An 85,388-nucleotide genomic window follows, 5' to 3' on the forward strand; every position below is an offset into this window, starting at 1 on the left:
CGGGTCGTTGTGCTTGACCGAGATCTTGATGTCGCGGAAGCCGTGCTCCTCGAAGGGCGCGGCGTGCACGTACTCGCCGCTCCAGGTGAGCCGGGTGGCCCAGGAGACATCGAGGTCGTACGACTCGGAGCTGCCGGCCGGGTCGCCCCACGTCACCGCACGTCCCGGCCCCGCCGCCCGCGCCACTCATATGCCCCGACCCGGGCTTCCGCACGTCACCGCACGTGCCGGCCCCGGTCGGCCCGCGTCACCCCTGCCTCCCGGCCCCGTTCGGGAGGCAGGGCGGTGGGCTCCGCACCCACCGCCCACCCGTCCCCCCTCGAAGGAGCAGGTCGTGTCTCCCACTCCCCACCGGTCGGCGTCGCCCCGGCCCCGGCTCTCCCGGAGCCTGGCCGCGCTGGGCGCCACCACGGTCCTCGCCGCGACGGCCCTCACCGCCGTGGGCCCCGGTTCGTCGCCGGCGAACGCCGCGGAGGCCCCCGCCGCGGCGCTGACCGTACGCCTCGACCCCAGTTACCAGCAGCCGTCGTTCCAGGGCTGGGGCACCGCCCTCGCCTGGTTCGCCAACGTCACGGGCGGGTGGCCCGACGCGCAGCGCGACGCGCTCGCGGACGCCCTCTACGGCGCCGACGGCCTCGGGTTCACCATCGCCCGCTACAACATCGGCGGCGGCGACAGCCCCGAGACCACCCCGTACATGCGGCCCGGCGCGGCCGTCCCCGGGTACTGGAACCGGCCCGGTGCGGAGACCCCCGGCTGGTGGAACCCGGCCGATCCCACCCACTGGAACCCGAACGCCGACGCCAACCAGCGCTGGTGGCTCACGGCCGCCAAGGCCCGCGGCGCCACCACCTTCGAGGCGTTCTCCAACTCCGCCCCGTACTTCATGACCAACAGCGGCCTGGTCTCCGGGGCGGTCAACGGCTGGCAGGACAACCTCAGGTCCGACCAGTACGACCGCTTCGCCGCCTATCTCACCGGTGCGCTCCAGCGGGCCCAGACCGCCTCCGGGGTCACCTTCGACACCGTGTCGCCGATCAACGAGCCGGACACGGACTACTGGCACGCGGGCGGCCGGCAGGAGGGCTCGCACTGGGACCCGGCCTCCCAGGCCCGCATGATCAGCACCCTGCGCGCCGCGCTCGACGCCAAGGGCGTGACGACCCCGATCGCCGCCATGGACGAGACGAACCCGGGGAAGTTCCGCTCCGACTGGGAGGCGTACGCCCCCGCCGTCCGCGACGCGGTGGGCCGGCTCAACACGCACACCTACGGGACGAACGGCCGTACCGGCGTCCGTGACATCGCCAAGGGCGAGGCCACGCCGCTGTGGATGTCCGAGGTGGACCTCGGCGGCAGCGTCGCCCAGAGCTTCACCGACATGAGCCCCGCCCTCGACCTCGCCCAGCGCATCAACGACGACATCCGGGAGCTGGAGCCGCGCGCCTGGGTCCTGTGGCAGGCCGTCGAGGACTACGAGAACATGACGCCGGGCCGCGAGAACTCCAACTGGGGTCTCATCCAGACCGACTTCACCCCCGCCGACGCGGCCACCGAGCCGCTGCGGAAGAACAAGAAGTACTGGGCGATGGGGAACTACAGCCGCTTCGTCCGCCCGGGCTCGCGCGTCCTCAACACCGACGACCCGCAGACCCTGGCGGCGATACGGCCGGGCGGCAACGGGCTGGTCGTCGTCCACACCAACCCGACCGGCGAGTCGCGCGAGGTCACGCTCAACCTCGACGGCTTCCAGACGGCCGCGGACGGGGCCGTCGAGCGGTGGACCACCGACGGGACCAGGAACCTCCAGCGCGAGGGCGACGCGGCCGTCACCGGCCGGACGTTCAAGGCGACCGTCGGCCCCGGCTCCGTCACCACGTTCGTCCTGCCCACGGTCAGCGGTGTGAACACGGCGGCGACGACCGCGCCCACCGGAGCCACGCGCCAGCTGCTCAACGACAACAGCGGCAAGGCGCTGGCCGTGGCCACCGTCGGCGGCAAGAGCACCGTCGTGCAGCGCACCTCCGCCCCCGCGGACACCGCGCAGCAGTGGACCTTCACCAAGCTGTCCGCCGGCGACTGGGGCAACACCGCCGCCTACCGGATCACCAGCACGAAGACCGGCAAGGCGCTCTCCGTGTCCAACGGCGCCCTCGGCTTCGCCTCGGCCGGCTCCGCCACCTCCCAGCAGTGGATCCGCTCGACCACGGGCGACGGACACCACACCCTGGTCAACGTGGCGAGCGGCAAGCTCCTTGACGTCACCGGCGCCTCGACGGCCGACGGCGCTCCGGTCGGCGTCCACCAGCCGACGACGGGCGGCAACCAGTCCTGGACCTTCCCCGGCACGGCCCCGGACACCTGGAAGAGCCTCTCCTTCCGGCACAGCGGCAAGTGCCTCGACGTCAGCGGCGCCGGATCGGCCGACGGCGCGGCCGTCGTCCAGTACGGCTGCAACACCGGAACCAACCAGCAGTGGTCGCTGCGCCCCGCGAGCAGCGGTTACGTGGCCGTCGTCGCCCGGCACAGCGGGAAGTGCCTCGACGTGAGCAACCTGTCCACGGCCGACGGCGCCGAGGTCTTCCAGTACGCCTGCAACGGCGGCCGCAACCAGGAGTGGGCCGTCCGCACCACCGGTGACGGGTACCTCACGCTGACCGCCCGGCACAGCGCCAAGTGCCTGGGGGTGGCCGGCTCCTCCACGGCGGACGGCACGGCCGTCGTCCAGCGGACCTGCGACGGCTCCGCCTCCCAGCAGCTGCGTCAGGGCTGACCGGACCGGGATGACCGGACCGGCCTGACCCTACTGGCCTGACCTGACCGGGATGACCGGACTGGAAAGGACGCCCGAAGAGCCGGGTCCGATCGGATGATCGGACCCGGCTCTCTCGCGTACCGCCGCGGGCCGCTCGGGCTACTCCTCGGTGGGCCCGAGGTCGGCCGTGGCACGGAGTTCGACCGTGCGGGCGCGGTGCGCCGCGTGGAGCTCCAGGACGACGATCTCGTTCGTGCCGGCGCGCAGGACGGGGGCGGGGACATAGAGGGACCGCTGCGGGCCGCGGGACCAGTGGCGGCCGAGGGCGAAGCCGTTGATCCAGGCGTTGCCCTTGGTGAAGCCGTCGAGGTGGAGGAAGGTGTCGGCGGGGTCGGTCACCTCGAAGGTGCCCCGGTGGAAGACGGGGCCGAGGGGCGTGGTGGTGGCGGGCGCGAAGGGGAGGCCGTCGAGGTCGGTCAAGGGCAGCGGGCGGCTGGTCCAGCCCGCGAGTTCGGCACCGTCGAGGAGGACCTTGCCGAGGAGGCCCTTGCGGTCGTGGATGCCCTGACCGTAGTTCACCCGGCCCTGGTTCTCGACGAGGACGGTGAGCGTGCTGCCGGCGCGGGGGGCCGTGAGGGCGAGGGCGTGCTCGTGGTTCTCGCGCTCCAGGACTCCGACGGGCTGTCCGTCGACGAAGACCTGGGCGCGGTCGCGGACGTGCTCGACCTCCAGGAGGGCCGGTCCCTTGAGGGGCAGGACGGTCTCGTAGAGGACGAAGCCGAAGTCCTGCTCCAGCTCCTCCATGGTGAGGGGGCGGCGGGAGTCGACGGCCGTCCCGAGGGTCGCGGCGTGTGCCAGCAGTCCGGCGCTCTCGGTCAGGCGCACGGTCCGGGGGGCGAGCTTGGGGCCCGGCGGCGGGACGGGTGCGCTCGGCACGGGGGCGTACTTGGCGATGACGTCGCGGAAGGCGGTGAACTTCGCGGTGGGGTCGCCGGCTTCGTCGAGGGGGGCGTCGTAGTCGTAGGAGGTGACGGTGGGGCGGTAGGTGTGCTTGTCGTTGGCGCCGTTGGTGAAGCCGAAGTTGGTGCCGCCATGGAACATGTAGAAGTTCACGGAGGCGCCGGTGGCGAGGAGTTCGTCGAGTTCGCGGGCGGCGTGGTCGGGGTCGCGGACGACGTGGTGGGCGCCCCAGCGGTCGAACCAGCCGATCCAGAACTCGGTGCACATCAGCGGGCCCTTCGGCTGCTGTTCGCGCAGCGCGGCCAGACCCCGGGCGGCGCCGCTGCCGAAGTTGGCGGTGGCGAGGACGCCGGGCAGGGCGCCGCGCTCCAGGTCGACCGGCTGGTCGCAGGTGAACAGCGGGACGTCGACGCCGCAGGCGCGCAGCGAGTCGGCGATGTGTTCCAGGTACGCCGTGTCGTCGCCGTACGCGCCGTACTCGTTCTCCACCTGCACGGCGAGGACGGGGCCGCCCCGCGAGGCGAGGTACGGCCGCAGCGGCGTCAGCAGTCGGGTGAAGTAGTCGTCGACGGCCGCGAGGAAGCGCGGGTCGCGCGAGCGCAGCCGTATGTCGGGCTCGGCGAGCAGCCAGGAGGGCAGTCCGCCGCCTTCCCATTCGGCGCAGATGTACGGGCCGGGGCGCAGGAGGACGTGGAGCCCTTCGGCGGCGGCGAGGTCGAGGAAGCGGGGGAGGTCGAGGCCGCCGTCCATGACGAAGTGGTCCGGGCGCGGCTGGTGGAGGTTCCACGGGACGTAGGTCTCGACGGTGTTGAGGCCCATGAGCCGGGCCTTGCGGAGCCGGTCCTGCCACTGGTCGGGGTGGACCCGGAAGTAGTGCAGCCCGCCGGACAGGAGCCGAAACGATTCTCCATCGAGTGTGAAGCCGCCGTCGTCGATCTGGAGGAGAGGCATGTACGGGTGCTCCTGTGCTGGGGAGGCGCGCTGTCGCGGGGGCGAGAAGACGCTTGACGCCTACATGTTTGCGTGAACATCGCATGCCTGGCAAGCCTTGACGGAACAAGATCGTCCGGCGCTCCACCGACGGCCCGCCCGGGAGCGGGTGCTCGCCACCCTTCGGTCCGATCCTTCGTTGGTACCTTTCGTTTGTCGAGTGAAAGCAAACGGCTTCACTCAGGAGGAGAAGAGTGGTCGGGGTGCTGACGGAAGAGCGGCGTGAGGCGATCCTGCGGATGGTGGAGCGCCGGGGGACGGTGACGGTCAAGGACGTGGCGGCGGAGCTCGGCGTCTCCGCCGTGACCGTGCGACAGGACGTGCGGGACCTGGCCGGCCGGGGGCTCGTCGTACGGGTGCACGGGGGCGCGATGTCGCCGTCCGCGGCGGAGCAGGCGACCACACCGGGGGCGACGGGGCGTCCGGAGGCACGGCGGGAGTGCGTGCTGGGCCTGGTGGTGCCGCCCGGGGACTACTACTACCCGGAGATCATCCGCGGCGTGCAGGACGCCGCGCGGACGCACGGGGTGCGCGTCGTGCTCGCCGTGTCGGGGGAGACGCTCGCGGAGAACCAGGAGCAGGCGCGGCGACTGGTGGCGGCGGGCGCGGACGGCCTGCTGCTCATGCCCCGCGCGGGTCTCGAACCCGCCGGGCGGGCGGAGCAGTGGCCCGCGGGCCTCGACGTGCCGGTCGTGCTCGTGGACCGGAGGGCCGGGGCGCGGGCGGGCCGGGTGGAGCAGGTCGCGTCCGACCATGCCCACGGCGCGGGCCTCGCGGTCCGGCACCTGGCGGAGCTGGGGCACGGGCGGATCGCCCTGGCCGCACGGGCGGAGAGCCCCAACACCCCGCTGATCAGGGAGGGTTACCTGGCAGCGTGCCGGGATCTGGGACTGGAGGCGGGGCCGGAGTACCGCATCGGCCCGGTGGAGGGGGCCGCGTCCGGCGAGTGGTTCGAGGAGCTGGCGCGGGCGGTCGAGGCGGGTGACGTGCGGGCCGCGCTGGTGCACAACGACCTCGACGCCGTCACCTTGGTCGGCCTGCTGCAGGCGCGGGGCCTTCGCGTTCCCGAGGACCTGGCCGTCGTGACGTACGACGACGAGGTCGCCGAGCTGAGCGATGTGCCGCTGACCGCCGTGGCGCCGCCGAAGAGGGCCGTCGGCGCGTGGGCCGTGGACCTGATGAGGCGCCGCCTGGCCGAGCCGGAGGCTCCCCTCGCGGAGCTGCTCCTCCGCCCGGAGCTGCGGGTCCGCGCCTCCAGCGGGGGCGGCCCGGTCGCCGGTGGCCGCCCGTAGCGGAGGGCGGGAGACCCGGGGAACACCGACCCTCGCATCATTTGCTTTCGTTTCGAATCGAATGAAACAGAAAGCATTGACGAAGCATGCTGACTGTCGAATGATTCCGTTCGACACCCCAGCGAACGATCGGTGTACAACATGCTTCGCAGAACAACGGCCGCCCTGGCCTGCTCCGTCGCCGCCCTCTCCCTCCTCGTCAGCGGCTGCGGAGGGGCCGGCCGGGAAGCCGCCGCCCCGACGGCGTCGAAGACCGGAAAGGTCACCTTCTGGTCCTTCCTCAAGGGCTCGGACCACGTGGCGGAGGCCTTCAACCGGAGCCACCCGGACATCGAGGTGACCTTCGAGACCGTGCCGTCGGGCCAGGAGTACTACTCCAAGCTCACCAACGCCGTGAAGGCCGGCACGGCACCGGACGTCGCGGTCGTCGAGTACCCGCACCTGCCCGAGTTCGCGTCCCAGGGCAAGCTGGAGGACCTGAGCGGATCGCTCGGCCCGCTCGTCAAGGAGCGCTTCCCCGAGCCGGTCCGCCAGCTCGTCGACCTCGGCGGCAGGACGTGGGCGGTTCCCCGCGACGCTGCCCCGCTGACCCTGATGTACCGCAAGGACTTCTTCACCCGGCACAAGATCGCCGTGCCCACCACGTGGGACGCGTACCGCACCATGACCGAGCAGGTGAGGAAGGCCGACCCGAACGCCCGCGGCGGGGTCCTCTACACCGACAACCCCGGCCTGCTGACCGCGCTCGCCTGGCAGGCCGGCGGACGGTGGTTCGAGACCGGGCAGGACGCCTGGAAGGTCACCCTCGACGACGCCCCGTCGCGGAAGGCCGCCACCTACTGGGGCGACCTCGCCCGCGAGGACCTCGTCGACTCGGTGAGCTCGCTCGACCCGTTCTGGACCGGAGTCCAGAAGAACAGGACCGTCGCCTACGTCTGCGCCAGCTGGTGCGCGGGCGCCCACCAGGCGACCGTCCCCGACCAGAAGGGCAAGTGGGCCGTGGCCCCCGTGCCCACCTGGGACGGCAAGCCCGCCTCGGCCATGTACGGGGGCTCGTCCTTCGTGATCCCGAAGGGTGCGGACAACAGCGGCGCCGCCGCCGAGTTCATCAAGTGGATCACCACCGATCCCGAGGGCATGAAGGCGTGGGTGTCCTCCGGCACCAGCAGCATGTTCCCCGCCGACCCGGCGCTCGTCCCCGTCACCAAGGCCGCGTTCGCCACCGGGTACTACGGCGGGCAGGACGTGTACGCCGTCGCGGCGGCCTCGTACGCGGCGATCCGGCCCGGCTGGACCTGGGGGCCCGTCACGGGGGCGACCAACACCGCGATCGTCGACGAACTCCCCAAGGTCGCCGACGGCTCGGCGTCCCTGCCCGCGGTGCTCTCGCTCGCCGAGCGGACCACCGTCGCCCAGATGCGGCAGCGCGGCATGAAGGTCACCGCTCCGTAGCGGCCGAGGTCGCCCACCGGTGCCCCCGCCGCGCACGGCGGCGGGGTCCCGGCCCCGCCTCCGCCCGCACCTCGCCCCACCCCCGAAAGGCCGTCATGGCAAGCCCCTCCACCCGTGGCCAGCGCGGGACCGCCGCACTGCTCCTGGCTCCGTTCCTCGGCCTCTTCGCGGCCGTCACCCTCGCCCCGATGCTGTACTCCGCCTGGCTGAGCCTGTTCACCACCCGCACGTCGGGCCTCGGGTTCGGCGGCACCGAGAGCGTCTTCGCCGGATGGGACAACTACCTGCGGGCCCTGGCGGACCCGGAGTTCCGCGACGGCTTCCTCGTCATCGCCGCGTACTGCGCCGTCTACATCCCGGTGATGATCGGCGGGGCCCTGGCGCTCGCCCTGCTGCTCGACAGCGGCCTGGCCAAGGCCCGGTCCTTCTTCCAGCTGGCGCTGTTCCTCCCGCACGCCGTACCCGGGCTGATCGCCGCGCTGATCTGGGTGTACCTCTACACGCCCGGTCTCAGCCCGGTCGTCGGCCTCCTCGAATCCGGGGGGATCGGGATCAGCTTCCTGTCGGCCGACAACGCCGTCCTCTCCGCCGCCAACATCGCCGTGTGGGAGTGGACCGGCTACAACATGGTCATCTTCTACGCCGCGCTGCAGGCGGTGCCCCGCGAGACGCTCGACGCCGCACGGGTCGACGGCGCCGGAGCCGTACGGACCGCGCTGTCCGTCAAGGTGCCGATGATCCGCCCCGCGGTGGCGCTCGCGGTGCTGTTCACCGTCATCGGCTCGATCCAGCTGTTCACCGAGCCGAAGGTCATCTACAACGCGTCCAGCGCCATCGGCAGCAGCTGGACCCCCAACATGTACGTCCAGACCGCCGCCTTCCAGAACAACGACTTCGGCCTGGCCGCGGCCGCCTCCCTGCTGATCGCGCTGTTCGCCGCGGTGCTGTCCTTCGCCGTCACCCGTATCTCACGCCGCGGGAGCACCTCATGACCCCCACCTCCACCCCCGCCCGCACCACCGCGGCGTCGCCGGCGGCGCCCCCGTCCCGGCCCGTCCCGCGCCCGGTCCCCCGCCGCCGGAAGCGGCCGACGCCTTCGGCCCTGCTGTCGCGCACCGGTGTCACCGCCCTCCTCGGCCTCGCCACCCTCTACACGCTGGCGCCCCTGACCTGGCTGCTGCTGTCCTCCACCAAGAGCCGCGACGACCTCTTCGGCACGAACGGCTTCGCGCTGGGCGACGAGGTCCACCTGACGGAGAACCTGGGGCACCTGTTCACCGCCGACGGCGGGGTGTACCTGCGCTGGGTGGCCAACACCGTGGCGTACGCGGGTGTCGGCGCCCTGCTGGCGTCGGTGTTCGCCGTCGCGGCCGGCTACGCCTTCGACAAGCTCGCGTTCCCCTTCAAGGAACGGCTGTTCTCCCTGGTGCTGCTGGGCGTGATGGTGCCGGGCACCGCGCTGGCGATCCCGCTGTACCTGCTGGCCGCCGAAGCCGGACTCGTGAACACCTTCTGGAGCGTGTTCACCCCCGGGCTCGTGTTCCCGTTCGGGGTGTACCTGGCACGGGTGTTCAGCGCGTCCTACGTACCGGACGAGGTCCTCGAAGCGGCGCGGATGGACGGGGCCGGCGAGTTCCGGGCGTTCTGCCGCATCGCCTTCCCGATGCTGGCGCCGGGCTTCGTGACCATCTTCCTGTTCCAGTTCACGCAGATCTGGAACAGCTTCTTCCTGCCCCTGGTGATGCTGTCCGACCAGGACCTCTACCCCGTCAACCTCGGCCTGTACGTGTGGTATTCGTCCGCGCTCTCCCAGGGCCATCCCGAGGACTACCTGCTGGCCGTCGTCGGCTCGCTGGTGGCCGTGGCCCCGCTGATCGCCGTGTTCCTGATGCTGCAGCGGTTCTGGAAGTCCGGCATGACCGCCGGCGCCGTCAAGTAGACCGCCACTGACTGGAGTCCATCCATGAACCCGACCCCTGACCCGACCCCGGCCGCGGCCCGGCGCCCCCGCGCGCTGTTCGCCATGGCCCGGCGGCACCGCGACGCCCTGTTCCCTCCCCCGGAGGTCGAGCGCCTCCTCTCGTACGTCGACATCGACCCGGACCGCGTCACGGAGGACTTCGCCCGCGAACCCGCCCTGGAGGAGGCCGAACTCCTCGTCACCTCCTGGGGCTGCCCCGTCGTGGACGAGGACGTGCTGGCGCGCGCACCCGCCCTCAAGGCGATCGTCCACGCGGCCGGCAGCGTCAAGCACCACGTGACCCCGGCCTGCTGGGAGCGCGGCATCACGGTGTCGTCGGCCGCTGCGGCCAACGCCGTGCCCGTCGCCGAGTACACGGTCGCCGCGATCCTCTTCGCCAACAAGCGCGTCCTGGACATCGGGGCCCTCTACCGCGAACACCGCGACCCGCTCGACTGGTCCCGCCTCTTCCCCGGGTTCGGCAACCACCGCCGCACCGTGGGCGTCGTCGGAGCCTCGCTCGTCGGCCGCAAGGTGCTCGAACTGCTGCGGCCCCACGACCTCGACCTCCTCCTCGCCGACCCCCACGTCGGCCCCGTCCGAGCCGCCGCGCTGGGGGTCCGGCTCGTCGAGCTCGACGAACTCCTCGCCGCCTCGGACGTGGTCTCGCTGCACGCCCCGGAACTTCCGGAGACCCGCCATCTGATCGACGCGCGACGGCTGGCCCTGATGCGGGACGGCGCCACGCTCGTCAACACGGCGCGGGGGTCGCTCGTCGACACCGCGGCCCTGACCGCACACGCCGTGGCCGGCCGCCTCCACGCGGTCCTGGACGTCACCGAACCGGAGGTGCTGCCCGCCGCGTCGCCGCTGTACTCGCTGCCGAACGTCCTCCTCACCCCGCACATCGCCGGCTCGCTGGGCGGCGAACTCCTCCGCATCACCGGCAGCGCCCTCGACGAGATCGCCCGCTACTGCTCCGGGCTGCCCTTCGCGCACCCGGTGCACCACGCCGCCCTCGCCACCTCGGCCTGACGGCCGCACCCGTCCCGCCGCACTCACGCCCCCGCGTCACCCCTCCCCACGACCCAAGGAGTCCCCATGCCACAGCCTCCGTCGATGGACCGGCGCCAACTCCTGCGCGCCGGCGGCGCCTTCGGCATCGCCGCCGCCACGGCACCGCTGCTCGCCGCACCGGCACGGGCCGCGTCGACCGCGTCCGCCGCCACCACCGTCACCGACCTGGGGCCCGCCATCGAGCAGTTCGCGCTCATGAGCGGTCTGCTGGTCGGCGACACCGTGTACATCGGCTCCAGGAACCTCACCCCGACGCGGCTGATCGCCTTCCACCTGCCGACGCGCACGGTGGTGGCGAGGACCGACCTCGGGACGGGGCACTCGGTCCAGGCCCTCGCGGCCGACCCCACCGGCCGGTACCTGTACGCCGGCATCCTGACCAAGGCCGACGAAGGCCTGCCGAACCTCTTCCGCTGGGACCTCACCGCACCCGACGGGCCCGCCGTCCCCGTCGGCCGCACCGAGGACCGGGACATCCGGGAACTCGCCGTCGCCCCGGACGGCACCGTGTACGCCGTGGGCGGCGTGCCCGGGAAGGCGCCCGCGCTGTGGATGTACGACCCCGGCACCGGGCGCGTCACCAAGCTCGGCGTCCCCGACCCGAACGCCACCCTGGCCAGGGCCGTCGCCGCCACGGACACCACCGTCTTCTTCGGCGCCGGCAGCGTCCTGGCCGGCGGCGACGGCACGAGCAAGGCGTCGCTCTACGCGTACGACCGTGCGGCACGCACCTTCGCCGACGTCACGCCGGCCGAGATGCGGCGGGACCCCAGCCTGCGCGAGATCGCCGTCTTCGGCGACCGCCTCGTCGTCGGCACCTCGGGTTCGACCGAGCGCGCCAAGCTCGCCGTGATGGACCTGGCCGACCTCTCCTCGTACACCGTGACGACGACCGCGGGGACGGTGGTCAAGAACCTGGCGACGGACGGCGACCGGATCTACTTCGCCGGCGAGGGCGGCCTGCACTCCTTCACGCCGTCGACCGGAACCGTGGCCCCCCTCGCGCACGACGGCCCCGACCTGGGCGAGATCTGGGGCCTGGACCACACCCGCGGCACCCTCGCCGTGGTCTCGGGCTACGGCTTCGTCGGCGAGATCGACACGGCCTCCGGCGCGTGCGTCGTCACCGACCTCGGCGAGGCGGGCGCGCCCGTCAGCCCGCAGACCGCGATGGGGATCGCCGCCGACGGCTGCCACGTCTACGTCGGCGGGAACAACGTCATCGCCCGCCACGACCTGCGGACCGGAGCGGTGGTCAACCTCCGGGCGCCCGGCGAGGCGAAGGACGCCGAGGTGCTGGACGGGGTCCTGTACACCGGTCAGTACAGCGGACAGGGCATGTGGACGTACGACCCGTCGGCCGACGAACAGCCCCACCAGCTGGCGAAGTTCCCGAGCGAGCAGAACCGGCCGCTCGACGTGTGCTTCGACTCCGTCAACCGGCTGCTCCTCGTCGGCGCGCAGTCGGACACGGAGGGCGGCGGCTCGCTGTGGACGTACGCGCCGGGGAGCGGCGCCAAGGCGGTGTACGTCAACCCGGTGGACGGGGTCCAGCTGGTGCGCGCGGTCGCCGCGCGGGAGGGGGTCGCGTACCTCGGCGGCGACAATCCCACGGCCCAGGGACCGCGCGGCACGCTCGTGGCGTTCGACCCGGTCGCCGGGCGCGAGGCGTGGCGCCTCGACCTCCCCTTCTCCACGGGTGTGGCCGCGCTGGCGGTGCGTGGCCGGCACCTGTACGGACTCGCCCGCAAGGGCGGCTTCTTCGTCGTCGACCTGCCGACCCGCCGGCTCGTCCACACCGCCGACGTACGGGCCGTCTGCCCCGGCTTCGCGGCGATGACGACCAGCCGGGGCGTGGTCTACGGCGTCTCGGACACGACCCTCTTCCGCTTCCATCCGAAGACGTTCGCCGTGAGCACGGTCGTCCCCGACATCGACGGCGCCTGGTACAGCGGCCCGCACGTCAACGTCGACGGCCTCGGACGGCTGTACACCCTGCGCGGGCACCGGCTGGTCCGCGTCGACGACCGGCCGGCCCTCTGATCGCACCGGCCGCCGGGCGGGGCGGACGTCCCGCCCGGCGGCCGCCCCCGTCCGGTGGCAGCCAGTCCGGCGACCGGCCCCGTTCCCTCTGGACGCGGGTCGCCCCCGCCTCGTAATCTCACACCTGCATGCTCGAAGTTGCGTGAAACTCGTATGTTACGAGCATGTTCACGCATCGAATCCCTCTGTGTGCACCCTCTCCCCAAGGAGCCGCCCGGTATGCCCAGCACAGCGATGTCCGTCCCGCGTGACGAGCCCGGCGGGTCCGACTGCGTCATCGCGCTGGACGTGGGCGGGACCGGGATGAAGGGCGCGCTGCTCGACCGCGATCTGAACGCCCTGCACACCGTGCGCAGGGCGACGCCCAGGCGGGCCGGGCCGGACGCGGTGGTCGCCGAGATCGCCGCCGTACTGCGCGGCCTCGACGAGAGCGCGGCCGCCCGGGCGCTGACCGTGCGGGGCGCCGGGGTGGTGGTCCCGGGCATCGTCGACGAGGAGACGCGGACGGCGGTCCACTCGGTCAACCTCGGATGGCGCGACCTGCCGCTGGCCGCCGTGCTCGAAGGCGCGTCGGGGCTGCCCGTCACGCTCGGGCACGACGTACGGGCCGGAGGCGCGGCCGAGTGCCGCCTCGGGGCGGCGCGGGGGGTGCGGGACGCGTGGTTCGTGCCCGTCGGGACCGGCATCTCCGCGGCCGTGTTCAGCGACGGGCGGGCGGTGCGCGCCGGGGGTTACGCGGGCGAGCTGGGCCACGTCGTGGTCGAGCCGGGCGGCGAGCCCTGCGCCTGCGGCGGCCGCGGCTGCCTGGAGACGGTCGCGTCGGCGGCGGCGATCGGCGCGGCCTACGGGGCGCGCGTCGGGCGCGAGGTCGACGGCGCCGCCGAGGTGGCGGCGATGCTCGTGCGGGGCGACGCCGACGCCCGGGCCGTGTGGGACCGCGCCGTCGAGGCCCTCGCCGCGGCGCTGGCCACGGCGGCGACGCTGCTCGCGCCCGAGGTCGTCGTGGTCGGAGGCGGTCTCGCCGAGTCCGGCGGACTGCTGCTCGACCCGCTGCGCGCCGCCCTCGACCGGCGGCTGACGTTCCAGCGGCGGCCTGAGGTGGTCCGCGCGGCACTCGGGGACCGGGCGGGATGCCTGGGGGCCGGACTGGCCGCCTGGTCCACCGCCACCGCCATCGGCCCGGTCGGCACGGCGCGTACGGCTCCGGCCCGGCCCGCCGCACGCTGACGCGCCCGCCCGGCCGCCCGGCCGCCCGGCCGCCCGGGTCCGGTGCCATTCGGAGGAGTACGGCATGCCGAGGGGCGGGCGGCCGGGCAGAGTGGTGAGGAGCGGCGGTCCCGGCCGCTGAAGCGCCGAACGGAGGGGGATTCCGATGATCCCCGGGAGCGACGACCCACTCGACGCGGGGCACTCCGCCGCCCTCGTGGTGGACGCCGAGGGGACGATCCTGAGGTGCACACCGGCCGCGGAGACCCTGCTGAAGCGCTCCGCCGCGGAACTCCACGGGCGGCGGGTGTGGGATCTCCTCGCCGTGCCCGCGAACTGGCGGAGCGTCCTCGGACAGCGTGACGGGCCGGTCTGGGAGGGCCGGGCGGAGCTCGCCCCTGACTCCGGCGGCGAGGTGCAGTTCCGGGTCCTGCCGCTGGTCGCCGGCGAGCGGACCGGCCGGTCGAGCGAATTCCTGGTGCTCGGCGCCCCGCGCGTGCTGGTCGCCCAGTGGCGCCAGAGCCACGCCTTCATGCGGGAGCTGTTCCTCCAGGACCGGATCGGTCTCGCCGTGCTGGACAACGAGCTGCGGCTGGTGCGCACGAACACCCACCTCCTCCCCTACTCCGGCGTGCCGGGCGAGCTGTACGGGGCGCGGCTCGGCGACTTCCTCCGGGAGCAGGACGCCCGGGTGATCGACGAGCGGCTGCGGGAGGTCCTGGCGACCGGGGTCCCGCTGGTCGGTTTCGACGCGGAGGTCCGCACGGTGGTCGATCCGGGACCGGGCCGGATCATGGCGCTGTCCGCGTTCCGCCTCCAGGGGGCGAAGGGGCTCGTGATGGGGGTCACCGCCCTGTTCGTCGACGTGACGGAGCAGCGGCTCACGCGGCGCCGACTGGACCTGCTGCACCGGGCGACGACGGTGCTCAGCACGAACCTGTCCGCCGAGGAGATCACCCGGGACCTGACGGACGTGCTGGTGCCGGCGCTGGCCGACGTGGCCGTCGTCGACGTCGCCGAGGCCGTCTTCACGTACGAGGAGCCCGGCCCCGAGAGCCATCACGACCACGCGCTGCGCCGGACGGCGGTGGCCGGCGACGTCCCCGGGGCCTCCCCCGGCGGATTCGCGACCGGTGCGCGGGTCGCGGTCGACACCGGCGGGGCGCTGTCGGGCCGGGTCTGGTCGAACCGGGCGTCGCATCACGGATCGGCCCATGCGGCGGAGGGCGTAGAGGCGCCTGACACCCTCGCCCTCGCCCACGGGATGAGCGCGTGGCTGCGGGCGCGGGGATCCGTGCTCGGCCGCATCCGGGTCGCCCGCGGCGACGACCGTCCGCCGTTCACGGGCGAGGACCTGGCCCTCCTGGAGGAGATCGCCTCCCGTGCCGCCCTGGTCGTGGACAACGCGCGCCGGTACGCCCGCGAGCGGAACGCCGCGGTCGGTCTCCAGCGCAGCCTGCTGCCCTCGTCGTCGACCGACACCCCCACGGTGCGCACCGCGAGCGTCTACCTCCCGACGGACACGGCCACGGGCGTCAGCGGCGACTGGTTCGACGTCATCCCGCTGTCCTCCGCGCGGGTCGCGCTGGTCGTCGGCGACGTCGTCGGACACGGTCTGCAGGCCACGGCGACGATGGCACGGCTGCGCACCGCCGTACGGACCCTGGCGGACCTGGACCTCGAACCCGACGAGCTGCTGACCCACTTGGACGACCTCGTGTCCCAGTTCGCGATCGACGCCGACGGCGGCCAGGCGAGCCGGCCGCCCGGCACCGAGATCGCGTTCGGGTCGTTCGGCGCCACGTGCCTGTACCTGACGTACGACCCCGTGACCCGGCGCTGCCTCGTGGCCAGCGCGGGGCACCCGCCGCCCGCCGTGGCGACCCCGGACGGCACCGTCGCGTACGTCGACCTCAGTCCCGGTCCGCCGCTCGGGGTCGGCGGCCTGCCGTTCGAGCCGGTCGAGGTGGAAGTGGCGGACGGCAGTCTCCTCGCGCTCTACACGGACGGTCTGATCGAGCGCGGCCACGCCGACCTCGACGAGGGAATGGCCGCCTTCCGCCAGGCGCTGTCGGCGTCGCTGGAAGCGGGGCGGCCCCTGGAGGAGATCGGTCCCGGGGTGGTGCGGGGGCTGGTGCCGGGTCCGCTGTCGGACGACGTGACGCTGCTGCTCGCGACGGTCCGCGGGGTCTCTCCGGAGGACAGTGCCCAGTGGACGTTCGCGGCCGACCCCTCGGTGGTGGCCGAGGCCCGCGCGCGCGTGCTCGCGCAGCTGTCCCGCTGGGACCTGGACGAACTGGCCTTCACCACCGAGCTGGTGGCCAGCGAGCTCGTCACCAACGCCATCCGGTACGCGGGCGGGCCGGTCGGGCTCCGGCTGATCCGCGCGGCGTCGCTGATCTGCGAGGTCTCCGACAGCAGCGGAACGCAGCCCAGGATGCGCCGGGCCCACGCCACGGAGGAGGGCGGGCGGGGTCTCTTCCTCATCGCGCAGCTCACCGACCGGTGGGGAAGCCGGTACACGCGCTCGGGCAAGACCATCTGGACGGAGCAGGCCCTGCCGCCGCGCCGGTGACGCGGCGGCAGGGCGCCCGCCGTCACCTCAGGTGATCGTCCACTGCTGCCGCGTCGAGCCGGTGTCCGGCTGCTGCGTCACCGCGGAGCCGTTGCCGGTCGAGGCCGTCGTGAGCAGCAGGCCGCTCTTCAGGGACGCGACCGTGTAGGTGCCGTTCGCCTGCCGGGTGAGGTTCCACCGCTGGTTCGGTCCGCCGGTGCAGGTCCACTGGATCACCTTGGCGCCCGCGCTGGTGGAGCCGCCCTCGACGTCCGCGCAGAGTCCCGACTCGGCGTTGGCGATCTCGTAGGAGCCGTCGGTCTTCCGGGTGAGGTTCCAGTTCTGGTTGGCGCCGCCGGTCGGGCTCCAGGTGATCAGCTGGGTGCCGGGGGTGGTGCTGTGGTCGGGGTCGTCGAGCGCCCGGCCGCCGGTGACGAGGGTGTGGGTGCCGTCGGGGACGGGGCCCGGCGCCGCACCGGTGGGCGTGAGGGTGAGGGTCTGCTCGCCGGCGCCGCGGGTCCCGCCCACCGGGTTGCCGGTGGTGTTGGTCCAGGCGCGGGTGGGGACGGTCTCGGCGAGGCGTGCCGGGTCGGCCGACAGCCCGATCACGAGTCCGCTGTAGCGGTTGACGAGTCGGTACGTGCCCGTCGCGGTGCCGTCGGCGGCGGAGGCGCCGGGGATGACGAACCACTGCTGTCCGACGCTGGGCCCGCCGGCCGGCATGGCGGTCACCGTGGGCCTGGTGCCCCAGGCGCGCTGGGTGGTGGTGGCGGAGTCGACGCCGAGGAGCCGGCCGGTGGAGGCGTTGGAGATGCGGTACGAGCCGTCGCCGCCGGCGGTGAACACCCACGATTCGAGGGCGGATCCGGTGCCGGCGGCCACCGAGGTCGTGGCGGAGCCGCCGGAGACCTGGGCGAGGACGCGGCCGCCCGCGCCGGCGATCCGGTAGGTCCTGCTCGGGTCGACGGGTGCGGCGGGAGCGGAGGAGCCGACCGTGAGGTCGACGTACTCGCTCGACGATCCGCCCGAGCAGCCGAACGAGCAGTACGAGCGGAAGTTCCTGCCGACGATGCCGGAGCCGGTCTTGTTCACGCCGTCGAGGAACCAGCGGTACCAGGAGGCGTTGGTGTGGCTGCCGGTGTCGCCGAGGAGGAACCACTTCTGCGTCGTGAGGTCGGTGGTGGCGTAGATCTGCTGGGGTGCCTTGCCGCTCTGGTCGACGGCCTGCGGCTGGCCGATGTAGAGGCCCAGGTACGCGTTGTAGGTGATGTCCATGACGAACAGCGGGGACGTGGGCGGCATCCGGCCCGCCGCGACCTGCTGCGCGACCGTGCCGGCGGTGGCGGGGTCGTACTCGCCGGACACCGGGGTGTAGCCCGTGGTGCTGCCCGCGCCGACCGGCACCATGTTGCTCTCCCTGCCGCCGACGCCGGGCTCCGACCAGGCGCCGTCGTACCACTTCTGCCACGAGCCGGGCGCCATCTTCGCGGACATCGGCGAGCGGGCCACGTGCGCGTGGAAGGCCTTCCAGCCGCCGCCCTTCTCCACGACGCGCGAGCCGTAGAAGGCGTAGAAGTAGCCCGACGCGGTGTCGGCGAACAGTCGCTGGTCGCCGTCGCCGTAGTGGTACGTCTGCTGCGGGAAGGCGGCGGTGTCGCCCCGCTCGGTGCTGTACGGCGAGGTGATGACGTGGCCCTTGACGCGCCACGTGCGGCCCTGGTCCGTGGAGACCGCGGTGTCGATCCCGTCGTAGTGGACCCCGTCGCCGAACGGCTGGGGGGTGAACTCGTTGTGCACGAGGCCGTACCAGTCGCCGGTGTCCGGGTCGACCCACACGCCCGCCAGGTCGCAGTAGTTCCGGTGGGCGTACGACGAGCCGGCCGGCGCCACGGTGGCCTCGACGCCGGTGGGGCTGTTGTCGCACCGCCAGGTCGTGTCGTCGTTCCTGTCGGCGGGGTTCGCGGGGTCGGCCGCGCCGCTGATCGCCGCGGACCGGGTGGCGGTGTCGAAGTTCGTGCCCGTGTAGAACGTCCACTTCCGGGGGTCGTTCGCGCCGTACAGCGCGTGCGCCTGCTGGAAGTAGAAGGTGCCGTCCTTGTCGATGTAGGTGCCGGCGGGCGTGTCGTCCGGATGGGTCCACGACCCCTTCGCGCCGACCGTGACGGTGTACGTGGGGGCGGCGGACGCGTCGGCGGACGCCGACGGTGCCGTCAGGGCGCTGCCGCCCGCCATGGCCATGGCCGTGGCGGCGAGAGCTCCGACGAGTCTCCTTCGGGTGCCTGGCACAGGTACTCCTTCGACGTGGGGGACCGCGTGGCCACGCGCTGGACCGCATGGCGACGCGCTGGACCGCGTGGCGATGCTGGACCGCGTGGCGACGCGCTGGACCGCATGGCATCGAGCAGCTCGGCGCAGAACGTACGGCGCATTTGACCGGTAAAACAAGACGTGGACGCAGAATCCTTCGCATCTCCACGGATCGACGGCCGCCCTGACCGGAGGCCTGCGCCCACCCTTGACCGGCGGGCCGGGCGGGGCTACGTTGCCTTCCTCTTTGATCGGTAAAACGAGGGCGCGCCATGGTGACGATGCAGGACGTGGCGGAGCGGGCGGGCGTCACGAAGCAGACCGTCTCCAACGTCATCAGCGGCAGGGTGGCGGTGCGTCCGGCGACCGAGGCGCGGGTGCGGGCGGCCATCGACGAGCTCGGGTACCTGCCCAACCTGGTGGCCCGGTCGCTGGCGACCGGCAACACCAGGACGGTCGGCCTCTTCGTGCCCACCGTCTCCACCGCCTTCTACGCGGACGTGGTGGAAGCCGTCGAGGACGTCCTGGAGGAGCACGGCCACCGCCTGCTGCTCTGCACCACCCGCCGGGACGGAGAGCGGGCCCGGCGCCATCTGGCCGGCCTGACGAGCCGGTCGGTGGACGCCCTGCTGATCGCGGGCGACCAGGACCTGATCGACCATCTGCCCCTGCTGGCCCACGCCCGCTTCCCCGTCGTGCTGTGCGCCTGGGAGACGGACGTGCCCGAACGGTTCCCCGTGGTCACCATCGACTACGACTACAGCGGCTACCTCGCCGGACGCCATCTGCGCGAACTCGGGCACGAGCGGGTGGCCGTCCTGGCCAGCCCCGCCCATTCCGTACGCGTCGAGGGGTTCCGGCGCGCCTTCGCCGCCGACGGGGTGACCGTCCCGGACCGTGCGATCCACATCGCGCCCGAACCGTCGTTCCGGGGCGGCATCGCCGCCGCGCACGCGGCGCTCGCGGCGGCGCCCGCGACCACCGCCCTCTTCGCCACCCACGACGTCCTCGCCGCCGGCGCCCTCGTCGCGGCCCGCGAGGCCGGGCGCTCCGTACCGCACGGCCTCTCCGTGGTCGGACTCGACGACAGTCCCGAAGCGCTCCTCTCCCGGCCCGAGCTCACCAGCGTCGCCCTCCCCAAGCGTGAGATGGCCCGACAGGCCATCGAGCTCCTCCTGCGCGACACCACCTCCCCCGGCCCCTCCGCGACCTCCCGCCTCCTCCTCCGCCCCGAACTCGTCGTCCGCGACAGCACGGGGCCCGCGATCTAGAGGGTGCCTCGTCGGTGAGGCCGGGGGCTCGCGGGCGTGTCCCGAGGCGTCAGGGGGCATCGCCTAGGGTGTGCGGCGTGCGAGTGCTACTGGTCGAGGACGACGACAACCTGCGGTTCGGGGTGGCGGCGGCGCTGCGTGCCGCGGGCCTCGCCGTCGACGAGGCCGCGGATCTGCCCCGGGCGGACGAGGCGCTGTTCGTCACCGCGTACGACTGCGCCGTCTTCGACCGGATGCTTCCGTCGGGGGACGCCGCCGCGTACGTGGAGGGGTTGCGCCGGAGCGGCCGGGCGGTGCCGGTGCTCTTCCTCACCGCGCGCGACTCGGTCGCCGACCGCGTCGAGGGCTTCGCGAGCGGCGGTGACGACTACCTGGTCAAGCCGTTCGCCGTGCCGGAGCTGGTCGCGCGGGTGCGCAGCCTGTGCCGGCGTTCCGCCGTCGTCCGCCCGCCCGTGCACCGGGTGGGCGACCTGGAGATCGACACCGCGCGCCGGCGCGTCCACCGCGCCGGGGTGCTGCTGACCCTGACGGGCCGCGAGTTCGCCGTCCTGGAGGCGCTCGCCACGCGTGCCGATCAGGCGGTGTCCCGGGCGGAGCTGCTGGAGAGCTGCTGGGACGAGATGGCCGAGCCGCAGTCGAACGTCCTGGACGTCCTCGTCTCCCAGCTCCGCCGCAAACTGGGCGACCCGCCCGTCGTCCACACCGTGCGGGGTGTCGGCTACCGCCTCGCGGCGGACGGCGAGGCGTGAGGCGTCCCGCCCGGGTACGCGGGTCCCGGATGCTTACTCCGACGGAGCGGGTGCGGCGGCTGCGGCGGCGGACGACCGCGCTGTTCGCGCTGACCAGCGCCGTGGGGCTGGTGGCGATGGCCGCCTTCGCCGTGCGCAGCGACGACGCGCGCTGGCGCGAGCAGCTGGACCGGACGATGAACGTGGACACCAGCTGGGCGGTCGGCCTCCTCGAGACCGCGGAGGACGGCCGGCTGGACACGGGCACGCTCGTCGAGACGATGGGGACCGGCTGCCCGCCCCTGTCGGTGCTGACGGTGGCGCCCGCGAAGGACCGGGCCGAGAGCCCCCGGCTGGTCGTCGAGCACGCCCCGGCCCGACCCTGCCTGTCCGTGGCGGACGCGGACGTACGGGAGGTGGCGGCGGCCGCCGTGCGCGGCGAGGACGGTGTGGCCTTCGACCGGCGGGCGACGGACGGCGAGCCCGTCCGGGTGTTCGCCATGCCGTTCTTCGCACCGGACGCCGGCGAGGGTGATCCGCCGCAGGGCGTCATCGTGACCATGACGGCGACATCGGACCAGGCGGCCGATCACCGTCGGCTGCTGTGGCTGGTGACGGCCGGCTGCGCGCTCCTCGTGGCGCTCTCCGCGGCCGTCGGGCACCTGCTGTCCGGGCGGGCCGTCCGGCCGGCCCTGACGGTGCTCGGCCAGCAGGAGGCGTTCCTCGCCGACGCGGCGCACGACCTCCGTACACCGGCCGCGTCCCTGCGGACGCTCGCCGAGACCGCACTGCGCGGCGAGACGGACACCACCGACGTGCTGAAGCGCACGCTGCGGCTCGCCGAGGGCATGGGCGGCCTGGTCGACGGGCTGCTGACCCGGGCCCGGCTCATGTCCGGCACGGCCTCGCTCGCGCGCGAGCCGCTGCGGCTCGACCAGCTCGTGGAGGCGGTGGTCGCGGAGGCCCCCGTCGAGGGTCACCGGGTGTCGGTCACGGCCGAGGAGACCGTCGTGAACGCCGACCCCGATCTCGTCCGCAGGGCCGTGGCCAACCTCCTCGGCAACGCCCTCGCCCACGGACACCTCCCCGGGGAGCCCGCCGACGTCCGGATCGGCGTGGGCCGGGACGGGTCGGTGACGGTCGAGGACGCGGGACCGGGCCTCCCGCCGGAGATCGCGGGCGCCCTCTTCGAACGGTTCCGCAGCGGGGCGGGATCGACCGGCCTCGGGCTCTCCATCGCCTCCTGGGTGGCCCACGCCCACGGCGGCACGCTCACCGCCGACCGCGGCGACCTGGGCGGCGCCCGCTTCGTCCTGCGGCTGCCCACGGCTCCCTGACGCGTCCCTTCCTCATCAAATCCTCAGCATCGGCCCGGCAAGCTCCCCCTGAACCGAACATGGGAGCACCACGTTGATCCGCGCCGTCCGCCGTCCCGCCCTCGCCGTCACGCTCGCCGCCGTCGTCGGCGCCACCCTCGCCGCCTGCACCACGGCCCCCGCCCCGGACCGGCCGAAGTCCGGCCGGACCGACCCCGCCACCCGGCCCGAGCTGCGCGCCTTCTACGGACAGAAGCTGAAGTGGACCGCGTGCGGGGACCACCAGTGCGCCGAGCTCACCGTCCCGATGGACTACGCGCACCCGGCGAACGGCAAGACCTTCGTCCTGCCGGTGGCCCGCGCCGTCACGACCGGGTCCGGCGGGCGGATCGGATCGGTCATCGCCAACCCCGGCGGCCCCGGCGGCTCCGGCGTGACGTCCCTCCTGCAGGAGGGGATGGCCGAGTCCTTCAGCCCGAAGGTCCGCGCCCGCTTCGACATCGTGTCCTTCGACCCCCGGGGCGTCGGCGGCAGCTCCCCCGCCCTGACCTGCGGCGGAGACACGGAGCCCGCGAAGCCCTCGGAGAGCGCGGAGGGCGCGGAGGGCGCGGAGGGCGCGACCGCACCGGCCGCGGAGGAGACGGCCCCCGCGACCCCCGCGGCAGATCCCTTCTTCCCCAGGACCGAGTCGGAGCGCGCCGAGGTGCTCGCGTCCGCGAAGCAGGAGGCCGACGCCTGTGCGAAGGCCGGCAGCGGGATCCTGCGCCACGTCGGCACGGAGGACGTCGCCCGGGACATGGACGTGCTGCGGGCGGCCCTCGGGGAGTCCCGGGTCACCTATCTCGGCTGGTCGTACGGGACGAGTCTGGGGACCGCGTATGCCGAGCAGTTCCCGCGCCGGGTCCGCGCCATGGTCCTCGACGGTGCCGTCGACCCCTCACTGGACTGGTCCCGGCGTGCCGTGAGCCAGGGCGTCGGGTTCCGGCGGGCGGTCGAGGACTACATCTCCTCGTGCGCCGAGGTCGCCGGAGACAGCTGCCCCGCCGGCACCCCCGAGGAGATACGCGCCCTCATCGAGGGACTGTTCGAGAAGACCGCGCGCGAGCCGCTGCCCGTCGACGGCGACGAGTACGGCGCCGACGCGAACACGCTGCTCGGCGCGCTCACCACGTCCATGTACACCCCTGAGGCCCAGTGGAAGGACCTGTCGGAAGCCCTGGCCGACGCGGAGCGCGGCGACGGCACGAAGCTCGCCCGCTTGGCGACGTCCGAGGAGCCCGCCCCGGAGACCGACGACTCCGAGAGCGACGACTCCGAGAGCGACGGGACCCCCGGGACCACCCCCGACCCGGACGCCTCGGGTGACACCGGCGCGCCCGGCGCCGACGCCCCGTCCGACAACAGCGAGGCGGCCCTGCAGGCCGTCAACTGCTTCGACGTCCCCCACCCCCACGACGCCCAGGCCTACTGGAAGGCCCTCCCCGCCGCCGACAAGGCCGCGGGCCGCTACGGCACGTCGAGCGTGACCTCCGCCCTCACCTGCAAGGACTGGCCCACCACCCCCCGGCAGCCGCACCGCGTCAACGCCGACGGCGTCCCTCCCGTCCTCGTCGTCGGCACCACCGGCGACCCGGCCACCCCCTACGAGGAGGCGGCCGGCCTCGCCTCCCAGTTCCCCGGCGGCCGCCTCCTGACCTACAAGGGCTTCGGCCACACCGCATACGGCCGCAGCAACTCCTGCGTCACCGAACACGTCGACGCCTACCTCATCGACCGCCGCACGGTCCCCACCGGCACCACCTGCTGAGGCGCCGGGCCCGCTGCTCGCGGTCGTAGTGGGCGTCCAGTGTCTCCCGCGCCTCGACGAGCGCCGGATGCGGCAGCGCGGCGCCCTCGCCGTAATGGGCCAGGAGCCGGGGCACGGCCACCACACTGTCGTACATCGGCCGCTCCTCGGCCCGCCACGGCACCCGGCCGACCAGCTCCTCGAACAGCGCGCCTGCCCCGCCCCGTGGCGTCTCGGTTCAGGCAAGCGGCACGAGATAGCCCGGTTGGACGCCGTCGATCGTCGTGATGGCCGTGCCGGACGTGACCCAGACGCTTGTGGGCTTCTCTCCCGTCGGAATCTGGAAGATCCCGTGCACCGGCCCCTTGCTGCCCGGGTTGAGGCCGAAGGTCGGTGCCGTCTGGCCCCTGCTGTTCCAGTACTGGGCGTAGTCCGAGGCGTAGTCGGAGTCCTTCTGCGACATGGTGTAGCGCGTATCCGCGACGTTCAGGCTCACCCTGCTGTCGGCGTTCCAGTTCGCCCTGCTCTTGCCCACGTTGACCGCGTCCATGGTCAACACACAGAACTGCTTGCCGACCTCGGGCGTCGGGCTGGCGGTAGGTGCGCCGACAGAGTCGGCCGCGTAGGCCACGACTGCGGGGTCGAGGGGCATGCCACAGACCACGTTGCGCACGGTGAACCGCCACCTGTGCGGGTCGTCGGCCGTGTCCGAGGCGATGACCGTGACGTCGAAAGGCTCACCGGGACGCACTGTGCCGAGCACCTCGGCTCCTGGAGGCACGCCCGTGGAAGCGTCGTCGCGGGTCGGGGGCGCCGAGCTCGGACCGCCACCGCTGTCAGCGGCGGCCGAACAGGCTGCCAGGGCAGCGAGAAGCACAGTCGCCGCGATTCCGTGGCACAAGGTCCGGCGCTCTCTCATACAGCCATGCTGATGGGCCACGTCCCGCCCCGCATGCGAAGGGCTGCGGGCGGACCTCCACCCGGGGGAACTATCGCTCGAACTCCGTTGACACGCCCTCAAGGTTCGATGGCACGGGACAAGCACGCCGAGAGGGGCCTTGGCATGCCCCGGCGCCTCTCCGCGTGGCCTGCCGTCAGAGGCTGTTCAGGAGGTCGTCGAGCGGTGCCGGCGCCCGCGCCGGGTCGAGGGCCTCCACGAGGAGGGTGCCGTAGCGGATCTTGCGGCCCTTCTTCGTACCGAGGAAGCGGCGGAGCTGCTGGTGACGGGGACGACCGTGCTGGGCTGGCTGGTGCAGGAAGGTCTGCCAGGGGCGGAGGTCGCCCTCCAGCCGGATGATCTCCTCGACGGCGTCCGGACCGAGGGTGCGGATGAGCTCGTCCTCCAGGTCCGCCACGCACACGAAGATGTCGTCGTGGGGCGCGCCGGCCCTCCGGAGGCCGCGATCGTAGTACGGCTGCTCGCGGGCGTCGCAGAGTCCGGTGAGGCGGAGGCCGAGGCCGGGCGGGCCGAGGAGGCCCGCGTAGCGCGCGACGTTCATGGCACCGCCCATCGACACGACGCACACACCCTCGGCAGCGAGATCGCGTCCCCGCCGCGCCGCCAGCGTCTCCACGGCCGCCAGGTCGCTCGGACCCTCCAGGAGCACCGCCGTGCGCAGGTCCAGCCGCGCGGCCAGGTCCCTCGCGATGTCGCCGGAGCCACCGGCCGCCCAGCCGCTGATCTCGTCCTGGAACGCCGTCATGTGTGCCATGGGGCGAGTGTGCACGCCCACGGGCCGGTACGGCACGGAATATTCACCGGCCGCCGGTACCTGGGGCGGTGACTGGGGGACCTGGGGCACGGTGACCTGGGGCAGCAACCGCGGAGCCGGTCCCTGTCGTCGGCCTCGGTCGTCGGCCTCGGTCGTCGGCCTCGGTCGTCGGCCTCGGTCGTCCACCTGGAGGTCGACTCGCAGGCCGACTCAGGGGCCGAATCGGGGGCCGACTCGGGGGGGCCGACTCGTCAAGGGGGCTACGCGTCGTGCTGTCGGCGGACCATCTCGGTGATCCAGACGGGCGCGAAGGGCGAGGTGCAGCCGGGCGAGGTCGGGTAGTCCTTGAGGACCTCTAGGCGCTCGCCGATGGCGATGGCGCGGGAGCGGTACTCGGCGTGGTCGATGCCGATCTGCGCCAGGCAGTGGTTCATCGCCCACTGCAGGCGGTCGGGCGCGTCCTTCATGTCGGCTTCGATGACGTCGAGCAGGTCCGCGAGGTCGAGACCGTCGGGTTTCTTGGCCACGCGCTCGGTGGTGAGCGCCCAGCCGGCGCTCGCGACGACCGGGTCGGGGTCGGCGGTCCAGGCGACGCGGAGTTCCTCGGCGTGCGGGTTCTTCTTCACCACGTAGTTCACGAGCCAGTCGTGGACCTTGGGGGTGCGGGCCTCGCGCAGCATGGCGTCCAGCCGGTCACGGTCGAAGGCCTTCGGGCGGCAGACGAGCAGGGCAAGGAGTCGAGCCGCCGTGTCGTCCGTGTCCCACAAGCGGCAGGCGAGCTCCTGCTGCGTCTTCAACCGCTTCGCCAGCGCCCGCAGTTTGCCGAGGTTCACGCCGTGATCGTCGCCGTGCCGCTCGTTCACGGCGCGCGCCTTCGGGTCTTCGAGGTCCGCCAGCTCGGCCATCACCTCGGCCAACGCCGTCTCGGCCACCGCAGCCTCCTGTCCTTCACGTACGGACTTCAGCCTACGACGGAGCACGGCCGTGGGAGGCCGGGGCCTACCGGGGGTCGCGGCCAGGCCCCGCACCCGCCCTAATAGCGGGCGCCGATGACGTCCGCCGGGCGGCCCGCGAGGGCGAGGCGGCCGGGAATCAGCGTCGCCAGGGCCGCGAGGGCCGTGGCGAAACCCAGGACGCCGAGGTACGTCCACGGGTCGGCGGTCGGGGAGGCCGAGCCGTCATGCCTATGCCGAAGGCCGTGAGCACCGCGAAGGCTATGGCGGTGCCGCCTGTGCCGTGCCGTGCCGTGCCGTGCCGGTGCAACGAGGACTGTCACGGCGGCCTCGATCCAGAGCATCGTCCTCACCTGGTGCCGGGCGGCTCCGGCGAGCCGGAGCAGGGCGAACTCGCGATGATCAGGTGGCGATCAGGTCGATGGCGACGTGGTGCACCTCGGCGTCGGCTTGCCGCAGTTCGGCCTGCAGGTCGTCGACCTGGCCCGGTCGAGCACAGCGACACCGAGAGCCGGGCGCCGAACGCCTTCGCAGCTCGGCCACCCGCCCGCCCCGGCCTCGCCCCGGTGCCTTCGTCCGTCTTCACGAGCGGCGAGGACGCGAGGGGGTTGCCGACGTACCGGGAGACGAGGGCGAGGGACGTCGTCGGGGTCGGCGTATCCCAGTCTGTGCGTCTGTACAGCCACGACGGCGAGTTCGGTTCGGGTTCGGGGTTCGGTCTCGGGGTTCGGTCTCGGGGTTCGGTCTCGGTGCCGTCGCCGAGGTTCGGCCTCAACGTGTTTCCCCCCCCCGCTTGCTGCCGAGGCCGTCGGCGGCGGCGTGGTCAAGGACCGTGTCGGCGGCGGGCGAAGGGCGCGTTCAGGCCGGTGCGTCCCGGTGGAACCAGCCGCTGAACGCCTCCGGGGCGGTCGCCGTCTCGGTCGCGGTGGCCGCGCCGGTGAGGGCGCGGTCGTGACGTAGGGCTCTGGCGAGTGCCTTCTCCGCTTCGGCGCGCCACGTGGTGGCGTCGGCGCGGGGCGGGGGTGGGAGGGCGGTGCGGGTGGGTGCTTCGGCGGCGGCGCCGAAGAAGTCGCCGCCCTTGCGCTTGGCGTCGTCGGTTCCCCAGGGGCGGCCGGTGGTGCGGGCGGGGGCCTTCTGGAGGTGGGGGATGTGCTTGGCGCAGTGGATGTAGGCCTCTTCGACGCTGACGACCACCCAGACCTGGGCGCGTCGGCCGGGCACGGGGTCGACGGGGAGGCGGGAGTGGGCGCGGCGCATGGCGTCGTCGGCGACGCTCCTGGCGCGGCCGTTGACGTGGAGTCCGATGCGGTCCCGGAGGAAGTCGACCATGAGGATGCCGACGTGCGGGTTCTCCTCGATGTTGCCCAGGCTGGCGTGGACGCCGTTGCCCCGGTACTCGGGGTAGGCGAGCGTCACGTCGTCCAGGACGTGGAGGAAGCCGGGCGGGCCGGCCCGGAAGGTGTTGTCGCAGGCGCCGTGGCGGTCGGCGGTGGCCAGGAAGAACATCTCCTGCTGTGCGACGAACGCGCGCATCCGGGGGTTCAGCCGGTCGAGGACCTGTTCGTCGTAGAAGCGGTCCGCGCGTTCGGTGGTGCCCATGCGTCGCTGGACTTGGTGTTCGCCGTCGCTGCCCGGCCGGGTGGCGCGCGGTGGGTCCGTCGGCCGCCGCGCGGCCGGTGGGAAGGTGCTCAACTCGTTGCCCCGACCAGTTCCTCGATGGAGTCGTGCCGAATGCGGTGGGCGGGGATGCCGATGCCCACCAGGGTGTCGACGCCGCGGCGGATCATCCCCGCCGGTCCCGACAGGTACGCGTCGTAGGTGTGCCACGGGCCGTACTGGCGCACGGCTTCAGGGAGTCCGCCGGACAGCGGGCCGCCGGACTCGTCGTCGACGACGGGACGCACCGAGAGCCAGGGGTGGGACCGCTGCAGCCGGAGCAGCGTGTCGATGTCGTACAGGCCGTGGTTCCCGCGCGCGCCGTAGAAGACGTCGACGGGCCGCCGCCGGCCGTGCTGGGCCACGTCCTCCACCAGGGCCTTGATGGGTGCGATGCCGGTGCCTCCGCCGAGGCACAGCAACCCGTTGCCGGTGGTGTGGTCCACGGTCATGGAACCGGCGGGCGGTCCGAGCCTGATGACGTCTCCGGGGCGGGCGCGGTGGACGAGCGCGGTGGAGACCCAGCCGGCGGGCACGGCCTTGACGTGGAACGACAGCAGTCCGTCGGAGCGGGGTGCGGAGGCGAAGGAGTAGTGCCGCCAGACCCGCGGCCACCACGGGGTCTCCAGGGCCGTGTACTGCCCGGCCCGGAAGGGATACGGGCCGTCGGGCCGGACCGTGACGACGGCGACGTCCCGCGTGCGCATGTCGTGCGCGACCACCTCAGCCTGCCACCAGGCGGGCGCGCGGAGCCCGTCCGCGGCCGCCGCGTCGATCATGATCTGTGAGATCGCCGTGTACGCCTCCACCCAGGCGGCCTCGGTCCTCGGCCCCCAACTCCCCGGCGCGTGCCGGGCGAGCGCGCCGAGCAACGCCTCCCCGACCGCCGGATAGTGCTCGGGGAGAGTGCCGTACTTCCGGTGCCCACGCCCCAGATGGGTCAGGTACGCGGTCAGGGTGGCGGTGTCGTCGGCGTGGGTGGCCGCCGTCAGCAGCGCCTTGAACAGCCGGTCGCGCTGCACGTCCATCGCCGCGGGGAAGAGCTCCCTCAGGCCGGGGTGCCGGAGGAACAGCAGCGCGTAGAAGTACGACGTGACCCGGTCGGCGATCGGCTCGATCTCGGCCATCGTCCGACGCAGCAGCTCCACGGCGGACGGCGTCTCCGACGCCGCCGGGGCCCGGCGCTGCTCGGCCGCCCGCGCGGCCGCTGAGGCCGTCGAGGGGCCGGCGGCCGTCGAGGCCGCGGAAGGGGCCGGGGCCGTGGAGGGGGCCGGGGCCGTGGAGGGGGCCGGGACCGCGGAGGAGGCCGGGACCGCGGAGGAGGCCGGAGCCGCGAAAGGGGCCGGGACCGCGGAGGGGGGCGGAGCCGGGAAGGGGGCCGGGACCGCAGGGGCCGTCCCGGCGACGTACGGGCGCACGGGATCCGAGGCCCTCGTGACGGGGTTCGGGCCGGGCCCAGCGGGCTTCGGGCGCGTCCCTCCGGAGATCGGGGGTGTCCCACCGGAGTTCGAGTGCGTCCCACCGGAGTTCGGGTGTGCTCCAGCCGAGTTCGGGCCGGGCACACCGGAGCCCGAGCGTGCCCCTGCGGGGTTCGGGCCGGGCACACCGGAGCCCGGATGCACCCCAGCGCCGTCCGGGCGGGACCCACCGGAGCCCGAATGCGCCCCAGCGGCGTCCAGGCGGGATCCAGCGCCGTCCAAGCCCGTCCCAGCTGAGCCCTGCCGCGTCCCAGCCGAGCCCGGCCGCGTCCCAGCCGACTCCGTCCACTGCCCCGCCGCATCCATCCGCGCCCCCGCCGAGTCCGCCCGCGTTGCCTGGCGAGGGACGCCCGGTCCGTTCGGACCGGGTCCGAACCAGCCTCCGGGCCGGCCGTCGGCGGCGGCACCGGAGCCGTGGCCGGCGGCCGACGGGGTGGTCGGAGCTTCCATCGGTCTGCCTCGCCTCGGACGACTTCGGTCGGGTTCGCACACGGGGTCCGAATGTGCCCGGATTTCCGTGGGGCCCACGTCGTTCGACGCATACCGACCGGGTGAGCGGGGCCGACCATACCCCGCCTTCCCGAATTCGAAGAATGGCGACTTCCGCTTCCCCCGGGAGGTTATTTCCCCAGGCCAGAAGCCAGTTACTGGCAAGTTGAGAGGAGTGGCGGCGTTTACTTCGCAGCGTCGGCGAGGAATTCGCCGACCGAAATCTCACCGGGCACCCCGGAGTCCTCCACATTTACGGATCCGGTCTTCACGAGCTTCACCCGGAGGTCACCACGGGGCCGGGCGGGACCCAGGTCACCCGACCGCAAATGTTCACTCATATGAACAACATCCACGTGCATGACCGTTGACGCGTCCACGGCGGCACCTCTAGCTTCCGGAGAAAGCGCTTTCTCGTCCAGTCCCGGAACGCCGTCCATCCCCTCCTGGAGCCTCCAGATGCATCTGCGATCCGTCACCGCCTGCGTCGGCCTGCTGGCAGGCACGCTCGTCGGCCTGTCAGTGAACACGGCGCACGCCGCGTCGACGCTGTACGAGGCCGAGGCCTCCCCCGCCGTGTGCACGGGCACCATCGACTCCGACTGGTCCGGGTATTCGGGCAGCGGGTTCTGCAACGGCACCAACGCCGTCGGCGCGCACGCGCAGTTCACGGTGAACGCCTCCGCAGCCGGTACGGCGACGCTGGCCGTACGGTTCGCCAACGGGACGACCGCGGCGCGGCCGGCCGGGCTCGTCGTCAACGGGGCCACCGTGCAGACGCCGTCGTTCGAGGCCACGGGCGCCTGGTCGACGTGGGTCACGAAGACCTTGACCGTGCCGCTGAACGCGGGCGCCAACACCGTCCGGCTGTCCCCCACCACCGCCGCCGGTCTGCCGAACGTCGACTCCCTGAACGTGACGACGGCCGACGCGCCGCCGCCCACGGGCGGCGCGCTGTACGTCGCGCCCGGCGGAACGGACGGCGCGGCCGGAACACAGTCCGACCCGACGACGCTCACGTCGGCGATCGGCCGCGTCGGCGCCGGCGGGACGATCTACCTCCGCGGCGGCACCTACCGCCACTCCGCGACGATCACCGTCCCGGCCGGCAACAACGGCACCTCGGGCGCGCTGAAGAAGCTGTCCGCGTACCCCGGCGAGACCCCGGTGCTCGACTTCTCCGCCATGACCGAGGACCCTGCCAACCGCGGCCTCGCGCTGAACGGTTCGTACTGGCACGTGACCGGCGTCGTCGTCCAGCGGGCCGGCGACAACGGCATCTACGTCGGCGGGAGCCACAACGTCATCGAGCGCACGGTCACCCGCTTCAACCGGGACACCGGCCTCCAGCTCGGCCGCATCGCCTCCGGCACGCCGCGCGAGCAGTGGCCGTCCGACAACCTCGTACTGAGCGCGGAGTCGCACGACAACGCCGACTCCGACGGCGAGGACGCCGACGGGTTCGCCGCGAAGCTCACCGTCGGCAGCGGCAACGTCTTCCGGTACGCCGTGTCCCACCACAACATCGACGACGGCTGGGACCTCTACACCAAGCCCGACACCGGCCCCATCGGCGCCGTGACCATCGAGGACTCCCTCGCCTACGACAACGGCACCCTCAGCGACGGTTCCCAGGCCGGAGCCGGCGACCGCAACGGCTTCAAGCTCGGCGGCGAGGACATCGCGGTCGACCACGTCGTCCGGCGCACCATCGCCTTCCACAACGGCAAGCACGGGTTCACGTACAACAGCAACCCGGGCCGGATGACCGTCTCGAACAACATCAGCGTCGACAACGCCCAGCGCAACTTCTCCTTCGACGCCGGCACCTCGGTGTTCCGCGGCAACACCTCCTGCCGCTCCGCCTCCACCGGCACCAACGACCGCACCCTCGGCGACGTCGACGCCTCGAACCAGTTCTGGTCCGGCACGAACGGCTCCCGCTGCTCCTCGTACTCCGGCGCCCTCACCTGGTCCTACGCCACGGACGGACGCCTCGTCACGGCCTTCGGCGGCCGTACGGTCACGTGGTGACCCGCACCCGCTGAAGCGTCGGCGTCGGCGTCGGCGTCGGCGTCGGCGTCGGCGTCGGCACGTCGGGCGCCACCCCCGCTACACGCCTCTGCCCCCTCCCGCGGGCGGCAGCCCCACCGCGGCACGCAGGCGTGCCACGACTCCACCGATCGGGTGCGCGTCAACCCTCTCCAGCGCCCGCCCGAACGCGTCGACGTCCGGCGCCCCTCCCGCCGCCACCCAGTCGGGGCGGGAGGCACGGAGCTTCGCCGCCAGGTCGGCGGCGGAGCCACGGGCGGCGTCGGGAAGGTCCGCCGCCTCCAGCAGGCGGACCGTCTCGTCGAGCGCCTCGGGCATCGAACGGGCCCATGCGCGCGCACCGGGCAGGTCATCGACGGGGCTCTTCGCCGGACGGCTCAGCAGCACGGTGGTGAACGGCCGTATCGATGCCAGATAGGCCCTCTGCCCCGGCTCCCACGCGCCGACGTCCTGCCGTGCGGACGAGGTCATCGGGCCGTCCGGACGCGACAGCCAGCACACCACCGCCCGTCGGCCGGCCCGCCACCCCTGCTCGTCCGGGTGGTAGAAGAACGTCTTCGTGCCGGGCCCGCCGTCCGGGTCGGGGATGTAGTCGAGGAGCGGCGGTACGCAGCCGGTGCGCGCCCGGGCGGCGACGGCGTCCATGCCGGGGAAGGCCGTCGGGCCGTCGAGCCGGGTAGTCCCGAACACCTCGCCCTGGTGCGGCCGGTCGCAGGGGACGATCTCCACAGTGGGATCGGGGAGCCGGTCGCCGGCTCCGTCGGGAAGTCCCGCGCCCGGTGTGAAGCAGTCGCCCTCCCTCAGATCGAACACGGTCGCCGTGCTCTGCTCGCCGACCCTGCCGTCCGCGTCCCGGTCCGGGGACGAGGCGGTCCACACCCGAAACTCTCCGAAGGCCGCCAGCGGGACGGCCGCCACGACCACGCACGCGGAGACGGCGACGGCTGCGACGGCGAGGCCTCCGCCCCGACGCGGCCGGCCCCGCCGGGCATTCGCCGACATCCTCACGAGCGCGACGATCCCGAGCACCAGGCCGAGCGGCGCGAGGCACACGGTGAGCGCCAGCGCGAAGGCGGCGACCGCCAGTCCGTCGGACGTCGGCACGTGCGGATGCGGGTGCCAGGCGCCTTCCCCGCGGGCGCCGTACGGCGAGGCGCCCGGCCGTGGCGGCGGTGTCGGTTCGCTCGGGGGCGGCAGCACGGGCATCTCCGGCTCGGTCTCGGGCAGCGGTACGGGCATCCGCGGCTCGCTCGGGGGCTCGGGCACGGGCATCCTCGGCTCGCTCTCTACTCAGGGCGCGCGGAGCGTAACCACCCCGATCAGGCCCGCTCAGTGTGCGGAGCGGGCAATGATCACCGCCCGAAACTGCCGGGGCCGTGCGCGTCGCCGGGGCGGCACGGTCCTCGCGGTGCGGGTCGTCACGAGCCGGGACCCCGAGGCGTCGTGGGCGAGCGCTGCCGAGTCGGCCGATTCCGTCCCCTCCCGATGACCGCCGGTGTCAGGCTGCCGGCTCGACGATCGTGGTCAAGGGGCCGACAACCCCCCTGTCGGGCGGCCCGCTGCGGGTCGCCGTAGCGGCGGGTCGAGGCGTCCGGTGACCGGCGTCTACGTGGTCCCGCCCGGCCTGGACGGGGTCCGCACCGCCGGCACGTGGACCCTGGAGGTCCGCCGCCGGCCCCGGGGGCAGCCGAGCGCGTCAGGACTCGGGACGAGGATCGCTCGGGCGGACGTCCGCGCCCTGCCCCGCGTCCGCGCCCGCGCCCGCGTCCACATCCGCGTCGGCATCGGCATCGGCATCGGCGTCGGCGTGGGCGTCGGCCTCGGCCTCCATATCGGCATCGGACGTCGGACGGTCCGTCCTCAGGTAGTGGCTCAGCGGGGGTTCCTGGGCTAGTACGGCGCCGATGGTGACGGCGAAGGTGACCGCGGCGCACACCGCGATGAGCCAGGAGAGCAGGGTGAGGACCAGGCCCAGCGAGCCGTACTCGTCCAGGGCCCGGTTCAGGGCGCCCGGCATGTAGAAGCGGGCGGTGATGCCGAGGACGGTCGTGGCCGCGCCGGCGAGGAGGGCGCCGGGCAGGAGGGGCAGCCAGGCGACCCGTTTGGCGAGCAGGAGGTGTTGGGTCCACAGCCAGACACCGGTGCTCACCAGGAAGTAGACGGGCACGCCCAGCCACGTGCCGACACCGAAGCCGTTGCGGATGGGGGCTTGGAGGAGCACCACGATGAGGAGTGCGAGCAGCCACACGGCCCACCGCCACGCGGCGATCCTGGTCCCGGCCTTGGGCAGGCGCCAGGCCCGCTCGCACACCCGGGCCATGGCGCGGCTGAAGCTCGTTGCCGACACCAGGGCCACGAACGCTCCGACGGCTCCCGTCGTCTCGCGCAGTGCCTCGGCGGTGGACCCGTCCAGGACCTTCTGGAGCTGCTCGTCGGACGGGCCGCTCAGCCCGAACATGGCCCGGAGGGACTCGCCCAGCTGGTCGCGGACGCCGAGCGGAGCGAACGCCGCCAGCGCGAACAGCAGGGGCACGGCGGCCAGGAACGCCTGCGCGGCCAGCCGGGTGGCCGCATCCAGCAGGTTCCCGCTCACCAGCCTGGTCGTCACTTCCACGAGCACCGGAAAGCGCTTCTCGGCCCCGGTCCGGATGCTCCGCACCCGGGTCGCCCACGACATCCCGCCTCCCGACCCTGCCCCGACCGATCCAGCCCATTGGACGCGAACTGCCGCCGCCTGGCGAGTCCGCCGGGGCCGTACGGGGGAACCGGGCGCGTCAGCGGTCGGCGGCCCTGGGCCGTCCGCAGCCGGAGGACCTCGGTCGTCGGCGGCCCGGCCGTCAGCGGTCGAAGAGCCTCGACCGTCGGCGGCTCCGGCCCGCCACCCGTCGAGCTCCTCAGCCGTCAGCGGCTCCGGCCCGCCACCCGTCGAGCTCCCCAGCGTCGGTTGCTCCGGCCCGTCAGTCGTCGGAGGGTCTCGGTCGTCTCCCGTCGAGGAGGTCCAGGGCGGCGCGGGCGTCGGCGTCTCCCGCTCGGGCGGGGCCGCCGAGCCAGTCGGCCACGGCGGCGAGGTCGGGCCCGTCGGGCTGGGAGGGCGGGTGCGGCGGGGACGTGGCGGGGGGTCCGGCGGTCTCGGCCGGCGCGTCGACGGTCCGCAGCCAGCGTTCGGCCTCGTCGCCACGGCCCTTGCGCATCAGCACCGTCGCCAGGTTGAGCTTCGCGGCGGCGTGTCCCTGTTCGGCGGCGCGCCGCCAGAGGAGTTCGGCTCCGTCCCAGTCGCCTCGCTCCGCGAGGACCGCGCCGCAGCTGACGGTCGCGTCGGTGTCGCCCGCGTCGGCCGCCCTGCGCCACCACTGCTCGGCTCCGGCCGTGTCGCCGCGCTGGCGCAGCAGGTTCCCGAGGTTGTTCATGCCGCCGGCGTCCCCCGCCTCGATGGCCTTGCGGTAGTACGTCTCCGCTCCGTCGAGGTCGCCTCGCTGCCGGAGCAGGACGCCGAGGTTGACGTACGAGTCCACGTGCCCCGCGGCGGCGGCGAGCCGGTAGAGGCGCTCCGCCTCCGCGGTCTCGCCGGCCTCGGCCAGGAGCGCGGCCAGGGTGTGCCGGGCCGGCGCGTGTCCGGCGTCGGCGGCCCGCCGGAGGTGGGGGCGTGCCCCGGCGAAGCCGTCCCGGGACAGGTGCATCAGGGCGATCCAGTACAGGACCTCGGGGTCGCCCGAATCCACGGCCGCGGCGAAGCACACCCGGGCGAGTTCCAGGTCGCCCTCGTCGGCGTGCAGCACGGCCATCGCCAAGCGGACGTGGGGGTGGTCGTCTTCGAGGTGGAGGAGCAGCTGACGGCCCGCCCACTCGACGGCACTCGTCGGCGCCGGGGGTACGGCACTCGTCGACGGCGGAGGTGGGGTGGGGGTGGAGGCGGGGGCGGGAGTCGAGGACGGGGTGGGTGCGGGTGAGGCGGGGGCGGGAGTCGGGTTCGGGATCGGGATCGGCGGGGCCGGTGCGCGTTCCGCCGCCGCGCGCAGGGCTCGTGCCTCCTCCAGTGCCTGCCGGGCCATGGTGTTGCCGGTCTCGGCGACGGGCCGGAAGTAGCGCTCGGCCTCCGCGTAGTCGCCCTGGTCCAGACGTATCGTGCCCAGGACCACGGAGGCCATCGGGTCGCCGGCCGCTCGGGCGCGCTGGAGCCACTCCTCGGCTTCGGCCAGGGCTCCGCGGTTGCCCAGGCCGATGCCGTAGACCGTCATCGCGTGGATGTCGCCCGCCTCGGCGGCCTCCCTCGCCAGGTCCTCCGGTATGCCGAGTCCCTGGGAGTAGGCGGCCTCGACCAGTGCGTCCCTGGTCGGATCGGCACTTGTGCGTGCCGCCCGGCCGTTGTCGTTCCCGGCCGTGCGTCTTCTCCTCCACCACCTGCTCATACGACTCCCCCTCCGACGAAGCGAGGCTTGCACGACCGCCGGGCGACGGGCGCGCACACTCGTAACTCCCATCCTTCGTAAGGGAGTTCATGGCCCTACGTGAATGTACGCCGCCCACAGCGAAGGAGTGGCGGGATACCGGTCGCGTGTCTCCCGGACCGCGTCGTGCAGGGCGTGGGCGGCGCGGCCGGCCACCGGGTGGGGTGCGCCGAGTCCGGCGTACACGCGCTCGGCGATCCGGAGCGACACGGTGTCGTCGACCTCCCACAGGGAGCCGAGGACGTGGCGGAATCCGGCGAGGTGGAGGCCGCCCGCGAGGTGGAGCGCCTCGTCCATGGTGGTGAAGCCGCTCCTGGCGGTCGTGCAGGCGGACAGGTAGGCCAGCTCGGCCGAGGGCAGGTCGAGGCGGGACACGCCGGCCACGGTGAGGGGGTGGTCGAGGTGGTCGTGGACCAGCAGCCGGCTGCCGGAGGCCGTGCCGGGCTCGGCGGCGCCGTGGCCGCAGAAGTGCAGCCAGGTGTGGTCGGCGAGGGCCGCGACCACGGCCTCGCGGGTGGCGTCCGCTCCGGATATCAGGCGGGCGCCGGTCAGCATGCCGGCGACCGTGGTCGCCTCCTCGGCCGCCCCGGGGAGCGGCCGTGCCGCGGGGGCCTCGGGTACGGCGACGACCAGGAACGACGGGGCGGGCGGCGCGGGCGCCGGGCGACGGCTCTGCGCGAGGGCCCGGATCGTGGGCGCGTAGGACGAGACGGCCCGGTCGAGCACCGTGCGGCCGGCGCCTTCGGCGTGGTGTCCGGCGGCGTGCAGCGGGAGGAAGGCGAGCGGTCCGGTGGGGATCCACCAGACGCGGGGCGGCCGGGCTCCGGACGGGCCGGTGGGGCCGAGGGCGTCGAGTACGGGGCCGGTCACGGTGTCCCACAGCCAGGCGAGGTGCCCGTCGAGTTCCTCCTCCCCGGACAGCCGGGCCATGAGGTCGCCGTCGTCGGGATCCCGGAGCCGGTCGAGGGCGGCGAGGAAGGACGTCGTCCGGGCGACGACGTCGGTCAGCGTGAGGTCGGGAAGCGGTACGACCCGCAGGCCGTCGGTGGTGAGGACCAGCGCGTCGCAGCGGAAGCGGCTGACGTTGACGAGGACGACGGGGCCGTCCGCGCCCTGCGGCAGCAGTCGCGCCGGGTGCGGGGGGCGCATGAAGTCCTCGAAGCCGTCCCGCGCGCGGACGTCCCCCAGGAGCCGGTCCCATTCCGCGGCCAGGTCGTGCCGCCGGTCGGATGACGGCGCGTCCGCGTCCGCGTCGAGCCGCGTGCGGAGCCACGCGAGGCGGTCGGCGGACTCCGGCGCGCGGGCGCGGAGTCGGGCGAGTTCGTCGTGGTGCTTCATGCCCTGGCCGAGCAGGACGCCGCGCCCCAGTTCGAGGAGGGCGAGCGCGCCTCCCGCGTCGCCGGCGGCCAGGGCGCAGGCGGCGGCGTCGCTCGCCAGCCCCTTGGTGTCGGCGAGCGCCTGCTCGGCGTCGGCGGGCGCCAGGTGGCGGGGGACGAGCGCGGGCAGCTGGGCGACGGCCTGTCCGTACGCGGTCGTGGCCTCCGCCGGGAAGCCCGCCTCCATGGCCCCGCGCGCCCAGGCGTGGGCCGCCCGCAGGCGCAGCAGGGGAGGGGCGGCGGGGTGGAAGGCCGCGGTGCGCAGCTCGGTCGCGGCGGCGGGCCGGTCGCGGGGGCCGAGCAGCAGGCCGAGCTGGTACCGGACGAAGGCCTGCTGCGCGTGCTCGGGCGGCAGCGCCAGGGAGGCGGTGCGCAAGAGGCTTTCCGCGCGCCGCGCGTCGGCGTCCGCGCCCGCGCCCTTCCGTTCGTGCCGTTCGGTGAGGGCGGAGGCCAGGTTGAGCAGGGCGGCCGGCCAGGACGTGCCGTGGCTCTGCGCCGTGGTCCCGGTGCCGAGGGAGGCCGCGGTCTCCAGTGCCTCGACGCGCGCCTCGAAGTCCTCCTCACAGCCCCCGAGTTCGTACCGGGCTCGCAGGGCGCTCGCCAGCCCCTGCTGGAGGAGGCCGTGGTCGTGGTGGCCCGCCGGCGTGAGGGCGACGGCCTCGCGGTGCACGGCGACGGCCTCTTCGAGGTCCGCCGGGTCGTGGGTGCGTTCGTGGCGTCGCCGCAGGGCGAGCCCCAGGTTGTACAGCCTGCCCGCGCGGTCCGTCTCGCCGCCGGCCTCGACGGCCGCGCGGGCCACCCGTACCGCTTCGAGTACGTCGTCGAGGGCTCCCCCGTGGTCGTGACGCTCGCGCAGGGCCGCGCCCAGGGTCGAGAGGATCCACGCGCGGTCGGGGTGCCCGCCGCCCGCCGCGGACTCGGCCCGACGCAGTGCGGTGACGGCGTCGTCGAGGTCCCGCGCGCTCCCCTCGCGTTCGTACCGCAGGCGCAGGGACACGCCCCGCAGGGCGAGGACGGTCGCCCGCAGCGGGCGGAGCCGCTCCGGGACGACGTCGACCGCGAGGGAGGCCGCCCTGATCGCCTGCTCCAACAGTGCGGGATCCGGGTCGCGTTGGGCTGCGGCGACGCGGTCGCGGGCCTCTCGGTGGACGGCGGCCACCCGCCCGTCCTCCTCCGCGTCCGCGGTGTCCGCCGGCGTCTCGGGCCCGGCGAACCGCTCCAGGGCCGCCGCGACGGCCGCGTCCTCGCGCCCCGCCTCCGGCCCCAGCACCAGGCTCCGGCAGCGGTGCAGGTCGGCGATGGCCCGTACGGCCTCCGGATCGGCCGAGGGGTCGGCCACCAGGGCCATCAACTCCCTTGTCCACCCGATCGCCTGGGGATCGAGGACCGCGGCACGGTCCATCGTCGACCGGTACAGGAGCACGCGCGCGGCCAGGGCCCGCACCAGGACGTCCCGCCTCACTGGGGTCACAGGAGTTACCGTACTCATGGGCTTCGGCATCGATCGAGGGGCGGCGGGATGGCGGAGGACGAATCCATACGGCTCGCGCGACTGTGCGAGCAGCTCACCGCGATCCGGCGCGTCGCGGACCACCGGGGCGCTTCGGCCGATCTGGACGCCGCGCTCGCGGACTTCCGGACGCACGGCGATGCCGGCCGACTCGTGTCCCGTACGGACGAGTTGCTCCGCTCCTGGGGCGTGGCCCGGGGCCTCGGGGAGCACCGCTCCCCCGGCGGGAGCGTCCTCCCCCGCCTCGGCGGTGGGCATCCGGTGCAGGAGGCCCTGGTGTGTCCGGCCGGCCGGTGCGACCGGGTGGTACTCGAAGGCGACGGCGCGTGCGACCTGTTCGCCGCGCCGCTGCGGCTCGTGAGGCTGTGAGCGATGTCCGCCTTCCTCACGACCCTGGGCGGCAAACTCGCCGACACCTGGCTCTCGTTGCTCGTCCTCCCCGGCCTGCTCTACCTCGCCGTGGCGACTGCGGGCTCCGTCCTCGGCCACCGGAACGCCACTGACCACGCCCTCCTCGTCGAACGCATCGACCGCCTCGCCGCGGGCCCGACGGCCCACTCCCCCGGCTCCGTGCTCCTCATCGCGACGCTCGTCCTGGTGGCCTCCGCCGGCGTCAGCCGCCTGGCCGCCGCGCTCGACGGCGGCGTCGAACGGCTCTGGCTCGGCGACTGGCCCTTCCCGCTGCGCCCGGCCGCGCGCGTCCTCACCCGGCGCCGCGCCCGCCGGTGGACCACCGCCGACGCCCGGTACCGGCGGGCGCTCACCGCCCGGGTCCTGCGGGTCGCCGCCGCCACGGCCGACGATCGCGTCCCGGACACGTCGGACGGGGCCGCGGCGGGCCTCCTCACCCTCGACGGACCGGCGCCGAGCCCCCGCCAGGACCACGCCGACGGCGACAGCGACAGCGACAGCGACAGCGACAGCGACAGCGACAGCGACACGATCGGCCTCAACGAGGAGCGCAACCGCATCGCCCTCACCCGCCCGACCCGCCCCACCTGGATGGGCGACCGGCTGGTCGCCGTCGACACCCGCGTGCACCAGGCCTACCGGATCGACCTGACCACCGCCTGGCCCAGGCTGTGGCTCCTCCTCGCCGACACGACCCACGCCGAGATCCGGTCCGCGCGGGCCGCCCTCACCACGGCCGCCCGCCGCGCGGGCTGGGGACTGTTGTACGTGCTGCCCGCCCTCTGGTGGTGGCCCGCGTTCCTGGTCGCCGCCGTCATGTGGGCGTCGGCGTGGCGCCAAGGACGCCTGGCCGTCGACGAGTTCGCCGATCTCGTCGAGTCGGCCGTGGACCTCCACGGTCGCGACCTCGCCACGGCGCTCGGCATCCCGTGCGAGGAGCGCCTGACCGCGTCCGAAGGACTGGAGATCACCCGCGCCCTCCGCAAGGGAGCGTGACCGCCGGACCGGTCCCCCTGCGACGAGCCGGGGAACCGCCGCGCCGTCCGACACGCGGCGGCCCGGGCCTCGACGGACGAGGCCCGGGCCGGTCACTCAGTGGATGACTGTCGCGTCAGGTCAGCGATTGGGCTCCTGCATGGTCACGCAGTGGGCTCCGCCACCGCCGTTGCCGTAGAGGTTGTCGAGGTTGAGCTGGACGACGGGCCGGCCGTAGGCGGCGGAGATGGCCGACTTGGCCGCGGCGTCCTTGGCGGTGTCGCCGAACTGCGTGGTGATGATGGCCGAGTTGGTCACCGTCCAGTTCATGTAGGAGCTGAGGAAGTCCGCGCGCTTGCCGGCGGAGATGCGGGGCAGGGTGTCGGGGCCCTCGATGGTGAGGACCTGGATGCGGCGGCCCTTGGCGTCGGTGGCGTTGGCCAGGACGTTGTACATGGCCTGGGCGTTGGCGGTCCACACGTCGGGGCGTACGGCGCCGGCCAGCTGCACCATCACCACACCGGGCTTGATGTAGCGGGCGGTTCCGTCGATGTGGCCGTCGGTGACGTCCTGGCCCTTGACGCCGGGCAGCCAGATCATCTTCTGGGCGCCGAAGCGGGAGAGCAGTTCCGCCTCGATCTGGCTGCGCGACTTGCCGGGGTTGCGGTTGCTGTTGAGCCAGCAGCTCTCGGTCGCCATCACGGTGCCGTCGCCGTCGTACTCGATGCCGCCGCCCTCGCCGACCACGGACGCGTTGGCGAAGGGGGTGCCGGTGTAGGCGGCGACCCGTCCGGCGACCAGCCGGTCCTTGGCGTAGGCGGAGGCGGGAAGGCCGTAGAACGTGGTGGCGTTCTCGCCCCAGGCGTTGAAGTTCAGGCCGAAGGAGTCGAGGCCGCCGGCCCCGTCGACGCGGAACAGCGGGCCGGTGTCGCGCATCCAGCAGTCCGACACCGGGATGGAGCTGATGACGGTGACGGTGGACCCGCACGCCGTCCGGGCCTGCGAGGCGGCCGAGGAGCCGTCCGCACACATGATCACCGGTTCGTACTTGGCGACTTCCTTGGCCAGCTTGGCGATGTCGGCCTGGATCTTGGACAGCAGGTTGCCCCAGATCGTGTAGCTGGACGGCCAGGCCATCCAGGTCCGCTTGTGCGGGGCGTCCTCGCCCGGGACGCGCCAGGAGGCGGCCATGGCCGGCTGGATGCCGCCGATGACGGGTCCCACCGCCAGGGCTGCGGCGGCCGCTCCGGTGCGGGCCAGGAGGGATCTGCGGCTGATGCCGGGGCGTTCGCCGTTGTGCTCTGTGTTCACGTGGTGCTCCTTCTCGCAAAGGTTCTGTACGTGCAGGCGCGGGTGCTCAGTGCAGGCGGTCCAGCAGCCCCTCCTCCCGGACCATCCGGCGTTCGGTGGCCATGTCGAGGCTTCGGGCGAAGACCCAGTAGAGGGCGCCCGCCACCGGCAGGCCGACGAAGATCGAGCAGTCGACGCCGCCGAGGATCTTGGCTACGGGTCCGACGAAGAGGCCGGTGATGACCATGAACGGGGCCATGCAGGCCAGGCCGATCACGTAGGCGAGGTTGCCTCGCCAGCCCCATCGGCCGTAGATGCCGTTCGGGTTGAAGATCTCCTTGACGACGTACTGGCCGCGTCGCACGAAGAAGAAGTCGACCAGGTTGATGGCCGTCCACGGGATGAACAGGTAGGTCAGGACCACGACCACGTTCGCGAAGAACCAGTTGAACTGGTCGATGCCGACCAGGGTGGAGACCGTCCCGACGGCCACCAGCATGATGCCGATGGTCGCGACGCGTATCGAACGCGTCGGCTTGACCGGGCGGAACGAGTCGACGATCGAGATCATGGTGAGGCTGCCGCCGTACTGGTTGATCGCCATGATGGAGAGCAGTCCCACGAGGAGGACGACCACCGCGATCGTGCCGAAGCCGTCGAACAGCCGGTCGGCGGCCAGCTTCAGGGCGGTCACCGGGTCGGTGCCCTCGGGGGCTCCCGCGGAGACCACGGCGCCGAGGACGAACACCCAGATGCCGGAGATCGCGCTCGGCAGGTAGGTCCACCAGAAGGTGCTGCGGACCGGGACGTCGGGTCTCAGGTAGCGCGAGTAGTCCGAGACGTACGGCGCCCAGCCCAGCTGGAAGCCGGCGACGAAGACGAACACCAGCATGAAGGGGGCGAGTTCGAACGGGCCCGCCGTCCAGACCCCGTCCGGCAGGCCGCCGCCGAACAGGGCGGCCGCGGTGATCGCCGCGGTGACGACGACGAACGGCCAGGTGAGCCACTTGTTGAGCCGGTGGATCCACTCGTACCCGAACAGGGCGATCACCGTCGCCACCGCGGCGGCCAGCAGGTAGCCGATGCCGTTGGGCATGCCGGTGAGCAGGTTCATGGCCTGGCCCGACAGCAGGGCGTCGGAGGTGTTGAAGGCGACGTAGTTGACGAGGGCGAAGACCCACACGGTGAGCGCCGCGCCGAGGTATCCGAACTGCGGCCGGGACTGGACCAGTTGGGGAAGGCCCAGTTGGGGGCCCTGGGCCGAGTGGAACGCCATGAAGAACGTTCCGAAGAGCGAGCCGAGGACGGTGGCGACCACCGTCCAGACGAGCGAGGCCCCCATGGAGAGCGTCACGACGCCGGTCGCCAGGCCCGTGAGGTTGAGGCTGCCGACGAACCAGATGGCCCCGACGCTGGACGGCTTGCCGTGCCGTTCAGAGAGGGGCACCCAGTCGATCGAGTGCTGTTCGATGCCCGCGTGCGAAGCGGAATCCTGCGTCTGCGAGGCAACTGGCCCCATGTGGGCTCCTGTTCAGGGATGCGTCCATGAATCGGCACAGCGCCCGCGGTGACCGCAGGCGCTGCACGGTGCGCTCACATTAGGGACTGACTCAAATTTCAGTCAACGGCTGAGACAGAACTCCCTGACGAAAATTTCAGTCATGTCCCCTCAGGCGACGGGCTGTTGCTGGGTGACGCAGTGGATGCCCCCGCCGCCCGTGCCCAGACGGTCGATGTTGATCTGCTCGATGTACCGGTCGGGGTACAGCCGGGACAGGGTCGCGCGCGCGGCCTCGTCGGCCCTCTTGTCGCCGAACTGGGCCGAGATGACGGCGTCGTTGCAGAGGTAGAAGTTCGCGTACGAGGCGAGGAAGTCCCGGTTGGTGGAGCGGATCTTGTTGTAGTCCGGGCCCTGGAGGCGCATCACGTCCATCGCGCGGCCGGACGACGTCGTCGAGACCGAGAGCTTGTCGTACTGCTTCCGCGCGTCGCGGGCGTAGGCGTCGTTGTCGCCGGCCACGGGCATCTGGACGAGGGCCTCGCCCGGAGAGAGGAAGCGGGAGGTCGCGTCGACGTGGTCGTCGGTGATGTCCTGGCCGTAGACGCCGTCGAACCAGATGACCTTGGACGCGCCGTACGCCTCGCACATCGCCCGCTCCAGCTCGCGCTCCGACATCCCGGGGTTCCGGTTGCGGTTCACGAGGCTGCTGCGGGTCGCCATGAGGGTGCCGGCACCGTCCTGCTCGATGGCACCGCCCTCGCCGACCAGGTCGGCGTAGGTGAACGGCACGCCCACGTGCGCGGCGATCCGCTCGGCCACCAGGGCGTCCCTGGAATGGGCCTGCTTGTTGCCCCAGCCGTTGAAGTTGAGGCCGACGGTGTCGAGGCCGCCGTAGCCGTCCCGGCGGAAGACCGGGCCCGTGTCGCGCATCCAGCAGTCGTCGACCGGGATCGAGTTGATGACGGTGACCGTGGGGCCGCACATCGTGCGCGCCTTGGCGGCGCTGCCCGGGTTGGCGCACAGGACGACCGGCTCGTACTGCGCGATCGTGCGGGCGATCAGGGCGATGTCGGCCTGCACGCCGCTCAGCTTGTTGCCCCAGATCGAGGTGCTGTCCGGGAACGCCATCCACGTGCGGGTGTGCCGGACGTCCTCGACCGGGACCCGGAAGGACCGGGCGGACGGTGCGGCCCCGGCGCGGCTCTGGACGGCCGTCGTGATGGCGGCGCCGGCGGCGGCGGTCAGTCCGGCCGCCGCGAGGAACCGGCGCCTGTTCAGGCCGGGGCCCGCATGGCGGGCGACATGATGGGTCATGGTTGACCTCCTGTGTCAACGTAACGTGCGCGGTGGGGGTGTCGGCAGCGGAGGTGGGGTGCGGGGCGGGCGCAGTCGGTGCCGCCCGGTCCCCCGCCGCCGAGTTCGGTGCGATGGCGGTCCTCCGCGAACGCGGTGCGTGGGGGGCGCGGTGCGCCGCGAGAGGGTGGTGCGCCGCGAGGGCTGTGCGTTGGGGCGCGGTCCCTCGCGGGGACGGTGCGCCGCGGGCGTGCCGCACGGGGGGTGCGGCGCGGCGCGGCGGGGGCGTGTCGGGGGTCGGAGCGCCCGGCGGGGGCGTGTCGGGGTCAGAGCGCCCGGCGGGCGGCGGCGATGGCCTCGGGGTCCCAGCCGGGACGGGGCACGGACTCCAGGAGGAGCCGGGTGTAGGGGTGCTGGGGCGCGGCGAGCACCTCGGCCGTGCGGCCGGCCTCGACGATCCGGCCGCGGCGCATGACGATGACGTCGTCGGTGACGCAGCGGACCACGCCGAGGTCGTGGGTGATGAAGAGGTAGCCGACGCGGGTCTCCTCGCGGATGTCGGCGAGGAGGTTGAGGATCTGCGCCTGTACGGAGACGTCGAGGGCGGCGACGGCCTCGTCGAGGACGAGGACGGCCGGTTCCACGGCGAGGGCGCGGGCGATGGCGACGCGCTGGCGCTGGCCGCCGGAGAGCTGCCGGGGTCGTGCGTCGGCGGCTCGGGTGCCCAGGCCGACCTGGTCGAGGAGCTCGCGGACGCGCCGGTCGTGGTCGGTGTCGGGGAAGTGCAGGCGCAGGGTCTCGCGCAGGACCTGCTCGACGCTGGTCCTCGGGTCGAGGGAGAGGTACGGGTCCTGGAAGACCATCTGGACCTCGCGCGCGCGTGCCAGTCGGCGGGCGCGGCCGCGGCCGCGGGCGTCGCGGGCCTGGCCGCGGACGAGGACGTCTCCGGAGTCGGCCCGTTCGAGGCCGACGATGATCCGGGCGGTGGTGGTCTTGCCGGAGCCGGATTCGCCGACGATGCCCAGGGATCCGCCCTCGGGGAGGGCGAAGGACACGTCGTCGACGGCGCGGACGCTCCCGTAGGCGCGGTGGAGGCCGACGGCCTCCAGGACGTTCTCAGGCATCGACGGTGCTCCCTTCGAGGCGGTCGCTGTGGTGACAGGCGGCCTGGTGGTGCGGCCGACCGGGTGCGGGGCGCGGCTCGGGGGCCTGCTGGTCGCAGATCTCGGTGGCCAGGTGGCAGCGGGCGGCGAACGGGCAGCCGACGAGCTCCTGCCGGAGGTCCGGGGGCTGGCCGTCGATGGCGGCGAGCCTCCCCTGGGGTGCTTCCAGCCGGGGGGTGGAGGCGAGCAGGGCGGAGGTGTACGGGTGCCGGGGCCGCGCGAAGAGGGCTTCGGCGGGGCCGCTCTCGGCGATCCGGCCGGCGTACATGACGTAGACGCGGTCGCTGATGGCGGCGGCGAGGTCGAGGTCGTGGGTGACGAAGAGCAGGCCGGTGCCGAAGCGGGCCCGGAGTTCGGCCAGCAGGGCGATGACCTCGGCCTGCGTGGTGACGTCGAGCGCGGTGGTGGGTTCGTCGGCGAGGACGAGGGCCGGGTCGCCCATGAGGGCGGCGGCGATCATGACGCGTTGCAGCATGCCGCCGGAGACCTGGCCGGGGTACTTGCGCAGGGCGGACTCGTCGAGACCGACCGCCCCGAGGAGTTCGACGGCGCGGGCGGAGGCGTCCGCCCGGCTCATGGTCCCGGTGAGGGTCACGCTCTCGACGAGGAAGTCGCCGATGCGGCGCAGCGGGTTGAGGGCCGCCCGGGGGTCCTGGAAGATCATGGACACCGTGCCGGTGCGCAGGGCGCGCAGCTGGTCGGCGTTCATGGTGAGCACGTCCTCGCCGCGCACCTTGACGGCGCCTTCGACGACGGCGCCGGGCGGCAGCAGGTTCAGCGCGCTGCGCGAGGTGAGGGACTTGCCCGATCCGGATTCGCCGACGAGGGCGACGGTCTCGCCGGCGGCGACGTGGAGGTCGACGCCGTCGAGGACGGGGCGGGCCGTGCCGGGCAGGCTGATGCGCAGCCCTTGGACGTCGAGCGTGTGCGGTTGGTTCATCGATCTCTCCTGGCGACGCGGTCCGCCCAGCGCTCTCCGACCACGTTGAAGGCGACCACGGTGAGCACGATGAAGACGCAGGGCAGGATCGCGGACAGCGGGTAGCCGTGCTGGATGGCGGTCTGGCCGTCGAAGACCATGCGGCCCCAGTCGGGGGTGAGCGCGGGTACGCCGAGGCCGAGGAACGACAGGCCGGCGAGGTCCATCAGCGCGTAGCCGAAGTTGATGGTGGACTGGGCGAGGACGACGGGGGCGATGTTGGGCAGGACGTGGCGCAGGCAGATCTGGAGGGCCGAGTGTCCCTGGACCTGGTAGGCGCTGACGTAGGGGCGCTTGCGTTCGGCCAGCACGAGGGAGCGGGTGAGGCGGCTGACGTACGGCAGGTACGCGATGGAGAGGGCGATGACGGGGGCGAGCAGTCCTTCGCCGTAGATCGAGATGATCAGGATGGCGAGGAGCATGCCGGGGAAGGCGAAGACGAGTTCGGTGCTGCGGGACAGGACCGAGTCGAGCCAGCCGCCCCGCCAGCCCGCGGCCATGCCGACCGCGACTCCGGCGACGGTGGAGAAGACCACGACCCCGAGGGGGCCGAGGAGCGAGGTGCGGGCGCCGAGGAGGAGCCGGGACAGGGTGTCGCGGCCGGCGGCGTCCACGCCGAGGAGGTGCTCCGGGGAGGGAGCGGCCAGGGCGTTGCCGAGGTCGATCGCGTTGGGGTCGTACGGCACCAGCCACGGGGCGAGGAGCGCGGCGACGGTGACGAGCGCGACGAAGCCGAGGCAGACCAGGTACAGCGGGGACCGGGCGGTGCGGATCTTCGCGAGTCCGGGCCGGCGGGTCAGGACGGCGGTCATACGGAGGAACTCCTCGATCCGAGGGTGATCCGCGGGTCGACCAGGGGCAGCACCAGGTCGACGATCAGGTTCACGGTCATGAAGAGGGCGACGATGATCAAGGAGATGGCCTGGACGGTCGGGAAGTCCTTGGTCGTGGTGGACAGCTCCAGGAGCTGGCCGACGCCGCCGATGCTGAACGCGGTCTCCACGAGGATCGTGCAGACCAGGAGGGTGGAGACGATCAGTCCGCCGGTGGTGAGGACGGTGCCCAGCGAGTTGCGGAACACGTGGCGGCTGATGACCTGGCGCTCGGGGACGCCCCGGCTGCGGGCGACGGTGACGTGCTCGCTGTCGAGGGCCTCGACCATGGCGGACCGGGTGACCCGGGCGAGCATGCCGATCAGGTAGAGCGCGAGGGCGATGGCCGGCAGGGTGAGGTGCCAGACCTTGTCGAGGAAGCCGTCGCCGGAGCCGCTGCTGGGGAACCAGCCGAGGTTGACGGCGAAGAGTCCCTGGAGGAGGACGGCGGCGACGAAGGACGGGGTGCCGACGGCGAACGTGGTGCCGACCAGGATGGTGGAGTCGGTGCCGCCGCCGCGGACGGCGGCGACCCAGCCCAGGAGCAGGCCGATCACCACGACCACGACCAGCGCCATCGCGACGAGCAGCAGCGTGGTGGGGAGGCGGTCGGCCAGGATCCGGGAGACGTCGGTGCGGTAGGTGATGGAGCGCCCGAAGTCGCCCTGCAGGATGTCGCCGAGCCAACTGAGGTAGCGGACGAAGAACGGGTCGTTCAGGTGGTACTGGGCGTTGATCGCGGCGAGGGCCTCCGGCGAGGCGGAGCGGCCGGAGAGCAGGAAGCTGGCCGGGTTGCCCGGCGCCAGGTACATGGCGCCGAAGACGACGAACGACGCGGCGAGCAGGGTGGCGGCCATCTCCGCCACCCGGCGCGCGGCGAATCTCAGGAAGTTCACTGCGTGGCTCCGGCCTCGGCCGCGCCGACGTCGGCGGCCCACGGGTAGTACATGTACGCGATGGTGGTGGGGGCTCCGGTGATCTTCTTGTTGAGGAAGACCGCGGTGGGCCACTCGGCGACCGGGATCCAGAGCAGCTGCTCGGCGGCCCGCTCCTGCAGTCCGGCCTCGATCTTCAGGCGCTCGTCGTGCGGGTAGACGGCGGTGGCGTTCTCGACGAGGGAGTCGTACTCCTTGTCGCTGTAGCCGGCGAAGTTCATGTAGGCGCCGGTCTTGAAGTTCTGCAGCAGGTCCAGCGGGTCGGTGATCGAGCCGTACTGGGTGAGCGGGAACATGTCGATGCCCTCGCGGGCCTCGGGGTCGGTGAAGAGCGCCGTGAACGCGTTGGGCGCGACCGTCTTGAGGTTGATCTTCAGCCCGATCTGGCTCCCTGCGGCCTGTACGGCGGTCGCGAGGAGGGAGACGTCCTGGCCGATGGAGCTGGTGGCGACCGTCAGGGTCTTGCCGGTGGCGCCGGCCTCCTTGATCAGGGCCTTGGCCTTCTCGATGTCCTGGGTGGTGGGCGGCAGCGTGTCGAAGGCGGCCTTGAGGGTCGGCTCGGAAGCTCCGGCCCAGGCGGCCCGGGTGGTGAGGGAGGAGGTGACGGTGCCCGCGCCGCCGAGTCCGGCCTTGACGAACCCGGACCGGTCGAGGGCGAGGGAGAGGGCCTTGCGGACCCGGAGGTCGCCGAGCGGGCCCTTCATGTTCGTGATGTTGACGTTGACCGTGCTGAGGCCCTCGCCGAAGAACAGGGTGCCGACGCCGCTGTCGCGGAGGCGGCCGTAGCTCTCGGTGGGGATCAGGTAGCCGCCGTCGACGTCCCCGCTGAGCATGGCGTTGGTGCGGGCCGAGGGGTCGGTGAGGACCCGGAAGACGGCCTTCTTCGCCTTGGCCTTGGTGCCCCAGTAGCCGTCGAAGCGGTCGAGCTCGATCGACTGGCCCTTGCTCCAGGTGCCGAGCTTGTACGGGCCGGTGCAGGCGAGGTCACCGGTGGTGCCGTAGTTCTTGCCCGCCGCCTCGACGCCCGCCTTGGAGGCGACGACGCCCGCGGCGGTCGCCATGTACTGGGGGAACTGGGAGTCGGGCTTCTTGAGCTTGACGGTGACCTGGAGGGGGCCCGTCTTGCGTATGGAGGCGACGTTCTGGAAGGTCTGGGCCCAGGCGGCGGCGTTGTTCGGGTCGGTCTGGCGGCCGAAGCTGTAGACCACGTCGTCGGCGGACATCGTCTTGCCGTCGTGGAAGCGGACGCCGGAGCGCAGGTCGTAGACCCAGGTGGTGGGGTCCGGGTTCGACGCCTTCCGGGCCAGACCGGGTTCCAGGGTGAGGCCCGGGGTCCAGCGCATGAGGCTCTCGCACACGTTCGACAGGATCGTGTTCTGCGGGTAGTCGAACGCGAGCGTGTAGTCCAGGGTGGGCGGCTCGGCGTAGACGGCCCAGGTGAAGGAGTCGATCTGGCCGCGGGCCGGGGGCGTCGAGGCGGAGAGCTTGACCTCGCCTCCGGTGACGCCCGCGCCCTTCGGGGGGCCGGAGCAGGCCGCGAGGGCCAGGAGGGAGGTGAGGGCGGCCGTCGTCACGGCGATCCGTCCGCGCCTGCTGCGGGGGCGTCTGCTGCCGAAGGGCAGGGATGGGGTCATCGTCGCGCTCTCTTTCCGTGATGTCCGTCAGGGGTGCGGGGGCCGGAGGGCCGCCGGTGCGGCCCTCCGGGAGCGTTCCGGTCTCGTCAGGCGGTGGCGGGGACCGCGGGGATCTGCTGCGTGATGCAGTGGACCCCGCCGCCGCCGTACGCGATGCCGGGCGCCCGCACCCCGACGACCTTCCGGCCGGGGTACGCCGCTGCGATGACCGCCAGGGCCTCGTCGTCCCGGGGCAGGCCTGCCACCGGCACGACGACGCCGCCGTTGGCCACGTAGTAGTTGAGGTAGGACACCTCGACCTCGCCGCCGGCGATGTCGACGAACACCGTCTGCGGGACGTCGACGATCTCGAACGGCCGTCCCTGGGCGTCGGTGGTGGCCTCGAGCACCGCGCGGTTGGCTCGCATCCGGGCGTAGTCGGGGTGCGCGGGGTCGTCGGGCAGCGAGACCACGACCTTACCCGGAGCGGCGAAGGCGCAGACGCCGTCGACGTGCCCGTCGGTCTCGGTGTCGAGCAGGCCTCCGTACGGAAGCCAGACAACCTTGTCCACGCCGAGCTGGGATTTCAGTTCCGTCTCGATCTCATCCCGGTTCATCCCGGGGTTCCGGTTGGGGTGGAGCAGGCACTGCTCGGTGGTGATCAGGGTGCCTTCGCCGTCGACCGTGATCGCCCCGCCCTCCAGGATCATGTCGGAGGCGATGCGCTCGACGCCGAGGTGCTCCAGGATCAGGGCGCTGATCCGGTCGTCGGAGTCGTACGGGCTGTGCTTGCGGCCCCAGGCGTTGAAGCGGAAGTCCACTCCGGCGCGGTTGCCGTCGGCGTCGAGCACGAAGATCGGGGCGGAGTCGCGGAACCAGGAGTCGTCCTGCGGGATCTCCACGACGGTGATGCCGTCACCGCACTTCGTCCGGGCCTCGTCGCCGTGGCCGGGCGGCGCGACCATGGTCACGGGCTCGAACGCGTTGATCGCGCGGGCGACGTTCGCGTACTCCTCCTTGACGTCCTCCAGGACGCTGTCCCACAGGTCCTCCCGTACGGGCCAGGCCATCAGGCACCCCTCGTGCGCGGACCACTCGGCAGGCATACGGAATGCAGTCATCACGGGTCTCTCTTCGTTTCGCCAGAAGTACCCGTCGGCGGTGGCCGGCTCTGCCTGGCTGAAGCGCGGGACGGGTACGCGGTGTGAACAGCATCCTCCTCCCGACTGAAAATTCAGTCAAGAGGAGGGGTGCAGCTTTGCGGATTCGGCCGATCGACCGGATCAGAGGAAGTACAGCCTGCTCAGCGACACCTGCTGCGCCGGCTCGGAGCGCATCGGATCGCCGTCGAGGGTCACGAGACCGCTGCGCGGGTCGACGTCGACCTGCCCCAGGCGGGCGTTGTGGACCATGTCGGCGGGGCCGATGCCGCGGGTGCCCCGCACGGCGACCCGCCTGCGCCGGGTGGCCAGGTTGTCGTGCGGCGCCCCGAAGGAGCCGGACTCGGCCGCGGCGCGGCTGACGAAGGCCACCGAGAGCTCGGCGGGAGCGGCGCCGTGGGCACCGAAGAGGGGGCCGAGGACCAGGGGCTCGCAGGTGTCCGTGGCGGCGTTCGGATCGCCCGTGACGCCGTAGGCCGGGAAGCCGGCCTTGAGGACCGTCTGCGGCTTGGCGCCGAAGAACGGCGGGCGCCACAGGACGATGTCCGCGAGCTTGCCGATCTCGATCGAGCCGACCTCGTGGGCGAGGCCGTGGGCGATGGCGGGGTTGATGGTCAGCTTGGCGATGTAGCGCAGCACGCGCGCGTTGTCGTCGTGCGCGCCGTCGCCCTCCAGCGGGCCCAGCTCCGCCTTCATCTTCCCGGCCATCGCGAAGGTCCGGCGTACGGTCTCGCCGGCCCTTCCCATGCCCTGGGCGTCGGAGGAGGTGATCCCGATCGCGCCGAGGTCGTGCAGGACGTCCTCCGCGCCCATCGTCCCGGCCCGGATCCGGTCGCGCGCCATCGCGGCGTCGCCCGGCAGGTCGGTCTTGAGCGCGTGGACGGAGACGATCATCCCGTAGTGCTCGGCGACGGCGTCGCGGCCGAACGGCAGGGTGGGGTTGGTGGAGGATCCGATGACGTTCGGCACGCCCGCCATCTTGAGGACGTTGGGGACGTGTCCGCCGCCGCAGCCCTCGATGTGGAAGGCGTGGATCGTACGGCCTTCCAGGACGCGCAGGGTGTCCTCGACCGACAGGCACTCGTTCAGGCCGTCGCTGTGCAGGGCGACCTGCACGTCGTGCTCCTCGGCGACCCGCAGCGCGGTGTCCAGGGCCCGGGTGTGGGCGCCCATGTCCTCGTGGACCTTGAAACCGCAGGCGCCACCCTCGGCGAGGGCCTCGACCAGGGGCGCCTCGTCGGAGGCGGAGCCGCGGGCGAGGAAGCCGATGTTCACCGGCCAGGCGTCGAAGGCCTGGAAGCCGAGGTTCAGGGCCCAGGGGGAGTTCACGCCGACGCCCCAGCTCGGGCCGATCTCCTGTCCGATGATCGTGGTGACGCCGCTGGCGAGCGAGGCCTCCATGATCCTGGGCGACAGGAGGTGGACGTGGGTGTCGATCGCGCCGGCCGTGGCGATGAGGCCCTCGCCCGGGATCATCGTGGTGCCCGTGCCGACGACGACGTCGACGCCGTCGAGGGTGTCGGGGTTGCCGGCCCGCCCGATCGCGTGGATGCGGCCCTCGCGGATGCCGATGGACACCTTGCGGATACCGAGCACGGCGTCGATCACCAGGACGTTGGTGATCACGACGTCACAGGTCTCGCGGACGGCCGCGGCCTTCAGGTGCATGCCGTCGCGGGCCGTCTTGCCGAAGCCGGCCAGGAACTCGTCCCCGTACGCCTGCGCGTCCGACTCCACCCGCACGACGAGCCCGGAGTCGCCGAGTCGGACCCTGTCCCCCGCGCGGGGTCCGTGCACGGCGGCGTACTCCTGCGGGTCGATGTGCCGGCTCTCGCCCGGCGCGCAGTGGTCGCCGTGCCGCGTGGGCTTGCTCATCACTCCACCCCCTTCGCGCCCAGGTAGCCGCAGGCGGCGGCGCGGCGCAGGGCTTCGGACTTCGCCCCGGGCGCGTCCAGCGGCCCGTCGACCAGGCCCGCGAAGCCGATCGCGATCCGGTCCCCGCCCATCGGGACGAGCCCGACCTCGACGACGGCGCCGGGGTCGAACCGGGTGGACGACCCGGCGGCGGCCGCGAGCCGCATGCCGTAGGCGGCGGCCCGGTCGAAGTCGAGGCGCGGGTTCGCCTCGAAGAAGTGGAAGTGCGAGGTCACGCTCACCGGCACCGCGGCCGCGTTGCGGACCCACAGCCGGACCTCCGGCTCCGGCTCCGGCAGCACGTCGGCGTGGGGCAGGACGGCCCCGGGGCCGCCGTCGTCGTGCTCCACGTCGCCGAACGGGGCGCTGATGACCGCCAGCCGGGTGCCGTCCTCGAACACGGCCTCGACCTGGATCTCGGTCACGATGTCGGTGACGCCGGGGAGCACGTCGTCCGGACCGAGGGCACCACGGCCGCGATCGAGGGCCTCGGCCAGGTGGAGGCCGTCGCGCGCGGCCTCGCACACCGTGTCGGCGATCAGCGCGGTCGCCTCCGGCACGTTGAGCCGCAACCCGCGCTCCAGGCGTGTCCGCGCGAGCTGGGCGGCCGTGAAGAGCAGCAGCCGGTCGCGCTCCGTGGGGGTCAGGGGCATGCCGCCCCCTGACGCGCGGGCCTGGTCACACGCATGGTGTCCCTTCCTTTCTCCGGCGTGCCGGAAGCGGGTGTGCGGCACACTGTGACACCTGACTGAAATGTCAGTCAAGATCGAGGAGAACTCAGGCGGAACGAAGGGCGTCCGTCGGCGACGCCCCGGCCGCCCGCAGCGCCGGATAGATCCCCGCGACGGCGGCCACCAGGACCGAGACCGACGGGCCGGCGACGATCGTGTACAGCGGCACGGAGACCGGCCATCCCTGCGCGAGCGCGTAGCCGTAGACGGCCAGACCGCCGACGACCAGGCCGCCGAGCCCGCCGATGAACCCCATCAGGACGGCCTCCAGGAGGAACTGCGCGGCGATCTGCCCGCCCCGGGCACCCAGCGCCCGGCGCAGCCCGATCTCGCCCCGGCGCTCCATCACGCCGACCACCATGGTGTTGGCGATCCCGACACCGCCGACGAGCAGGGCGACCCCCGCCAGGGACAGGACGAGACCGGTGAGCGCCCCCTTCGCCTCGCTCCGGGCCGTGAGCAGGTCGGACGGCCGGCTCACCGCGACCATGCTCGGGGCCGCCGGGTTCGCGGTGGCCCCGGCCACCGCCTGCACGTCCGGCACCCGCTCGGGATGGGACCGCAGGTAGACGGTGGCCGCGCTGCCGTCCGCGCCCAGGTGCCTCATGGCCTGCGGCCAGCCCACCAGGGCGGCCGTGCCGAGCTCGGGAGCCAGGTCGTTCGGCGCCAGGATCCCCCGGACGACGTACGTCTGCCCGCCCAGCCACACCCGCTCGCCCGGCGCGGTCACGCCCAGCCGCTCGGCGGCCTGGTCGCCCAGGACGGTCACCGGAAGGCGCTCGGCCGCCGCGTCCAGCCACCGCCCGCTCCGCAGGGTGGCGTGCAGCACGTCCAGCAGGTTCAGCCGGGCGGCCAGCACGCTGATGCCACCCGACTGCTCCTTCGGCACCAGATCGTTGCGGTAGACCTCGGCCTCGGTCGCCCCGGTCGCGGTGACCTGCCGCACCGGGGCGATGGCGGCCAGCATCTTCTCCGCGGTGGGCGGCAGCGGCACGGGCCGCTGCTCGGTGTCCTTCCCCGGGGACACGCTGATCAGGTTGGAGCCGAGCTGGTCCAGGCGGGCCAGCAGGTGCGCCTGGTTGGACGACGAGATGCCGGTCACGGCGATGACGGCGGCGATGCCCAGGCAGATGCCGAGGGCCGAGAGCGCGGAGCGCGTCTTGCGGGTGCGCGGCCCGATCATGCCGAGGCGCAGCAGGTCCGTCGGGCGCAGCCGGGTGCGGCGCTGGGGGGATGTCACGGGGCGGCTCCTGCGGGATGCGGGCGGCGTTCGTCGAAGTCGACGCGTCCGTCGTGGATGCCGATGCGCCGGGGGAAGGAGGCGGCGAGGTCGCGGTCGTGGGTGATGACGACGACGGTGGTGCCGTGGGCGTTCAGGGCGCGCAGCAGGTCGACGACGGCGGCGCCGGAGGCGCTGTCGAGCGCCCCGGTGGGTTCGTCGGCGAGCAGCAGCGCGGGGCGGCCGACGAGGGCGCGGGCTATCGCGACGCGCTGCTTCTCACCTCCGGACAGCTGGTCGGGGTGGTGCCGGAGGCGGTGCCCGAGGCCCACCTCGCGCAGTGCCTCGACGGCCGCCTCGCGCCGCCGGGCGGCGGGGGCGCCGCTGTAGAGGAGGCCGGTGGCGACGTTCTCGACCGTGGTCAGCCCGGAGAGCAGGAAGAACTGCTGGAAGACGAAGCCGATCCGGTGCGCGCGAACCGCGGCGAGCTCGGTGTCGGAGAGGCCGGCCAGGTCGCGTCCTTCGAAGCGGAGCCGGCCGGCGGTGGGCCGGTCGAGCGAGCCGAGGAGGGCGAGCAGGGTGGACTTGCCCGAGCCCGAGGGGCCGACCACGGCCAGGAGCTCGCCGGCCTCGACGGTCAGGTCGATGCCGTGCAGCACGCGCAGCGGAGGCGATCCCGGGTACTCCTTCGTGACGCCGGCGAGTTCGAGGACGGGGGCGCGGTCCTGTGTCGGTGGCGCGGTCACGTGGGGATCACCACCTGGTCGCCGCTCTTCACGTCCCCGGTGATCTGGGCCCTGGCGTCGGCGACCAGGCCCAGGCGCACCTCGACCAGCCGGCTGGTGGTGCCGGTGACGACCTTGACGCCGTAGCCGCCGCCGTCCAGGGCGAGCAGGGCGGTGACGGGGACGATGAGGGCGTCGGTGGCGGTGTCGCCGACGACGTTGACCGTCACGGTGGAGGGTCCGGCCCGCCCGGCCGCGCCCTGGTCGTCCAGCGCGACGGTGACGACGGTCTTCTGCCGGTCGCCGCCGGAGCCGCCGGACTCCCCGTCGCCCTCCCCGCCTCCCCCGCGGATGAGGGAGCGGATCCGGCCCTGGACGGTGCCGCCCTCGGCGAGCCTCACCACCGCCTTGCCGTCGGGCTTGAACCGGGACAGCTGGTTCTCGGCGGGCCGCACGACGGCGACGAGGTCCGTGCCGCTCACCGTCAGGGCCGCGGTCGACCCCACGGGCGACCCGAGCTGCGCGGCGACCTGGTGCACCCGCACGGTGGCCCGCGGCAGCATGACGACGCCGCCGAGCTCGACGGTTCCGGTCGGCTTCACGCCCAGGGCCCGCTGCCAGCGTTTGACGGCGGCGGCGGTGGCGGCGGTGAACTTCCCGTCCACGGCGAGGCCGAGGCCGTCGGCGTGCCCGAGCGCGACCAGGTTGCGCTCCAGCTGCCGGACGTCGGGGCCGTCGACTCCGGGACCCAGGTCGCGCCAGAGGGGCCGGTCCCCCGTCATGAGGACGACGGGGCGCCCGTCGACCTCGTACAGCCGCCCGCCCGCCTTCACGACGGAGCCGACGGCCGGCAGCGCGGTGTACGTGCCGCGGCCGGAGGCGACGACGGGGGTGAGGGCGTCGTAGCCGAGCGTCCCCGCGACCTGGATGCCGCTGGACAGCGACCCCTTCTCCACCACCGCGGTGCCGTGGCGGAGGGTCGGCTGCTCGGCGACGGCGCTCCCGCGCTCCCACGGGCGCGTCGCGCCCAGCGCGGCGGCCCCGCCGACCGCGGCGACGAGGACGAGCGGGACGAGGATCCGTCGGCGCCCGCGCCGGGTGGGGGCGGGGGCGGGCGGAACGTCGGCGGAGGCGGAGGCGGTCGAGGCGGAAGGAGAAGCGGAAGCGGAAGCGGAAGCGGTCGGAACGTCGGCGGAGGAAGGCGCGATGGGGTCCGTGGACCGTACGGGCTGGGACACGGTCACTGGCCGATCTGGTAGCTGGGCGCCGGCAGCTTGCTGCAGGCCGGCTGGATCGCGTCCCACTTGGCCGCGTCGAACGCCGCCCGGGGGATCTGGAGGATGCCGGTCTTCGGGTCGGGGTCGGGCAGGTCGGGGTAGCCGTTCTTACGGCCGCACGCCACCCAGGCGCGCGCCTGGTCCACGAACTTCCGGTGGGTCTTCTCGGTGGCCTGGTGGATGCCGGGGTTCTTCGCGTCGCAGACCTTGGCCGCCGCCTCGTAACCGGCGACGTCTCCCTCGGTGCCGACCCCGGCGGCCGGTGTGTAGATGTTGCCTTCCTCGTCCTGCTGGACCTGGTTCTGCCCCTGCGCGTGCATGCAGGTCACCCAGGCCCTGCGTACCGCGTTGTCGTCCTGCGGCCCGCTCGCACGCGACCCGTCGTCCCCGGCGACCCGGGGCGCGGAGTCCTCCGCGGAACAACCGCTCGTCAGGAGGGCGACGGTGACGGCGACCGCCGCCGCGAGTGCCCGTCCGGTACGACTGCGCATGTGCTGCTCCCTGCTGGTTCTCGACGATGACGTACAGCAGTTCTACGAAGCGTCCGGTGAGCCGTCGGTGAGTGCGTGCCTAACCGCCGGTTAACGTCCCCGAGGGCATGCTCGACCAGGCAGTTCGCGGCCGGGACCGCGTGCGGCCCGGACGACTGGAGGGGAATGGCATGCGCGTGCTCATCGTCGAGGACGAGACGGAGCTGGCCGCGATGCTCGCCGAGGGGCTACGGGCGGAGGGCATGGTCTGCGAGGTCGCCCACGACGGCGCCCGGGCGCTCGAGATGACGGCGGCCGCCGCGTACGACGTCCTGATCCTGGACCGGGACCTGCCCGTGTTGAGCGGGGACGCCGTCTGCCGGGCACTCGACACGGCCGGCTACCCGGCCAGGATCCTCATGCTCACCGCCGCCGGAGCCCTCTCGGACCTGGTCGACGGGCTCGGCCAGGGCGCCGACGACTACATGGCCAAGCCGTTCTCGTACCTCGAACTGGTCGCCAGGCTCCGGGCCCTCGGCCGGCGCGCCCCCACCGGCACCGCGACCGTGCTCACCCGGCACGGCATCCGTCTGGACACCGTCCGCCGCGTCGCCGAGCGCGACGGCCGCCCGCTGAAGCTGACGCCCAGGGAACTCGGCGTGCTGGAGCTGCTGCTGGCCGCCGACGGCGCGCCCGTCAGCACCGAGGAGCTGAGGGACCGGCTGTGGGACGCGGCGCTCGACCCGGCCACCACGGCCGTCCGCGTCACGGTGCACGCGCTGCGCCGCAAGCTGGGCGAACCCTCGCCGATCAGCCACGACCCCGGCTTCGGGTACCGGCTGTGAACGGCCGGGACCCGCACGGCGCCGCCGACCGCACCTCACCGCACCAGCTCCGCGCCGACCGTCTCCGCTCGCCGCTCCGGCGTCCGGACCGGCCCCGCGCCGACCGTCACCCCTCGCCGCTCCGGCGTCTCGCCGCCCGCCGACCGGCTCCGTACCGGCTGCCGCTGCGCGGCCGGCTGGCCCTGGTCACCACCTCGGTCTTCGTGGTCCTCGGCGCGGGGCTGCTCCTCCTGAACTGGCTGAGCTCGCGGCAGCTCATCGAGGCGAACCGCTCGGTCCTCGTCCCGCCGGACGCAGCCGTGCCCCCGGCCGCCTTGACCACCGGCGCCGCCGACCCGGCGGCGAGCCCCGCCCCGCTGCCGCCGGACTCCTCGCCGGCGATGGCCACCACGCCCGCCGAGGCCTTCGAGGACTTCCAGGACAGGGTGCTCGACGAACTGCTCGTACGGTCGCTGCTCCTGCTCGCCGTCTTCACCGCCCTCGCCGCGCTGCTCGCCTGGTGGGCCGGGCGCCGGTCACTGCACCGGCTGACCCGCGTCACGGCGGCCGCCCGCCGCATCAGCGCCGGCAGCACCCTCGACGAACGGCTCGGCCTCACCGGACCGCACGACGAGGTCCGCGAGCTCGGCGACACCTTCGACGCCATGCTCGACCGCCTCGACCGCAGCTTCACCGCCCAGCGGCACTTCACCGCCCACGCCTCGCACGAGCTCCGCACCCCGCTCACCCTCCAGCGCACCGCGCTCGAGATCCCGCTGGCCCAGGGCCGCGTCCCCGCCGACCTGGAACCCGCGCTACGGCGCGCGCTGGACGCCAACGCCCGCACCGAGCGCCTCATCGACGCGCTGCTGACCCTGGCCCGCGGCGAGAGCGCCCCTCTGACGCCCCATCCGGTCGACCTCGCCGACCTCGCCGGGAACGCCCTGCGGGACCTCTCCGACGAGGCCCGCACCACCGAGGTCCGCGTCACCGCGCGCCTCTCACCCGCGCCGGCCGCGGGCGACCCCTCCCTGCTCCGCCAGGTCGCGCTGAACCTGCTGGCCAACGCCGTACGTCACAACCACCCGGGCGGTACGGCGACGATCACGACCGGCACGCACGACGGGCTCGCGTTCGTCGAGGTCGCGAACACCGGCCCCGTACTCGACCCCGCCCACGTCCCCGGCCTCTTCGAGCCGTTCCACCGCGGCCCCGACCGCCGGAGCCACGGCCTGGGCCTCGGCCTCGCCGTCGTCCGCGCGGTCGCCCTCACCCACCACGGCGCGGTCACCGCGACGGCGCGCGCCGGCGGCGGGCTCACGGTCCGGGTGACCCTGCCGGGCCGCACCGCCCGCGGCGGCCCCGCCGACGAGGCGCCGGAGGTCTAACGGCGGAGGTCCAGCAGCGGAGGTCTAGCGGCCGAGCAGGACGATCTCGGCGTCGATGGCCTCGCTCATCAGGGTGCGGGCGTGGGCGAGCTGGAGGGTGCCGCTGAGCCAGCGCATGCTGAGGCCCTCCAGGAGGGCGGTGAGGCGTTCGGCGGAGGCCGTGAGGGCGACGGCCGGGGCCATGGGCTGGACTTGGCCGAGGAGGGAGGCGACTTCCTGGACCCAGGTGAGGGTGGCCCTCGCCAGGTCCTCGCGCAGGAGGTCGTCGAAGACGGCGCTGGCGCGCAACTCGCCCCACGCGGTGCTGTTCTCCCTGACTTCGGTCGAGTCCTGGAGTTCGAGGAGGAGCGTCTGGTCGAGCTCCTCGCGCGGGCCGAGCGGTTCGGCGTCCGGGTCGCGCTCGGTCGTGTAGCGGTCGGCGCGGTCGTTGATGAACTCGAGCGTCTTGCTCAGGATCCCCGCGCGGTCCTTGAAGTGGTAGTAGATGAGCGCGGTGGACACGCCCGCCTCTGCGGCGAGCTCCTCCACGCGCAGGCCGCGGACACCGCGCCGGGCGATCACCCGGGCGGCTGCTTCGAGGATCTGAGTGCTGCGAGACGCCATGGCCCGAACCCTACCCGGCGCTTCCCCCCACCGGAATCGCGGCCCTGACGCACCCTCCGGGCCGGGGATCCCGCGGGGTGACTTTCGTTGCCCCGATCCGGCCGATCGGTACTACCGGGCGCCGGGTCCGCTGTCCAAGGCTGTCCTCATGCATGACCTCCAGAAGTACGACCAGAAGTACGAAGCACGCGCGGGGAGAGGGGACCGGGCGGTCGGCGCCCACGCCGGTGGGCGCATGAGAGTGCCGGTGTTCGTGAAGGTGCTCGCGGCCGTGGCCGGTGTGGCATGCCTGCTGATGAGCGTGATCGGTTCGCCCGACCGGCCGCTGAGCCGGTCGGGGGAGGTCGTCGGCGAGCGGGAGATGGTGCGCATCACGGGACCGTCGGGCGCGTCGTCCGAGGTCCTCGCCCTGATCGACACGGGTGCGTCGGCGTCGTCGGTGGACACGGCCCTGGCGAAGGAGCTCGGGTTCGACCTCGCCGCGGCGCCCAGGATCACCGTGGCCTCGGCCCTGGGCCGTGAGAAGCGCCCGGTGATCGACACCTCGATGCGGCTGGCCGGCCGGTCGTTCGTCGCGAAGCTCAGCGTCAACAACCGCTCGAAGCGCGAGACCCCCGTCCTGCTCGGCCGCCAGGAGGTCCAGGGGCTCCAGGTGGCGGTGGGCAAGCGGCTCCTCACGCAGCCCGACTCCACGGCCGCGCCGTCGGCCCTGCGGATCCTGTTCAGCAAGGCGCCGGCGATCGACCCCGTGTCGATGATGGCGCTGCTGCCCCTGGCGGGCCTGCTGATCGTGGTGCTGCGGGTGGTCGTCGGGCTGAACACCCTCGGCACGTTCAGTCCGGTGCTGCTCGCCCTGGCGTACGCGCAGGCCGGCCTGCCCCTCGGCGTACCCCTGACGCTGGCGATGTTCGTGCTCGGGTTCGCCATGCAGCCGCTGCTGCGGCGCCTGCACCTGCCGCGGGTCGCCCGGCTCGGCGTGCTGATCGCCGTGGTCACCTCGGGTCTGATCGCCTCGCAGCTCGCCCTGGGCGGTTTCGGGCTCTCCGACTCGTGGGGCATGTCGCTGCCGGTCGTGGTCACCGCGATCGTCACCGAGCGGCTGTGGGAGGCGTGGGACCTCGACGGCGTCAAGGCCGCCGTCGTGGGCGCCGCCCTGACGATGGGCACGGCGGTCCTGGTGGCGCTGCTCCTCCTGACGCCGTACGTGCGGGAGATCGCGGAGGCGGTGCCGCTCCAGCTGGCGCTCGTGTGCGCGGTGTGGACGGCGGTCGCGGGGACGTACCGCGGGCTGCGGCTCAATGAGCTCTTCCGGTTCGCCCCCGCGGCGAAGGCCCAGGAGGGCGCGGCGTGATACGGCTCCGCGGCTGGGACCCGGTCATGGGCATGAACCTGCGCAACGCGCGGATCGCCCGGCACAACTCGTCGGCGGCCATCCGGCTCGTCAACGACAAGCACGCCACCAAGGAGGCGCTGGCGGCGGTCGGCGCGCCCACCTCCCCCACCCTGGCACTGCTGCGCTCGCGGCGGGAGATCAACTCCCTGGACTGGGACGGCCTGCCCGACACGTGGGCGCTCAAGCCGAACCAGGGCCTGGGCGGCAACGGCATCCTGCTGGCCTTCGGCCGGGGCCGCAGGCACTGGAGGTCGTCCTCCGGCAAACGGATCTCGCAGGAGCTGGTCGCCGACCAGCTGCGCCGCATCCTGGACGGGGACTTCTCGCCGCGCCCCACCGACTGGGCCCTGTTCGAGCCCCTGATCCGGGCCCACCCCGACCTCGCCCGGCTCTCCCACCAGGGGCTGCCGGACATCCGGGTGATCTGCGACCGCGACAGGCCCCGGCTGGCGATGCTGCGGCTGCCGACCAGGTTCAGCGGCGGGCGGGCCAATCTGCACCAGAAGGCCATCGGCGCCGCCGTCGACCTGCCCACCGGGCGGATCACGCACGCGCTCGTCGGAAAGGAGTCGACGGAGACGCACCCGGACACCGGCGAGCGGCTGATCGGCGCGACCGTTCCGCACTGGCCCGAGGTGCTCGACGCCGCGAGCCGCTGCGCGGCGGCGACCGGCCTGCACTACCTGGGTGCCGACATCGTCGTCGACGCGGACCGCGGGCCCCTCATCCTGGAGGTCAACGCGCGGCCGGGCCTCCAGATCCAGAACGTCACCGGTCACGGCCTGGTGACCGCCCCCGCCAAGACCAGGAGGAGGTCCTGATGCGTTGGGCCGCACTCGTCACCAAGACCGTCGTCGCCGGGGCCGCCGGTGTCTTCCTCGCGGTCAGCGCCGCGAACGTGCAGACGCCGCCCGCCTCGGACGCGGACCCGGGGAGGGAGGTGCCGGCGGAGCAGCGGCCCGGGACTCCGGAGGCCGGGGCGGGGCCGGGCACGGGGGCCGACGCGGGGGCCCGTACGCCCGGGCCGACGGCCGCGCCCACGGTCGGCCCCTCGGCGGAGGTCTCGTCGCCGCCGTCCTCCCGGCCGCCCGGGAGCTGAACACGCGGAGGGGCCGGGCCGTCGGCGTCGACGGCCCGGCCCCTTCGCCGGATCCCTGGGTCAGCGCTCGCCGTGGAGGAGTCGGGCGTCGTGCGCCAGGATGGCCGCCTGGACGCGGTTGTCGCAGCTCAGTTTGGTCAGCATGCGGCTCACGTACCCCTTGACCGTGCCCTCTCCCAGGTGCAGCCGTTTGCCGATCTCCGCGTTGGAGGCGCCGGTGCCGACCATGGCGAGCACCTCGCGTTCGCGGCTGGTGAGTTCGGCGATGCGGCTCATGCGGGGATCGGCCGCCTCCTCGCCGTGGTCGAGGTAGCGGTCGATGAGGTGCCGGGTGACCTGGGGGGACACGACCGGCGCGCCGGAGGCGACCCGGCGGACCGCCTGGATGAGTTCCTGCGGGGTGCTGTCCTTGAGGAGGAATCCCGTCACGCCGGCCTTCAGCGCGCGGTCGACGTACGCGTGCTCGCCGAAGGTGGTGAGCATGACCACGCGGACCGAGGGCGCCCGCTCGGCGATCCGCTCGGCCGCGCTGAGCCCGTCCGTGCCCTGCATCTGGATGTCGAGCATGGCGACGTCGACCTGGTGCCGGACGGCGAGCGCGGCGGCCTCGCGGCCGTCGGACGCCTCGGCCACCACCTCGATGTCGTCGGCGTGCTTGAGCACCAGCCGGATGCCGGCGCGGACCAGCTCCTGGTCGTCGGCGAGGAGAACACGAATCACTGCGGGAGCCTCAAGGGGTGTGGGGGAAGGGGGGCGACGAGACGACGGCGTCCTCGCCGTCGTACGACTCGTCGACCTCCGGGTACGGGACGAAGGCGAGGGTGACGAACTGCAGGGCGACGACGCCGGCGACGCCGAGGGTCAGGCCGGCGGAGCGGGCGAGCCCGTGCCACCAGCTCCGCACCGCCGACACGGGCCGGGGTCCCGCGGGGGCGGGGGTGGTCGCCGCGGCGGGGCCGGTGCGCAGGGGGATGCGGGCGTCGACCGCGTAGCCGCCGCCGTCCTCGGGGCCGGCGCTCAGCGTGCCGCCGAGCAGCCGGATGCGCTCGTGCAGGCCGACGAGCCCGAGGTCGCCGCCGGGGAGGCGGACGGGTCGGGCGCCGGTGTCCTCGGGTCCGTTGCGGACGTCGACCCGTACCTGCCCCTGCTCCCGGTGCACGGCGACCCGTACCTCCGCCGCGGCGGCGTGCTTGTGCACGTTGGTGAGGGCCTCGCGGATCACCCGGTCCACGGCGCGGCGGGCGGTGGGGCTCTCCCCCGTGAGGTCCTCCCCCGCCCAGTCGAGACGGACCGCGATGCCGGCCGTACGGGACTGGGCGACCAGGGCGGCGACGTCCGCGTGCGTGCCGGTCCGCGCGGTGAGGGGTTCGGACGTGGCCGACTGCGGGTCCTCCGCTCGCAGGACGCCCAGGACGTCGCGGAGTTCGGCCATGGCCAGCCGTACCGTGCTGTGCACCAGCACGGCGCTGCGCCGCACCTCGGGGTCTCCGGTCTCGCCGGCCATCTCTAGGCCGCCGGAGTGCAGGGCGATCAGGCTCAGGCGGTGGCCGAGCAGGTCGTGCATCTCGCCCGCGATCCGCGAGCGCTCGCGGGACCTGGCCTGCTCCTCCGCCGAGCGGTGCGCGTGCTCCAGGAAGGCGTTGCGCTCCTCCAGGGCCCGCACCAGCCGCTCGCGCTGACCGGCCAGCGCTCCGGCGAGGCCGGGCAGGACGCCGCAGACGATGCCGGTGACGAGGACGACCATCACGTCGTACTCGAGGATCGGCGCGGGCTCGACGGCCGAGTGGGCGACGGTGACCGCGAGGGGCACGGTCAGGGAGACGGTGAGGACGACGACGCGGTGGCGGACGCGGGCCCAGTGCAGGCCCGCCGTGTAGGCCACGGCCGTCAGCGCTCCGCCGGTGAGCGGTTCGAACGCCATGAGCGTGGCCGCGACGACCAGCGCGGCGGCGGGCAGGCGCCGGCGGACGAGTACCGCCGCGACGGCGCCTCCGGCCGTGCCGAGCTGGCCCGCGGTTCCGAACAGCGCTCCCTGTTCGGAACTCCAGCTGTCCCAGTCCAGCAGGAGCACGACGGTCGCCCCGGTCACGGCGATCAGCACCAGATCGGCGAGCAGCGGGATCACCCGGCGTCGAATCACGTTCTCTCCACATGGCCGGCCGCCGCCCGTGGGCGGCGACCGGCGGGTCGTTCGGTGTCGGCCGGGTCAGACGGCCGGGGGCACGACGGGCTGCGACTGGGTGGCGCAGTGGATGCCGCCACCGCCGCCGGCGATCTTGTCGATGTCGAGCTGGATGACGTTCCGGCCGGGGTAGGCGGCCTGGAGGATGGCGTAGGCCGTGCCGTCGGCGACGGCGTCGCCGAACTGGGGCACGAAGACGGCCCCGTTGGCGGTGAAGTAGTTGGTGTAGCTGGACAGGAAGGAGCTGTTGGCGGTTCCGACGCGGGTTTCCTTGCGGTCCGGGCCGGGGAGTTCGGTGATGGTCAGCGGGCGCCCCTGCGCGTCGGTCGAGCTCTGCAGGATCTTCTTGGTCTCGTTGTAGACGGCGACCCACTTGGCGTCGGTGCGCGGGCCGGGCTGGTCGAGCATGACCTTGCCGGGTGCGATGAAGCGGGCGAGGCAGTCGATGTGGCAGTCGGTGATGTCCTGGCCGGCGAGGCCGGGCACCCAGATCACCTTGTCGATGCCGAGCGCCGACTTCATCGCCTGCTCGACCTGGTCCTGGCTCATGCCCGGGTTGCGGTTGCTGTTGACGAGGGAGCTGACGGTGGCGAGCAGGGTGCCCTGGCCGTCGGTCTCCAGCGAGCCGCCCTCGCCGACGAATCCGGCCTGGACGCGCGGGACGCCGTACTGGCCGAGCAGGGTCGCGGCGGCGACGGCGTCGTTGGCGTGGGTCTGCTTGTTGCCCCAGCCGTTGAAGTGGGTGTCCACGCCCGCGAGGGCGCCGGGGGCGACGACGAACGTCGGGCCGAAGTCCCGGATCCACAGGTCGTCGTTGGGTATGTCGAGGACCTCGATGCCGTAGTAGGCGCCGGCTCCGCAGTAGTACCGGGCGTCGGCCGCCTGGCTGGGCCGGGCGAGCACGACGACCGGCTCGTAGCGGGAGATCGCGTCGGCGACCCTGGCGATGTCCCGGCGGACGCCGGCGAGCTGGGAGCCCCAGACGGACGAGAGCGCGGGCCAGGCCATGAAGGTCCGGACGTGGCGGTCGGTCTCCGCGGGCATCCGCAGCGTCGCCGCCGAGGCGCTGGTGGCGGCGTTGGCCACGGCGGGCACGGCCGACCCGAGGGCTGCGAGGGGCAGTGCCGCCGCGCCGAACTGGAGCAGTCGGCGCCGGGAGGTCGTGGGCGTATCCATGGAAACTCCTGCGTGAGGAAAGTGGAGGCTGGTGTTCCCCCGCATGCTGTCGCAGACTGAAATTTCAGTCAATGATCTTGAAATGACCATGGCCCCGCCGGGGCGCCCCGGCGGCCCGGCGGCCCGGCGGCCCGGCACGATCGGGAAGACACCTCCTAGGCGCGGCGGTAGCGGTCGAAGGCCGCCGTGACGGGGCCGCCGTCGGGCTGGGCCTCGACCAGGCGCACCACGACGAGGTCGCGGCCGTCGGCGCTGCGGACGCAGAAGGGGCGCTCGTCGGCCACGTCCTCGAACGCGACCTTGGTCACCGGCTCCGTCTCGATCCCCTTGACGCAGTCGGCGGGGGTGAGCTCGTCACCGGTGGAGACGAAGGCGTCACTGTCCTCGGGGAGCACGAACTCGGACCGTTCGCGCGCCAGGTACCAGGCGGCGGTGTCCGAGGGGACGACCTTGCCGGCCTTCAGGTCGAACTCGTAGGTGGCGTCCGGCGAGGTCAGCTCGACGCTCGCGCCCCCGGGGCCGTAGACGGCCGGGGCGGGGCCGTCGGCGGAGTTCGCCTCCTGCGGGGCGGTGAGCACGTAGCCGCCGCCGGCCATGACGACGACGGCGAGCACCACCAGGGCCGTCACGGTCCGCCGGCGGCGGCGCTTCGGCGCCCGGCGCGAGTGTGCCGCCGGTACGGCCCCGCTCCCCGACGGGGAGGGCTCCGCCGGAGTCGCCGCCGAGGGCTCCGCCGCCAGCGTGGGCTGCGCGTGGACCGGCGGCGCCGTGCCCGGCCCGGACGGCACGACCCGCCCCGCCACCTCGCTGGAGATCGCCTGCGGCAGCCAGCCCTCGGCGAACTCGGGGCGGGGCCCGACCAGCGGGTGGGCGTGGACGGCCGCCATCAGCTCCGCCGTGGTGGGGCGCTCCTCCGGGCGCTTGGCCAGGCACCAGGCCACCAGGTCCCGCAGCTCGTGCGGCACCCGGTCGAGGTCGGGATGCTCATGGACGACCCGGTAGAGCGCGGCTGACTCGGGGCCGGCCCCGAAGGGGGTCTCGCCGCCCGCGACGTACGCGATGAGGGCGCCGAGCGCGAAGACGTCGGTGGCCGGGGACACCGGGTGGCCGAGCGCCTGCTCGGGGGCCATGTAGGCCGCGGTGCCGATGCTCAGGCCGACGCCGGTCAGGGCGGTGGCGTCGGCCGCGCGCGCGATGCCGAAGTCGATGACGCGGGGGCCATCCTCCGCGATCAGCACGTTGGCCGGCTTGAGGTCGCGGTGGACGACGCCGGCCCGGTGGATCGCCTGGAGGGCCTCGGCGATGCCGGCCGCGAGGAGCAGGACCGTGCGCACCGGGAGCGGGCCGTGCCGCTGGACCACCTGGTGCAGCGAGGGCCCGGGGACGTAGGCGGTGGCGAACCACGGGGTCGGGGCGTCCACGCCGGAGGCGACCACCTGGGCGGTGAACAGGCCGTGGATGCGTTCGGCGCTGGCCACCTCCTGGGCGAAGCGCTGGCGGAACTCGGGGTCGCCCGCGAACTCGTCCCGCACCACCTTCAGCGCGATCGGACGGCCGCCGGGCGTGTGTGCCAGGTACACCACGCCCATGCCGCCCGAGCCCAGCCGGGCCTGGAGGCGGTAGCCGCCGATCTCGCGGGGGTCGTCGGCCGTCAGCGCCGCGTGAGCGGGCTGAACACCGGGGAGCTGAGCGGTCATGCGGTGGCTCTTTCGCGGGAGGGAACGGTTGGCGCGGTCGACTGACAGGACTCGCGCATCGTGCCCTCTAACTAAAGATTCAGTCAATATGCGACACTCTTGGTTCAGACCACTTTCAAGGGGGATCACGTGTCGACGGACCGCCGTAGGGCCATCCTGGAAGCTGCCGCCCGGGTCATCGCCCGGCGAGGGGTACGCGGGCTCCGCATGGAGGAGCTCGCGACCGAGGCCGGGGTGTCCACCGCACTGATCTATTACCACTTCAAGGACCGGGCCGGCATCCTGCGGAACACCCTGGAGTTCATCAGCGACCGGGCCGACCGGTACACCTCCGAGGAGGAGGACGCCGCCGACGGGCCGCACGACGCCCGGCAGGAGCTGGAGCAGACGCTGCTGCTCGAGTTCCAGGACCTGCCCGAGGTCCGCGAGAACAGTACGGCCTGGGGCGAACTGCGCGCCAGCGCGGTCTTCGAGCCCGAACTGCGCGGCGACCTGGCCAGAGCCACCCTGGCCTGGATCCACGACGTCGCGGACCTGCTCGGCCGGATACGGCCGGCCGCCCCCGCGCCGTCCCTCACCGCCTCCGCGGAGCGGCTCACCGCCCTCCTGGAGGGGCTCAGCACGCGCTGGCTGAGCGGCGCACTGCCGCTGGCCCACGCCCGCGAGCTGACGCGGGACGCGGTCACGGTGGAACTGGAGCGGCTGGACCACTGACCGCCGGCGCGCGGCGCCCGGAGCCGATGGGGCGGCTCCGTCCGGCGCCCACCACCTCAGAAGATTTGACTGAATATTCAGTCAGTGTCAGAGTAGCGACACGAAGGCCGTATCCCACTTCGCGGTACCGGCGATTCCCGGAGCGGTACGTGCACGCTGTCCCTGGACAGGGCACCAGTGCGGGCCACGAGCCTCGCCCCACCGACACCCCTCTACCGCCGGAGCCCGGTCCCGCAAGCCTACGATCGGAGACCCCACATGTCCGACCTCCCCTCCCGCCGCTCGGCCCTGCGCGTACTCGCCGGAGTCGGCGTGCTCACCCTCGGCGCCGCGGCGTGCGGCCCCGGCGGCTCCGGTGACCCCGGCAGCTCCGCCGGTACCGCCACCGGCGGGCAGGCCGCACCGTCGGACGAGGACCGCCGCATGCCCGCCGAGTGGGAGAGCCACGCCCGCACCTTCATGTCGTGGCCGGCGCTCGCGTCCGTCTGGGAGGACGACCTCCCCTACGTGCGCGAGGACATCGCACGCGTCGCCCGCGCCATCTCGGAGTTCGAGGCCGTCGTCATGATGGCCCGGCCGGACCAGATGGCCGGTGCCCAGAAGGCGTGCGGCTCCGGCGTCGAGGTCATCGCCCTCCCCGTCGACGACCTGTGGGCCCGCGACACGGTCCCCGTCTTCGTCGAGCAGGACGGGAAGGTCGAGGGAGTCGACTTCAACTTCAACGGCTGGGGCAACAAGCAGACCCACAACAACGACGCCCAGGTCGGCAAGCTCCTGCTGCGGAAGTACGGGATCCCGCGCGTCCAGGCGCCGCTCGTCGCCGAGGGCGGCTCCTTCGAGACGGACGGCGAGGGGACGCTCCTGATCACGGAGAGCTCGATCGTCAACGACAACCGCAACCCCGGCAAGTCGCGCGGCGAGATCGAGGACGAGCTCAAGGACCTCCTCGGCATGGAGAAGGTGATCTGGCTGAAGGGCGTGCGCGGCGAGGACATCACCGACGCCCACGTCGACAGCCTCGTCCGGTTCACGGCGCCCGGCGTCATCCTCCTGGACCGCGCCTTCCCCGGCATGCCGGCCGACTCCTGGTCCCGCTCGTCCGACCAGGCCATGTCCGTGCTGAGCGAGGCGACCGACGCCCGGGGCCGCGAGTTCGAGATCATCGACCTCCCGCAGCCCGACCCCGACCTGGTCACCGGCTACACCGACGACTTCCTGTCGACGTACGCCAACTTCTACGTCGGCAACGACGCCGTCTACATGCCGAAGTTCGGCGACAAGAAGGCCGACGACCGGGCGCGCGGCATCCTGCAGGAGCAGTTCCCGAAGCGGGAGATCGTGCAGCTGAGCATCGACACCATCGCCACCGGAGGCGGCGGCATCCACTGCGCCACCCACGACGAGCCCGGCAAGCCGGTCGCGTAACCACGACTCACGGGAGCCTCCATGTCCTCCATCCGACGCCACAAGCCGAGCCGGGGCCGGGTCCTGCCCGCCGTAGTGGCCTGCTGCCTGATCGTGGCCGCCATCGTGCTCGGCACGTGGCTCCAGTTCGGCGAACGCCAAGCCCTCGACACGGTGTACAGCGCCGGTGGTTCGGAGCCCGACCGCGTGGACATCGAGGCCTCCATCCAGCGTGTCGACGCCGCCGGCCGCGAGCTGACCCTGCGCGTGCTCGTCACGCCGCGCGGGGAGCTCGCCGAGGCCGGCGGCGTCTCCCCCACCGAGGATCTGACGCTCCAGACGTCGACCTCCACCCGGGGCGACCTGTCCTTCAAGGCGCACAGCCGCATCGCCACCAAGGACCTGCCCGTCGCGCTGACGGGCGGCTCGATCACGGACTACCCCTTCGACGCCTACACCGCCGCCATCGAGTTCAGTGCCACGCAAGGGGGCGAGAAGGTCCCCGTCCACATGACGCTGACCAACGGCGACGCCCTCTTCTCGGCCCGGGTGGACGCGCTGGCGGAGAACGGGACCGCGATCTTCGACGTGGACCTCGGGCGCTCCAACAGCGTGCTCATCTTCGCCGTGTTCATGATGGTCGCCATGTGGGCGCTGGCGCTCTCGGTGCTCACCGGCGCCTGGTTCCTCGTCACCCGGCGCCTGGGTCTGACCTGGCCCGCCCTCGGCTGGATGGCGGCGACCCTCTTCGCCCTCGCGGCCTTCCGCAACACGGCCCCGGGGACCCCGCCCATCGGCTCCCTCCTGGACTACATCGCCTTCCTCTGGGCCGAGATCGTCATCGCGTTCTGCCTCGTCGCGGTGGTGGCCTCGGGCTTCAGGAACGAACGCCGGGCGTCGCGGGGGGACACCCCCTAGGTCCTGTCCGGGACGTAGGGCCAGGCGTCACCTGCGGGGACGGGGCCTGGACCCCGTCCCCGCAGGTGGCGCGCCCGTCGTCGGCGCGGGCTCTGACACGATGACCCGATGGGCGACACAGGGACCGAAGGCGGGGACGGGACGGACGCCGGCGCACGGGGGCGCCGGCGTCGACGCGATCCGGAATGGACGTACGCGGCGCTGGTGGACGCGCTGCTCGCACTCGTCTCCGAAAGCGGGCGGGAGCCCACCCGGAAGGCGATCGCCGAGCGGGCGGGGGTGTCGGAGCGGACGGTGTTCGTGCACTTCGCCGACCGCGAGACGCTGTACGTCGCCGCCGCCCGGCGGCAGGCCGAGCGGTGGCGCGCCCACGCGGAGCCGGTGGACCCGGACGGGGACACGGCGCGGAAGGTGCGGGCGCTGCTGGCACAGCGCGGCCGCATGTACGAGGTGATGACCCCGATCCGCAGGATCGGGCTCGGCCTGGAGGCGGACTCGCCGGGACTGCGCGGGGTGATGGCCGAGGGCGACGCATGGCTGCGGGCCGACCTCGCCGGGATGTTCGCACCGGAGCTGGACGCGGAGCCGGGCGCCCGGAGCGCCGGAGGTCTGCTCGACGCGGTGGAGGCCGCCTCCTCGTGGGCGGTCTGGGACCACCTCCGGTCCCGGCGGGGGCTCGACGAGGCCGCGGCCCGCGCGGCGATCGGCCGCACGCTCCGGGCGCTCCTCGGGGTGGGCGCGGAGCCCGCGGCGGACCTTCCGGAGGTGCCCACCCCTTGACTCGTATTGCAGTGTGACTGCAATAGTGGGCGCCCGACCGAGAAGGGTGCGCACCGCCATGACTCCGATGAACCGGCGGCAGCCGCCGTCTCGCTGAACCCGCAGACCGCCGAGGCGCTCGCCGGGCACCTCCCCCACGACGGACCGACGACGCCGACGCGGACCGACGGGCTGCCGTACGACGACGACGCCGACTTCGCCGACGCCGACCGCGGCTTCGTCGCGGCCTTCACCGGCGGGCCCCTCACCACCGCCTCGGGGAAGACCGTCTGGGACCCCGCCGCCTACCGGTTCCTCGCCGGAGCGAAGGACGACGCGGACGCCCCCGACACCGTCGACCCGAGCCTGTGGCGGCAGGCGCGCCTCCTGTCACGCCAGGGGCTCTACCGCGTCACGGACCGGATCTACCAGGTCAGGGGCCTGGACCTGTCGAACATGACCATCGTCGAGGGCGACACCGGCATCATCGTCATCGACCCGCTGATCTCCGCCGAGACCGCCGCCGCGGCCCTGCGGCTCTACCGCGACCACCGCGGCGACCGCCCGGTCCGGGCCATGATCTACACCCACCCGCACGTCGACCACTTCGGCGGCTGCCGCGGCGTGCTGCCCGACGGAGCCGGGGACGTACCCGTCCTGGCCCCGAAGGGCTTCATGGAGCACGCGGTCAGCGAGAACGTGTACGTCGGCACCGCGATGGCCCGCCGCGCCGCCTACATGTACGGCTCGACCCTCCCGAAGAACGCGGCCGCGCAGGTCGGCTGCGGGCTCGGCCTCACCGTCTCCCTCGGCACCGTCGGACTCATCGCGCCCACCCGCCTCATCGGCGCCACCGGCGAGGAGGTCACCCTGGACGGGGTCCGCATCCGGTTCCAGATGACCCCGGGGACCGAGTGCCAGGAGGAGATGAACTTCCTCTTCCCCGACCTGCGCGCGGTCTGCATGGCGGAGAACGCCACGCACACCATGCACAACGTCCTCACCCTGCGCGGCGCCCAGGTGCGCGACGCCCACGCCTGGGCCGGCTACCTCACCGAGGCGATCGGCCTCTACGCCGGGGCCGCCGACGTCGCCTTCGCCTCCCACCACTGGCCCACCTGGGGCAACGACGCCATCGTCGAGCTCCTCACCCACCAGCGGGACCTGTACGGCTACCTGCACGACCAGACCGTACGGCTGATCAACCGGGGCCTGACCGGCACCGAGATCGCGGAGACCTTCCGGCTCCCGCCCCGGCTGGAGGGCGTCTGGGCCAACCGCGGCTACTACGGTTCCCCGAGCCACAACGTCAAGGCCGTCTACCAGCGGTACATGGGCTGGTTCGACGGCAACCCCGCCCACCTGTGGCAGCACCCGCCCGTCGAGGAGGCCCGTCGCTGGGTGGAATCACTCGGCGGCCAGGCGGCGGTCCGCGCCCGCGCCCGGCACTACGCCGACCGCGGCGACCTCCGCTTCGCGGTCACGCTGCTCGGCCACGCCGTCTTCAACGACCCCGAGGACACCCGGGCCAAACGCCAACTCGCCGCCCTCTACACCCGGTTGGGCCGAGCCGTCGAGAACGCCGTGTGGCGGAACTTCTACCTCACCGGCGCCCAGGAACTCCTCCACGGCATCACCCCGCACGCCACCGCCACCCTCGGCCCCGACATGTACCTCGCCCTGTCGACCGGCCAGATCATCGACAGCCTCGCCGTCCGCGTCGACGGGCCGAAGGCCTGGTCGCTCCGGATCGCCGTCGACTGGCACATCGGCGCCGACTACTGGCACCTGCGCCTCGGCAACGGCCTGCTCACCTGGACCACCGGCAGCAGCCCCGGCCCCGACGCCGGCCTGACCATGACGATGACCAAGCCCCAACTGCTCGCCCTGCTCGCCGGAAAGGGCACCGCCGGCATCACCATGACCGGCGACCCCGGCCTCCTCACCCGCCTCCTCTCCGTCCTCGACACTCCCGACACGGACTTCCCGATCGTCACCCCCTGACGACACCGCGTCGCCGTCACGGGCCGTGCGGCCGTGCTCCCCGAGTGTGATCGTGAGGGTACATGCGGGTCCGTCTTCCGCATGGCTGGTGCATACCGGCGGCTTCCGGTGCATGCTGTGCAGCAAGAGCGTTCGAGTTCCTGTGTGGAGGCCGAAAGAGTGAAAGGCGGCAACCGGAGGCGGCGCGTGAGCAGCCGGGCTTCGGGTGGACAGGGCTCGGTGGTGCGCCGGTCGGGGGGTGGCCGCGGGCGGTCCGCGCGCGGCGGCGGGGGTGTTCCGCTTGACCGGCTGTCCACGCGGGGGAGGCTCGCGTGGCTGAGTTCCGCCGGGTCGAGGATCGGGACGACACTGGACCTGGAGCGCACCGCGCGGGAGCTCGCCGAGTTCACGGTGCCGGGCTTCGCCGACGGGGCCGCCGTCGACATCCTGGAGAGCGTCCTGCGCGGCGACGAGGGCTTGCGGTGGACCGGAACGGGCGTCCCGCCGATGCGGGCGGCCGCACTGTGCTCGGTCGAGGAGCTGTCCTCGCTGGAACCGACACCGGTCGGCGAGACGTCCGTACGCGTCGAGGAGCAGCACGAGACGCTGCTCCACCGCTACTGCCTGCGACAGGGCAAGCCGGTGCTGCTGAGCCGCATGCGGCACGACGACTTCATCAAGGTGGCGCCGACGGCGAGCGCCGCGACGAAGATGCGCGCCGCCGGGGTGCACAGCTACCTCGCGGTGCCCCTGATCGCCCGCGGCCTGCTGCTGGGGAGCGCCGACTTCGTGCGCGGCGCGGGGTCGCCGCCGTTCTCGGCCACGGACCTGGCCCTCGCCGAGCAGCTGGCCTCCCAGGCCGCCGTCTTCATCGACAACGCACGGCTGTACGGGCGCGAGCGCGAGCACGTCGTGTCGTTGCAGCGCAGTCTGCTGCCGCGCGCGACGCCCGTCACGCCGGGGCTGCGGGTGCACGCCGAGTACGCCCCCTCCACGGGCCACCACGAGGTGGGCGGCGACTGGTACGACGTCATGGCGCTGCCCAGCGGCCGTACGGCCCTGATGGTGGGCGACGTGATGGGGCACGGCCTGCCCGCCGCCGCGACCATGGGGCGCCTGCGGGCGGTCGCGCGCACCCTGATGACCCTGGACATGGCCCCGGAGCGCGTCCTCGCCCGGCTCGACCTCGCCACCCGCGACCTGGAGGACGAGCAGGTCGCCACCTGCCTCTGCGCGGTGTACGACCCGGCCGACTCCACGTACACGCTGGCCAGCGCCGGGCACCTGCCCCCGCTCCTGCTCGGCGGAAACGGCTCGGCCGACTTCGTGGACGTGCCCATCGGCGCGCCGCTCGGCGCGGGGGTGATCCCGTACGATCCGGTCCGCGTGACGGTCCCCGAGGGCGGCGACCTGATCATGTACACGGACGGCCTCATCAAGTCCCGGCACGCCGACCTGGACCATCAGCTGGACCTGCTGCGCGCGGCGGCGCTCGACCTGGGCTCCTCGGCGCTCGTCGGCGGCGGCCTGGTCGAGCGCGCGCCGGCCGGCGACGCCCGGTTCGACGAGGCGGTGCTCCTCACCGCGACGACCACCGCCACGACCACGGCGACGACCACCGCGACCACGACGGCGGCCCCGGCGACCGAGGCGGTCCGGACGGCGGTGTCCGGGGTCGACGGGACCCCGGACACGCCGGTCGACCTCCGCGTGTGGCGGCTGCCGCAGGAGGGCCGCGCCGCGTCGGTCGCCCGGGGGCTGGTCACCGAGCAGCTCGCCGAGTGGAATCTGACGGAGCTCGCCGACGTGTGCGAACTCGTCGTCTCCGAACTCGTCGGCAACGCCCTGCGCTACGGCAACGGCCCCGGCGAACTCCGGCTCCTCCGCGGCGAACGCCTCGTCGTCGAGGTCTCGGACACGGGACCCGACCTGCCCCAGATCCAGCACGCGGACCTCAGCGACGAGGGCGGCCGCGGCCTCCAGCTCATCAACATGCTCTGCCGCCGGTGGGGCTCCTGCCGCACCGTCACCGGCAAGGTCGTGTGGGCGGAGCAGAACCTGCACTCGTGACCGGCGCCGCCGTCAGGCGCGCCGCTCGTGGGGGATCTTCTCGCCCGCCTCGATCGCGACGGGGAGCCGGTTCTCCGCCGGGGGCAGCGGGCAGGTGGCGAAGTCCGTGTAGGCGCAGGGGAGGTTGGTGGCGCGGTTGAAGTCGAGCACCACCGTGCCGTCGGGCCCGGGGGCGTCGACGCGGAGGTCCCGGTTGGCCGCGTACGTGGTGACGCCCGAGGTCGTGTCGGTGAAGAGCACGGTGAGGCTGCCGGGGGTGTGCCCGTTGAAGGCGGTCAGGCTCAGCTCGCGGCCGTCGAGGCGGAAGGTGATCCGGCCCGGCGCGTCGTAGACGTGCCGCAGGCCCTCGACGGAGGCGCCGACGGTGGTCGGACGCGGCTCGGGGAAGGGGAGGTACCGGCCGGTGGCCACCCAGCGCGGATCGGGCGCGTAGGCGGGGGTTCCCCCGAAGGCGACGCGCAGCGGATGCCCGGGGTCCCTCGGGCGCACCACGTGGTGGCCGCCGCGCTTGGCGACCTCGATCACGACGTCGCCCCAGACGGCGTCGACGCCGCCGCGCTCGGGGATCGCGCCGAAGGTGTACCGCCCCCGCACCGGGGTGCCGTCGACGACGAGTTCCGTCCCCTCGTCGAGTGCGACGGTGACGCCTCCGGGGCCGGTCGACCAGGCTCCGGGCGCGCCGGGGAAGCGCTGCGGCTCGGCGGTGGGCCAGTGCAGGCCGGTGATGGCGAGGAAGCCGTGCTCGGCGGCGAGCCGGGCGTCCTTGGCGCGGTGCCACGCCTCCCACTCCTCGGTGAAGTCGGGCGTGGTGGTGGCGGACGGGACGGTCGGGGCACTCATGTGTCCTCCTGCGAGACGGGTCGTGGCACGGGTGCGCGGCCCGCGCCGCGGATCACCGGGGCAGGGAGGGACGGACAGCCGGGCGGGCCGCGCGGGGTGGCGCTCGGGGCGCGAGCGGTACGCGAGGGGTGCGCGAAGGCCCTGGGGTCGCGGCGGGACGCCGGCGGGGAGGGCTTCGGTGTCAGCCCGAACAGGACGTGGTCGTGACGCGCGCGTAGTCCACGTGGCGGCGCATCACGAGCAAGGTCATGGAGCCAGCAAAGCACACCCGCCGCGCGGGGCGCCAGGGGTGGCCGCGGTGAGGGGACGCCCCCGCCGTGGCGGGGGCGTCCTCGTGTGCCGGGCCGGCTACCGGCCCTGGAGGGCCTTGACGTTGTTGCCGAAGGTCCAGTTCTTCGAACCGTCCCAGTTAGCCGACCAGGTCATGAGGCCCTTGAGGGAACCGCCGTAGTGGTTCCAGGCCTGGGCCACGGCCGTCGGGGCCATGTACCCGCCGCCGGCGCCCGGTTGGGCGGGGAGGCCGGGGACCTGCTTGTCGTACGGGACGCGGATGGTGGTGCCCTGGATCACGAGTCCGCGGTTGAGGCAGTCGGTCTGGGCGACGAACCCGGCGACGGTGCCGGCGGAGTAGGAGTCGCCGGAACAGCCGTACATGCTGCCGTTGTAGTACTGCATGTTGAGCCACCAGAGGCGGCCGTTGTCCGCGTACTTCTTGACGATGGGCAGGTACGCGCCCCAGATGGACCCGTAGGCGACGCTGCCGCCGGTGACGTACGCGGTCTCCGGTGCCATGGTCAGTCCGAATCCGGCGGGCATGCGGGCGAGGACTCCGTCGATGATGCGCACCAGGTTGGCCTGCGAGGTGGAGAGGGTGCCGATGGACCCGCTGCCGACGAGGCCGGTCTCGATGTCGATGTCGATGCCGTCGAAGTTGTACGTCTTGAGGATCGGCACGACGGTCTCGACGAAGCGGTCGGCGACGGCGCGGGAGCTGAGGTCGATTCCGGCGGCGGCACCGCCGATCGAGAGCAGGAGGGTGGCTCCGGCGGCCTTCGCGCGGCACATCTCGGCCGGGGTGGAGACGCGGACGGTGCTGTCCATGCCGTCCTCCCACAGCACCGTGCCGTCCGAACGGATCACGGGAAAGGCGGCGTTGACGACGTTGTAGCCGTGGGCCGCGAAGCGCGGGTCGTCGATGGGCGCCCAGCCGAAGGGCGGATGGACGCCGTTGGCGGCGCCGTCCCAGTTCTCCCAGTACCCCTGGAGCACCTTTCCGGCGGGCCTCTGCTTGAGGGCGCAGGTGTCCGCCGCGGGTGCCGCGGCGGCGGGGGTCGGGGCGAGGGTGGTGGCGACGAGGGCGGCGGCGGCGAGAAGGGTGCCGAGACCCGCTCCGAGGGCGCGGGTGATCCGATGGCCTGGCATGCGTGCTCCTGAGGACGTGGGGTGTTCCTAGGCTTCGCGCGCGTTCCAGCAGACCGTAGGTTGGTCCAGACCTTTCGTCAACAGGCTTCACTCACAAGGGACTTGATGCGCACACGACGACACGCCCCGCCGAGAGCGAACATCCTTGGATCCGGGCCGCGTCGTGGGGAGGCTGGGAGCACACATCCCGGATCCCGGAGGCCTTCCATGAGCGCCGAACACACGAACACCCTGTACGAGGCCGTCGGCGGAGCCGACGCGCTGCGCCGGCTCTCCGACACGTTCTACCGAGGAGTCCTGGCCGACCCCCTCCTCGCACCCGTCTTCGCCGACTTCACCGCCACCCACGTCGAGCACGTGGCCGTCTGGCTGGCGGAGGTCTTCTCGGGACCCGCCGCGTTCACCGCGGAGCACGGCGGACACCAGGCCCTCCTCCGCGCCCATCTCGGCCTCGGCATCACGGAGGAACAGCGCCTGCGCTGGATGGAGTTGATGACGACGGCCGTGGAGAAGGAACTCCCGGACGACGCCCTGCTGCGCCGCCGCGTGATCGAGTACTTCGACTGGGGCACGCGCATCGCCGAGGACGTCTCCGCCTCCCCCCGGGGAACGGACCTCGGCGACCCCGGCCCCACCCCGCGCTGGGGCTGGGACGGCCTCGCCTGACCGACCTCAGCGACGTTCGTAGGCCGTGAAGGGCCGGGACCCGGTCGCGTAGGCGTCGTAGCGGGCGACGACGAGCCGGTCCCGGTGCGTGAAGATCGCGTCCACGGAGCCCATGCCGTCCGGGAGGTCGTAGATCTCGCGCTGCTCGCCCGTGGCCGGATCGAGGACACGGACGCGGTAGGGGTTCTTGCGGTGCGAGGTCAGGACGGTGAGCCTCCCGTCCCGGACGAGGAGGCGGTACCCGCTGTCGCCGTGGAGGCGGTCGTCGCCGGGGGTGCCGCCCCAGACGGGGGCCCCGGTGGCCAGGTCGAAGGCGGTCAGGTGGTAGCGGCTGTCACGGGACCTCTTCGTCGGGGGTTCGGGCATCACGTAGAGCCTGCGGTCGTCCGCCGCCGCCATGAGCCGGCTGTGGAACTTGATCTCGCCGTACGGGCCGTTGAAGTCGACCGGCGGGTTCGGGCGGCCGTCCCTGCCGAAGGAGAAGTACGCCCCCTGGTCGCCGTCGCCGGATTCCGAGGCGGCCACGACCACCGGGTCGGCCGACACGAAGGCCGCGGAGGCGTCGTAGCCGATGGCGCGCCGGCCCCCGAGCGGAGCGGACCACTTGAGCGCGCCGGTGGCCGGGTCGAAGGCGGCGGTGTGCAGTTCGGCGTCCTCCGCGACCTTCTCGTCCCAGAGGTTGTCGTCGCCGCCGCAGGCGAGGAAGGCGGCGACCTGGCGCTCGGCCGCCGCGGTCCGGCCCGGGACGCAGTCCTTCGGCAGGGCCGCCTTCCAGCGGTGCTTCCCGGTGCGTATGTCCACGGCGCTCAGCTGGTCCTTCTGGAGGAGCACGGCGACGCCGCCGCCGGCGGAGACCGAGGAGTCCTGGAAACGGAGCGGCTCGGGCTCGCTGAGCGGGGCCTGCCAGAGCTCGCGGCCGTTCTTCATGTCGATGCCGACGGCGGTGGTGCAGGACGTGTCCTTGGCCGAGGAGGAGGCGCCGTCCCCGTCGCGGACCAGGACCAGGACCGAGCGGGCGGTGTCGGCCGTGGCGTGGCAGACCGACGAGCGGCCGGGCGGCACGTACTCCCACCTCCGCCCGCCGGTGGCGGCGTCGAACCCGGTCACCGCGTCGAAGCGGCTGCGGACCAACGAGTCGCCGGACAGCCAGGCCCCCGTGCCGTGCGGTTCGGCCTTGCGGTCCGCGGGGGTGTCCCAGGCAACTCCCATGGCTTCGTTCTCGTCCCCGGAGAACACGCACCCGGTGGCGAGCCAGCCGAGGGCGACCAGGGCCGCCCCCGTCGCCGTCAGAGCGCGCCCGACCCGTCCGCCGGACGGCACCCCGTTCACCCGCATGGTCATGTCCGCTCCCCCCGAGCCTTTCGCCGTCGACGATCCACGCGCGTTCACGTGCTCCCCGGCGGCGATCATCATAGGGAGCCGTCCGCCCGACCGGACGGCGCACCGGCCGAGACCACGTGAAGGGACACCCGTAGTACTAGTGCCCGGGCTCCTTCGACGTGATCAGGAGGCCGCCGACCAGGCCCGCGAGGAGCATGAGGGCGGCCGCGCACCACAGGGTGACGGAGTAGCCGGCGAGGACCGCCGCTTCGGTGCTGGTGGCGAGGTCCATCAGGGAGTCGGGGAAGTCGTACGGGTCGAGCAGGACGCCGCTCTCGAGCGGCGTCCGCAGCTCCTCCGGGATGCCCGAGACGCCGCTCAGCCGGTCGGAGATCACCGCGGCGAGGAGGACGCCGACCAGCGGCGTGGCGAGGAGCCCGCCGAGGTTCTGGGCCGTGAGGACGACCGCGGCGGTTCCGCCGGGGTTGCGGGCGAAGGCCGTGCCGGTCGCGGTGGCGATGAGGGGGGAGAGCGCGAGGCCGAGGCCGGTGCCGATGAGGAGGAGCGGGGGCAGGACCAGGCCGGAGTACGAGCCGTCCACGTCCAGCCGGGTCAGCAGGGCCGTGCCGACCGCAGCGAGGAGCAGCCCGGGCCCGATCAGGAGGCCGGGCGCGATCCGGTGCTGGAGGCGGGCGGAGACCTGGGTGGAGACGATCAGGACGGCGGCCGCCATGGGCAGCAGCGCCATGCCGATGTCGGCCGGCAGGTAGTAGAAGGCGCCGCTCAGGAAGCGGTACAGGACCAGGAACACGGCCGAGGAGCCCGTGCCCACGAGGAGCAGGGCGAGCAGGGAGTAGAGGCGGCTCCGGTCCTGGAACACCTGCGGCGGGACGAGCGGATCGCTCGACCGGGTCTGCCACCGGGCGAAGACCGCGAGCAGGACCGCGCCGGCCACGAGCAGGAGCAGGGTCAGCGGCTCGGTCCAGCCCTCCGTGCCCGAGCCGGACGACCCTTCGCCCGCCATGAGGCCGAAGCCGAGGGCGGCGAGGCCGGCGGTGCCCAGGAGTGTGCCCGGCACGTCGAAGCGGACGGAGGCGCGGGCCCACCGGTCGTCGGAGAGGCTGCCCGCCACGGCGACGGCCAGGGCGGCGAGCGGCACGATGACGTAGAAGCACCAGCGCCAGCCGAAGTTCTCCTCCAGCCAGCCGCCCGTGTAGTCGCCGATCGCGAGACCGCCGCCCGCCAGCGCCGCGTAGAGCCCGAAGGCCCTGCCGCGTTCCTTCGGGTCGCCGAAGCCGCCGACGACCAGGGCGAGTGCGGCGCTGGAGGCCAGCGCGGCGCTCACGCCCTGGAGGATCTGCGCCGCGACGAACAGCGCGGTGGCGGGCGCCGCGCCGCCGACGGCGGTGGCCACGGCGCACCCCGACAGGCCGACGATCAGCGTCCTCTTGCGGCCGAGGAGGTCGGTGACGTGCCCCCCGAGCAGCAGCAGCGCCCCGAAGGCCAGCCCCTGGGCGGCGAGCATCGTCCGCAGGTCGTCGGCGCCGACGCCGAGATCCCTCGTCGCGGACGGCAGTGCCACGTACGCCGCCGCCGAGCCGATCGCCACCAGGAGCTGCGCCAGCAGGGCCGCGACGAGTCCCCGCCACCGCTTCGGGGAGGCGCCCGGCGCCTCGGGCGGGACCGCGAGAGGGGACCAGCCGCCCGGCACCGGGCCGCCGGCCGGCCCGAATCCAGGCGGCGGCCGGTGGTCGACCGGCGTCGTCGGCGGATACGCGGGAGGCTGCGGGACGGATTGGGGGACCGACTGGGCCTGGGACGGGATCCGCGGGTCCGCCGACTGCGTGACCCGGGTCTCGGGCGCGAAGTCGAGCAACTTCGCCGCGTGACGGCCGAGTTGGGCGAGGACGGAGCCGGGGAGCCATTCCTCGGCCCGGTCGGTGAGCGTACGCGCGGCGACGTCGGCGGGGGTGGGCCGCCGCGCCGGGTCCTTGTCCAGGCACTCGCGGACGAGGTCGAGGAGCGAGTCCGGCACGCCGGTGAGGTCGGGCTCGTCCTCGGCGATCCGGAACAGGTGCGCGTGAAGACCGGTGTCCGTGGCGCCGAAGAGGAGCCGGCCGGTGGCGGCGTAGACGAGGACGGCTCCCAGGCAGAACACGTCGCTGGCCGGGGTGAGTTCGAGACCGCGCACCTGCTCCGGCGACATGAAGCCGGGCGAGCCGATCAGCATCCCGGTGCGGGTGCGCAGGCTGTCCCCGCCCAGGCCGTCCATCGCGCGGGCGATGCCGAAGTCGATGACGCGCGGTCCGTCCACGGTCACCAGCACGTTGGACGGCTTCAGGTCGCGGTGGATGAGGCCCGCGCCGTGCACGGACCGGAGGGCCGCGGCGAGGCGGTGGGCGAGGGTGCGGACCGAGTGCTCGGGCAGCGGCCCGAAGTCCCGGGCGACGACGGTCGTCAGATCGGGTCCGGGGATGTACTGGGTCGCCACCCAGGGCACCGGCGCCTCGGTGTCGGCGTCGAGGACGGCGGCCGTCCAGTCGCCGCCCACCCGCCGGGCGGCCGCGACCTCGCGGGCGAACCGCTGCCGGAATTCGGGGTGTTGGGCGTGCTCGGCCTGCACCACCTTCACCGCGACCGTCCGGCCGGCTTCCGACCGCCCGAGGTACACCAGCCCCATCCCTCCCTCGCCCAGGCGGGCGATGAGACGGTACGGGCCGATGCGCGTCGGATCTTCGGTGATCAACTGGTCCACGCGAGTAACATAGTTGAGGCCGCCGATCCCCGCGGCGGATCACCGCGAACCATGGCCGACGTCACGGATCCCACGCCCGCCCGGCCGTCCGGCCGGGCACCGGTGGGGTGCCGTCCGGCGTCGGCGGTTCTCGTGAGGGGTCCTCGTCAGCGCCTCGCGGGCCCCTTCGTGCCGATCTCCGCCCAGACGGTCTTGCGGTCGTCGGTGTAGCGCACGCCCCAGTCGTCGGCGATGGAGGCGCAGATGAGGAGCCCGCGACCGCCCTCGTCGACGGCTTTGGCGTGGCGCAGGTGCGGGGCGGCCTGGCCGGCGTCGCTCACCTCGCAGATGACTCCGGTGCCGTGCCTCAGCAGGCGGAGGGTGACCGGGGCCTCGCCGTAGCGGATGGCGTTGGTGACGAGTTCGCTGGCGACGAGCGTCACCGCGAAGGGGTCGAGCGGGAGGTCCCACACGGCGATGCGGTCCTCGACGAGGTTCCGGGCGGTGCCGACCGCCTCGAAGTCGAAGGGGATGTCCCACGCGACCAGTTCGTCCGAGGACAGTCGGCGGGTGCGGGCGAGCAGGAGCACGCGGTCGGGGGCGAGGAGGCGTTCCACGTCGTCGGCCATCGCCTCCGGGTCGCGGTCGGGCCGGGAGAGCGCGGCCATGATGCCGGCCGCCCGAACTCCGTCGTCGCCGGGCGCTGGTGCGGAGGCCAGGCAGAGCGTGCTGCCCTCGGGGAGCGTCAAGGTCGCGCAGGCGAACGGCGGGCCCTCGGCGCCGAGGAGGGGTCCGTCCTCCACGGGTCGGTCGTCGACCGACCCGTCGGGCCGCACGACGGCGAAGAGGGAGGTGCCCGCGCGGGCGACGTCGAGGCGGCCGACGGCGGGGTCGTACACGGCGATCGTGCAGTTCGCGGTCGGCTCGTCGGCTCCGGGGGCGTCGCCCTGCTCGCCGGAGAGCCGGCGCGTGGTGGTGTGCAGTCGGGCCAGGAGCTCGTGCGGGTCCAGGTCGAGGGTGCTCAGGCTGTGGACGGCGGTGCGCAGCCGGCTCATGGTGGCGACCGCGCTCAGTCCCGGGTTCTCGACCTGCCCCACCACCAGGGCCACCCGCGCTCCGGGCAGCGGGATCACGTCGTACCAGGATCCGGCGCCGGTGCCGCCGGGGCGGTGCCGCTGGGCGACGTCGACGGCGCGCTGGGTGGCCTCGTGCTGGCGCAGCGGCCAGCCCTGCAGCGCGTACATCACGATGTGCTCGCGGGTGAAGCGGAGCGCGTTCTCCAGGCAGGTCGCCGTGCGGGCCGCGATGGCGTCGGCGAGCGCGACGTCGTCGGGGCCGTACGGTTCGGCCGTGTCGGCGCGGTGGAAGGCGACGGCGCCGAGCACCTGCCCGTGCGCTTTCAGCGGTGCCACGAGAACGGCCCCCGGGCGGCCGCCGTCCGTCGCCGCGACGGGCAGCAGGGTCGCCGCCTCCGGCAGCGTGTCGCCGAAGATGCCCGGCAGCAGGACCGGGCCGACGTCCGGTACGGGCGGGCCCGCCGCCGTCCGGCCGGCGGCGGCGCAGCGGAGCAGCGGGGCCGCGTCGGCGGACTCCAGGGCGGGGTCCTTCCCCCTCAGGACGGCGTCGGTGAGGGCGACGACCACGGAGTCCGCGAACCCGGGCAGGGTCACCTGGACCAGCTCGCGGGCGGTGCGCTCCACGTCGAGGCCGGTGCCTATCCGCTCGTGCGCGTCGTGCAGCAGGCCGAGCCGGGCGCGGGCGCGTTCGCGTTCGGTGACGTCGGTGCTCGTGATGACCAGGCCGAGCGCGTGTCCGTCTCCGTTCTCCAGGCGGTGGACGGAGACGGAGAAGACGGAACGCCGGTGGGCTTCGCCGACCGGCCCTCCGGTGAGCAGGTGGAGGGCCGCCGGACGGCCGGTGGCGAGGACGTCGCGGAGCACGGTCTCGTCGTACGCGACCCCGAAGACGGCGTACGCCTCGGCCGCCGGACGCCCGATGATCCGTTCGACCGGGTTGCCGCGCACCCCGGCGGCGACCTCGTTCACCTTGATCACGCGCAGGTCCCGGTCCAGCACGTGGAGTCCCACCTGGGACTGGGTGAAGACGGCCCTCAGGATCGCCTCTCCCCAGCCGTTTTCGCCGGTCGTGACCAGAGAGTCTTCCTCGTCCACTCGCCCCTCCCGCGGGGTGACGTGCTCTCCGCGCGAGCGGAGGTGAGCCGAAGTCCTACGTCTACATCGGCGGCGGCCTGGCGTGCTCTCCGCGCGAGCGGAGGTGAGCCGAGCACGGAGTCGGTCCTG

General features: G+C 73.3%; 65 protein-coding genes. 28 read left to right on the plus strand and 37 right to left on the minus strand.

The features are described from left to right. Positions 1 to 334: 334 nt before the first annotated feature. Positions 335 to 2,773 carry an RICIN domain-containing protein gene (locus ACFCY7_RS08825; RefSeq protein ID WP_376482665.1) on the plus strand — a complete coding sequence of 813 codons (2,439 nt, stop codon included), beginning with the start codon at positions 335 to 337 and terminating at the stop codon, positions 2,771 to 2,773. 141 nt (positions 2,774 to 2,914) lie between these two features. Here the strand turns inward: ACFCY7_RS08825 and ACFCY7_RS08830 are convergent, their stop codons facing one another. Further along, positions 2,915 to 4,666 (minus strand): beta-galactosidase, encoded by a 1,752-nt coding sequence (locus tag ACFCY7_RS08830; protein ID WP_376482667.1) that lies wholly within the window; start codon positions 4,664 to 4,666, stop codon positions 2,915 to 2,917. A gap of 242 nt (positions 4,667 to 4,908) precedes the next feature. On the opposite strand from ACFCY7_RS08830, the gene ACFCY7_RS08835 reads away from it, so the two are divergent. The 8 genes from ACFCY7_RS08835 to ACFCY7_RS08870 all read left to right on the plus strand — a co-directional run bounded on the left by ACFCY7_RS08835 (position 4,909) and on the right by ACFCY7_RS08870 (position 16,310). After that, on the plus strand, positions 4,909 to 5,997 hold the full coding sequence (locus ACFCY7_RS08835) for a LacI family DNA-binding transcriptional regulator (RefSeq protein ID WP_376482668.1): 1,089 nt from the start codon (positions 4,909 to 4,911) through the stop codon (positions 5,995 to 5,997). Positions 5,998 to 6,138: 141 nt separating this feature from the next. Further along, positions 6,139 to 7,449, plus strand: coding sequence for an ABC transporter substrate-binding protein (locus ACFCY7_RS08840; protein WP_376482670.1), 1,311 nt, complete (start codon positions 6,139 to 6,141; stop codon positions 7,447 to 7,449). Between the two features lie 95 nt (positions 7,450 to 7,544). Then, a complete protein-coding gene (locus ACFCY7_RS08845; RefSeq protein ID WP_376482672.1) occupies positions 7,545 to 8,441 on the plus strand; it encodes a carbohydrate ABC transporter permease in 897 nt (298 codons plus the stop codon). After that, positions 8,438 to 9,388, plus strand: a complete 951-nt coding sequence (locus ACFCY7_RS08850; protein ID WP_376482675.1) for a carbohydrate ABC transporter permease — start codon at positions 8,438 to 8,440, stop codon at positions 9,386 to 9,388. Before ACFCY7_RS08845 ends, ACFCY7_RS08850 begins: the two co-directional genes overlap by 4 nt. Before the next feature lie 24 nt (positions 9,389 to 9,412). Further along, the gene (locus tag ACFCY7_RS08855) at positions 9,413 to 10,444 is read left to right on the plus strand and encodes a hydroxyacid dehydrogenase (protein ID WP_376482677.1); all 1,032 of its coding nucleotides are present in this window, start codon (positions 9,413 to 9,415) and stop codon (positions 10,442 to 10,444) included. Positions 10,445 to 10,510: 66 nt separating this feature from the next. Continuing rightward, entirely contained in the window at positions 10,511 to 12,529 is a 2,019-nt protein-coding gene (locus tag ACFCY7_RS08860; RefSeq protein WP_376482679.1) for a PQQ-binding-like beta-propeller repeat protein, read from the plus strand. Positions 12,530 to 12,748: 219 nt separating this feature from the next. Further along, complete coding sequence (locus ACFCY7_RS08865) at positions 12,749 to 13,756, plus strand: ROK family protein (protein ID WP_376482681.1); 1,008 nt, start codon at positions 12,749 to 12,751, stop codon at positions 13,754 to 13,756. Between the two features lie 145 nt (positions 13,757 to 13,901). Next, the gene (locus ACFCY7_RS08870) at positions 13,902 to 16,310 is read left to right on the plus strand and encodes a SpoIIE family protein phosphatase (protein ID WP_376482683.1); all 2,409 of its coding nucleotides are present in this window, start codon (positions 13,902 to 13,904) and stop codon (positions 16,308 to 16,310) included. Positions 16,311 to 16,337: 27 nt separating this feature from the next. On the opposite strand, the gene ACFCY7_RS08875 is transcribed toward ACFCY7_RS08870, so the two are convergent. After that, on the minus strand, positions 16,338 to 18,527 hold the full coding sequence (locus ACFCY7_RS08875) for an RICIN domain-containing protein (protein ID WP_376482766.1): 2,190 nt from the start codon (positions 18,525 to 18,527) through the stop codon (positions 16,338 to 16,340). 341 nt (positions 18,528 to 18,868) lie between these two features. On the opposite strand from ACFCY7_RS08875, the gene ACFCY7_RS08880 reads away from it, so the two are divergent. The 4 genes from ACFCY7_RS08880 (at position 18,869) to ACFCY7_RS08895 (ending at position 23,718) form a co-directional block, all read left to right on the plus strand. Continuing rightward, complete coding sequence (locus ACFCY7_RS08880) at positions 18,869 to 19,867, plus strand: LacI family DNA-binding transcriptional regulator (RefSeq protein ID WP_376482684.1); 999 nt, start codon at positions 18,869 to 18,871, stop codon at positions 19,865 to 19,867. A gap of 83 nt (positions 19,868 to 19,950) precedes the next feature. Beyond that, a complete protein-coding gene (locus ACFCY7_RS08885; protein WP_376482767.1) occupies positions 19,951 to 20,616 on the plus strand; it encodes a response regulator transcription factor in 666 nt (221 codons plus the stop codon). 29 nt (positions 20,617 to 20,645) lie between these two features. Beyond that, positions 20,646 to 21,932, plus strand: a complete 1,287-nt coding sequence (locus ACFCY7_RS08890; RefSeq protein ID WP_376482685.1) for a sensor histidine kinase — start codon at positions 20,646 to 20,648, stop codon at positions 21,930 to 21,932. Positions 21,933 to 22,005: 73 nt separating this feature from the next. After that, complete coding sequence (locus ACFCY7_RS08895; RefSeq protein WP_376482687.1) at positions 22,006 to 23,718, plus strand: alpha/beta hydrolase; 1,713 nt, start codon at positions 22,006 to 22,008, stop codon at positions 23,716 to 23,718. Here ACFCY7_RS08895 and ACFCY7_RS08900 read toward each other — a convergent pair. The 6 genes from ACFCY7_RS08900 to ACFCY7_RS08925 form a co-directional block, all read right to left on the minus strand. Then, positions 23,678 to 23,854 (minus strand): hypothetical protein, encoded by a 177-nt coding sequence (locus ACFCY7_RS08900; RefSeq protein WP_376482689.1) that lies wholly within the window; start codon positions 23,852 to 23,854, stop codon positions 23,678 to 23,680. The genes ACFCY7_RS08895 and ACFCY7_RS08900 overlap by 41 nt on opposite strands. 81 nt (positions 23,855 to 23,935) lie before the next feature. Beyond that, complete coding sequence (locus ACFCY7_RS08905; protein WP_376482691.1) at positions 23,936 to 24,460, minus strand: hypothetical protein; 525 nt, start codon at positions 24,458 to 24,460, stop codon at positions 23,936 to 23,938. Between the two features lie 331 nt (positions 24,461 to 24,791). Continuing rightward, positions 24,792 to 25,409 (minus strand): TOPRIM nucleotidyl transferase/hydrolase domain-containing protein, encoded by a 618-nt coding sequence (locus tag ACFCY7_RS08910; protein ID WP_376482693.1) that lies wholly within the window; start codon positions 25,407 to 25,409, stop codon positions 24,792 to 24,794. A 260-nt stretch (positions 25,410 to 25,669) separates the two neighbouring features. Next, positions 25,670 to 26,314, minus strand: a complete 645-nt coding sequence (locus ACFCY7_RS08915) for a DNA alkylation repair protein (RefSeq protein WP_376482769.1) — start codon at positions 26,312 to 26,314, stop codon at positions 25,670 to 25,672. 906 nt (positions 26,315 to 27,220) lie between these two features. Further along, positions 27,221 to 27,961, minus strand: a complete 741-nt coding sequence (locus ACFCY7_RS08920) for a pyridoxamine 5'-phosphate oxidase family protein (RefSeq protein ID WP_376482694.1) — start codon at positions 27,959 to 27,961, stop codon at positions 27,221 to 27,223. Positions 27,962 to 28,050: 89 nt separating this feature from the next. After that, a complete protein-coding gene (locus tag ACFCY7_RS08925; RefSeq protein WP_376482696.1) occupies positions 28,051 to 29,622 on the minus strand; it encodes a globin domain-containing protein in 1,572 nt (523 codons plus the stop codon). An 822-nt stretch (positions 29,623 to 30,444) separates the two neighbouring features. Between ACFCY7_RS08925 and ACFCY7_RS08930 the strand changes: the two genes are divergently transcribed. After that, complete coding sequence (locus tag ACFCY7_RS08930; RefSeq protein WP_376482697.1) at positions 30,445 to 32,019, plus strand: carbohydrate-binding protein; 1,575 nt, start codon at positions 30,445 to 30,447, stop codon at positions 32,017 to 32,019. 78 nt (positions 32,020 to 32,097) lie between these two features. Here the strand turns inward: ACFCY7_RS08930 and ACFCY7_RS08935 are convergent, their stop codons facing one another. The 4 genes from ACFCY7_RS08935 to ACFCY7_RS08950 all read right to left on the minus strand — a co-directional run bounded on the left by ACFCY7_RS08935 (position 32,098) and on the right by ACFCY7_RS08950 (position 39,329). After that, positions 32,098 to 33,303: a septum formation family protein gene (locus tag ACFCY7_RS08935; protein WP_376482699.1), complete on the minus strand. Its 1,206-nt coding sequence runs from the start codon at positions 33,301 to 33,303 to the stop codon at positions 32,098 to 32,100. A 430-nt stretch (positions 33,304 to 33,733) separates the two neighbouring features. Next, positions 33,734 to 34,714, minus strand: coding sequence for a YhjD/YihY/BrkB family envelope integrity protein (locus ACFCY7_RS08940; protein ID WP_376482700.1), 981 nt, complete (start codon positions 34,712 to 34,714; stop codon positions 33,734 to 33,736). Between the two features lie 280 nt (positions 34,715 to 34,994). Beyond that, entirely contained in the window at positions 34,995 to 36,443 is a 1,449-nt protein-coding gene (locus tag ACFCY7_RS08945) for a tetratricopeptide repeat protein (RefSeq protein WP_376482702.1), read from the minus strand. Positions 36,444 to 36,530: 87 nt separating this feature from the next. Next, positions 36,531 to 39,329: a CHAT domain-containing protein gene (locus ACFCY7_RS08950; protein WP_376482703.1), complete on the minus strand. Its 2,799-nt coding sequence runs from the start codon at positions 39,327 to 39,329 to the stop codon at positions 36,531 to 36,533. Between the two features lie 48 nt (positions 39,330 to 39,377). Here ACFCY7_RS08950 and ACFCY7_RS08955 point away from each other — a divergent pair, with 48 nt between their 5' ends. After that, positions 39,378 to 39,737: a hypothetical protein gene (locus ACFCY7_RS08955; protein ID WP_376482705.1), complete on the plus strand. Its 360-nt coding sequence runs from the start codon at positions 39,378 to 39,380 to the stop codon at positions 39,735 to 39,737. A gap of 3 nt (positions 39,738 to 39,740) precedes the next feature. Continuing rightward, entirely contained in the window at positions 39,741 to 40,775 is a 1,035-nt protein-coding gene (locus ACFCY7_RS08960; RefSeq protein WP_376482706.1) for a hypothetical protein, read from the plus strand. Between the two features lie 120 nt (positions 40,776 to 40,895). Here the strand turns inward: ACFCY7_RS08960 and ACFCY7_RS08965 are convergent, their stop codons facing one another. The 15 genes from ACFCY7_RS08965 to ACFCY7_RS09035 form a co-directional block, all read right to left on the minus strand. Beyond that, positions 40,896 to 42,065: an agmatine/peptidylarginine deiminase gene (locus tag ACFCY7_RS08965; RefSeq protein ID WP_376482708.1), complete on the minus strand. Its 1,170-nt coding sequence runs from the start codon at positions 42,063 to 42,065 to the stop codon at positions 40,896 to 40,898. 46 nt (positions 42,066 to 42,111) lie between these two features. Beyond that, a complete protein-coding gene (locus tag ACFCY7_RS08970) occupies positions 42,112 to 43,563 on the minus strand; it encodes a purine-cytosine permease family protein (RefSeq protein WP_376482710.1) in 1,452 nt (483 codons plus the stop codon). 150 nt (positions 43,564 to 43,713) lie between these two features. Continuing rightward, on the minus strand, positions 43,714 to 44,859 hold the full coding sequence (locus ACFCY7_RS08975) for an agmatine/peptidylarginine deiminase (protein WP_376482711.1): 1,146 nt from the start codon (positions 44,857 to 44,859) through the stop codon (positions 43,714 to 43,716). Between the two features lie 305 nt (positions 44,860 to 45,164). Beyond that, positions 45,165 to 45,962, minus strand: coding sequence for an ABC transporter ATP-binding protein (locus ACFCY7_RS08980; RefSeq protein ID WP_376482713.1), 798 nt, complete (start codon positions 45,960 to 45,962; stop codon positions 45,165 to 45,167). After that, positions 45,955 to 46,941: an ABC transporter ATP-binding protein gene (locus ACFCY7_RS08985; protein ID WP_376482715.1), complete on the minus strand. Its 987-nt coding sequence runs from the start codon at positions 46,939 to 46,941 to the stop codon at positions 45,955 to 45,957. Before ACFCY7_RS08985 ends, ACFCY7_RS08980 begins: the two co-directional genes overlap by 8 nt. Beyond that, entirely contained in the window at positions 46,938 to 47,792 is an 855-nt protein-coding gene (locus ACFCY7_RS08990; protein ID WP_376482717.1) for an ABC transporter permease, read from the minus strand. Before ACFCY7_RS08990 ends, ACFCY7_RS08985 begins: the two co-directional genes overlap by 4 nt. Next, entirely contained in the window at positions 47,789 to 48,748 is a 960-nt protein-coding gene (locus ACFCY7_RS08995; RefSeq protein WP_376482719.1) for an ABC transporter permease, read from the minus strand. The genes ACFCY7_RS08990 and ACFCY7_RS08995 overlap by 4 nt, the downstream gene beginning before the upstream one ends. Further along, positions 48,745 to 50,421: an ABC transporter substrate-binding protein gene (locus tag ACFCY7_RS09000; protein ID WP_376482721.1), complete on the minus strand. Its 1,677-nt coding sequence runs from the start codon at positions 50,419 to 50,421 to the stop codon at positions 48,745 to 48,747. Before ACFCY7_RS09000 ends, ACFCY7_RS08995 begins: the two co-directional genes overlap by 4 nt. Before the next feature lie 86 nt (positions 50,422 to 50,507). Continuing rightward, a complete protein-coding gene (locus ACFCY7_RS09005) occupies positions 50,508 to 51,521 on the minus strand; it encodes an agmatine/peptidylarginine deiminase (protein WP_376482723.1) in 1,014 nt (337 codons plus the stop codon). A 162-nt stretch (positions 51,522 to 51,683) separates the two neighbouring features. After that, positions 51,684 to 53,435, minus strand: coding sequence for an urease subunit alpha (locus tag ACFCY7_RS09010; RefSeq protein WP_376482725.1), 1,752 nt, complete (start codon positions 53,433 to 53,435; stop codon positions 51,684 to 51,686). Continuing rightward, on the minus strand, positions 53,435 to 54,127 hold the full coding sequence (gene ureA / locus ACFCY7_RS09015; protein WP_376482727.1) for an urease subunit gamma: 693 nt from the start codon (positions 54,125 to 54,127) through the stop codon (positions 53,435 to 53,437). Before ureA ends, ACFCY7_RS09010 begins: the two co-directional genes overlap by 1 nt. A 124-nt stretch (positions 54,128 to 54,251) precedes the next feature. Next, positions 54,252 to 55,445, minus strand: a complete 1,194-nt coding sequence (locus tag ACFCY7_RS09020; RefSeq protein WP_376482728.1) for an ABC transporter permease — start codon at positions 55,443 to 55,445, stop codon at positions 54,252 to 54,254. After that, positions 55,442 to 56,170 (minus strand): ABC transporter ATP-binding protein, encoded by a 729-nt coding sequence (locus tag ACFCY7_RS09025; RefSeq protein ID WP_376482730.1) that lies wholly within the window; start codon positions 56,168 to 56,170, stop codon positions 55,442 to 55,444. Before ACFCY7_RS09025 ends, ACFCY7_RS09020 begins: the two co-directional genes overlap by 4 nt. Continuing rightward, complete coding sequence (locus ACFCY7_RS09030; RefSeq protein ID WP_376482731.1) at positions 56,167 to 57,393, minus strand: peptidoglycan-binding protein; 1,227 nt, start codon at positions 57,391 to 57,393, stop codon at positions 56,167 to 56,169. Before ACFCY7_RS09030 ends, ACFCY7_RS09025 begins: the two co-directional genes overlap by 4 nt. Then, on the minus strand, positions 57,390 to 57,917 hold the full coding sequence (locus ACFCY7_RS09035; protein WP_376482733.1) for a hypothetical protein: 528 nt from the start codon (positions 57,915 to 57,917) through the stop codon (positions 57,390 to 57,392). Before ACFCY7_RS09035 ends, ACFCY7_RS09030 begins: the two co-directional genes overlap by 4 nt. 170 nt (positions 57,918 to 58,087) lie before the next feature. Between ACFCY7_RS09035 and ACFCY7_RS09040 the strand changes: the two genes are divergently transcribed. Next, positions 58,088 to 58,741: a response regulator transcription factor gene (locus ACFCY7_RS09040; RefSeq protein ID WP_376482735.1), complete on the plus strand. Its 654-nt coding sequence runs from the start codon at positions 58,088 to 58,090 to the stop codon at positions 58,739 to 58,741. Next, positions 58,738 to 60,108 (plus strand): sensor histidine kinase, encoded by a 1,371-nt coding sequence (locus ACFCY7_RS09045; protein ID WP_376482737.1) that lies wholly within the window; start codon positions 58,738 to 58,740, stop codon positions 60,106 to 60,108. Before ACFCY7_RS09040 ends, ACFCY7_RS09045 begins: the two co-directional genes overlap by 4 nt. Before the next feature lie 24 nt (positions 60,109 to 60,132). Here ACFCY7_RS09045 and ACFCY7_RS09050 read toward each other — a convergent pair whose 3' ends face one another. Further along, positions 60,133 to 60,711, minus strand: coding sequence for a TetR/AcrR family transcriptional regulator (locus tag ACFCY7_RS09050; protein WP_376482739.1), 579 nt, complete (start codon positions 60,709 to 60,711; stop codon positions 60,133 to 60,135). A gap of 148 nt (positions 60,712 to 60,859) precedes the next feature. Here ACFCY7_RS09050 and ACFCY7_RS09055 point away from each other — a divergent pair, with 148 nt between their 5' ends. Genes ACFCY7_RS09055 through ACFCY7_RS09065 form a run of 3 tightly spaced genes read left to right on the plus strand, consistent with a single transcriptional unit; the run spans position 60,860 to position 63,203 of the window. Further along, the gene (locus ACFCY7_RS09055; RefSeq protein ID WP_376482741.1) at positions 60,860 to 62,062 is read left to right on the plus strand and encodes a 7TM domain-containing protein; all 1,203 of its coding nucleotides are present in this window, start codon (positions 60,860 to 60,862) and stop codon (positions 62,060 to 62,062) included. After that, entirely contained in the window at positions 62,059 to 62,925 is an 867-nt protein-coding gene (locus ACFCY7_RS09060; RefSeq protein WP_376482743.1) for a sugar-transfer associated ATP-grasp domain-containing protein, read from the plus strand. Before ACFCY7_RS09055 ends, ACFCY7_RS09060 begins: the two co-directional genes overlap by 4 nt. Continuing rightward, positions 62,925 to 63,203, plus strand: a complete 279-nt coding sequence (locus ACFCY7_RS09065) for a hypothetical protein (protein ID WP_376482744.1) — start codon at positions 62,925 to 62,927, stop codon at positions 63,201 to 63,203. The genes ACFCY7_RS09060 and ACFCY7_RS09065 overlap by 1 nt, the downstream gene beginning before the upstream one ends. Positions 63,204 to 63,263: 60 nt before the next feature. On the opposite strand, the gene ACFCY7_RS09070 is transcribed toward ACFCY7_RS09065, so the two are convergent. From ACFCY7_RS09070 to ACFCY7_RS09085, 4 genes are all read right to left on the minus strand, one after another. Further along, a complete protein-coding gene (locus ACFCY7_RS09070) occupies positions 63,264 to 63,923 on the minus strand; it encodes a response regulator (RefSeq protein WP_376482746.1) in 660 nt (219 codons plus the stop codon). Between the two features lie 10 nt (positions 63,924 to 63,933). Continuing rightward, positions 63,934 to 65,343 (minus strand): sensor histidine kinase, encoded by a 1,410-nt coding sequence (locus ACFCY7_RS09075; RefSeq protein ID WP_376482747.1) that lies wholly within the window; start codon positions 65,341 to 65,343, stop codon positions 63,934 to 63,936. A gap of 66 nt (positions 65,344 to 65,409) precedes the next feature. Beyond that, on the minus strand, positions 65,410 to 66,561 hold the full coding sequence (locus tag ACFCY7_RS09080; protein WP_376482748.1) for an agmatine deiminase family protein: 1,152 nt from the start codon (positions 66,559 to 66,561) through the stop codon (positions 65,410 to 65,412). 155 nt (positions 66,562 to 66,716) lie between these two features. Beyond that, positions 66,717 to 68,258, minus strand: a complete 1,542-nt coding sequence (locus ACFCY7_RS09085) for a serine/threonine-protein kinase (RefSeq protein WP_376482750.1) — start codon at positions 68,256 to 68,258, stop codon at positions 66,717 to 66,719. A 129-nt stretch (positions 68,259 to 68,387) separates the two neighbouring features. Between ACFCY7_RS09085 and ACFCY7_RS09090 the strand changes: the two genes are divergently transcribed. The 6 genes from ACFCY7_RS09090 to ACFCY7_RS09115 all read left to right on the plus strand — a co-directional run bounded on the left by ACFCY7_RS09090 (position 68,388) and on the right by ACFCY7_RS09115 (position 76,106). Continuing rightward, a complete protein-coding gene (locus ACFCY7_RS09090; RefSeq protein ID WP_376482751.1) occupies positions 68,388 to 68,972 on the plus strand; it encodes a TetR/AcrR family transcriptional regulator in 585 nt (194 codons plus the stop codon). A gap of 258 nt (positions 68,973 to 69,230) precedes the next feature. Then, on the plus strand, positions 69,231 to 70,397 hold the full coding sequence (locus tag ACFCY7_RS09095) for an agmatine/peptidylarginine deiminase (RefSeq protein WP_376482752.1): 1,167 nt from the start codon (positions 69,231 to 69,233) through the stop codon (positions 70,395 to 70,397). Positions 70,398 to 70,418: 21 nt separating this feature from the next. Further along, entirely contained in the window at positions 70,419 to 71,294 is an 876-nt protein-coding gene (locus tag ACFCY7_RS09100) for a DUF4436 domain-containing protein (RefSeq protein WP_376482753.1), read from the plus strand. Positions 71,295 to 71,402: 108 nt separating this feature from the next. Then, positions 71,403 to 72,074 (plus strand): TetR/AcrR family transcriptional regulator, encoded by a 672-nt coding sequence (locus tag ACFCY7_RS09105; RefSeq protein WP_376482755.1) that lies wholly within the window; start codon positions 71,403 to 71,405, stop codon positions 72,072 to 72,074. 93 nt (positions 72,075 to 72,167) lie between these two features. Further along, complete coding sequence (locus ACFCY7_RS09110; protein ID WP_376482771.1) at positions 72,168 to 74,057, plus strand: alkyl/aryl-sulfatase; 1,890 nt, start codon at positions 72,168 to 72,170, stop codon at positions 74,055 to 74,057. 186 nt (positions 74,058 to 74,243) lie between these two features. After that, complete coding sequence (locus tag ACFCY7_RS09115; protein ID WP_376482756.1) at positions 74,244 to 76,106, plus strand: SpoIIE family protein phosphatase; 1,863 nt, start codon at positions 74,244 to 74,246, stop codon at positions 76,104 to 76,106. 12 nt (positions 76,107 to 76,118) lie between these two features. Here ACFCY7_RS09115 and ACFCY7_RS09120 read toward each other — a convergent pair whose 3' ends face one another. Together ACFCY7_RS09120 and ACFCY7_RS09125 are read right to left on the minus strand one after the other, a co-directional pair. Then, complete coding sequence (locus ACFCY7_RS09120; RefSeq protein WP_376482757.1) at positions 76,119 to 76,946, minus strand: DUF1684 domain-containing protein; 828 nt, start codon at positions 76,944 to 76,946, stop codon at positions 76,119 to 76,121. Positions 76,947 to 77,294: 348 nt separating this feature from the next. Then, a complete protein-coding gene (locus ACFCY7_RS09125) occupies positions 77,295 to 78,368 on the minus strand; it encodes a chitinase (RefSeq protein ID WP_376482759.1) in 1,074 nt (357 codons plus the stop codon). 207 nt (positions 78,369 to 78,575) lie between these two features. Here ACFCY7_RS09125 and ACFCY7_RS09130 point away from each other — a divergent pair, with 207 nt between their 5' ends. Next, the gene (locus ACFCY7_RS09130; RefSeq protein WP_376482761.1) at positions 78,576 to 79,034 is read left to right on the plus strand and encodes a group II truncated hemoglobin; all 459 of its coding nucleotides are present in this window, start codon (positions 78,576 to 78,578) and stop codon (positions 79,032 to 79,034) included. Positions 79,035 to 79,040: 6 nt separating this feature from the next. Here the strand turns inward: ACFCY7_RS09130 and ACFCY7_RS09135 are convergent, their stop codons facing one another. The 3 genes from ACFCY7_RS09135 to ACFCY7_RS09145 all read right to left on the minus strand — a co-directional run bounded on the left by ACFCY7_RS09135 (position 79,041) and on the right by ACFCY7_RS09145 (position 85,259). Further along, positions 79,041 to 80,375, minus strand: a complete 1,335-nt coding sequence (locus tag ACFCY7_RS09135; RefSeq protein WP_376482762.1) for a PQQ-binding-like beta-propeller repeat protein — start codon at positions 80,373 to 80,375, stop codon at positions 79,041 to 79,043. Between the two features lie 136 nt (positions 80,376 to 80,511). Further along, positions 80,512 to 83,109: a bifunctional serine/threonine protein kinase/MFS transporter gene (locus tag ACFCY7_RS09140; protein ID WP_376482764.1), complete on the minus strand. Its 2,598-nt coding sequence runs from the start codon at positions 83,107 to 83,109 to the stop codon at positions 80,512 to 80,514. A gap of 146 nt (positions 83,110 to 83,255) precedes the next feature. After that, complete coding sequence (locus tag ACFCY7_RS09145; RefSeq protein WP_376482765.1) at positions 83,256 to 85,259, minus strand: SpoIIE family protein phosphatase; 2,004 nt, start codon at positions 85,257 to 85,259, stop codon at positions 83,256 to 83,258. Between the last annotated feature and the right edge of the window lie 129 nt (positions 85,260 to 85,388).

Source organism: Streptomyces sp. NPDC056361, from assembly GCF_042262805.1.
In the GTDB taxonomy this organism is placed as follows: domain Bacteria; phylum Actinomycetota; class Actinomycetes; order Streptomycetales; family Streptomycetaceae; genus Streptomyces.

Excerpts from the sequence above, each read along its gene's own strand:
- ACFCY7_RS09040 (WP_376482735.1), top strand. The coding sequence starts at position 58,088 with ATGCGCGTGCTCATCGTCGAGGACGAGACGGAGCTGGCCGCGATGCTC.
- ACFCY7_RS08970 (WP_376482710.1), bottom strand. The coding sequence starts at position 43,563 with ATGGGGCCAGTTGCCTCGCAGACGCAGGATTCCGCTTCGCACGCGGGC.
- ACFCY7_RS09035 (WP_376482733.1), bottom strand. The coding sequence starts at position 57,917 with ATGCGCAGTCGTACCGGACGGGCACTCGCGGCGGCGGTCGCCGTCACC.
- ACFCY7_RS09050 (WP_376482739.1), bottom strand. The coding sequence starts at position 60,711 with ATGGCGTCTCGCAGCACTCAGATCCTCGAAGCAGCCGCCCGGGTGATC.
- ACFCY7_RS08985 (WP_376482715.1), bottom strand. The coding sequence starts at position 46,941 with ATGAACCAACCGCACACGCTCGACGTCCAAGGGCTGCGCATCAGCCTG.
- ACFCY7_RS09005 (WP_376482723.1), bottom strand. The coding sequence starts at position 51,521 with ATGACTGCATTCCGTATGCCTGCCGAGTGGTCCGCGCACGAGGGGTGC.
- ACFCY7_RS09120 (WP_376482757.1), bottom strand. The coding sequence starts at position 76,946 with ATGAGTGCCCCGACCGTCCCGTCCGCCACCACCACGCCCGACTTCACC.
- ACFCY7_RS08850 (WP_376482675.1), top strand. The coding sequence starts at position 8,438 with ATGACCCCCACCTCCACCCCCGCCCGCACCACCGCGGCGTCGCCGGCG.
- ACFCY7_RS08980 (WP_376482713.1), bottom strand. The coding sequence starts at position 45,962 with ATGCCTGAGAACGTCCTGGAGGCCGTCGGCCTCCACCGCGCCTACGGG.
- ACFCY7_RS08845 (WP_376482672.1), top strand. The coding sequence starts at position 7,545 with ATGGCAAGCCCCTCCACCCGTGGCCAGCGCGGGACCGCCGCACTGCTC.
- ACFCY7_RS08840 (WP_376482670.1), top strand. The coding sequence starts at position 6,139 with ATGCTTCGCAGAACAACGGCCGCCCTGGCCTGCTCCGTCGCCGCCCTC.
- ACFCY7_RS09100 (WP_376482753.1), top strand. The coding sequence starts at position 70,419 with ATGTCCTCCATCCGACGCCACAAGCCGAGCCGGGGCCGGGTCCTGCCC.
- ACFCY7_RS08940 (WP_376482700.1), bottom strand. The coding sequence starts at position 34,714 with ATGTCGTGGGCGACCCGGGTGCGGAGCATCCGGACCGGGGCCGAGAAG.
- ACFCY7_RS08875 (WP_376482766.1), bottom strand. The coding sequence starts at position 18,527 with ATGGCCATGGCGGGCGGCAGCGCCCTGACGGCACCGTCGGCGTCCGCC.
- ACFCY7_RS09105 (WP_376482755.1), top strand. The coding sequence starts at position 71,403 with ATGGGCGACACAGGGACCGAAGGCGGGGACGGGACGGACGCCGGCGCA.
- ACFCY7_RS08865 (WP_376482681.1), top strand. The coding sequence starts at position 12,749 with ATGCCCAGCACAGCGATGTCCGTCCCGCGTGACGAGCCCGGCGGGTCC.
- ACFCY7_RS08890 (WP_376482685.1), top strand. The coding sequence starts at position 20,646 with ATGCTTACTCCGACGGAGCGGGTGCGGCGGCTGCGGCGGCGGACGACC.
- ureA (WP_376482727.1), bottom strand. The coding sequence starts at position 54,127 with ATGCCCCTGACCCCCACGGAGCGCGACCGGCTGCTGCTCTTCACGGCC.
- ACFCY7_RS09080 (WP_376482748.1), bottom strand. The coding sequence starts at position 66,561 with ATGGATACGCCCACGACCTCCCGGCGCCGACTGCTCCAGTTCGGCGCG.
- ACFCY7_RS08945 (WP_376482702.1), bottom strand. The coding sequence starts at position 36,443 with ATGAGCAGGTGGTGGAGGAGAAGACGCACGGCCGGGAACGACAACGGC.
- ACFCY7_RS08960 (WP_376482706.1), top strand. The coding sequence starts at position 39,741 with ATGTCCGCCTTCCTCACGACCCTGGGCGGCAAACTCGCCGACACCTGG.
- ACFCY7_RS08990 (WP_376482717.1), bottom strand. The coding sequence starts at position 47,792 with ATGACCGCCGTCCTGACCCGCCGGCCCGGACTCGCGAAGATCCGCACC.
- ACFCY7_RS08930 (WP_376482697.1), top strand. The coding sequence starts at position 30,445 with ATGCATCTGCGATCCGTCACCGCCTGCGTCGGCCTGCTGGCAGGCACG.
- ACFCY7_RS09125 (WP_376482759.1), bottom strand. The coding sequence starts at position 78,368 with ATGCCAGGCCATCGGATCACCCGCGCCCTCGGAGCGGGTCTCGGCACC.
- ACFCY7_RS09130 (WP_376482761.1), top strand. The coding sequence starts at position 78,576 with ATGAGCGCCGAACACACGAACACCCTGTACGAGGCCGTCGGCGGAGCC.
- ACFCY7_RS09055 (WP_376482741.1), top strand. The coding sequence starts at position 60,860 with ATGCATGACCTCCAGAAGTACGACCAGAAGTACGAAGCACGCGCGGGG.
- ACFCY7_RS09135 (WP_376482762.1), bottom strand. The coding sequence starts at position 80,375 with ATGACCATGCGGGTGAACGGGGTGCCGTCCGGCGGACGGGTCGGGCGC.
- ACFCY7_RS08915 (WP_376482769.1), bottom strand. The coding sequence starts at position 26,314 with ATGGCCGAGCTGGCGGACCTCGAAGACCCGAAGGCGCGCGCCGTGAAC.
- ACFCY7_RS08870 (WP_376482683.1), top strand. The coding sequence starts at position 13,902 with ATGATCCCCGGGAGCGACGACCCACTCGACGCGGGGCACTCCGCCGCC.
- ACFCY7_RS09095 (WP_376482752.1), top strand. The coding sequence starts at position 69,231 with ATGTCCGACCTCCCCTCCCGCCGCTCGGCCCTGCGCGTACTCGCCGGA.
- ACFCY7_RS09010 (WP_376482725.1), bottom strand. The coding sequence starts at position 53,435 with ATGAGCAAGCCCACGCGGCACGGCGACCACTGCGCGCCGGGCGAGAGC.
- ACFCY7_RS08975 (WP_376482711.1), bottom strand. The coding sequence starts at position 44,859 with ATGACCCATCATGTCGCCCGCCATGCGGGCCCCGGCCTGAACAGGCGC.
- ACFCY7_RS09000 (WP_376482721.1), bottom strand. The coding sequence starts at position 50,421 with ATGACCCCATCCCTGCCCTTCGGCAGCAGACGCCCCCGCAGCAGGCGC.
- ACFCY7_RS08900 (WP_376482689.1), bottom strand. The coding sequence starts at position 23,854 with ATGTACGACAGTGTGGTGGCCGTGCCCCGGCTCCTGGCCCATTACGGC.
- ACFCY7_RS08920 (WP_376482694.1), bottom strand. The coding sequence starts at position 27,961 with ATGGGCACCACCGAACGCGCGGACCGCTTCTACGACGAACAGGTCCTC.
- ACFCY7_RS09085 (WP_376482750.1), bottom strand. The coding sequence starts at position 68,258 with ATGACCGCTCAGCTCCCCGGTGTTCAGCCCGCTCACGCGGCGCTGACG.
- ACFCY7_RS08955 (WP_376482705.1), top strand. The coding sequence starts at position 39,378 with ATGGCGGAGGACGAATCCATACGGCTCGCGCGACTGTGCGAGCAGCTC.
- ACFCY7_RS08880 (WP_376482684.1), top strand. The coding sequence starts at position 18,869 with ATGGTGACGATGCAGGACGTGGCGGAGCGGGCGGGCGTCACGAAGCAG.
- ACFCY7_RS08910 (WP_376482693.1), bottom strand. The coding sequence starts at position 25,409 with ATGGCACACATGACGGCGTTCCAGGACGAGATCAGCGGCTGGGCGGCC.
- ACFCY7_RS08855 (WP_376482677.1), top strand. The coding sequence starts at position 9,413 with ATGAACCCGACCCCTGACCCGACCCCGGCCGCGGCCCGGCGCCCCCGC.
- ACFCY7_RS08830 (WP_376482667.1), bottom strand. The coding sequence starts at position 4,666 with ATGCCTCTCCTCCAGATCGACGACGGCGGCTTCACACTCGATGGAGAA.
- ACFCY7_RS08860 (WP_376482679.1), top strand. The coding sequence starts at position 10,511 with ATGCCACAGCCTCCGTCGATGGACCGGCGCCAACTCCTGCGCGCCGGC.
- ACFCY7_RS09065 (WP_376482744.1), top strand. The coding sequence starts at position 62,925 with ATGCGTTGGGCCGCACTCGTCACCAAGACCGTCGTCGCCGGGGCCGCC.